A 113,097-nucleotide genomic window follows, 5' to 3' on the forward strand; every position below is an offset into this window, starting at 1 on the left:
GCGGTGTGCTGCCAGTGCGTGGTCGCCCGCTTGCCCTCCAGCAGCCCCGCGGCGCCCAGGACGAAGGCCCCGGTGCAGACCGACGCGACCCGCTCGGCCTTGTCCGCCAGGTCTTTGGCCGTGGCGCTCAGCACCGGGTCGACAGGAGAGGCCGGGAGCACATCCCCACCCACCACGAGCAGCGTGTCGAAGGGGTCCGCGACCGCTGCCTCCACATCGACGGGCACGCTCATGCCGATGGAGGACCGCACCGGCGTTCCGCCCACCGAGACGATGCTCAGCCGGTACCGGGCGCCGTACCGGTTGGCTTCGCTGAAGACCTCCGCCGGCCCGGACAGGTCCAGCATCTTCATGCCGTCGAACACAAGGACGCCCACGCTGTGTGCCCGTGATGCCATCGCTCCTCGTTCTCTTCGCTGAGCCGCTCCCCCGCCGTACTGGTCACGTCTACCAGGAAAGAGGCGTGAAGCATGCTTCCGAGCGCGCGCGTGTGACGGCCGGCGCATGCCGGGCCGGCGTGGCCAGACCTTAGGGCCCGGTTCTCCAGCGGCAGTTCGACGCAGGCCGTCGCGGCCTCCTTCCGCCAGTGGAACAATTCGTCCTCGGGGGTCCTCGCACCACAGCAGTCGAACCCACCGGCGTTCCCCTCCCCTTGGCGCCGGCGCCAACCGGAAGGAGACGTGACCCGTGATCGAGTGGGTGTCCCTCAGCAACGGCAGCCGACCCGTGCCCCGGCCCGCGTCCACGTCGCTGGTGTGGGCAACGGCCTTCGTCGGCGCGCTGGTTCTGGTGGCCGTGCTCAACACCACCGTGGGAACCGACCGGCCCGGCCTCGCCCTCACCGCGCTGTCCCTGCTCGCTGTCGTCCTCGGCTTCCCCGCCAGCTTCACCGCGGCCCCGGGAACAGCCCTACTGTGCTGGCTGTTCCTCAACGGCTTCGCCGTACCGCCCGCGGGCACCTTCAGCTGGATCGGGCACCGTGACACCTTCTGGCTCGCCTGCCTGCTGTCCGCCGCCCTCATCGGGACGACACTGGCCCGCCTCGCCCACGCCCGGGCCGCGTACAGCAGACTCCCCGCGGCCACCGCTCTCGTTGTGGAACTCAACGATGAGCCGCACGCCCCTTGACCATCTCCTCCGGCCGAGCCCCGTCGGTCGGTGCGTTCGTCCTCCGGGCACGCGGTCGCGGCACCAGGCCGGCTGGGCGCCGCGACCGCTCAGGTCAGGTCAGGTCAGGTCAGACGGATGGCGAATCTGCTCCGCCGAGGTGCCGGGCGAAGAAGCGGACCGCACTGTCGGCCTCGAACCGGGGCAACTCCTTGTGCCTGCCCGCGTTCACGTGCAGCGACTTCTCCTTCGAGGCGAAGGCGTCGAACAGCGCGAGGCCTTCCTCGCGCGAGATGTGTTCGTCGTCCCACTGCAGGTCGAACTCGATCGGGACGGTGATCCGCTTCGCCTTCTCGGCAAGGGCATCGGGCCAGTGCTGACCGAAGACGGCGGCCGTGATCCTGGGTTCGACCGCCACCAGCGGCACGCCGATCGCGGTGCCCATGTTGATGCCCCAGAACCCGACGAGGCCGTCGGCACCGATCTCCGGAAGTTCCTGGAGAGCGTCCAAGGTTGCCTGGTACTCGGGCACGGCGCGCTGCGTCAGGTGTTCGTTGTAGCGCACGACGATCGGGCCTTCCGGCTCGCCGGCCGCCCTCGCCCGGAACAGCTCGGCGATTTCCGCGTCGTCGTGTGCCGTCCGCGGCCGGTCGCCGTGACCGGGCGCGTCGATGACGGCGACGTGGAAGCCGCAACCGGTCACGAGGCGATGAGCGCGGCCGGACATCGCCGGGTGCTTCTTGTGGTTGCCGCCGCCGTGAGCCATGAGGATCAGGGGCGCGCGCTCGGCCGCATCGGCGGCGGGCGACCAGAGGACGCCGGGGACGTCACGCACGGTGAAGTCGCGCTCGAGCACGCCGTTGGATGAGGACTCGGCGGTGAACTGCGGAGAACGCATACGTGGTGCCTTTCGGGAGTGCCTTGTTGTCGAGGCGCTCCCGGCGACACCTGTGTCAATCGCCCGACCGTGACGAGAGAGGGAGCACCCACATGGATACAGCGTTCATGGGTCTCACCTCCTCGGGACGGTGCCGCGGTCGACGGAAAGTTAACAGCTCGACCGCGATCCCGCCCACTCCTTTTTCCCTACGTGATCACGGCTCCAGTGGGCCCCGACACCCCAGGACTTCCGTCGTCGAACCCGCTCCGGATCGCGATTCCGGCGGCCGGCACGCCGACCCGGAGGTAGGTCAACTCCCTCGGGACAGGCTCTCCCTCGTCCCCAGGGCGAGCCCCGCACGCCTCGCCGAGTGACCGCGGGCGCCGGGCGGTGCAGGAGGCCGCCATGCGCAGGTCACCTGCCATGCGCGCACTGGCGGCACATCCGCACGTTGATACCATGAGCATGGCATCTGACTATCCGCCCGACGTCCGGGCGGCCCGCATCAGGCACCGTCGGAGTATTCATGGCATCCCACCAGTCGCCGGCCCACCGCTCCCCCGTCAAGCGCCGTGTCCGGCTCGCGTCCTCGCTGGCCCTGGCGCTGGCGTTGGCAGGAGTGGCAGGCGTACAGATCTCGCAGGCCGCCATCATCGACCCGACCGGGAAGGCCCCGAAGTTCGCGGCGAACACGTGCGCCGACACGACCTTCAGGGCGATGACGGGTCCGCAGCGCGTCGGTCAGCTCTTCATGGGATCGGTCACGCCGTCCGCACCCGACGGCAAGCGGATCGCCCTCATGCAGCAGTACCACGTCGGCTCGGTGTTCCTGGCCGGCCGGAGCACGGCCGGGACGAAGGCGACCAAGGCCGTAGTCGACCCTCTGCAGGCGAAGGCGGACACCGCGGCGGGCCATCGTGTGGGCCTGCTGGTCTCGACCGACCAGGAGGGTGGACACGTACAGGTGCTGTCCGGCCCCGGGTTCTCGACCATCCCGACCGCGCTGACGCAGGGGACCTGGACCACGGCGAAGCTGCGCAGCGAAGCCGCGGTCTGGGCCAAGGAGCTCAAGGCGGCCGGCGTGAACCTGAACCTCGCCCCCGTCGCGGACGTGGTGCCGGAGAGCCTGGGCAGGGACAACGCCCCGATCGGTCACTACGACCGCGAGTTCGGCCACACCGCTGCGACGGTCGCCCCGCACAGTGACGCGTTCCTCGAGGGCTCCGCCCAGTCCGGGGTGTTGCCCACGCTCAAGCACTTCCCGGGACTCGGCTACGTACGAGGCAACACCGACACCACGGCCGGCGTGGTGGACAGCGTGACGACGAGCAACAGCGCGAGCATCTCGGCGTTCGACTCCGGTATCAAGGCCGGGGCGCCGTTCGTCATGATCTCCTCCGCCACCTACAGCAAGATCGACTCGAAGAACCGGGCCGCGTTCTCCTCCACGGTGATCCAGGGACTGCTCCGCAAGGACCTGGGCTTCAAGGGCGTGGTCATCTCGGACGACCTCGGGAACGCGGTGGCGGTGAAGTCCGTGTCCCCGGGCGACCGCGCGGTCAAGTTCCTGTCGGCCGGCGGCGACGTGGTCCTCACGGTCGAACCGAACCTGATCCCTGCCATGACCAAGGCCGTACAGAGTCGCATGACACAGAGCTCGACCTTCCGCGACCAGGTGGACCTGAGCGTGCACCGCGTCCTGAACGCCAAGCAGAAGGCGGGCTTGCTGTCCTGCGACTGACCCGCGCGCTCCTGAGACTGCGAGTCATGTGAGCACGGCGACGGCCGCCGGGCAGCGGGGAACCGCGTGGACGGCGGGTGGCCTGCGGGCCTGACGTGCCGTGAGCCGAAGGCAGGCGGGCATGTTCCGGCCCGCGAAGCCGTGGGTCATGAGATGGGGAGGGGGCGGCATGACGTCGTTGCGGTTCCGTGTGGGGGGTGCCGACGATGCCGCGAAGGTGGCATCGCTGCATGCCGACAGTTGGCGCAGGCACTACCGCGGTGCCTACGCCGACTCGTTCCTGGACGGGGATGTCGTCGCCGACCGCCGGTCCGTGTGGTCGTCGCGGCTCGCCGCACCGGGCGACAGCCTGACGGTTGTCGCCGAGTACGACACCGAACTGGCGGGATTCGTGCACGTCGTCTTCGACGCCGATGAGCGCTGGGGCAGCCTCGTCGACAATCTGCACGTCGTCCACGGCCGTCAGCGCACCGGCATGGGTGCCGCGCTCCTCGCCCGGGCCGCCGAGGCCGTCACCGAGAGGGCCGCGGGCCCGTCCATGTACCTGTGGGTGCTGGAGCAGAACACCGCGGCCCGGCAGTTCTACCGGGCCCTCGGCGGCACCTGCGTCGAGAAGGCGGTGGTGTCGGCTCCCGGCGGTGTCCCTGCTCGGCTCAACGGGTCACCCCACATGCTCCGCATCACCTGGTCCGACACCTCGTCGCCGGTGCCGCTCGCTGACCGCTGACCGCGACGGCAGGATCACCTCATGACGTCCACGGACGGTCCTGTGCCAGGTTCCCGCCCCCCGCCGTCCGCGATGTGCTCAGTCCGCGCGGTGTGTGATGTGACCGCCGACGGCCGTGAGGCGGACCGGCGCCTCGGCGGTCTCGTCCGCGGGAGCGCAGGCGGGATCCACACCGAGGGCCGTGAGGTCCGCCCTCAGCCCAGGTGCGATCCGTCCGGCGTCCTCACCGGCGGCGCGTGCCGCGTGCGAGGTGCAGCCCTCCAGGGCCATCAGCCCGGTGAGCCCCTGCCGGGAACCTGCGGCGCCCTCGGGCGCCTGCGCCATGGCCAGGACCCGGCGTACGTCGTAGTGCGCGATCGGCCAGTCCGAACCGAGCGCGAGCACCGCGCCCGCGTCCCGCAGGTCCCGGATGCGCCACGCGCGGGACGCCCGGTCGGAGCCGAGACGCCTGGACCACTCGTCCGCATGGTCACCTCGGGTGTAGGCGGTGTGGGGCGGCTGCATCGACGCCGCGACGCCGAGGGCCGCGAAGCGCGGGATCGTGTCGTCGGGCACCGTCTCGATGTGCTCGATCCGGTGCCTGCCCGCACCGCTCGCGCCGAGGGACTCGACCGTGTCCAGGACGTGCCGTACGGCCGCGTCGCCGATGGCATGGGTGGCGGTTCCGACGCCGGCGGTGTGCAGATGGCGCACGGCGTCGGAGTAGGCCTGGGGGTCGGGCCAGAAGGCGTCCGTGCCCTGCCCGTGGCAGTCGGCGTGCTCCAGCCACGCGGTGCCGCCCTCGACGGTGCCGTCCATGAAGAACTTGACCCCTCCGACCCGCCAGTGCCGGCCGGCCTCGCTCTGGAGGGCGATCAGCTCGTCAAGACCGTCCTTGTCCGTACCCGGCATGCACCAGGGCGCGAGGCGCAGTCGCAGGGGCAGCACCGCCTCGTCCTCCACCGATGCGAGCAGTCGCGGTACGTCGCCGTGCCCCAGGTCCATGACGTGCGCGCCGGTCAGTCCTGTGGCCGCCATCTGTGACAGCAGCGCGAGCAGTCCGGTGCGGCGCTCGTCGAAGGAGGGCCTGGGGACGGCCTCGAGCATCAGATCCATGGCGGCGTGCTCGACCAGGTGACCTGTGGGACGGCCGTCCGCGTCGCAGACGATCTCCGCGCGCTGTGCGAAGGTGCGCGGCCCCGTGATCCCCGCGGCCTTCAGGGCGGTCGTGCTGGCCAGAGCGGAGTGCCCGTCGTAGAAGCGGACGAAGGCGGGGGCGCCGCCCAGTTCGTCCTCGATGAGGACGCGGTCGATCCTCCGGCCTGCGAACACGTTGTGGTCGAGCCCCCAGGCGACGACCCAGCCGTCGACCCGTGGGGAGTCGCGCAGGGCCGCCCGGAGTTCGTCGAGCGTGCGCACGCCCGACAGGTCGGTACCGGTCGCCATCTCGAGTCCCCACACCGGGTGGCTGTGCGCGTCGACCAGGCCGGGGACGAGGGTGGCGCCGGTGAGGTCGACGCGCTCCGTCGCCGGACCGCTCCACTCGCGGACGATGTCCTCGGTGTCGCCGACGGCCGCGATCAGACCGTCCCGGACGGCCACGGCCGTAGCCTCCGGCAGGGCGGGGTCGAGGGTGCGGACGTGGGCGCCGGTGAGCAGCAGGTCGGCTTCGGACACGAGTGAGCTCCGTTCGGGTGTGTCTGAGGTGGGGGCAGGCGAAGCGTCGGGTCAGGCCCGTACGGCTCCGGAGTGGTCGGCGTCCGTTTCGGCCGGCTCCGCCGCGAAGCGATAGAAGACGTCGGGCTTGCTGCGCCGCAGTCGCCGGCTGAGCGCCAGGCCGAGGACGAAGACCACGGGGGCGACGGACGCAAGGATCGTGTTGACCAGCGAGGACGCTCCGGTGAACAGGTCGAGGTGGGTGCAGACGAGCACGATCGCCACTCCGAGGAGCACGGTGGCCACGACCGGCGCGACGACCGTGCGCAGCACACCCTCCTGGTGGGTGATGCGGCGGAAGTAGAAGGGAACGGCGATCGCGGCAAGGAGCTGGAGCAGCATGAGGCCGACCATTCCGGGGGTGTTGACCCAGAGCAGAAGCTGGGCGTACGGGTCGGCACCCGCGGCCCAGAAGGCGAGGACGACGACCGCGCCCAGCACCGTCTGCGCGATGCCTGCGACGTACGGCGACCGGTGCCGGGCGTGGACGCGGCCGAAGGCCTTCGGCACCACGCCTTCCTCCGCGAGTGCGAGACCGTAGCGGTTGATCGCGTTGTGGAAGGCCAGCAGCGAGGCGAGGACGCTCGTCACGATCAGGATGTGCATCAGGTCGGCCGCCCAGCCCCCGACGAAGGTGCTGATGGCCGAGAAGAACAGTCCGGCCGGGTCGCTGCCCGCCGCGGCGACGACTCCGGCGTCGCCGAACGCCTGGATCACGGTCCAGACGATGAACGCGTAGAACAGCCCGAGGAAGGCCACCGCGATGTACGTCGCGCGACGCACGGTGCGCCCGGGGTCGCGGGCCTCGCGGCGGTAGATGACGGTCGACTCGAACCCGGTGAAGGCGGCGAACGCGAAGGCGAGTACGGCAGCGGTGCCGGGGACGAACACGTTGTGCGGGGCGAAGGATGCCGCGGACAGGCCGTGCGCGCCTCCCGTGAACAGGACGCCGCCCGCCAGCAGGACGAGGATGCCGGTCTCGGCGCAGAGCAGGACGCCGAGGAGTTTGGCCCCGAAGTCGATGGACCGGAAGCCGCCGTACCAGATGAGCACGAGCCCGGCCAGGGAGACCGGCAGCCAGGGGATGTCGACGCCGAACAGGGCGTGGAGGGTGTCCTGCGTGGACGTACCGAGGAGCCCGTAGACGCCGATCTCCATGCCGTTGTAGCCGACCATGGCGAGCAGAGCGGCGCCGATGCCCACGGAGCGACCGAGGCCTCGGGTGATGAACGCGTAGAAGGCTCCGGCGCTGCGTACATGGCGGCTCATGGTGGTGAAACCGACGGCGAACACGGCGAGCGTCACGCCTGCGACGAGATAGCCGACCGGCGCGCCGATGCCGCCCAGCGCGATGGCGAACGGCGCGACTCCCGCCATGACGGTGAGCGGGGCGGCCGCGGACACGACGAAGAAGGCGATGTCGGCGGTACCCAGGGTTCCGGTGCGCAGGGTGGGCGCGGCGCCGACGCTGCTGTCGGTGTGGGGCTGTGTCTGCGGTGGGGTTGCGGGCATGCGGAAGGAAGCCCTTCTGGCGGCGGGGAAACGGGGTCCCGAGGGCATCCGTCCCGGGACCGGAAGCTAAATCTAAAGGCTTTCGGTTTCGGCAATGTAGCCTCCCTCTGGGGATTCGGGAAGACCACATTTTCGGGAGAGCGCGATGGGCCGGCCGAGCAAGCCGCTGCTGGACAGAGAGCGGATCACCACGACCGCGCTCGAACTCGTGGACACGGAGGGCGATTTCAGCGTTCCGAAGATCGCCAGGCTGCTCGGCGTCCAGACGGGATCGGTGTATCACCACGTGGACGGCCGGGACGGCATCGTGGAACTGCTGCGCGAGCGGGTGGCCGTGGCGATCGACCCGGCTCCGCTGACGGCCGACGCGCTGCCGTGGGACCGGCGGATGGCGGACTGGGCGCGTTCCTACAGGGCGGCCTTCGCCGCACATCCGAAGGCGATTCCCCTGCTCACCACGTCTCCCGTACGAGCGCCGCGCGTTCTGGAGCAGTACGACCTGGCGGCCGCTCTCCTGCTGGACGCCGGCTTCCGCCTGCCGGACGTGATGCCCGTGATCATCGGCCTGGAGAACGTCGTGCTGGGGTCGGCCCTGGACATGGCCGCGCCGGAGATGATGTGGGAGCTGACCGACGAAACGGCGACGCCGCACCTGGCCGCGGCCCTGGCGGCGATGGGCAAGGGCCGCGCCGACGCGGCCTTCGAACTGGCTCTGACCGGCTTCCTGACCCACGCCCGTTCCCTGCTTCTGCCGTGAGGCCCGGGTGACGTCTCACCGGGACCCGATCCGAGGTCGTCCGGCACAGGTGTCGGCGCTGTTCGGCGGACTGCCGCGCCGGGTCCGTACCCTGGCACCATGCGCATGCGCCCCACACTGAGCTGGACCCCCACCGAGGACCTGCCGCCCGGCACCACGGACCTGGAGCCGGTGACCGACGCCCTGGGCACCGGTGGGGTGCTGGTGCTCAGCGGGGCGGGCATCTCCACGGAGTCCGGCATCCCGGACTACCGGGGCGAACACGGGAGCCTGAGCCGGCACACCCCGATGACCTACCAGGAATTCGCCGGGAGTGCCCAGGCCCGACGACGGTACTGGGCGCGCAGTCACCTCGGCTGGCGGACCTTCGGCCGGGCTCGTCCCAACGACGGACACCGCGCCGTCGCCGCGTTCGAGCGACATGGACTCCTCACAGGGCTGATCACCCAGAACGTCGACGGTCTGCACCAGGCCGCGGGCAGTGAGGGCGTCGTGGAACTTCACGGAGGCCTGGACAGAGTCGTGTGCCTGTCCTGCCACGACGTCAGCCCGCGCCGCGAACTCGCCCGGCGGCTGGAGGAGGCCAATCCGGGCTTCGAGCCGTTGGCCGCCGCGATCAACCCCGACGGTGACGCCGACCTCACGGACGAGCAGGTCGGCGACTTCCACGTCGTGCCCTGCACGGTCTGCGGCGGAATCCTCAAACCGGACGTCGTGTTCTTCGGCGAATCCGTCCCCACGCTCCGCGTCGAGGAGTGCCGCCGGCTGGTCCGCGAGGCGGCCTCGCTGCTGGTGCTTGGCTCGTCACTGACGGTGATGTCCGGTCTGCGGTTCGTGCGCCAGGCCGCCCAGGACGGGAAGCCTGTGCTGATCGTCAACCGGGACCCGACCCGAGGCGATCAGCACGCCCTCGCGCGGGTCGCGCTCCCCCTCGGAGCCGCCCTCACCACGGTGGCCGCCCGGCTGGAGATTCCGTTCGACGAAGCGGCGGCCTGAGTGAGGCGGGTTCCTTCGGGAACCCTCGCCCGTCCCCTGATGCGCTCGACCAGCGGGTCAGTTCGGCGAGATACAGGTCCAGCGTCTGGACCCGGCCCGGAAGAGGCTCGGTCCGATCCCACCAACGGATCGCCGAGATCTCCTCGTTGGCCCGGAAGTCACGGACTTCGGAACCGTGGCCTGCGAACAGGGCCAGATATTCGGTTCGCCGGTCGGGCGCCACGACGAACTTCGCGAAGCCGGCGAACCGCAACGCTCCGTCGGGTTCCTGTCCGCTCTCCTCCCGCAGCTCACGAACCGCCGCCTGCCGCACGGATTCACCCTCTTCGACGCCCCCGCCGGGAAGTTCCCAGGACTGGCGGTACCGGTCGAAGACCAACAGGATCCGGTCCTCGCGCCAGAGTGCCACCAACGAGGCTGCCACGGGTGCGTCGTTCGGCGGCGCCGTCTCCTCTCCTGGGGTGAAGGAGAGCAACGCGGTGCCGCGGTCGTCGACGGCGAGTGGTTGGTGCGCGGAGCCGGTCACGGTCCCATCCCTTCCCCGGTCGGCGCGGCGGAAAGCCCCCTGCCGTGCCCGGGCATGCCGCCTGCGGCGAAGTGCGGCAGTCCCGGGCCGGTGCCTTCAGCTCCGGATGTACGACATCCGCTCCGCCAGACCGTGGACACGTCTCCGACGGCGAGGCCGGCCGCGGAGCCGCACCCTTCGTCCGGGCCGGTCGGCGCTGAGCTGGTCGCCGCGATCTTGAGGCCGGCCGAACCTCCCCACACCTCGACGAGCGAGCCGACGCCCCCATGGTGCCCACGGCCTCGTCGGGGGTGCCGACCAGCTGGTCGGCGTAGTCGTCGCTGTCCAGGTCCGCGGAGGCGACGGCCGTGCCGAAGCCCGTCCCCTAGGGTGCGGCCGCCATGGCCGCGCCGGGGAGCACGACGACGGCCGGTGTCACGGCGGTGGTGAAGGAGATGGCCGAGACCAGGATTCGTCAGGTGAAGGTTCTGAACCGCACATGGTGCGCGGGCATCGGACCCTGCGGAGCCGACGGATACGTCGGCTCTTCCGTCACCCGTCCGGGTCGGTGCGGGATGACGCGCGCGCGGAAGGCCGAACGGTCGGTGGGCGGACGTGTAGAGAGGACCCCGTACGGGCCCTTCCGCCGTCGGTGCGGAGGCGGCGAGGCTTCGACAGGGGCCGGTCATCGCGTCGGCTGCCCGGGTTCCCGAACGTCCGCCCGAGGTGATGGAGGCCGAGCGCGCCTATGACCACTGTCCACTGGCTCTTCGGCGACCAGTTGGGGCCCCACTTCCTCGCTCCCGGCGAGGGCGGGCCCGACCGCGACGCGCCGGTGCTGATCATCGAGGCGCGTTCGGTTCTCCGCCGTCGACGCTTCCATCGCGCGAAGGCACACCTGGTCCTGTCGGCGATGCGGCACCGGGCCGCCGAACTGGGCGACAGGGCCCGCTACATCCGCGCCGACACCTACCGGGAGGGACTCCGCGAGGCGCTCCGCGACGTCGGCGACAACGGCGCGACGGTGCACCACCCGACCTCGCACGCGGCCCTTCGACTGGTGCGGTCGCTCGACGCCGTCACCGTCCTGCCGGCCCGCGGATTCCTGGTGCCCCAGACGGACTTCGGCGCCTGGGCGGACGGCCTCGGTGGCCGGCGACTGCGGCAGGAGGACTTCTATCGGTGGGTGCGACGCGGACACGACCTGCTCATGGACGGCGACGCCCCGGCCGGCGGGCGCTGGAACCACGACCACGACAACCGCGAACCTCCTCCGAAAAACGCCCGGACCCTCGACGTGCCGGCGCCCTACCGTCCCCGGGAGGACGCGATCGACGAAGAGGTCCGGCGCGACCTGGACCGGTGGGAGCGCAAGGGGGAGGTGAGCTTCGTCGGACGGGACGGCCCCCGGCGGTTCCCCGCCTCGCGACGTGAGGCGCTGGCGGCGCTACGGCGGTTCGTGGAGCACCGCCTCCCCGGCTTCGGCGCGTACGAGGACGCGATGCTGGCGGCGGATCCGGTGATGAGCCACAGCCTCCTGTCGTCGTCGCTGAACCTCGGCCTGCTGCATCCCGCCGAGTGCGTCGAGGCGGCGGAGGACGCCTGGCGGTCCGGACTGGCGCCGATCAACAGCGTGGAGGGATTCGTCCGGCAGATCGCCGGCTGGCGCGAGTACGTCTGGCAGCTCTACTGGCACTTCGGTGACGACTACCGGGACAGCAACGCACTGCGGCACCACACGCCGCTCCCCGACTGGTTCCTCGATCTCGACGCCGACGCCGTGACCGCCCGTTGCCTGGCCACGACCCTGGCCCAGGTCCGCGACACCGGGTGGACCCACCACATCCCGCGGCTGATGCTGCTCGGCAGTCACGCCCTGCAGCGCGGCTGGGATCCGCGGGCGGTCACGGACTGGTTCCACCGCTGCTTCGTCGACGGCTACGACTGGGTCATGCTGCCCAACGTCGTCGGGATGTCGCAGTACGCCGACGGCGGGCGGATGACCACCAAGCCCTACACCTCGGGCGGCGCGTACGTGCACCGCATGAGCGACCTGTGCGCGGGCTGCGCCTACCGTCCGACGGAACGCGTGGGGGAACGGGCCTGTCCTTTCACCACGGGGTACTGGGCCTTTCTGCACCGGCATCGGCAACGGCTGTCCGGCAACAACCGGATGAGCCAGGCGGTCCGCGGGCTCGACCGGCTCGGCGACCTGGACCAACTGCTGCGGCAGGCAAGGGACAGTGGCGATACCCCGCCCTGACCGGCGCGTGTGGCGGCGTGATCCACGTAGGCTCGCGGTATGGCCGACGAACAGGTGCAGGGCACGAGGAGAGGGCCGGGTCGACCTCGCCAGGAGCACGTCACCCGGGCCGCCCTCGACGCTGTGGTCGAGCTGGTGGCGGCTGAGGGCATGGGCGCCCTCACGATGGATGCCGTGGCGACGCGTGCCGGGGTGAGCAAGCCCGCCATGTACCGGCGCTGGCCCACGAAGCAGGCCCTTGTCATCGCGGCGACGGAGTCGCGCATCGGATCGCTGATCGTGCCCGACATGGGGGATTTCCGCGCCGAGTTGCGTGCCGTGCTGACGGCACGGATGGAGGCCTACCGGCAGCCGGGGATCGCCCGTCTGGTGGCCGGGGTGATCGGGTCGGCCGCGGAGGAGGGCGCCGAGCCCAGCGCCTATCGCGCGTACACGGCCCGCGTGACCAGCGAGACGCGTCACCTGCTGGAGCGCGGGGTCGCTCGCGGTGACGTGCGGGCCGATGTGGATGTGGCGGCCGCCACGACGTTGGTGGCGTCGTCGCTGCTCTTCCGGATGATCGGCGAAATGCGGCTGCCGGACGGGGCGTTCGTCGAGTCGGTGGTGGAGCTGATCGGCCGGGCGGTCTGCGTCCAGGCTTGAGGTACGTCCTCACACCTGCCTGAAGAGACCTGGGCCCGGGCCGGCAGGCCGTGTGCGCCCGAGCCGTGAGTCCACCTCTCCGCGTGCGACCGGTGTCGGCCCACGCGCCCTTGACGGTCCGCCTCTCCGCACCCTCCCCCTCGCGGGCACGACATCCGCGCTCCGGGACCCATGCACGAATCCACACGTCCAGCCCCCTTGTCCTGCCGCACCCCAATAACGATACTGCCGGTTACGTAATAACGATCGCTGCGAGGAGGACTCCCATGCAGGACGTCGCCACGGCCCTGGTGGCCCAGCCCAAGCCGGTCCTGGACAAGCCCCTGATGCACTACGGACGCCGGACCCTGGAGCGGCTCGCCCCCGGTGCCGAACCGACCGCGTACGAGCTGCTCCGCGTCGAGCCGCTCACCCCGCACTTCGGCGCCGTCCTCGGCGGGGTCGACCTGACGCGGCCGATCACGGACCGACTCGCCGCGGAACTGCGTCAGGCGCTGCTCGAATGGAAGGTGGTCTTCTTCCGCGACCAGCTCGGCTTCACCCCCGAGCACCAGCTCGCGCTCTCCGCCGTCTGGGGCCGGCCCGAGATCAACCCCTTCTTCGCCAGGACCGGGACCGCGGGCATCTCACGCCTCGCCAAGGACGCGAAGGCCGCCGGGAACAAGAACATCTGGCACAGCGATCACTCGTTCATGGCCAACCCGTCACTGGGTGCCGTCCTGCGCGCCGTGGAGGTGCCCGCCGCGGGCGGCGACACCATGTGGGCCGACATGGCAGCCGCGTACGACAACCTCCCCGTCGGCCTGAAGGCGCGGATCGAGGACCTCACCGCCGTCCACGACTGGGAGGCGAGCTGGGGTGCCCTCATGAACGACGAGCAGAAGGCCGCGTTCCGGGCCACCTGGCCGCAGGTCGAGCACCCGGTCGTGGCGCGGCACCCGCGCAGCGGCCGCAGGACCCTCTACGTCAACGAGCCGTTCACGCGCCACATCAAGGGCCTGTCCGAGGCGGAGAACCGCGAACTGCTCGACATCCTCGTCCTCCAGGCACGCATCCCCGAGTTCCAGGTCCGCTTCCACTGGGAACCCGACTCCATCGCGGTCTGGGACAACATCGCCACCCAGCACTACGCGGTCAACGACTACTTCCCGCAGCGCCGGGTGATGGAGCGCATCGCCATCGCCGGTGTCCCGCTGTCCTGAGGCCTCCGGGCCGATCATCACCTCACGGAGTCGCCATGACCGCGGTACCGACCCTGCCCCAACTCCCCACGGAAGTCGGCCAGTCCACCGGCGACGGCAGCCGGCGCGCCTGGACGGTGACCGCGCTGCTCGTGGTCTTCATGATGGTCAACTTCGCGGACAAGTCCGTCCTCGGCCTGGCCGCCGACGAGATCCGCGCCGATCTCCACCTGAGTGCCACTCAGTTCGGGCTGGCCAACGGCACGTTCTTCCTGCTGTTCTCCGTGGCGGCGATCGCTGTCGGGCTCGCCGCCGACCGGGTGTCGCCGAAGCTGCTGCTCCTGGTGATGGCCCTGCTGTGGTCCGTGGCCCAGGTGCCGGCGGCGCTCGGCGGCGGCCTCGGCGTCCTGGTGGCCTCCCGTGTCCTCCTCGGCGCGGCGGAGGGCCCCGCCTTCCCCGTCGCCCAACAGGCCACCCTGGCCTGGTTCCCGGACCACCGGCGCAATCTGCCGGGCGCGCTGATCACCCTCGGCGTGACGCTCGGTGTGATCGCCTCGGCGCCCGGACTGTCCTGGATGATCCAACATCACGGGTGGCGGGCCGCGTTGTGGGTGCTCGCCGGCGCCGGCCTCGTCTGGGCCGCCGCGTGGAAGGCACTCGGAGCGGATGGCGGCAACCGTGGTGACACGGCGTCCGCGCAGCCCGCGACAGACGCCCGAGCTGCGGTTCCGTACCGGCGGATCTTCGCCAGCCGTACCTGGATCGGCGTCACGAGTGCCTATTTCAGCAGCTATTGGACCGTGGCACTGATGCTGGTCTGGTTGCCGTCATACCTGCGCAACGCCCTCGGCTACTCGGCCGGTGAGGCCGGCACCCTCGTCGTCGCCCCGTGGACGATCGGAGCCGTGGCCCTGCTCGCGCAGGCCGGCATCACCGGGCGCCTGATGCGTCGCGGTGTTCCAAGTCGACGCGCCCGGGGCTGGGTCGGCGGAACCCTGCTCGGACTCGGTGCGCTCTGCTGCCTGGCGCTCCCCCTGGTCGACGGGGCGGGCGCCAAGACCGCACTGGTCGCTCTCGGCTTCGGTCTCGGCGGCTCGTACGCCACCGTCGCCGCGACCACCGTCGCCGAACTCGCCCCGCCGTCCCGCGCCGGCGGCGCCCTGGGCGGCATGAACGCCGTGGTGACGACGGCGGGTCTCGCCGCACCCGCCGTCGTCGGTGCCCTCGTCGACGCCCGGGGAACCGGCGGCTACCAGACCGCCATGGTCCTGTCCGGACTGCTCCTCGCACTCGGCGCAGCGGCGTCCTTCCTGCTCGTCGACCCCGTGCGGGACACTGCCCGTATGAACGACTGAGCGGGCCCGGCCGATCTCATCGCACCTGTTCCCGCACCCCCCACCGAAGGAGTTGCCCCCTTGAGCACCGCACCCACCCTCGACAGCGCCCACCTCGACCTCGCGGTCGGCGAACTGCGCGCGCACGCCGACTCCTGGACAGCCACCTCCCTTGCGGAACGGATCGGCCTGCTGGAGCGGATGTTGCCGCGCATCGGTGACGAGGCCTCGGGGATGGTCGCCGCCGCGGCCCGTGCCAAGGGCTACGACGACCGGTCGGAATGGGCCACCGAGGACTGGGCCTCGGCCCCCTGGGCGCTCGCTCAGACCGTGAGCGCTTACCTGCACGTGCTGCGGCGCCTGGACGCAGGAAAGGCCCCGGTCACCGCCGGACAGGCACGCACGCGCGAGGGCCGCGTGGTGGTACGTGTCTTCCCGGCCACCGCCGGCGACCGCCTTCTGCTCAACGGGTTCACCGCCGACGTGTGGACGCTGCCGGGCACCTCCCGTGAAAAGGTCCTGGAGCGGGCCGCGGGCGAATACCGCGGACGTCCCGGTCGCCCCGCCGTCGCTCTCGTGCTCGGCGCAGGCAACATCGCGGCCATCACTCCGCTCGACATCCTGCACAAGCTCTACGCGGAGGGGCAGGTCGTCATCGCCAAGATGAACCCGGTCAACGCCTATCTTCGTCCCCACTTCGAGGCGGTGTTCGGCGAGTTCGTGGAGCGAGGCCTGGTCCGCTTCGTCGACGGAGGCCAGGCGGAGGGCGCCTACCTGACCCGGCACGACGGCATCGACGCCATCCACGTCACCGGCAGCGAACACACTCACGACGCCATCGTGTGGGGCACCGACGAGCAGGCAGCGGAACGGCGGCGTGCGAACACGCCGCTCAACACCAAGCCGTTCACCAGTGAGTTGGGCGGTATCAGCCCCTGCATCGTGACGCCGGGACCTTGGAGCGCAGCCGACTTCCGCTTCCAGGCCGAACACATCGTCACCAGCAAGCTCAACAACTCCGGTCACAACTGCGTCGCCAGCCAGATCCTGCTCGTCCCCCGCGACTGGGACGGCACCGATCGCCTGCTGGCCGAGATCCGTCGGGTCCTGCGCCGGCTCCCGCCGCGCGGGGACTACTACCCGGGCGCCGAGACCCGCCTCGACACGGTCATGCAGGCTCACCCCGAGGCCGAGACGTACGGCGACGGCGCCTGCCGCGTGCTGGTCCCGGACGTCACCGACCCCGACGACCCGATGCTCACGGACGAGGTGTTCGCCAGCGCCCTGGGCGTCGTACGTCTTCCCGGCGCCGACGCTCCCCAATTCCTGACGGCGGCAACGGAGTTCGCCAACGAGAAGCTGCCGGGCACCCTGGGCGCCACCCTCCTCGTCCACCCCAGGACCGAGCGCGCGCACCGCGCCGCGGTGGACGACGCCGTCACCGCACTGCGGTACGGCACCCTCGGCATCAACTGCTGGTCGGCCTTCGGATTCCTCCTCGGCCACACGCCCTGGGGTGCCCACCCCGGCCACACTCCCCAGGACATCGGCAGCGGCATCGGCTTCGTGCACAACACGTTCATGCTCGAAGACATCGAGAAGACCGTGCTGCGCGCCCCCTTCGCCCCCGCGCCCCGCGGCCTGTTCACCGGCTCCCCTTCCCTCTCCCCTCGACCGCCGTACTACGTCACCAACCGCACCGGACGCACCACCATGCAGCGCCTCACCGCCTACACGACGGACCCCGGATGGAGCCGCCTGCCGTCGATCTTCGCGTCGGCACTGCGCGGCTGAGCGAGAGGTTCAGGGCGGGGCCGGCTGTTCGCGGTCCCGCCTGTACGCCATTTCGCTTCCGTGACCCGGGTGCGGTACGAAGACGGAGTGAAGGATCAGACCCAGCCCTCGACCGTCCGTGTGTTCATCGCGCTCGCCCCGCCCGACCAGGCGAAAGAGGAGCTGGCCGCAGCGCTCGGCCCCGCCTACGCGTCGCACCCGGAGATGCGGTGGAACCGCATCGAGGACTGGCACATCACCCTGGCGTTCCTGGGAGAGCTGCCCGCCGGCACGGTCCCCCTTCTGCGGCCACCCCTCGCCGCCCTGGCGGCGAAGCGCCCATCACCCTCTGTGGCCCTGCACGGCAGCGGAACGTTCGACGACCGCGTGCTGTGGAGCGGAATCGACGGTGACCTCTCCGAGCTGCACGAACTCGCCGCCGACGTCCGTACCGCCGTACGGAACTGCGGGATCTCCTTCGAGGAGCGTCCGCTCCGCCCTCACCTGACGCTGGCCCGTGCCCGCAGGGGAGACCATGCCTCGGCGGCTGAGATCGCCCGCGGAATCTCCGGCTTCACCGGCCGCCGATGGTCCGCCGAGCGGCTCCACCTGGTCGGCAGCAACGCGGGCCGCAGCCGCGGGGCGATCCACTATCGCGACATCGAGGCATGGCCTCTCGTCGGCGCGGGTGGGTAGCCCCCGCCCGTTCTCCGACGGCTCGCGCGAGCACGGCCTCCCCGCCCCGCGCCGAGCGTGACGATCACCCGGGTGCGGGCTGCCGGCCCGTCCTGACAAACTTCCGCCATGCCGATCATCGACGTCTCACCAGCGGTGTCCATCGCCTACGAGACGTTCGGTGATCCCACCGATCCGGCCGTCCTGCTCGTGATGGGTTTCAGCGCCCAGATGATCGCCTGGGACGAGAACTTCTGCCGTGCCCTCGCCGAGCGTGGACGGTAGGTGATCCGTTACGACAACCGTGACTGCGGGCTGTCCACGAAGTTCGACGATCACCCCGTCGACAGGGGCCGGTTCATCGGTGCCGTGAGCTCCGGTGACATCGCGGCCGCCCTCGCGATGGTGCCGTACACGCTGCAGGACATGGCCGACGACGGTCTCGGCCTGCTCACCGCGCTCGGCATCGAACGAGCGCACGTCGTCGGGTCGCCGATGGGCGGCATGATCGCCCAGACCATGGCCATCGGCCGACCGGCGCGCGTGCTGAGCCTGACGTCGATGATGTCCTCGACGGGTGAGTCGGAGTACGGCCGGCCGAGTGCCGAAGCCCAGGCCGTGCTCTTCAGCCCGAAGCCGTCGGACCGCGAGGGATACATCGCGGCGGCGGAGCGGGAACTGGTCTGGGCCTCCAAGCGGTACGGCGACGCGGCCTCGCTGCGTGAGCCGGCCGCCCGGAGCTTCGACCGCTCCTACTATCCGGCCGGCGTCGGGCGACAACTCGGGGCGATGATCCTGGGCGGCTCCCGCGCCGACGGCCTCCGCGTCCTCGATCTGCCGACTTTGGTGATGCACGGCCTGGACGACACCCTGATCGACCCCAGCGGCGGAAAGCGCACCGCCGACCTCGTCCCCGGAGCGAAACTCCTGCTGATCCCGGACATGGGCCACGACCGCCCCCACGAACTGTGGCCCGACCTCCTCGACGCCTTGGACGCACACACCGGCTGAACAGCGCTGTTCCCAGGACGAGTCGGGGCGGTCTCGGGCAGTGCGCCGATGGCGTGCGCGAAAGGTCGTCGCGGTGGAGTCCTGCCCGCTGACACCGCCACGGCTGTCACCTCCCTCCACCGAGCCGCGCGAGCCGAACCCGCAGTCACGTCACGACGTGTCGTTCACTCGATGCAGTGAGTTAGTTTTCCGCCTCCACGGGGCAAGATCGATCAGGCCGTGTGCAAGGCACGGCCGTCTGCACGTAGTCAAAGAGGATGCACAGATGGCAACAGGTGTCGTGAAGTGGTTCAACTCGGAGAAGGGCTTCGGCTTCATCCAGCAGGATGACGGCGGTCCCGACGTGTTCGTGCACTTCTCCGCGATCCAGGCGACCGGCTTCAAGGAGCTGGCCGAGGGCGCCAAGGTCAAGTACGACGTCAATCAGGGCCCCAAGGGGCCGCAGGCCGAGCAAGTGGTGCCCGCCTGACACCGCCGTACGGGCACACCGGGCCCGCACACACGAGGACCACTTGCCGCCGGTCGGAGGCGAGTGGCCCTCGGGCGGTCACGAGGTCGAGGTGTGTCCCGGTCGCGGTGATTTCCGAAGCACCGGCCGCTCGTGGGCCGGAACGCTTCAGCTGGGCAGAGCGCTGATCTCGCCGCCGTCGGCGAAGAGGGTGGCGCCATTGATGTAGCCGCTGGCGGGGCTCACCGGGAACCTCACGATCTCGGCGATCTCACGCGGCTCACCGGCCCGGCCTCGCGCGTCGACCCGATCCAGCACTCCCATCTGGTCGCCGAGCATGGCCTCGGTGCCCTCCGTCCGGACGGGTCCCGGCGAGACGGCGTTGACGCGCACGCCGTGTGGGCCGAATTCGGTCGCTCAGTAGCGGGTGAGGATCTCGACGCCCGCCTTGGACGCCGCGTAGGCGCCTCCGACAGGCGCCGGCATAGGTGCCGCGCTGGAGCTGACCGTCACGACCGACCCGTGTCCCCGCTGGGCCATCCGCATGGTCTCGTCGGCCTTTCGCCGAGTGGCCACCGAGTCGGTGGCCACCCTCCCGGGAGGGCCGCTCGGGTACTTGGTCCTCGTCGCCCTGGCCGCGGGGGAGCCCCCTACGGAGCTGGCCCCGGCCCAGCAGGTCAGCCTGGACCGCACCGTGATGACGTATCTCCTGGACGATCTGGAAGCCCAGGAACTCATCGAGCGCCGGCCCGATCCGCGCGACCGACGAGCACGCCAGGTCGTGATCACCGACAAGGGGCGCGACGAGCTGGCCCTCGCCCGGCGTGGCCTGGCAACGGCCGAGGGACGCCTGCCGGCAGACCTCGACGAGTCGGACGCCGCCTCCCTGCGCGCCCTGCTCATGCGGGTCGCCCGCACCGCGCAGAGCGCTTCTCTCGGCCCCGACGAACGCTGCTAGCGCTGAGACGGCGTAGGCGCGGTGCCGCTGGCGCTGCGGCCGAGTGCCGCCCGAATCCCGCACGTGAGCTGCCCTGCGGCCACTGTGGAAAGAAAGCACGGGGCCCGTGTCGATCGGAGCATGTTCCGTTCGACGTCCTGATGTGGGGCAACACCGCCCCTGAGGATGCGTCCGGACCTGACGAGGAGAGCACGTGGATCAGCTGCTGAAAGTCATGAACTTCAACGTCTCGAGTGACGGAATCGGTGCCGGTGAGCACCAGACTCTGGAGAGCCCGTTCGGCCTCCCCCATCCCGAGAGGCTGTTCGCCTGGGCCGGCGCCACGGCGAGCTGGCCCATGCGCTCCGACCCCGGCGGCAGCCGCGGCCTCGACGACTACTTCACACGGGATTTCGCGCACAACATCGGTGCCGAGATCATGGGCCGCAACAAGTTCGGCCCCCAGCGCGGGCCCTGGCAGGACCACGACTGGCAAGGCTGGTGGGGTGACGAACCCCCGTTCCACACACCGGTGTTCGTCATGACCCACCACGAGCGTCCTTCGATCACGCTCTCCGACACGACATTCCACTTTGTCGACGGCGACCCGGTCACCGTTCTCGAACGGGCACGGGAAGCGGCCCAGGGCAGGGACGTCCGGCTCGGCGGCGGGGTCACCACAGTCCGGCAGTTCCTCGACGCCGGCCTCGTCGACACCCTGCACGTGGCGGTCTCGCCGGTGAAGCTCGGATCCGGGCTTCGCCTCTGGGATTCGCCCGACGACCTTCTCGACCGGTTCCACCTCGACGTCGTGCCCAGTCCGAGCGGGGTTGTGCACCACCTGTTCTGGCGGCGCTGACACGGGACGGACCCCGCGGCCCTTCCGCTGCTTCCGCTCGTCCCGCTCCTCCCGTCCTCGCGTGCACGTGTGCCACCGAAGGTCCGAGCACGGTGCGGTCAGGACGGCGGACGGCGGCTCGGGCCGTGCGGGCAACCGTAAATCGCTGGCGCGGCATCCCGCCGCGGTGGAGGATCCCGAGGGTCCGGGGCGGCTGCGAGCCCTCACCCTTGCTTGACAGGTGGTCGTGATGACCGTTGCCGAACCGGAGGCGTCCGGGTCCCGGCCCGAGGTCCGCGCCGTGGCGGGAAGGCTGCGTGGCGTCTGGGAATCCGGTGCGGCGGTCTTTCGTGGCCTCCCGTTCGCCGAGCCTCCCGTCGGCAGCCTGCGCTTCGCCGCCCCACGACCCGTACGGGACTGGAGCGGCGTGCGCGAGGCACTGGCGTACGGTCCGCCGCCCCCGCAGGGCGGGCACTTCGGCATGGACGCGTCCTCGCGGGACGCGCCGGGTGACGACTGGCTGACGGTCAACGTCTGGTCGCCCCATCCCGCGCCGGGCGTGGGACTCCCGGTGATGGTGTGGATCCACGGCGGCGGCTATGTGATCGGCACGTCCGGCCTCCCCGAGTACGACGGTGGCCGGCTCGCGGGCGACGGTGTCGTCGTGGTGACGTTCAACTACCGGGTGGGGGTCGAGGGTTTCGCGCAGATCGAGGGGGCTCCTCCCAACCGGGGACTGCTCGACCAGGTCGCCGCTCTCGCATGGGTACGCGACAACATCCGGGCCTTCGGCGGCGACCCGGACCAGGTCACGGTGTTCGGTCAGTCCGCGGGCGCGGGATCCGTCGCCGCGCTGCTGGCGATGGACCGCGCGGCCGGGCTCTTCCGCCGGGCGGTCGTGCAGAGCGCGACGGGCACCCTCTTCACGCCGGAACTCGCGGCCGACATCAGCGCCGCCTGCGCGGCGGAGCTGGGACTGCGGCCCACGACCGCCGACCTGTCCGCCGTCGACCCACGCCGACTGTCCGTCGCCGCCGACACGGTCGGCGCCACGATGGACAGGTGGGCCCGGCGCTGGGGCCGGGCGGCGTACCGGTCGATCACGTTCTCACCCGTCATCGACGGCGAGGTCCTGACCGCCACACCGTGGCAGGCACTCGCCGACGGTGCCGGACGCGACATCGAACTCCTCGTCGGCCACACCCGTGACGAGCAGCGCCTGTTCACCGCCATCAGCGGTCTCCTCGGCGAGGTGGGCGAGGAACAGGCGGCGACCGCCCTCGACATCCTCGCCCCCGGAGCCGACGGCGCGCACCGCTATCGCGAGGCCTTCCCGACGGCCCGCCCCGACGAACTCTACGAACTGGTCCATTCCGACTGGCTGTTCCGCATGCCGTCGCTCCACCTCGCCGAGGCGAGGACGACCGCCGACGGGCAGGCGCACGTCTACGAGTTGACCTGGCCCGCTCCTGGCATGGGAGGCGCCCTCGGTGCCTGCCACGGCCTGGACGTGCCCCTCGTCTTCGGCAACCTGGACCGGGGACGGACCGCCTTGCTGATGGGCGAAGCGCCCTCCCCCGAGGCCGAGGCCCTGTCCGCACTCATGCGCACCGCGTGGACCTCGTTCGCCACCCACGGCGATCCCGGCTGGCCGGCGTACGACGCGGATCAGCGCCTCGTCCAATGCTTCGACACGGAGTCGACCGTCAGCGCCTACCCGGAGGAGCCCTCCCGCCGGATCTGGCAGGACCACACGTTCTCGCCGCTGCCACTCGTGGGCGACTAGGGCTTGTCGGGAGACCGGACCTGCTTGCCTCGGCCGGTCGGGTCACCGGTGGGGCGAAGGAGCCACAGGCATCGAGCGCCGCCGACCTCGACCGGAAACGGAGTCGACCGACACTCAAGGACGGCGCGCCGCTCGCAGTCCGTCGGCGACGAGGTCGAGGTGGCGTGCGGTCTGTTCGGGCTGGATGCCCGAGACGGCGGCCAGCGAGACGCCGAGCAGCAGCGTGGTGAGGTCGTCGGGCGTGACGTCGGCGCGGAGTGAGCCGTCCCGCACGCCGGCCAGCAGCAGCGTCTCCACCGCCTCGACGATGCGTTCGCGAGTGGGGATCACCGGCATCCTCCCCGCGGTGGGACCGGTGCGCGGGTCCCGGTACATGGCGTGCTTGGTCGCGGCGAAGGCGATGTAGCGGTCCATCCATGCCCGCAGCGCGGCCGGCGGGGGCAGCTCCTCCAGAAGCTGGGCCGCACGGGCGGCGACCTGGTCGAGTTCGTTGGCGTAGACGGCCTCCACCAGCGCGTCGCGGGTGGGGAAGTTGCGGTAGAGCGTGGCGATGCCCACACCCGCCTGCTTGGCGACGGTCTCCAGGGCCACCGGTTCCGTCGCAGAGGTGAACGCGGCGCGGGCGGCCTCGATGATCTTGTCGCGGTTGCGGCGCGCGTCGGCACGGGGTGCACGCGGCGCCCTCGGTTCCGGCGTGCCGGGATTTCCGTCGGCGGGAGAAGCATGCGCAGACAAAGTGGAGGATCCCTCCGTATGTGTTACGGTCGACATGGCGGAGGATTCCTCCACTTAGACCATGCTCTCACGCCTCTCCGAGGACGGACATCCCATGACCTCTCCCGCCCCGATCCCCTCGTCCCTCACCACGGCCACCGGCGCTCCGCGGGCCGGCGGCCCGGGCCGGCTCGGCGACCGCGTCGTCTCCCGCGTCGGCTTCGGAGCGATGCAGCTCCCGCGGCTGCGCGACGACCGCGCGGGCGCTCTCGCGATCCTGCGCCGCGTGGTCGAGCTCGGCGTCGACCACATCGACACCGCGCAGTTCTACGGCGACGGCTACGCCAACGACCTGATCCGCGAGGCGATCCGCCCCGAGGACGGCGTCACCGTGGTCAGCAAGGTGGGAGCCACGCCCCACTCGGACGGCCCGATCCCCCTGCGGTACGCCCAGCACCCCGACGAGCTGCGCGCCGACGTCGAGGCCAACCTCAAGAGCCTCGGCCTCGACACGATCCCCCTCGTCAACCTGCGCCGCCCGACCACCAGCGGCTTCGGCCTCACGGTCACACCCGACCAGGTCGTCGACCTCGACGACCAGCTCGCCGTGATGACCGAACTGCGGGACGAGGGCAAGATCGGCGCCATCGGTCTGAGCACCGTCGGCCTCGACGATCTGAACCGGGCCCTGCCGGCTCGGATCGCCTGCGTGCAGAACGCGTACAGCCTGCTGGCCCGCGAGGACGAGGAGCTGCTGCGGACCTGCGCCGCCCAGGACATCGCCTGGGTTCCCTACTTCCCTCTCGGCAGCGCGTTCCCCGACCTCCCCAAGGTGTCCGAGCACCCCGTGGTCAAGGACATCGCCGCGTCTCTCGACGCCACCCCCGCCCAGGTCGGGCTGGCCTGGCTCCTCCACCACACCCCCAACACCCTCCTCATCGCCGGCACGGCCGACGCCTCCCACCTCGAAGCCAACGTCGCCGCGGGCGCCGTCGAGCTCGACGCCTCGGCCCTCGCCGAGCTCGACGCCGTCACCGCGGGCTGACCCGGATCCCGGCTGCCGCACGACCGAGCCGGCCCCGGGCGGGCAACCGCTCGTGGCCGGTTCGCGTGCGGTACGGGCCCCGCGGCGCTCGTCGGCCGCGCACCGGACGCCCACGGCACCCGACGGCGTTGCCCGGCGCGCCAGTTGCAGATCCCGCCATCCAACGCCCCCCGTTCACCACCCTGTTGAGTCCCGGGACCGGACACGGCAGCGAGAAGGAATGCGTCAGGTCTACGCGTTCTCGTCGTCCACGGCGAGGATGGTGCGGCTCGCCGCGAAGAGCCGAGCGCAGCGTCGCGTCATCGCTTCGGGCGACTGCTCCGGATGGTTGGCCCACCAGCGGACCAACGCCGTACACAGGCCGCGCCAGGCGTACTTGAGCGCGTCGGCGTCGAGCGGGTCGCCGGCCCCGGCCTCCTGGAGGAGCCCGGCCGTGCCGACCGCGGCGAGGTCGTCGATGGCTCCTCGGTAGTACGCCGCGCGCCGGGCGGCGGCACTGCCGGGCGGCAGCGTGCCGTCGTACAGCACGAACCACGCCTCGCGCCGCCCGTCGAGAGCGGCGAACAGAGCGCCCATGACGCGCAAGGGAGTGGGCGCCGCATCTGTGGCGTGATCGGCCATCGCATCGCGGATGGCGTCCAGCAGACCGTCGCCGACCGGGTTCAGGCACGCGAGATAGAGGTCCTCCTTGCTCCCGAAGTAGTGGTGCAGCAGCGGCTTGGTTACCCCCACGCGGGCGGCGACCGCCGCCACGGTGGTGGCCTCGTACCCACGGAGGCCGAACTCCTCGGTGGCCACGGCCAGGACCTGGCGTTCACGCGTGGCCCTCGGCACGCCCTTGGTGCCGGCCCTAGAAGGGAGCGTTGTCATGGTCTCGATATTACCCTAGGGTAATTTTCCGTTGGGTCAATTCTCTGGACCTCGCTGGGAGCACACGTATGTCTGCCACTCCGTCCGACCCCGGTCCGTCCCGCTCGCGCTCCTGGTGGGGCTGGGGCTACGCCGACGCCCACCCCGGCGACGCCGAATGCGTGGCCATGGGCGCCTTGCTCCCCGGCACCCGGCCCCATCCCCTCCCGATACCGCAAGTCGCCGACCTGGCCATCGGGCGCCCCGCCGTGACGCCGCCGGCCTCGCTCGCACACCTGGTCGGCGCCGATCCGGACGTACGCGCCGCGCACGCGATGGGCAAGGCCTACCGCGACGTGATCCGGGCCCTTCGCGGCCGTCCCGGGAGGATCCCCGACCTGGTCGCCCGGCCGACCGACGACCAGGAGGTCGCCGACCTGCTGGACTGGGCCGGCGAGCAGGGCGTGGCCGTCGTCCCCTTCGGCGGCGGCTCCTCGGTGGTCGGCGGCGTGGAGTACCGCGGCGACACGCATCGCGCCGTGCTCTCGCTCGACCTGACCTCGATGGACCGGGTCCTGGAGATCGACACCGCCGGCCGCTCGGCGCGGATCCAGGCCGGCGCGCTCGGGCCCGTACTGGAAGGCCAGTTGCGACCGCACGGGCTCACTCTGCGGCACTTCCCGCAGAGCTTCGAGTTCTCCACACTCGGCGGCTGGCTCGCCACCAGGGCGGGCGGCCACTACGCCACCGGCCGCACCCACATCGACGACTTCGTACAGTCGATGAACGTCGTCACGCCCGCGGGCGTCAGCACCTCGTGGCGGCTGCCCGCGTCCGGCGCAGGACCGTCGCCCGACCGCCTGTTCCTCGGCTCGGAGGGTGCGCTCGGTGTCATCACCGAGGCATGGATGAGGCTGCAGGAGCGCCCGCGGCACAAGGCCTCCACCTCTGTGGCCTTCGCCGAGTTCCACGAGGCCCTGGACGCGGTACGCGCCATCGCCCAGTCCGACCTCGCCCCGGCCAACTGCCGTCTGCTCGACTCCGGTGAGGCGCTTCTGTCCGGCGCCTCACACGACGGCTCGGCCGTCCTCGTCCTCGGTTTCGAGTCCGCGACCGCCCCCGTCGACGACCGCCTCGGCGCCGCTCTCGCCATGGCCCACGCCCACGGAGGCCGGGGCGGCACAGCGACCACGGACCGCGCCACGACGGCCGATTCGGCCGTGGGCCACTGGCGGTCGGCGTTCCTGCGCATGCCCTACCTCCGCGACGGACTGGCCCGGATGGGCGCCGTCGTCGAGACCTTCGAGACCGCAGCCACCTGGGACAGGATTCCCGGGCTGATCGACGCCGTCCGCACCGAGGTCGGCGCCGCCGCCGTCAAGGCGACCGGACATCCCGCCACCATCAACTGCCGTCTGACCCACGTCTATCCGGATGGTGCGGCCCCCTACTTCTCCGTGGCCGTGGCCGGTCGGCCCGGCGAGGAGATCGAGGTCTGGGACGACATCAAGGCGGTCGCCGGCGATGTACTGCACCGCCACCGCGCGACCATCACCCACCATCACGCCGTCGGCCGCGACCACCGCGCTTCCTACGACCTCCAGCGCCCGGAACCCTTCGCGAAGGTGCTCCGCGCCGCCAAAGAGGCGTTGGACCCGCACCACATCCTCAATCCGGGCGTTCTGGTCGACTGAGCGTGCGGCGCCGGACGGGCGGGACCGGGAGGACGGGGAGACCGGGCAGCTGAACTCCCGCTGTTCACGGGGCGCCTTCGGTGAGGGGAACCTCGTGAGCTGGTGAAACATCTCGCGCACTCACCGTGCCCCTGCGAAGATCTGCGGGTGTTGTATCGCATACGTCGCCGCGGCGCGGCTCTGATCGTTCTCCTGCTCGCGGCACTTCTCCTGCCGACGGTGGGGGCTCAAGCCGCCACCTCCGCCGTCGAGTTGAGGGCGCCCGACACCGCGTACCTGTCCAAACGAGGTGTCAGTCCCAGCGGAGGCATCCGCCTCTGGCTCTCCCCGCAGCCGGGGGCGGGCCGGGCGGCACAGGCCGACGTGACCTTGACAGTCGACGCGTCGGACTTGGAGGGCATCGCCCGTCTTCGTACCCGCCGTGACTGCGGAGACCACGCCTTCGGTACGAGCATGGTCGTCCGGTGCACTCTCGGCACCCTCACCCGCGGCAAGGAGAACTACCCGGACGGGATCTACATCGAAGCCGTCGCGGGTGTCAGCCGCGGCAGGCACGGCACGATCCGCTACACCTTCAGTGCCCCCGGCACCGACGACGCCGTCTTCGAGACGGACGTGCGAATCGAGGGCCCCGATCTTCGCGCGCGCGTGGAGAAACCTCGCACGGGCGACACGGCGGGCGAGAGCTTCGGCTTCACGCCACGGATCCGCAACGCGGGCAGGTTCCCGGCGCGGGGATTCGGCGTGAAGTTCGCCGCCCCGCACGTCACCTTCCCGGCGCAGTACAGCAATTGCCGGTACGCGACCGAAGGGCCCGGGCTCTTCGCGGACTGCTGGTTCGACGAACAGCTCGCACCCGGGCAGGCGTACGAGTTCACCGAGCCCATCACCGTCGACGTACCGGACTCGATGGTGAACGGCAGCTTCAGCTACGTCCCGTACCTCCAGGGCATGACGGGAAACGCGGAGGAGGATCCCGGCGCCACCGGTACGGACCCCGCTCTACGGCAGGGCCCGGGACCCGAGTTGAAGGTGCGCCCCATCGACGCCGAGGTCGGCACGTTCGTCGACAAGTACACCCTCGGCGAGGTCCGGCTCCACACCTCACAGACCGCCGACCTGCGGGTGACCGCCGACGCCGTGGTCGGTACGACGGGAAGCACCTCCAAGGCCACGTTCCGTCTCGACAACGCCGGACCGGGCCGAATCTCGGGCACGGTGCTGCGCATCACTGTCCCGGAAGGCCTGAGCGCGGTCGAGCCCACGCCGCCGCCGGACCCCGACAACGAGTCGGAGTGGCAGTGGGAATGCGCCTCTTCCGACAAGCGCGTCTACACATGCACCCCTCCGAACCCCTTGGAGCCCGGCGACACCTGGCAGACGACGCTCGAGTTCCGCATCGACCGGCGCGTACGCGGGGCCGAGGGGCTCCTCGAAGCGGTGCAGGACACGGAGCGTCCCGCGAACGACCCCAGGAAGGCGGACAACACGGCACCCATCGCCGTGCGTTCCACGGGGGGCCCGCTGGTCGAGCCGTCCGAACCGAACCCGCAACCGCTCGCGGCCGCCGCCGAGCGGGATGGCGACGACGGCTCCCACCTCATGGTGGCCCTGGGGCTCGGCGCGTTTCTCGTTGCTGCCGCGCTGGTCCTCGGGCTCCGGGCGCGGACAATCCGCCGTAGGGCGGACACCGACGGCCGGGGCGAGGACAGCCGCTGATGGACGGGCGCGGTCTGCCGGTGACGATCGTGAGCGCCTGTCTGCGCGACGGCCGAGGCGGAAGCCCCACCGCGGTGCTGACCGAGGCGCCGCTGAGTGACGACGAGCGGCGCCGAGTGCCGGCCCTGGCGGGAACGTCGCACGCCGTCTTCGTCTCGGTGCACGACAGCCGGCCCCGTGGTTCCGTGGTGTCCCTTCGCTTCTTCACCGCCGAGGGCGAGCTGCCCGCGTGCGGACACGGGACGGTTGCCGCTCTTGCCTTCCTGACCGGGCGCGCCGACGACGGGGAGTGCCGGGCAACCGTCCACGCGGGAGGGCGTGTCTTCTCCGGCTGGTCCGTACGCGGGACGACGCAGGTCGAGGCCACCTTCGACCCCGGTGCCGTCGACCTGCGCGAGCCCACGGCGATCGAGTGCGACCTTGTCCTGCCCGCACTCGGTGTCACCTCGGGCACTCTGGCTCCCGGCACGTGCGTCGCCTCGGTGGGGCGGTCGCGCCTGCTGGTTCCCGTTGCCACGCGGTCCGCTCTCGCCGCCCTCAGCCCGGACTTCGATCGGCTGCGCACCGCCTGCGACCGGCTCGGCCTTCTCGGCTGCTACGCCTATACGGTGCCTACCCCCACCGGCCGCGTCGCGGCACGCATGTTCGCCCCGTCGATCGGTGTCGCGGAAGACATCGCCAACGCCAACAGCACCGCCTGCCTCGCCGCTCATCTGGCCCGTCGGGGCGACACCGACATCGCCGTCGACATGGGCGACGCCCTGGGCAGCCCCTCCACCATCACCGCCACCGCGCGGCACGACGAATCCGGCCTGCTCCTTCGCCTGGGCGGCGCCGCGACGATCGCGCGCATCATTCGCCTGCCCCTGCCCGGCCCGTAGCCCGTCGGCCCGGAGCGAGGACCGCGTCCGGTCCGAGGGTGCGCCCTCGCCCCGACGGCGGCCTCGGGCGTCCGGCCGTTCACGGAGACATGGTCAGAGCCCCGCCTTACAGTCGAATGCATGGCACTCTCACGTGAAGAACGCGAAGCCTTCCTGGCCCAGCCGCACGTCGCCACGCTCGGCGTCGCCGCCGGGGAGGACCGTGGACCGTTGCTGGTACCGATCTGGTACGACTACGAGCCCGGCGGCATGCCCTGGATCCTCACCGGCGCGGACTCCCGCAAGATGAAGCTGATCAAGGCGGCCGGCTCCTTCAGTCTGCTCGTGCAGCGTGTCGAACCCACGCCGCGGTACGTCTCCGTCGAGGGGCCCCTCGCGGAGGTCACCGAACCCGCCGCGGGCGTGCACCGTGAACTCGCCGCGCGCTACCTCTCCGGTGAGGCACTGGACCGGTACACGGCATGGGCCGAGTCACAACTCGACGACCACGTGGTGGTCCGTATGCGTCCGACGCACTGGACGGGCGCCGACCTCGGCTCGGTCGGCTGACCACCCCGGGCCGCAGCAAGAGCCGCTACGGCTGCACCACATCCGCCGGAGACATGTGCCGGGCCCGTGGCATCGGGCCCGGCACGCGTCCCGGAGCGGTGTCTTATCTTCCTGGGCAGGGCGTGAGACCCCGTGCCTCAGTCGCTGGTCAGCGTTCCGCCGTACTTCAGCGCGCTCGACGGGGAGGGCAGGCCGAGCCTGCCGGGGGTGAACACGTACGAGCCGTCGGCAGACGCCGCCGGTAGCACCCAGACTCCGCCCGATCCGGTGTTCTCGCCGGGTGAGCCGACCGCGACGTCCGTCGTGCCGTCGTGGTCGTAGTCGCCCGTCGCGACCGCGGCGCCGAACGCGTCGCCTGCTTCCGCCGCGCCGGGAACGCCCGGGGTGTCCTGCTGGTCGGCCACCGAGCGGGCCTCGCCGTGCGCGTCGACGAGGCCGGTCGGGCCGCCCAGGAGCAGTGTCGCGGCGCCCGCCCGCGCGCGGCTGCCGATGGCCTCGCCGGGGGCACCCGCGATCAGGTCGTCGCGGCCGTCGCCGTTGACGTCGCCCGCGGCGAGGGCCGCGCCGAAGTGGTCGTCGGCCTCCGCGACGCCCCTCACGCCGACGGTGTCCTGGTTGAGGGTCTGCTGGCGGTAGCCGAAGTTCCAGGGGATGCCGGCGCCGTAGTGGATGTGGATGCCGCCGCCCTTGGCGAGTTCTTCGGGGCCGCAGGGGTCGTCGATGTTCTCGTCGGCGATCTCCCGGCACTCGCCGAGGGCGAGGTCGTCGTGGCCGTCCCCGTCGAAGTCGCCCGCGGCCAGCGCCGAGACGCCGGCGTTGTCGGTGTTCCAGAAGTTCGCGAGCGACTTCTCCTCGGGGGACCAGCTCCACAGGCGTACGTGGGACTGGGTGAAGGGGGCCGTGGACCAGTAGCCGACGGCCAGGTCGGCCGTTCCGTCGTCGCTGCCGTCCAGGTCGCCGGTCGCCAGGACGGGCGCGCGTCCACCCATCGCGCCGGTGAACACGGTGGTCGCGGGACCGCCGCCCTGCTTCAGCACGACCGTGTCCGTCGCGCCGATGGCGACATCCGTGCTGCCGTCGCCGGTGAAGTCGGCCGCCACCAGGGACTTTCCGTACGCAGCGGAGGACGCCGGGCCGTTCAGGATGGTGGCGCCGGTGCCCAGGCCGCCTCGGACGCCGTACAGGACGGCGACAGTGCCCGCGTCGGCGCCGGCTCCGTTGACGTCCTCGCCGGGAACGCCGATGACCACGTCCGCCCTGCCGTCACCGTTCACGTCGGCCGCGGAGACCGCCGCACCGAACCGGTCACCCTTCTCGGGTGTGCCGGGGATACCGGGTCTCGCCTGGGTGACCCGGGTGTTGCCGCTCGACCCGAGCCCCTTCGGTCCGCCCCAGACGACGTCGACGTATCCGGCCTTGGCCTCTCCGTCGACGGCACCGTCCGGTACTCCTACGACGAGGTCCGCGAAACCGTCGCCGTCGAAGTCACTGACGAACACCTTCGGGACAGCCGCGGTCGCGGGCGGGGCAAGGGCCAGACCAGCGGTGGCCGCAGCAGCGACCGACACTGCGACGGCGTACGTCCGTATGCGCACGGGGGCTCCAACTCGGTTCGCAGACAAGGGGGCACTCGTGTGACAGCCGAGAGGGGGCTGGGGTTGTGCTGGGCTTCACCCGGAGTTCATAGGGCGTGCTGAAGCAGCGCGGTCACGGCGAAGCCACGCCTTACGCGGCGTTGGACCGGACGGATCGGGGCGCCTGCCACCTTCGGAGAGCGTCCCTCGCCTTCCGCCGCGCCGGGGATGTACCGAGGGAAACGATCACTCCGCCGATCCGGGCTTTCTGCGCTGATTGGCGTTGAAGCGCGCCTTCTTCTGACGATTTCCGCACGTGTTCATGTCGCACCATTTACGGGTGCGACTTTGGCTGGTGTCGAAGAAGGCGGCTTGGCAGGTCGGTGATGCGCACAAGGCCAATCTTCCGTCTCGTTCGCCCGCGATGATGCTGATCGCGTCGGCGGCGATCACGCTGAGGGCATCTTCCACGCAGGAACCCGAGCTGAGCCGCCATTGCCGCTTGCCCTCGGGTGTCAGAATCGCTGCGGCCCGCCCCTGAGCACTGCGGTCATTGATGACCTGGACAGCGGACGCGGGGAGAGCGTCCTGGATCGCGGCCGCTGTCGCGGCGGCATGAATCGACTCCCTCAGCTCCCGAGCGAGGTCGAGCTGGGCAGTGGTGCAGGAGTCCACGGCGAGGCCGCTCACCGCCAGCCAGTCGACGAGTCGGTGCGGCGCGGGAATGCGCTCCACAGCGTCGCCGTGACGCTCCGACAGAGTCCCCGTGAAGCTGGTCGCCAGCACACTACCGAGGCGGAATTCAGGGAACGCAACACGCATGGAACCACCTTAGCGGGTTGCGGCGCGGCTCGGAGAACTGTTAGAACCGTCTTAGACGGTTCACACCAGCTCGCGCCCGGTCCACGATGGCCAGGAGGTCTCATGCCCCGTCCAACCAGCGACGTGCAAGCATGTGAAGTGCACGCAACCGACGCCGACCTCGACGATCTGCGCGCGCGACTGGCCGCCGCGCGACTGCCGGAAGCCGAGACGGTCCATCACGCGGCGCCCGACCCTCGCCGATGGGAGCAGGGCGTTCCTCTCGCCGACCTCGTCGATGTCGTGAACTACTGGCGCACCGGGTACGACTGGCGGTCGTTCGAAGCGCGCCTCGACCGGATCGGCCAGTTCCGCACAACCATCGACGGTCTGGGAATCCACTTTCTGCACCGCCGATCCGCGCGCGCAGACGCCACTCCGCTGGTCTTGACGCACGGCTGGCCAGGCAGCATCGCCGAGTTCATCGATGTGGTGGACGAGCTGGCAGATCCGAAGGACGCGGACGCGCCGGCCTTCCACGTCGTGGTCCCGTCACTGCCGGGCTTTGGTCACAGCGACAAGCCGGCCACCACCGGGTGGGGAATCGAAAAGATCGCGGCCGCTTGGGTGGAGCTGATGGGACGGCTCGGCTACACCAAGTTCGTGGCCCACGGCGGTGACTGGGGAGGTGTGATCACCACGGTCCTCGGCGGCCGGTTCCCGGAACACGTCCTCGGCATCCACACGACGTTCGCGGAGGCACCACCCGGGTGGACCACGGACGGGCTGACGGCGGTCGAGCGCGAGTGGACCGAGAATACCCGCGAATTCTGGGGCCACCACGCGGCGTACGCGAAGCAGCAGGCGACCCGACCGCAGACCATCGGCTACTCGCTCGTCGACTCACCGGTCGGGCTTCTTGCCTGGATCCTCGACAAGTTCGCCGAGTGGTCAGACACCGAAGACAGCCCGTTCGAGACGATTTCCATAGACAGCGTTCTTGATGACGTCACCCTGTACTGGCTGACCCGGACCGGCGCGTCGGCGGCCCGCATCTACTACGAAAGTCACAAGTCTCTCGATCCCGACCTTCGGGTCGACGTCCCGTCGGCAATCACCATGTATCCCCGCGACATCGAGAAGTGTCCGCGCACCTGGGCACAGCAGCGGTACCGACAGATCGTCCGATGGAGGGAGCCCGAGATCGGGGGCCACTTCCCGTCGTTGGAGGTTCCCGAGTATTTCGTCGAAGACCTGCAAGAGGGCCTCGCAGCCGTGCTGGCCGCTCATCGGTGAACGCGGGCGGGTGCCGGCACAGTTTCGGACCGGCCCTGGATCTCACACGCCGTCCGCCTCCCGCGCCGCCTGCTCCAGTCGGTCCCGGTACCGCTCCCACTCCGCTCGGTCGCCTTCCGGAATGTTGCCGCCGCCCTTCTTGTCACCGACGGCCCCGTCCACGAGTTCGCGCACGATGTCGGCGTGCCCTGCGTGCCGTTGGGTCTCGGCCAGGACCCGCACGATGACGTGATGCAACGTCACCTCGCGCCGTTCCTCGGGCCACCAGGGGATCCGGCCGACCGCGTCGAGCGTCAGCGAGTCGATCGTGGCGTTCGCGTGCTCCCACGCTTTCCGGTACAGGTCGACGATCTGCTCGCGCGACTCCTGCGGGGTGGCCCACATGTCGGCGTTGAGCTCGGCGTCCTCCGTGTACCACCAGGCCGGCGGCTCCTTGCCGAAGAACGGCCGCCCGAAGGTGTCCCCGAAGTACCCCAACTCCACGCCGCTGAGGTGTTTGACCAGCCCCAGCAGGTTCGTCCCCGTCGGTGTGAGGGGACGCCGGATGTCGTACTCCCCCAGCCCGCCCACCTTCCACACCAGGGAGTCCCGGGCCTCCTGCAAGTAGCGGAGCAGATCGGCTTTGGCGTCGTGATCCATCATGGCGGCCAGTCTCGCACCCGCCTCTGACATCGGCTTCCGCCGTCCCCCGCGCCTTCCCCGCATCCGGGAGATCGGGGGCTCGGGGAACTCACGCCTCTCGGGACTTGCGCCGAGCCGAGTGGTTGCTGACCAACAGCCAGACCCACAGCAGCACCTGGAACGAGCCCCACACGATGCTCGCGCCGCCGGCACCGTCGGCGATCCGCCACACCAGGAGTCCGACACTGACGCAGAGCAGCGGCCAGTACACCCACGGCCCCCACCGGGCACCAGGCCGCGCCCACGCGGGCGCGGTTCGGCTATGTGAACGCTCCGGCATGCGCGCCTCCCGTCGACGAACTACCCCCCTCAAGTGCCCCCGAGGCCGCCTCGTAGACACGCGGCCCCTCGCCACGACGCCGCCCGCTGTGCCGACGGTTGAGATCTCGTGACGTCATGCCAGGGCTTGTTCGCCGCCCAGCGTCCGAGCCGGCCCGCGAAGCCGGGTCGCGCGCTCGTGAAGCCGAACGGCGTGCCGGAGGGCGTGGCGCCGACGTCGCCGATCTGCCACATGCGCCCGCGATGCGGTCCGGTGACGACAAGATGCCAGTTCAGCGCCCACCCGTCGGTTCCGAGCACGAGCGAACCGTGGTCGCAGACCCGGCCAAGCAAATCGTCGTCGTCCTCGGGTGGGTTCTCGTCGTTCCCCCGCAGCCGTGGCTCGGTCAGTGGAAAGGGCCGGTTCAGGTCGCGTCACGCAGCAGGCGGTGGAGCGCCCCGAGGTCATTGCCGACCCCGGACCACTCCACCGCCCGTCACGTACTGCGTGCCATGTCCCCGCCGACCGCGGCCGTGGGGATTCCACGGCCTCCGGCGACGGATCAGATCCGGTTAGCGGCGCGACTGGTGGTGGTGGCGCCCCCACGAGGCGTCGTCGACGAAGCGGCGGTGGTCGTTGCGCAGGGTTGCGGTGTCGGCGTAGTTGTCCCACACGTAGTTCCGCCGGTCCTGGAACACGTCGCGGCGGGAGTCCTGGCCGACTCCGGTGTGGACGCGGACCGTTGAGCGGCCGTCGAGGCGGTAGTGGTGGAAGGTGTAGGTGCGGCCGTCCCTGGCGGAGAGGGTCCAGTCATCCAGGTTGACGGCGTGTCGGGTGTTGTTGGTGATCTCCACCCACTCCTGGTTCAGGGAGCGGTTGGAGCGGTCCTCACGACCCGGGGAGTCGTACTGCACACTGCTGATCTCGACACTCTGCCGGTGCGGGCGGTGGTCGGCGGCGGACGCCGGCACCGCGATCGCCGCGGTCATGGCCGCGGTGGTCAGCGCGGCAGCGGTCAGACGGCGGGCAGTCACGGATACGGTCACAGGTTCCCCCTGCATCGTGCGTGCACAGCCGGCAGGAATACTGGCCGGTTGTGCGGCGTGCGGGTGGCGGCCGGTCGGCCGCACATTCACACCTTGCCCACCACATCGCCGCGATGTGAACGAGACGTGGATCGCGTTTCCGTTCAACTACATTTCAGTGACGCTTGATTGCAGCGTCCATCTAGGTCGTGTAGGCACGATGTTGACGCCCGCGCGTCCGACAATCCGTTGCCAACGCTGGTCACGGGCCCTCATTCGCCACGGGCCGCCACCCCAGCAGGTATCTCGCCGTCACCCGAAAGTGGGTAACAGCCACCGTAACGAGGCGGCCCGGATCACCGCGGACAGCAAAAGACCCTGCCCCCACAATCCGGGGGGCAGGGTCTTCACGGAGCGCCGGGCAGGCCTTGCACCTGCATCTCCCCACAGGAAGTGGGGCGTCTTTCCTTGGACCACCGACGCGTTGAGCCTGCGGGCTTCCGCCGTTCAGCTCAAGATCAACGGTATCAGCCGCCCCGCGCGGAGCCAACTACGGGTACGCCGACCCCAGGAATGCTGGAGAGGCACGCAGCCCGGCATTGTTCCGCCTCAAGGGCGGCCCGCCCCTCCGTACACCTCGCACAGGAAGTCAACGAGAACCTCGGCGAACTGTTCCGGCCTCTCGAGCGACGCGTGATGCCCGGCTCCCTCGATGTCGACGGTCCGCCCGCGCGGGACGGTTTCCATCAGGGCGGTGACGGTGTCCAGGCAGGCGGGCGCGTCCAGGGTGCCGTTGACAGCGAGGACAGGTACGGAGATGCCCTTGGCGCGCGAGGGTACGTCGGTCACCGCGATGGTGCGGTCCGGCTCGTCGGGGGTGTGCTTGACCAGCGTGCGCGTCGCCATCTCCCGCAGATGTCGCACCAGTTCGGGGTCGAGATCCTCAAGGGTGCGGGAGGGACCCGCCACCCAACGGGTCAGCCCGTCCAGCCAGCCGGAAACGTCGCCGTCGGCCAGTGCTTTCGCCTGGGCTTCCTGCCGGGCCGCCGACCAGGGGTCACTGACGTCGGGCTCACCCAGACCTCGGCCGCTCACCACCAACGCCCCCACGAGAGCGGGGTGTTCGAGAGCGGTGTCGATGGCGATGAGCGCACCCATCGAGACACCGATGAGCACGGCCGGAGCCGCCAGGTCGAGATGACCCAGCAGGGCGGCGAGGTCGTCGGTCTGACGGAACGGCCGGCTCGCGTTCGCGGACCAGCCGTGGCCACGCGCGTCGGGGGCGACGACCCGGTGACCGTGCTCGACGAGACGGGGAACCAGGTTGTCGAACTCGGTGTGGTCCGCGAACCCCGCGTGCAGCAGGACCAGCGGCCGCCCGGAACGGGGCCCTTCGTCGCGGTAGGCGAGCAGACCGTCCTCGGACGCGAAGGTGTCGAACTCGGGCGTGGGCGGTGTCGCCCGGGAGGGGTTCGCCATGGCATTCATGACAACCAAGGTGTCATATCGACGGCATCATGACAACCTGAGTGTCATGATGGGAGCGTGACCGACGCTTCCCGCCCCCTCGCCCCCGATGAACTCCCCGAACGGCTCATGGAGGTCTTCGCCCTGGTCGGGCCGCTCTACCGGCGCGTCCAGCGCAAGATCGAGCAGGACGCCGCGCCGGATCTGTCCGCCGGTATCCGCGCCGTGCTGGATCTCCTCCGTGAGCACGGGCCCATGACCGTCCCCCAGATGGGCCGGGCCCAGTCGCTCAGCCGCCAGTTCGTCCAGCGGATGGTCAACGAAGCCACCGCACGTCACCTCGTCGAGACCATCCCGAATCCCGCGCACCAACGCTCCTCGCTGATCCGGCTGACCGAGGGCGGCCACACCGCGATCACCGAAGTGACCGCCCGCGAGCACGCGCTGCTGCGCGAGACCGGAGGCGACCTCACCGGCGCCGATGTGGACGCGTGCCTCCATGTACTGGGCCGGATGCTGGAGCTCTTCGGCGACGTCGACCTCGCTCAGGCGGACCCGCCGCGGTGACCTGAGCCGGCGCCACTCGGGCGGTTCTGAACTTTTCTCGCTCTCCCGCGAACTTTTCCGTTCAGTCGCTCATCGGACCTCGTGTACGGCACCAAACGACGGCGCGGGTGCGGGGCACGGCCCGCGTCGATGAACACGAGTGGAGAGCATTGTCATGAGCGATCGCCACAGCACCGCCGACCAGACCGCCGTCTCCGGTTCCACGGGTGACAGCCGCCCGGACCGCCGGCTGCGCCGTACCGCTCTCGCGGTGGCCGCGGCCGCCGCCCTCGGGCTCACCGGAGCGGGAGTCGCGCAGGCGGCCGGCGCCGACGGCGCCCGTTCGGCGAAGTCCACGCCGACCTGCGCCGCCTCCGCGCTCAAGGCGACCTTCGGCGAGAAGCTGGCCGGTGGCATGAACCACCAGGGCGTCGTCGTGAAGCTTCGCAACCTCAGTGGCACCACATGTGCGCTGCGCGGGTTCCCGGGGCTGGGACTGGAGAACTCGGCGCACAAGTCGCTCTCGTCCCACACCCACTGGGGCGACACCTGGTACGCCGGCAACCCGGGAACCAAGACCCTCACGCTGAAGGACGGCGAGAGTGCCGAGGCCGTCGTCTCCTGGACGCACGCCAACACCGGCACGTCCCAGGCGGTCCACGCGGCCTACCTCGAGATCACGCCGCCCGCCGCCACCCGGCACAAGACCCTCGCCTTCCCCGAATGGGTCGACAACGGCAACCTGAGCGTCACCGCGCTCGCCAAGCACATCGACGTCAGCGGCTGACCTCTCCCGGCAGGCGCCCCGCCGACGTACGCGGCATCCGAGGCGAGGCCCGGTCGGGAACACGGCAGCACGGGGCCGCCCCCTCTAAGGGCGAACCCCGTGCTGTCCGGTGCCGTGCGGATCTACTCGACGTTGACCTTGAACGTGCTCGTGGTGTTGCGGATGTCCTGAGCGTTACCGCTCATCCGCAGATTGCGGAAGGTGGCTTCGCCCACTGCGGGGCCCTGGCCGGGCTCGGGAAGCTCGTTGGCCCAGATACCGAAGCCGGACTTGGCGTCGAACGCGTCTCCGCTCTTCTTGGAGTTGGTGATGGAGATGTCGGTGAAGATGGTGTCCTTGACCGGGAACTGCGGCTGGCCGCCGACGTAGTTGGTCTGGAACATGACGCCTCCGTAGGTGGAGTCGTCGATGTCGACGTCGTTGACCCGGATGCCCTGGAACACCTTCGAGGCGGAGAACGCCCAGATGGCGGGGAAGACCTGCGAGCCCCAGAAGTGGCCGCCCGTTCTCTCCAGGGAGACGTTCTCGATCGTCGTGGGATCGGTCCCGAAGCCGTTCATCGGGTAGCCGAAGTCCAGCGAGGAGATCGTGATGCCGGAGTACACCAGGGTGTCCGCCACACGGATGTTGCGGAAGGTGTTGTTGTATCCGCCGTAGACGGCGATGCCGGCCGCTCGCCAGGTGAGGGTCGAGGTGAGGTTCTCGTAGAGGTTGTTCTTCTCGTCCGCGCCACCGGAGTCGATCGCCGAGAAGAGCGCGAAGCTGTCGTCGCCCGTGGCCCGGGCGTCGTTGTTGACGACGTGGTTGTCCGTGGAGCCGTTCGTCATGTTGATGCCGTCGGCGAACGTGTCACGGATGCGGGAGTTCTTGATGGTCATGTTGTCGGTGTTGGCGCCCCAGTAGAGGCACACCATGTGTTCGACCCAGACGTTGTCGATGGTGATGTCGGAGACGTTGGAGAAGTCGAACACCTTGCCCGGGCCGTCGATCCGGGACGTGTAGTTGCCGAAATAGGTGAAGCCGGCGAACGTCGATCCCTTGGCGGTCGCCTCGGCCCGGAAGCCGATGTCGGTGTTCTCCTGGGAGGAGGGGGCGTGGAAGCGGGTGAACCACGGCCCCGCTCCGACGACCTTGACCGCCTTGCCGTAGACCTGGAACTTGCTGGCGGTCTCGTAGTCACCGGCGGGCAGGTAGACACCGACGAGCTTGCCGGTGGTGTCCATACGCACCTTGTCGAGCGCGTTCTGCACGTCCTGGTGCGTGAAGCCGGCCGGGACGGCGTAGGCGGCCGGGTCCGGGTTCGCGGCGGCGGTCGCCTGCTCGGTGTTGACGAAGTCGATGGCGTAGGTGGAGGTGTTGGCCGCGTCCTTCTGCAGCCGGATCGTGGAACCGGCCGGCACGGTCTTGCCGAGCAGCAGGTTCGCCTCGTCGTAGATGTGGCGCGGGGCGCCGGAGCCGGGCGAGTTGCCGGGCGCGGTCTCACTGCCGTACAGCCAGGCGTACTGCGAGGTGAGGTCGACGGCCTTCAGGAACTGGCCGTCCACGTAGACGTTGAGCGTGGTGTTGGTGCCGTCCGGGACCGAGAAGCGCGTCACCAGGGTGTTGGTGGCCGCGCGGGTGGTCCACTCGACGTACTGGCCGGTCCCGCTGAGGGTCACCGCCTTGCGGCCGCTCGCCTCACCGGCGATGTCACCGACGGTCCGGTTCGGGCCGACGACCTTGGCGCCGCCTCCGACCGTGCCGTCCTCCGCCTCGTACATGTCGTACGGCATGTCGGCCCCGCGGCCGACGAACAGGGCTTGGTTGGTGGTGTTGTTGGTCCGCTTGACGGGCAGTTCGTTGGCGTCGTCGGCGATGACGGTCTTCACGGTGTACTTGCCGTTGACGGCCGTCCACGAGCCGAGGCTGACCGGTGCGGTCGTCTGGCCCGCGGCGATGGCACCGCCGTAGGAGCCGGTGAGCGTCTTGACGGTGGCGCCCTTGGAGTCCTGGACCGTCAGGGTGACGCCGTGGGCGCCCGACGCGGAGGCGATGCTCCCCTGGTTCTTGATCGCGACGGTGAACTTGACGTCGTCACCGGCCGAGGCGCTGGACGGGCTCCAGGCGACGGGGGCGGCGACCAGGTCGGAGCTGGAGACGGGCTTGACGACGAGCGCGTCGGAGCGGGTGAAGACGTTGTTCGCGTCGTTCTGCTCGATGACCTTGTTCGACGGGTCCACCTCGGCGCCGACGGAGTAACTGCCCGCGTCCCGGGCGCCGATGCTCGCGGTGACCGTCTTCGTCTCGCCCGCCGCGAGGGCGGGGACGTCCACCGTGGCGACCTTCGTTCCCCCGAGGGTGAAGTTCAGGTCGGTTGCCTTGGATGCCTTGGTTCCGCTGTTGGTGACGGTCGCGGTGAGGCTGATCGCGTCCGACTCGACCGGAGCCGCCGGCGTGTTCGTGATGCCGGTGACCTTGAGGTCCGGGTTGGCGGCGGGGGTGCCGATGACCTGGAACTCGGCGACCTGCGCGCCCGGAGCGCCGCTGTTGGAGGTGACCTTGAGCTGGATGTCGGCGGCGGAGCCGGAGACCGGGATGGTCACGGTGTTGCCGCTCGCGGGCGAGAAGGTGTAGTCCTTCGCCGCGGCGAGGCTGGTGAAGGCCGTCGCGTCCTGGTCGCGGCCGAGGACCTGGATGTTCTGCGTCCGCGTCGCCCACGCGGCGTCCGGGCTGAGCTTGACGACGACCTGGCTCAGGTCGGCGTTGGCACCCAGCTTGGTGGTGAGGGTGGCCGGGTAGGCGCCGCCGCCGCTCTCCCAGTAGGTGCTCGTCGAGCCGTCGTTGGCGTTGGCCGCGACGAAGGTGAAGGTGGACGAGGAGGCGTCGATGGGCTTGCCCTGGGCGAGGTTGGACCCGCCGCCGGTCGAGCCGGTCCGAGTGACGCTGTTGCTCGCCGTGGACGTGTTCCCGGCGGCGTCCTTCGCCTTCACGTAGTAGGTGACGGTGGCCGCAGCGGACGGGGTGTCGGTGTACGTCAGGACGTCACCCGCCACGGACTTGACGACCTGGTCGTTGGCGTAGACGTCGTAACCGGTGACCTTGACGTTGTCGCTCGAGGCCTGCCAGGTGAGCTTCACGTCGCTGCCGGACTGCGTGTAGGCGAGGTTGCCCGGCGCGGTGGGCGCCTGGGTGTCGCCGCCCGATCCCTTGCGGGTGACGCTGTTGCTGTTGGCGGAGACGTTGCCCGCGGCGTCCTTGGCCCGCACGAAGTAGGTGATGTCGGTGCCGGCCGGCTGTGTGTCCGTGTACGTCAGGACGTTCCCGGCGACGCTCGCGCGGAGCTGGCCGTTGGCGTAGACGTCGTACCCGGTGACGGCCGTGTCGTCTGTCGCCGCGCTCCAGTTGAGCTTGATCTGGCCGGTGGCCGGCTCGGTGTAGGCCAGGTTCGACGGCGCGGTGGGGGCCTGGGTGTCGCCGGTCGCGGGTCCGTAGACCTCTAGCTCGGACAACTGCCCGGCGGGCCACGCGGTGTTGGCGGTGAGCAGCACGCGTACGTACCGCGTCGTGGTGGTGTCGAGGCTGATGGTCGCCGACTGGTCGGTGCTGCTGTCGAAGGTGTAGGCCTTCGAGGCCGTCAGGTCGGTGAAGTTCTGGTTGTCGGTGGAGCCCTGGATCTTGAGCGTCTGGCTGCGGCTCGGCCATCCGCTGGGCAGCCGCAGGGCCACCTGGTTCACCTTGACCGAGGAGCCGAGGTCGACCTGGATCCACTGCGGGAAGGCGTTGTTCTTGCTCTCCCAGTAGGTGGCCCGGTTGCCGTCACCCGCGTTGGCCGCGCCGTAGACGTCGGCGTGCCCACTCTCGGTGAAGGGCTTGCCCTGGGCGAGGTTGGGGGTCGACGCGGCGGCGGTGAGGACCTGCATCTCGGCGAGCTGGGCGGTGGAGGCGACCGAGTTGTCGCTGAAGTCCGCGCGTACGTAGCGGGCGAGGGTCGCGGGGAAGGAGACCTTCACGGTGTTGTCGTTGCCGGGGCTGAAGACGTACCGCGCCGACGACTTGAGGGTGGCGAAGCTCTTCCCGTCGGCGCTGCCCTGCAGCGCCAGCGTCTGCTTGCGGGTCTGCCAGTGCTCGGGCAGCCGCAGCACGACCTGGCGGACGCGCCGGGTGCGCCCGAGGTCTGTCTGCACCCACTGGGCGGACTTCTTTCCGGCCTGCCAGTAGGTGTCGAGGTCGCCGTCGGTGACGTTGACGGCCGCGTGCGCGTCACGGGCACTGCCCGCCTTGGTCGCGGCGTCCGCGGCGGTGTTGGGACCGCCGGCCGCGGTGGCGCCGACGGCGGGCAGGCCTAGAACCATGACCGTCGAGGCGAGCACAGCGGTCGCTGCGCGTCGTCTCCACGATCTCGGCTTGTATCGAGTCATGCGGGGTCACTCCCTGCGGAGGTTCGCGCGCCGGAGGGGCGGCGAGGTCGGCTCGTTCCTGGGCAGAGCGATGGCGCGGTACGACAGGCAGGACGGCTGAAGCTGTCGTCCCTGGAGCGGTGCACGACCCCGAAAGAGGACGTGCACGCAGGTTCTTGCAATGTTTCATCGCAATATTGCAGAGCAATGCGAGTCCGTCTACGGTCCGTACGGCACAAGTTTCACCGGACACACCGGCACCTCAGCGATGAAGGCGGGAGGTGTGGAGCTGTGACCGGCCCTAAAGGCGAGTGCACGACAGTCGACCGACCGGGAGAAGCCGAGGGTGGAGCGGAGCGGTAACCCCAACTCGCCCACGGGGTGGCCTACATGACCTGTCGCCAGCAATTCGGACAGGCATGGGGGCGGGCATTCCCCGAACTCCCCTCCCCGGGCGCCCACCCGTGTACGAGCCGCCGCAGGACGCCTGGACGGTCCTGCAAGCGAGCGCAAGTAGCGCAATTTCTTGCGTAACCGTACGGCGTCCGAGGGGTCGATTTCCGCGTCGACCACACGCAAACGGTTGCGCACCTTCAACACCGGGTGAGGTGTTCGGCGGAATGCGGCGTTCACACGAGCGGGGCGAGAGCGAGCGGAGGCCGCACGCGAAGGCGGCACGCGAAGGCCGCCTCACCGGAGCGAGGCGGCCTTCGCATCCCGGTGGCCCGTCGGAGCATCGGCCGCGCGAACAGCCGGACCGACCAGGACCACACCCGGGCGGCCGAAGGGCTCCGGAGTGTCTCCGGTCCGGTCGGTCTCGTACCTGCGTGCCCGTACGCCACACCAACGCACCTCCGCGGTTGACGGGCGCGGGGCCCCCGGCGACGGTAGGGAGGTGGAGCCCCGCGGGGCGGCGAGCGGAGCACCGCGTGAGTGGCGGGGGTGGCCGTGGTGGCGTCGTGGGTGTGTGGGAGTCCCGCGTCCTGAGGCTCGGTGCTCCCGTTGTCGCAGGACATGACCTTCCGCCCGAGCGCAAGGGACCACAGCCCATGACCGAGGCCCGACCCGACCGACCCGGAGCAGACCGGCAGGACCGGCGGTCCGCCGCCTCCCCCGGGGCGTTCCCGCCGCATCGTGTGGACGGCCGTCTCGGAGGCCTTCCGGGGCCGGTGCCGGACCTGCGGCGGATCGGGATCGCGCCGGACCACTGGTATCCCGTGGCGACCTCGCGGAGCGTGCGGCGCAACCGCACGTTCGCGACGGCGTTCGCCGGTCAGCGGATCGCGTTGTACCGCGGGCGCAGCGGTGCCGTCCACGCGCTGGAGGACCGTTGCGCGCACCGTCAGGTTCCGCTGAGCATGGGCGTGGTCGAGGGCGACATCCTGCGGTGCTGCTATCACGCCTGGGCCTACCGGGGCGACGGCCGCATCTCCCAGATTCCCTACCTGCCGAAGGGCAGTGAACGCCCGCCGCGCGGTGTGCGGTCCTATCCCGTGCGCGAGGCGTACGGCCTGGTGTTCGTGTTCCCGGGAGACCCTGCCCTGGCCGAGGCGGCGGCGTTCCCGCGGCTGCCGGAATACCACTCGCCCGCTCACCGGACGATGACGTTCTCGCGCACGGTGCGCTGCCACTACTCGTTCATGCACGAGAACCTGCTCGACATGAACCACCAGTTCCTGCACCGGAGCGTCCTCGGCAGGATCCGCCCCGAACTGCTCGGCTACGAGACGGGACCCCGCCACGTCGAGGCCCGGTACCTCTTCGTTCCCGCCGGGGGCCGCAAGGACCGGGGCGCGGGTCTGCTGTCGGCCGAGGGGGTCGGCGGGCGGGACACGCCCGACGTGATCACCATCCGCACCGAGTACCCGTACCAGACGCTGCGGGGCGTGCCCGAGGGCACCGATCTCCCGGCGTTCTCGCTGTGGGCGGCCTACGTTCCCGAGGACGCCGAGCAGCGCCGCAATCACGCCTACGGGCTGCTGACGATCGCGAAGCCGTCGGTCCCGGGGGCGATGCACCTCGCCTGGCCGCTCATCCGGCGTTTCACCGAGCGGGTGTTCGCCCAGGACCGGACGGCGGTCGAGGCGGAACAGCGCGCCTGGGACGAGCAGGGCGAGGACCGCAACCACGAGGTGTTCCCGCTCATCCTCGATCTCCGCGACGTGCTGCGCAGCAACGGTGTGCCGCTGCGTTCGGACGAGGCGTCCGGCTGCACACCGTGCGGGCTCGCGACCCCCGCGCACCGAGCCGGTGTCACGAGCGGTGCCGAGGCGACGCGGCCGGCCGCTCCGGCGGCTGAGGATGCGGCCGGGGCCGAGTAGTCCCGCGGCTCACGCGTTGTGGACGGGGGTCTCCTGTCCGGCCACGGGCGTACCTTCCGTGATGATCTCGGAGCGTCGCTGCCCGCGGTCCATGAGGCCGCCCGCGAAGGCGAGGCCGAGACCGGCCAGTGCGAGGGCCGCGCCGACCAGGTTGGGGGACGCCCAGCCCCAGCCCGCGGAGATGACCAGGCCGCCGAGCCAGGCACCGCCGGCGTTGGCCAGGTTGAAGGCGGAGTGGTTGGAGGCCGCCGCCATGGTGGGGGCGTTCTTCGCCTTGGCCATGAGGAGCATCTGGACGGGCGTGGTGATGAGGGATCCCATCGCGCCGATGAACGTGATCGTCAGCAGCGCGGGAACGGTGCTGTGGACCGTGAAGTAGAACGTCACCAGCCCCGCGGTGAGCAGGATGAGCCCGGCGTAGAGCGTCGGGCGCAGGGCGCGGTCGGTGAGCGGTCCGGCGATGAGGGTGCCGAGTGTCATGCCGACGCCGTAGAGCGCGAGGACCCAGGTGATCGACGTGCCGGAGATGCCGGTCAGGTGCGTGAGCATGGGCACGAGGTAGCTGTAGACGGCGAAGAACCCGCCGAAGCCGACGACCGCGGTGATCAGGCCCATCGCGACCTGCCGGTTGCCCATGGCCCGTAGTTCGTGGCGGATTCCGGACTGCCCGCTGCGGGGCTGGTGCGGGACGAAGGCGGCAAGGGCCGCCAGGGCTATGAGACCGATGACCGCGACCGCTCCGTAGGCGGCCCGCCAGCCCAGGTGCTGGCCGAGCGCCGTACAGACGGGCACGCCGACGATGTTGGCGACGGTGAGGCCGAGGAACATCTTCGAGACCGCTCGTGCCGCTCGTTCGGGGGCGACCAGACGTGAGGCGACGACGGCGCCGACGCCGAAGAGCGCTCCGTGCGGCAGGCCCGCCAGGAAGCGGGCGGCGAAGAGCGTGCCGAAGGTGGGAGCGAGCGCGGAGGCGACGTTGCCGACCACGAACAGGCCGGTCAGGAGCAGCAGCAGCCGCTTGTGCGGGATGCGCGCGCCGATGCCCGTCAGCACCGGAGCGCCGACGACGACACCGAGCGCGTACGCCGACACGACGTTGCCGGCCTGGGGCACGGACACGTCGATCCCGTCGGCGATCTGGGGCAGCAGCCCCATCGTGGCGAACTCGGTCGTGCCGATGCCGAATGCGACGACGGCCAGGGCCAGCAGAGCCAAGGGCATGGTGCGGGAAAACCTTTCGAGGACAGCGGGCAGGGGACCTGGGAGCGGTCAGGACGGAGATCGCCGACGGTTCCCGGGTCCGGTCGTGCCGAGCACCATTGCCCGGAGCACCTCTGACAACAGTGTGAGGCCCCCGGACGTGCGGCAATGCCAAACCGCGGCACATTCCAAGATCGACCTGTGGATCGCGGGCATCCCGTCATCGCGCGCCGACCCCTGCCCTGGGCGCGGGGCGCCCTGCATGCCATGATCCCTACTCGGCAGTAGTTTCGTGTCCGGTCGGTCGGGAGGCGTGCAGTGACCCGTGTGTTCACCGTGAGCAGCAGCATCATCGTCGACGACGTGTCGCCCGAGGCCGCTTTCCGGGCGGTGAGCTGTCCGGCGGACATGGGCCGCTGGAGCCCGGAGAACCGGGGCACGACTGCCGGGTCCCCGGCCGGTCCGGCCGATCTGGGCACCACCTTCGTGGGACGCAACAAGCGCGGGATGTTCCGGTGGGTCACCCGGTGCGAGGTGACGGCCGCCGATCCGGGGAGCCGCTTCGCGTTCCGCGTCTGCGCGATCGGTGTCGGCCGCCCCCGTCTGCGGGCTCCGATCGCGACGTGGGAGTACCGCTTCGAGGCGGTCGACGGCGGCACCCGGGTGACGGAGACGTGGACCGACGACCGCCGGAAGTGGCCGACGTTCGCGGCCCGTGCCTTCGACTGGGTCGCCACGTCGGGGAAGACGTTCGCCGCCTTCCAGGCGCGCAACATCGAGATCACGCTGCGCAACCTGAAGCGCGAGCTGGAGCACGACCGCGCCGTCTGATCGACCACGGGCCCCGCGGCCGTCGGGACTCCCCCGCCGGCCCGGGCCCCCGAGGCGCGGCGGCGGGGGCCGTGCCTACTGTCCCCCCAGCCCCGTGGTGGCGACGGACTTGACGATCTGCCGCTGGAAGAAGAGGAAGACCAGCACCAGAGGCAGCGCCGCGACGACGGCCGACGCCATGGTCTGGGCGTACTGGAGGCCGTAGGCGTTCTTCACCGAGGTGATGCCGACCGGGAGCGTCATCAGGGACGGGTCGGAGGTGGAGATGAACGGCCACAGGAAGTTGTTCCAGGCGCCGATGAACACGAAGATCGAGACCGCCGCGAGCATGGGCCGCGACAGCGGCAGCAGCACGGACCAGAAGATGCGCCAGGGGCTCGCCCCGTCGATACGCGCCGCTTCCTCCAGTTCCTTCGGGAGGGAGTCGAAGTGCTTCTTCAGGATGAAGACCATGATCGGCGCCACGGTCTGGGGCAGGATCACCGCGGCGTAGGTGTCGGTCAGGTTCAGCGTGAGCATCTGCTGGAACCAGGGGACGATCAGCAGCTGCGGCGGCACCAGCATCGAGGCGACGGTCACGGCGAAGAGGACGCGGCGCCCCTTGAACAGCGTCCGTGAGAAGGCGTACCCGGCCATCGCGGACACGGCGACGGTGATGACGGTGACGGCCGCCGAGATGAAGAGGCTGTTGAACATCCACAGCGGCAGGTCGCCCCGGGTGATCACGTCGGTGAAGCGGCCCAGGGTGAATCCGGAGCTGGGCCAGAACCAGTGGGCCGGGTCGCTGGCGTCCTGTTCCGACTTGAAGGCCGTCAGAAGCGCCCAGGTCATGGGCAGGAGCCATACGAGGGCCAGCACTCCGAGGACGCCGAGGGCGAGGACACGGGCCGTGCGGCTCTCGCCGAGCGTGAGGGGCTGGCCCTCGCGGGGTGCCGCCCGACGCTTGGCCGGCCGCTTGCGGAGGGCGGTGGGACGGGCGGTGTCCGTAGTCGTCCTCGGTGGCCGTGCGGGCAGTTCGGTGGTGGCCATGATCACTTCTCCCGGCGGCGGAGGGCAGCGAACTGCGCTGCGGAGGCGAGCAGGACGAGGGCGAAGAAGATGTAGCTGATCGCCGAGGCGTAGCCGAGCCGGTAGCCGGTGAACCCGACGTCGTACATGTACTCGATGACCGGTCGGGTGGAGTTGTTCGGGCCGCCCTTGGTCAGCAGGTAGATCTGGTCGAAGACCTTCAGCGAGGCCAGGATCTGGAGGACGGTGATCACTCCGGTGATACGGCCGAGCTGGGGCAGCGTGATCGACCACAGGCGCCGCCAGGCACCGGCGCCGTCGATGGCGGCGGCCTCGTAGAGATGGTCCGGAATGGACTGCAGGGCGGCGAGGTAGAGCAGGAAGTTGAAGCCGACCGTCCACCAGAGCGTGGTGAGGACGATCGCCCACAGAGCCACGGACTCGTCGCTGAGCCAGGCGTAGCCGTCGAGTCCAAGGACGCCGAGGAGATGGTTGTAGAGCCCGAGGTCGGGCTGGTAGAGCCACATCCACAGCAGGCTCACCACGCCGACCGGCAGGAGGTAGGGGGCGAAGAACGCCAGCCGCCACACCCACTGGCCCGGCAGGCCGGTGTGCACGAGCAGCGCCATGCCGAGTGCCACGGCGACGAGCGGGACGGTCGAGACCAGCGTGAACAGCAGGGTGTGGCCGAGCGAGCGCCACATCTCGGCGTCCTGGAGCGCCTCGCTGAAGTTGTCCAGGCCGGTGAAGGAGGGGCTGTGCGCCGACAGGGACGCGTCGGTCAGGCTCATCCACAGCCCTTGCACCAGCGGCCAGACCATGAAGAGGCCGAACAGCACGAGGAACGGGAGCGCGAAGAGCAGGCCCGGCGGAACGGAACGCCGTGCGGGGCGGGCCGCGGTGCGGGGTGGAGCGGTGGGAGAGGACATCGTTGTGCCTCCTGCGCGGGCGGATCGGCCGGTGTCAGGCCGGGCTGGGCTTCGAGAGGAAGGTGTTGAGACGGCGCACCATCGCGCGGGCCGCGCGGTCGGGCGCGAGGCCGTCGAGCATGGCCTGCTGGAGGACCTGCGACATCGCGTTCTGGAAGTCGGATCCGGCGCCGGCGAACCAGACGGGCGGGTCGAGGACTACGTGGTTCTGGGCGGCGACGTAGTGGGACTGCGGCCGCAGGCGGCCGTAGTCCGCGGTGCGGGTGACGGGGCTGTACGCGGGGATGTGGCCGGCGGTGGCCCAGACCCGGGAGGCCTTGAGGAGCGCGGCCACGGCGCGCTGGGTGCGCCTGCGGTGGGCGGCGTCGGCGTGCGGGCGGCGGGGCAGGACGAAGGAGTGCGAGTCGGCGTAGACCGCGGGGGTGCCGAACACGGTGGGGAAGGGGGCTGCGTCGACGTTCTTGTCGGCCGCGCGGAAGGTGCCCAGTTCCCATTCGCCGGACAGGATCATCGCGGTCTGCCGGTTGGCGAAGGCCGCGATGGCCGAGGGGTAGTCGAGCCGGTGCGGATTGGTCGTGCCGTCGACGAGCTTGGCCATGAAGGCGATGACTTCGGCCATACGGTCCTCGTCGACCTCGGCGGGGCCGCCCTCGGGCAGCTCGAAGCGGCCGCCGGTCTGCTTGTAGAGGCCGTAGAACAGCCGCCACCCCTGTGAGGCGTCGGTGACGTAGCCGAAGGCGATGCCCTGTTTGCCGGAGGCCTTGGCGAGTTCGCGCCCGGCGGCCAGGAAGCGGTCGGGTGAGGAGAAGGCGTCCATGTCCAGGGTGCCGGCGGCGGTGAGGAGGCCGGCTTTCCTGGCCGGTTCCGGGTGGTAGAAGACGATGAAGGGGTGGGTGTCGAGCGGGATCGCGTAGGTGCGGTTCCGGTACTGGGTGCGGGCCCACACCGCCTCGGCGAAGTCGTCCTCGCCCACGCCGAACTCGGCGAGGGTGTCCAGGTCCCACGGGTCGAGGAGGCCGGTGGGCGCGTATCCGGAAAGCCGGGACATGTGCGCGATGGCGACGTCGGGGCCTCGGCCGCCGGCCGAGGCCATGGCCAGTTTGGTGTAGTAGGGCGATCCCCACTCGAGGACGGTCCGGTCGATGCGAGTGCCGGGCATGTCGGGCTTCCCGGCGTCCACCATGGTGTTGAACAGGCCGCCGTCGGCGCCGCTGAACAGGTCCCAGAGGCGGACGGTCGTGTCGTCGGCGGCCAGCGCCGTGCCGCAGCCGCTCAGCCCGCCGCCGGCGAGCAGCGCTCCCGCGGAGGCGAGAGACGCGGTGAGGACACGGCGCCGGGAGAGGCGGGTGCCGTTTCCGGGGTTCGGGGGGAGATCGCTCATGAGCCCTCCTTACATCGTTGTAAAAGCAGGGAGTGGTCAGGGCCGGTGCCTGACCGGAAACAGGGTGTTCAGCGGCGTTCGAAGGCCGCGGCACGCCGCTGGGCGTCACGCAGAAGTGTGGTGTCGACCTTCTCGGAGCGGTCGAAGGCGTATACGCCGTTGCGCTCCTGGAAGACGTCCGTGAGCTGGGTGTAGCAGTAACCGAACATGTCCGGGTCGTCGAGCAGCACGCCCACGAGTCCGGTGAAGCGGGTGGTGAACTCCGCTGCGGTACGCGGTCGTTCGCCGTATCCCCAGGAGTCGCCGATCTCGTTGCCGGCCGCGGTCGCGGCCGCCTGCGGGTCCCACCAGATGCCGCCGAACTCGCTGCAGAAGTAGGGCTGTCCGCGGTACGGCACGGACCATGTGGCCTGGTCGGGACCCGTGTTGAGGTAGGGCTTGTCCTCGGCGAGGCCACCCATGATCTTGGCGAAGGACTCCGGGTCCTGCTCGTAGCAGTGGGAGTCGTAGACGTCCGTCTCCGCGACGCGGTGGGCGTAGCCGGAGGCGTCGACGACGGGGCGGGTGGTGTCCATCGCCTTGGTGGCGAGGAACATCGCCTGGGTCACGTCGTCGAGTTGGGTGATGCGGTCGTGCAGGTGCTGGTAGGTCTCGTTGAGGGGGCACCAGCCGATGATCGAGGGGTGCGAGTAGTCGCGTTCGAGCGCTTCCAGCCACTGGGCGGTGTACGAGGCGGTGGGCTGCTGGTTGTCGTCGCGTACGCCCGCCTCGCAGCCCCAGTCGCCGAACTCGCCCCAGACCAGGTAGCCGAGGCGGTCGGCGTGGTGGAGGAAGCGCTCCTCGAAGACCTTCTGGTGCAGGCGGGCCCCGTTGAATCCGGCGGCCAGGCCGAGTTCGATGTCGCGGACCAGAGCCGCGTCGGAGGGTGCGGTCATCAGGCCGTCGGGGTAGTAGCCCTGGTCCAGGACGAGCCGCTGGAACACGGGCTCCCCGTTGATCAGCACCTGCTTGCCCCGCAGCGCGACGGAGCGCAGCCCGGCGTAGGAGTCGGCGGCGTCCACCACGGCACCCTCGGCGTCGACCAGTTCGAGGCTCAGGTCGTACAGATGCGGGTCCGACGGCGACCACGGGCGGACGGCGTCGGCCGGCACGACGAGCGTGAGGCGCGGGCACAGGTCCAGGTCGGCGCGCGCCTCGGCCCGTACGACCTCGTCCCCGGCGCTCGTGAGCACGGCCCGCACGCGGTGGCCCGGGAGGTTGGCGGTCACGGGGAGTTCCAGGTGGAAGGAGCCCGAGCCGAGGTCGGGGGTGATGCGCGGCCGCTTGAGGCGGGCGGCACGCGGCACCGGCTCCATCCACACGGTCTGCCAGATGCCGGTGGTGCGGGTGTAGTGGCAGTGCGTGTTGGCGTACCAGGTCGCCTGCTTGCCGCGGGCCTGCGGGCCGTGCCGGGTGTCGCGGGCCCGGACCACGACCGTGGCCTCGGTTCCCGGCTCGGCGACTCCGTCGAGGTCGGCGGTGAACGGGGTGAAGCCGCCGCGGTGGCGGGCCACTTCGATGCCGTTGACCCAGACCGTGGTGTCGTGGTCGACGGCCTGGAAGTGCAGCAGCACGCGGGCGTCGCCCCACCGTTCGGGTATCCGGACGGTGCGGCGGTACCAGACGGCTTCCATGAAGTCCGTGTCGCCGATACCGGACAGCTCCGACTCGGGGCAGAACGGCACGGTGATCGCGTCCGTCAGGTCCCGCTCGCGCAGGCCGCGTTCGAGGCCCGAGTCCGACCGGTCGATCTCGAACTGCCACCTGCCGTTGAGGTTCAGCCAGTCCGTGCGGGCGAACTGGGGCCGGGGGTACTCGGGACGCGGAACGTCCTGGGGCTGGGGAGAACTCATGTGCGTCTCGCTTCGTGCTGGCGACCGTTGCGGCGCCTATGCCACCATGCGATTACATCGATGTAAATACCCTGGGCGGAGAGAGCCCCCGATACGAGACCCCGTTCGTGATGCCGGATACGATCGCCGGGGCTGAGGAGGACACAGGTGGCGGCAAGGGTCAGGATCAAGGACGTCGCGGCACACGCGGGGGTCTCACCCAAGACCGTGTCCAACGTGATCAACGACTTCGAACACGTCTCCCCCGAGACCCGGGCCGCCGTACGCGAGTCGATCGAGGCCCTCGGATACCGCGTCAACATCGCGGGCCGCCAACTGCGGCGCGGCCGTACGGGCATGATCACTCTGGCCGTGCCGGAACTGGACGTCGCCTACTTCTCCGAACTGGCCAAACACGTGATGGCCGCGGCCGACCGCAGGGGCTGCACGGTCCTCATCCACGCGACCGGCAGCCGCAGGGACCGCGAGCTGTCGGCCCTCAACGGCTTCGACGCCCAGTTCACCGACGGCGTCATCCTCAGCGCCCTGACCCTGCGCCAGCGTGACCTGGACACCCACGAGAAGCACCTGCCCGTCGTCCTGCTCGGCGAGCGGCACACACCCGGCAGCCTGGACCACGTGGGCATCGACAACATCGCCGCCGCCCGTGAGGCCACCGCCCACCTGCTGGCCCGAGGGCGTCGGCGGATCGCCGTCGTCGGCGGATCACTGCGCGGCAGGCAGGGCACCGACAGACTGCGCACCATCGGTTACACCGAGGCCCTGGAAGCCGCCGGCCTGCCCTTCGACGATGATCTCGTCGCACCGGTGGACGCCTTCCACTGGCTCGACGGAGCGCGCGCCGCGGCACACCTGGTCGAGCGCCCCGAGCGGCCGGACGCCCTCCTGTGTCTCAACGACCACCTGGCCCTCGGTGCGGTGCGCGCACTGCACGATCGCGGGCTGCGGGTGCCGGACGACATCGACGTGGTCGGTTTCGACGACATCGAGGCCTCGCGGTACAGCATCCCGACGATCACGACAGTGGCCCCCGACAAGGAGGGCATCGCCCGGGCGGCGGTCGACCTGCTGCTCGACCGCATCGAGCGGCCCGACATGGGGTCGGGCTCGGCGGAACACGTCGCCGGGCATCAGCTGATCGTGCGGGAGAGTTCGGGCGGCTGAGGGTGTCCGCGCGGGGCGCGCGCCACCTCCGGACGTGACCGTTTACATCGATTACATCGATATCCGCGATTCGGCCGCCGCTCCCCCGTGACGGCCGAACGTGTCGCGTGTCCAGAGATCAAGGTCGGCGACGGCGACATGGTGTCCTGGGCCACTGGACGACACCGGCGGGGCCGGCGACGGGATTCGAACCCGCGTTTCTCTCTTGAGAGGAGAAGTAGCCGTTGCCTGCGCACCTGGACGACGTCACCGTAACGCGCGGCGAGCAGCAGGCGCGCGGCATTTGTCGTCTGCCGAGCCGGCCGCGTCCGGGAGATGGCGCGTACGCCTGCGCACCACAGAGTTTCCACAATCTCGGGTCCTACGGTCTGCCGGGTTCCGTTCCCGAAACGGGAGACCGGCGGGCCACCGACCGCCGGGCGACATCCAGTACTGGAGGATGAGGCCCCATGCAGCGTCATCGACATCGGCGCCCGCTGCGCGCCGCGCTGGGACTGGCAGTTGCGGCTCTCACGCTCGGAGCCTGTACCAACTTGTCCGGCGCTCCGGCCCAGGATGGAGGGTCCGCGCGGGCGAGCAGCGCCGGCGGTGCGGCGGCCAAGCCCAATATCGTCTTCGTCCTCACCGACGATCTCTCCACGAATCTCCTCCCTCACATGCCGCAGGTCAAGGAGCTGCAGAAGGACGGAACCTCGTTCTCCCAGTACTTCGTGACCGACTCGCTGTGCTGCCCGTCGCGTTCGTCGATCCTGACCGGTGAATTCCCGCACAACACAGGCGTGTTCACCAACAACGGCAGCGACGGCGGATACGGCGCCTTCAACCGCAACGGCGACGAGGCCAGGTGCTACGCCCCCGCACTGCGGAAGGCCGGGTACCGCACCGGGTTCATGGGCAAGTATCTCAACGGCTATCTGCCCGCCGACGAGCACGGCACCGACTCGCCCTACGTGCCGCCCGGTTGGGACGAGTGGGACACCGCGGGAAACGGCTATCCCGAGTTCGGCTACAACCTGAACGAGAACGGCAAGGTCGTCCCGTACGGGCAGGGACCCGACGACTATCTGACCGACGTGGTGGCGCGCAAGGCGACGTCGTTCATCGACTCCGCGGCGGCGGACAAGAAGCCGTTCATGCTCGAACTGGCCACGTTCGCACCGCACTCCCCGTCCACACCGGCCCCCCGCGACGCCGACTCGTTCCCCGGCCTTGAGGCACCCCGCACGCCCGCGTTCGACAAGCCGTCGGCCCCGACCCCGGAATGGCAGAGCGGCCTCAAGCCCCTCTCCGCCGAGGAACAGCGGTCGATCGACGAGAAGTTCGCCGAGCGGGTGCGCTCGGTGCAGGCGGTCGACGACATGATCGGGCGCGTCCGGAGCGAGCTGAAGGAGAAGGGACTCGACGACGACACGTACATCGTGTTCAGCTCCGACAACGGGTTCCACATGGGTGAGCACCGGCTGCGTCCGGGCAAGCAGACGGCGTACGACACCGACATCCGGGTCCCCCTCGTCGTGGCGGGCCCGCACGTTCCGGCCGGAAAGGAGGTGGCGGAGCCCGCCGAGAACATCGACCTCAGCCCCACCTTTCAGGACCTCGCCGGAACGACGCCCGCCCCGACGGTCGACGGCCGCAGCCTCGTCCCTCTGCTCCACGGTGACTCCGTGCCGGACTGGCGTGACGCCGTCCTGGTGGAACACCACCGTCCCGCGTTCAAGAAGAACGACCCGGACGCCGCCCCCGACACCAGCGGCAACCCGCCCTCGTACGAGGCGATCCGTACGCGCGAAGCGTTGTGGGTCGAGTACGCGGACGGTGAGCGCGAGTACTACGACATAAAGAACGACCCCGACCAGTTGCACAACCGGGCACCCGCCCTCACCGAGTCCGAACGCGACCGGCTGCACGCGACGCTGACAGCGCTGGAGAAGTGCGAGGGGACCGAGGCCTGCGGCAAGGCCGCGCGGATCGAGCGGTGAAGCGGCGCGTTCAGGGGAAGGAAGAACACATGACCCGCAGGAGACGTGACTGGCTGCTCTTCACCGGATGGGCGCTGACCGGGGCGGGCTACCTGCTGGCGCTGCTGAGCATCCTCTCGATCGGGATCTTCATCCTGCCGATTCCGCTGATCGGCACCGCCGTGCTGGCCACGCGCCACGACGCCCAGCGAGGCCTGCCGGGTCTGGTGTCGAGTGCGAGCCTGCCTCTGTTCCTCCTCACCTACCTCAACAGACACGGTCCCGGCACCTACTGCAGCACGTCCGCATACGGCGGCAGCTGCACCGAGGGCCTGCTCGACCCGCGGATACTGCTGGCCGTCGGCGCACTCGTCCTGGCCGGTGGAGTCACGCTGTTCCTCCGGATGCAGCGACGAACGGCGGTCAGCTCCGCCCCGCCCCGGTCCCGGTAGCCGCGGCCTACTGGCGGGACGGGCGTAGTTGTAACGTTGCCGGGTGGTGACGAGCGAGGCATACAAGCAGCTGGGCGAGGCGGCGTGGTCGTGGGTGCTGGACCAGGTGCGCGAGGACGAGGGCCCGTGGCTCCCGGAGACGGTGTCCGGCGACGGGCAGGACGTGACACCGGCGAAGGACCGCGACTCGCTGTACTCGGGGATCGCGGGCCTGGCGCCGGTACTGGCGGAGATCGCACAGCACCGTGAGCTGAGCGCGCGGGAACGGGCCCTGGCCGACGGGATCGTGACGAGGCTGTCGGCAGAGGCGAAGAGCCGCGTCGAGCCGTCCCTGTACGACGGGCTGGCCGGTGACGCCACGGCGCTGAAACTGCTCGCCCCCGGCGAGGAATCCGTCGCCCTCCGGCGGCTGGACGACCTGACGACGCCCGACGGATGGAAGACGACCGCCGATTTCGAACCGGGCTCCGACGCACCGCTGAACGACATCATCATGGGGACCGCTGGTGTCGTCATGACGGCGGTCTGGGCCAGGGGCGAGTTCGCCGACGCGATCGCGACGAGGGGCGGCGAGGCCCTGCTGCGCACGGCCGATCGTACGGAGGCGGGGCTGGACTGGGGCATCTCGCCGAGGTCAGCGTGGCGGGCGCCGAACTACTCCCACGGCACCGCCGGTGTGGCCGCCGCGCTGGCCGTTGCGGGTGCTTCGCTCGGCCGGGCGGACTTCGTCGAGGCCGCGGCCGAAGGCGCCCGGCACGTCCTGTCGGTGGGCCTGCTCGACAACGACGGCTTCGTCGTCCCGCACACGATCCCGCCGTCGAAGCGGGAGGTCGAGCCCCTCACCTACACCTGGTGCCACGGTCCGGCGGGCACCTCGCACCTGTTCTCGGCCCTCTCCTACGCGGGCGTCACGGAGGTGGCCGGCTTCCGGGTCGACGAGCTGCGCCGGCGTTGCCTGAACTCCCTTCTCACGTCGGGCGTGCCGGAACGGCTCCGCCCCGGGTTCTGGGACAACGACGGCCGCTGCTGCGGAACGGCGGGGGTCGGCGACGTACTCCTGGACGCCGCGCAGGACTGGGCGGGGACGGAGCTGTCGGAGACCCTTCTGCGGGGAGCCCGCACGATGGGCGACGCCCTCGTGGAGCGGGCGATCCGCGACGGGTCGGGTGCCCGCTGGCAGTTCCTGGAGCACCGCGACGACGAACCACTGCTGCCCCCCGGTACCGCGTGGATGCAGGGTGCGTCGGGCATCGCCGCCTACCTGCTGCGCCTCGCCCGGTTCATCGAGACCGGTCCGAACTCTCCTGTCGTGGACCGCCCGGACCAGTGGTGGGCCGTGCCGGCCCCCGTACGGGTGACGGGTTCGTGAGCCGCGGGACCGATCGGAGCAGCGTCCCGGACGGAATCGAGGAGGACCAGATGCAGCTGCGCAACGTCACGCCGGACGACGTCGAGGCCTATGTCCGGATGCGGTGCGACCCCGCGATGATGGCCGACCTCGGCGGGCCGCTCCCGTCGCACGGCATGGCCGACAAGGTCCGCCGGGATGCCGAACAGGCGGCGGGCGATCTGGAGTGGATCAGGATGATCGTTCCCGATGCGGGCGACCCCGGCGTCGTCGCGGGATCGGTGGCCCTGTGGTCCCACGACAGCGACGACGGCCCGATCTCCGAGATCGGCTGGATGGTCCTGCCCGAGTTCCAGGGACGGGGTCTGGGCAAGCGCGCCGTCCGCGTCCTCTTGGAACAGGCCCGGGACCAGGACCGCTGGGGCGTCGTGCATGCCTTTCCCGCGACGCGGAACGCGGCCTCGAACGGCATCTGCCGCTCCGTCGGCTTCCGCCTCCTCGCGCAGGTCGAGGTGGACTTCGCCGGGCGGGTCATCCATTCCAACCACTGGGCGATCGACCCCGCCAAGGACTTGGCGGCCTGAGGTCGGCGACGCGACTCCGGGACTCGCCGGCGACGTGGTGGTCCCGCACCGAACGGCGCGCGTTCATGCCGGCCTGAAGGCGGAGGCAACACCGAGCAGGGCGCCAACACCGCCGTCGCGGATGCGGAGTTGTCCCACCGCTGCTGCCGGCCGCCCTTCGCGGAGCCCGCGGGGGACGGCGTTGTCGTGTCAGCCGGTGAAGGTCAGGAGGGCCGGTCGCTCAGTCCCGCTGGGCGCGCAGCAACTGGGCCGCCAGCAGCACTCCTCCTGCCGCCGCCCCCACGGCCCCGGCGGCCAGGAAGCCGCGCGAGGAACGCCAGGACAGGACCGACCAGCGGGACTGCGCCGAGAGCACGGAACCCGTGCTCAGCCACGAACCCGCCGAGATCAGTGACAGGGACGACCCGATCGACCCGAAGGACAGGGCACTCCCGATCGACCCCACGGACAGGGCCGAGCCGACCGACCCCACGGACAGCACCGAACCCACCGAGCCGATCGACAGGACGGAGTCCTGCGACCACAACGACAGCACCGAACCGGAGGAGCCCCGGGCGACCGATCGTACGGGCAGCTTTGTCATGAGGTCATCCTGCCCGAAAGCCCTCGTCGACGGTCACTTGTCGACGGGCCGACCGCGAGGAGTCCGGCACACGTGTGCCTCAGCCGTGGGCCGCGAAAAGGTCCGCCTTCTCGTAGTTGGCCAGGGCCAGACCGAGGGCGAAGAAGGTCGGCGCCCACTCCCCCACGAAGATGCCCCACCGGTCGGCCCGTTCGATGTTCTCCTGCTTGTTGGACGCAAGCCAGGAGACGACTGACAGACCGATGGAGCCGAAGGCGGCCGCGTAGGCGTGCTCGCTCTGGACGCCCGCCTCGTGCAGCTTCTTGACGATCATGGCGTTTCCTCTCGTCACCGATCGACGCCACGCTTTGGCGCGATTTAACCCTTTTCGCGCAGCGGGGCGCCGATGGATGCGGAGGACGGGGACAGGCCTGTGGAACAGGTGCTTCCACGCTAGGAACGCGGTGCGGCCTCGCTGATGTCCTTGTGCATGTGGCCCATCAGCTCACCCATCTCGCGGACGTCCGAGTCGGGGTTCTCGGCGTCCTGTGCGGCGCGGCGCAGCCAGTCCGCGGTCGTCAGCGCCAGCGCGGTGGCGTCCTCCTGGCGGTTGTCGCCGAGAAGCTCCTCGATCCGGAACGCGAGACCGCCCAGGGTCTCGTCGTTGGTCTCCGGGGTCAGGTAGCCACGGAGTCCGGCGGGATAGGGATTCTGGGACCTGGCGTGCCGAACGGCGTCGAGTACGGCGTGGTCCTCGCTGTACTGGTCGAGGTGACCCAGCAGGACGTAGATCCGCGCCGTCAGCCGGGGCAGGCCGGGCTGACGGTCCAGCCAGGCCATCAGCTGCGGCTGGCCGCCTAGGTGGTCGACGAGCGGGGTCAGCGCCTCGACGGACTTGGTGGGGAGGTCCCAGTGGTGGGGGATCAACCGGGCCACTTCGTCGGCGAGTGCCGCCTCGTCCTCGGCGCTGATCGTGCCGGCCGTGAACGCGGCGACCTTCGTGTTGTCCAGGACGAACCCGTCCGGCGTGGCCCGGGCGGCGCGTGTCGAGACGCCGTGCCGCCGGTGCAGAAGATCACCGACACTCTTGAGGAGCGGCTTGTCGTGCACGAGACCTCCTGATGAACGCTCCCGAGAGCCGGTCGGCCGAGGTGCGCGGCGGACGGTACGGCGGCTCCACGACACCGCCGGCGGTGCTCCGCGTCGGCACCACCACCGTGCCGCCGGGCGGCGGCGCCCGCGCGCTCGGTGGGCCGAACGAGTGGGCCGAACGAGTGCGGGCGCCCCGTGTCGCACAACCGGATTCCTCGGCCCCCGCCCACGACCGCCACGGCGGTTGCCCAGGCCTGACGGGCTTCCTCAGCGCGCCGGTCGTCGACGACCGGCGCGCTGAGGAGGCGGCTCGCTCGGGCCCGACGGAGCATGGGGGGGACGGAAACCGCCGAGCAGTGACGGGAGTGTGCAGGTGGGTGGAGGGCGTGAGCGCCGCAGCTCCGAGGAGTCCGCGGAGGTGCGCCAGGTCGAGGCGCTCAACCGGATGGCGGGCCCCGTCGGTGACGGATCGGGCGATCCGTCGGACCGTCTGCGCGGCCGCGAGGCCGATCTCCTGGTGGGGCACGCGCTCGCACGGGCCGAGACGTTGCGCGAGGCGCTGGCGCTCGTCCCCCGGCTGGCCGACGCGTCGCTGCCGCTGCGCAGCCAGTTGGTACTGCGGTCGGACCGTGAGCGGCTGCACTGCGTGGCCCAGCTCGGATTCACCGACTGCGGGGCCGACGACTTCCGCGTCACCCTCGGCAGCGATCACCCGGGGGCCCAGGCCGTCCGTACCGGGCGGCCCGTACTCCTGTCCTCCGCGGACGAGTACCGGAACCGCTTCCCCGTCGCCGCTCAGTCCTGTGAGCTGAAGGGGCACGAGGCCTGGGCCTACCTGCCGCTGACCACATACGGACAGGTCACCGGCGTATGGGTGGCCGGCTTCAACGCCCCGATGGAGATGACCGACGGCGTCCGCACGCTCCTGGCCACCGTGGCCCGCCTGCTCGGCCAGAGCATCGAGCGCACGTACACCGACGAGGCCGATCTGGCCCTCTCCCAGAGCCTGCGCAGCAGCATGAGCCGTGTCGGCCCGGGCGTGGACGGCCTGACCGTCGCCGCACGGTACGTGCCCACCGGCGGCGGCCTGATGGTCGGAGGCGACTGGTTCGACAGCCTCAGCCTGCCCAACGGGCGCCTGGGCCTGGTGATCGGTGACGTTCAGGGGCACGACGTGCACGCGGCCGGGCTGATGTCCCAGCTACGCACGGCGATCCACGCCTACGCGGCCGAGGGGCACGGACCCGATGCCGTCCTGGTCAGGGCCTCCCAGTTCCTCGCGGCGCTGGACGAGGACCGCTTCGCCACCTGCATCTACATGGAGGCCGACCCGGCCACCGGCACCCTGCGCATCGCCCGCGCCGGGCATCCCCACCCCGTCCTGCGGCTCCCGGACGGAACCTGCCTGCTCAAGCACCTGGGCGGCGGGCTTCCCCTGGGGCTGAACCTCGGAGAGGACGACTATCCGGTCAATGTCCTCACCCTGAACGAGGGCGAGGTCCTGATGCTGTGCACCGACGGTCTGATCGAGACCGGCGGCCACGACATGTACTCCGGCTGGCTCCGCGTGCGCAACGCCCTCTCCCCCGGCTCCTCCGAGGACCTCGACGGAATGGCGGACCGCCTGCTGAACGCGGTGGTCGCCCCCCAGGAGCCGGGAGATCACCCGCAGCACACGCCGCTCACCGAGGACGACATCGCCCTGCTCCTGCTCCGCCGCGACGCCGGCGAGCCGCAGGCCGCCCCGACCGAGCGCCGGCTCTTCCTCACCCTCGAACAGGACCAGGCGCGCGGCCTGTCCGAAGCCCGGATGGAGCTCCAGGGCCTGCTCCACGACTGGGCGAGTCCCGACCAGGTCGACACGGCGGTCCTGCTCACGTCCGAGCTCCTCGGCAACGTGCTGGTCCACACCGAGCAGGCCGCCGTCCTGCGGGCCGAGATCAGCGGTCCGCAGGACCACCGCCGGCTGCGCGTGGAGGTCACCGACCGCAGCGACGAGGTCCCTCACCGGCGCGCACCCGGCGAGCTCTCCTCCTCGGGCCGCGGCCTGGTCCTCCTCGACCTGCTGGCCCACCAGTGGAGCGTCCGCCCCGAGCCGGAGGGCAAGACGGTGTGGTTCGAACTCGACGAGGACCGACCGGACGTCCCTGCCTGACCGGCAACCCCCGACAGGGCGGCGGCGGGAGCCGTGTGCGGCAGGAGCCGGGGCCGTCGGCTGGGGAAGCCCGCTCGCACCGCGGTCTACGCCTGCTGGAGTGCGGGCTCCGGCTCCAGCTGCCGCGGGAGGACCGGCTTCGGACCCGGTGTCGCGTCCCAGAGGCTGGTGGTCCGGACGTAGAGGTGGATCACGGAGCCTGTCGCCAGGAGGAGAAGGGGACCGAACACGAAGGGGTGCCGGGCCATGTCCAGCGGCAGGAAGCGGTACGACACCAGGAGCGCGGTGAACACGATCGCCCCGTAGGTGACGAGGTGGACTCCGGCGCGTTCCCAGCCTCGGTCGAACGAGCGCATCGCCGCCTCGATCGTGAGCGCGAACACCGCACCTGCCAGGAGATCCGCGCCGTAGTGATAGCCGAACCCCAGCGTCGCGGTGAGCGTGGCGACCAGCCAGAAGGCGCCCACCCAGCGCAGGACACGCGGTGCTCTGCGCGAGTGGATGAAGAGCGTGGTGGCCCACGCCGTGTGCAGGCTGGGCATGCAGTTGCGAGGGGTGATCTCGTCGAACGGGACCGCGTGCAGCGATCCGAGCGGCGGCGCCGTGTTGGGCCACAGGTCGGCCACCGCCCATCGTCCGCCCTCGGCGCTGTAGGCGAAGACCGGCCCGACCACCGGGAAGATCATGTAGATGGCCGGTCCGAGCAGGCCGATGACCAGGAACGTGCGCACCAGGTGATGGCCCGGGAAGCCGCGTTCGGCGGCGACGTTGCGCAGTTGGTACAGCCCGAAGAGGGCGGCGGCCAGCGGGAGCTGACCGTAGACCGCGTTCAGGACGTGGGTGCCGACCGGATCGGTGGCCATGACCGCGCGGCCCACCAGCCATGAGGGGTTGCCCAGCGCGTGATCGGCGGTCGCCACGTACGGGTCGAGCACCGCAGGGCGCGTCTTCGACGTGATGAGCAGCCAGGTGTCACCCGTCTTGTGACCGCCCACGAGGAGCAGGCCCAGCCCGACGCCCTTCAGCAGCAGGGCACGTTCCCGGCCGGTACGCCGTAGGACGGCGACGCCCGCGCAGCCCAGCATCACCCACAGCGCGCCGCTGCCGAAGTTCAGGTCGGTGCCGGCCGCCCAGCGCACCAGCGTGAGGACGACGTCGATGCCGATCGCCGTCCCGGCCGCGACGAACCGTTCCCGCCAGGTGAGCACCACCATCATCAGCGCCAGCCCGGCGTACAGCAGCGGTCCCGAACGCGGGGCCGACACGAACTCCCGCCCCAGGTTGGTGATCGGCCCGGGCTCGCCGTACCTCCGCGCGACGATCTCCAGCGCGATGAGGAATCCCAGGATCGCCACCCCCGCCGCTGCCCACAGAACGACCTGGGGCCGACGCCGTACGGCGGACGCGATGCTGCTGCCTGTTCGCGAGGGCTTTCGCGATGTTCCAGATATCAACTGTTTGGCCGATGTGTTAGGTGTTGGTCATCCCGGCTCACCCTTCTGGCTAGACGGCATGGTGTTCTAGTGAAGGTCGGGCGATCAGGGCGATCACCGTGAGTCCGACGATGTTATCGGAGCGGTGCAAGTGAGTTTCGGCGCTCACACGCGACGCGGGGGCGGGGCGTTCCGGGCACTCGACGGCCTGCGACGCGAACGGAATGCTGCCACCCTGGGACACGGCCGGTCTTCACCGCTCAGGGAGTTCTCATGGCACGGACAGGCAGGGCAGCCACGGGAGGTCGGCGACGGGAGTTCCGGTCGTGAGCGGCACCCCGATCTCCGAGGGTGACTACGGCAAGGACCTGTTCGAGCCCGAGCACCCCGAGGAAGCGGAACGGATCGACGCGGCCGCGCTCGTGTACGACCCGGTCACCATTCGTCGGCTGCGCGCCCTGGGCGCGGCGCAAGGAGGCCGCTGCCTGGAAGTGGGAGCCGGAACCGGCACCATCCTGCGCTGGCTGCTGGACGAGGCGGGCGCCATCGAGGTGGTCGCCCTGGACCGGGACACCAGCGGCCTCGGCTCCCTCGACGACTCGCGCGCGCGGGTGCTCACCGCGGACCTCAGGGACGAGGGCCTCGATCTGGGCGGCTTCGACCTCATTCACGCCCGGTTCGTGCTCATGCACCTGCCCGAACGCCGCCGGCTCATCGCACGGCTCGCGCGATGGCTGAACCCGGGCGGCTGGCTCGTACTCGGCGACGCCGTCGAGGTGCCGAACGCCCTGGACACGGATTCGGCCTACCGCCGCACCATGGACGCCATGTGGCAGGCGCTCAGGACGACCATCGGCACCGACACGTCCACCGTCCCCGCGTATCCGCAGTTCCTGCGCGACGAGGGTCTCCGGCACGTCGCCGGAGAACTCGTCTGCCCGCCGTTGGTCTCGGACCGTCCGCTGGCCCGCTTCTGGTCCGAGACGTGGAACCGGATGCGGCCCGCCCTGGAGGAGACCGGGCTCGTCGACTCCGCCGTCATCGACGAAGCCCTCGCCTACCTGGCCTCCCCCGGCCTCGCCGAGTTCGGACCGGGAATGGCGATGGCCTGGGGACAGCGGCCCTGAGGCCTGAGGGCGCGGCTTTCCGAAGACACCCCACCCAGAGTGAGAAGAGACCGTCCCATGACCATCACACGCGTTCTCGCGGTGGCCCCGGTGAGTGACATCGAGCGGGCGGTGGCCTGGTACGAACGGCTGCTGGGCAGGGCCGCCGATCTGAGGCCGATGCCCGGGCTCGCGGACTGGCACCTGACGCCCACCGGCTGGATACAGGTGTTCCAGGACCCCGAACACGCCGGTTCGACACTGCTCAACCTGAACGTGGACGACCTCGACCGGGCGCTCGCCGACCTCGCGGCCCGCGGTCTCACGGCCGGGGCGGTCCAGCCCGGAGCGCAGACCGTGCGGTTCGCCGCGCTCCACGACCCCGACGGCAACCGGATCACGCTGATCGAGAATCCGGTGGAGTGACGCCCACCGCCGTCACCCGGTGCCCGGGCTCGTACGGGGACCGAGCGGTCAGACCGGCCGGAACTGCGGGCCGTACGTCTCCTGGGTGCCGGGGATCTGCATTTCCATGAGTTCCACGGCGGGCGACTCCAGCCTGCCCATGCCCCGCACCGCCGCGGTCAGGCTGCTCACGCCACCGTCGGCCCACGCGGCGTCGAGCGACTCCAGCACACCGGCGTACGCGCTGTCGAAGGCGCTGATGAGTCGCTGGGCTTCGTCGGGCGGGCTGTCCCAGCCGCCTGCCGGCACCCTGGCCATGGGCCGGGAGTCGGGGAAGGGCACCGCGGGTCCGGTGTACTGCCAGCCGTCCTCCTCCTCGCGCAGCTGCCGGCCGTGGTAGATCTCGGCGAACGCGTAGTAGTGGGCCACGTGGTCGTCGCCGGGCGCGTCCGCGGGTGAGCCGGAGGTGCCTTCGCCCTGTTCGCGGATGATGTCGATGGCATGTTCCACGTCATCGAGCGTCTTGACGGGGTTGAGATCGTCCACGCCGATACGCTGCTGCAACTGCCGGGCGGTGGACAGTTCGGGGGTGGCCGACCGGAACGTCTTCAGCAGTTCCTCGTAGAAGACGCCGATGCTGAGCGAGTCGTCACCGCCCTCCGTGAGGGGCGACGCGGGAGCCTCGATGGCCATCATGACGTCGTGCACGAACGGCTTGTTCAGGCCCGACAGGTACACGGTGAGCCCGGGGTGCACCCCGCCCGGCAGCGGGCCCGGATAGACCGGCGCCGCCGCCTTGATGTCGGGCCGGCCGCCCACCGCCACGAGCAGGTTGCAGACGACTCCGAGGTGGTACATCTCGTCGAGCACGACGCGCCGGATCAGCTGGGCGGCCTCGCTCTTTCGGTCCTCGATGGACCACCAGCCGCACAGATACGGCGGGATGGTCGAGAACTCGACCGCCACGGCGACCTGAAGGGCCTCCTGGAGCCAGTCGTCGCGGCGGTGCTTCAGCGGTACGGCGAGCAGCCGTTCCGCGGTCCCTCGTTCGGGGGTGGGAAGCCGTCCTGGTGCCGACCGCTCGGACGCGTGGGCGACCGCGGAAGCCGCCACCGGCGCGGTGGCCGCCAGAGCGGCGGATGCCAGGAAGCTGCGACGCCCGAGCGCGGTGGCCGCCGTCTCCTCGGGGGATCTTCTCGTCTCCGTCACCGCAGCCTCCACGTTCACCCCGACACGGGCCTCACCCGTGGGCCGGGAGGCCACTGACGATCAGGAAGTTAACAGCCGGGGCCCAGCTTCCCCGGGCGCACGGACCGCGTGGCGCGTACGACCCCACTGACAGCCCAGCAGCGGACGGATGAGGGTGTTCGGCGCGCCCGCGCGCACGGCGGAAGGGACGACCCGGTCGTCCTGCGGTTCGCACGGACCTCGGCCGCGCCTCAGGATGGAGTGGGAGCCGGGGCTCGCGGTCCCGGTCCCGGACAGGGTGGAGGCCGTATGGTTCCCCGAACAGGTAGTTTCCTCATGACAACTGATGGGAGCCGGGGCGGGTTCAGGCTCGCCCACACGCGGCTCGGAGGAAGAAGCGGGGGCCATGCCTGAAGAACCCGAGCACGCGGAGCACGGCATAACTGAGGCGGCGGACTCCCCGGAGGTCGACGGCTGGCCCAGGGAACTGCACAGCCTCTGGCTGGCGGCGAACGGCGTCCAGGACGTCACCGATCTCGCCCACCTGGTGTACCGGGCCCTCCTGACGCAGCCCGGCGCCGTCGTCGCGGCCGGTGCGCGGTGGGACGCCCAGGAGTTGATCTACACCCGGACGCTCACGACGGCCATGGCCGAGCCCGACACACGTCGGCCGCCGGCCGGTGAGCGTTGGGCCGTCTCCGAGACGTTCCACGAGCGCGGTGCCGGCGTCGAGGGCCCGGTGGTGATCGAGCAAGGCGCTCTGACGCCGGACGCCGCCCACTGGCCCGGTGACGCGCTGCGTGCGTTCGGCGAGGCCGTCACGGTGTTGGAGTGCGTCTTCCCGCTGGGTACCGACCGGGCCGCTCTGTGGGTGGGCCTGGGCGCGCCGCCGGAGAACCTCCAGGTTCTGCGGGCACGGCTGGAGCAGGTCGCGGAGATCCTCATGGTGAGCAACCAGCGCCTGCTGGTCCACCGGGGTCATGAGCGCCGCCAGGTCGAGGACGCGTTCCTCGCCGAGGCGTCCCTCCAGATGGACTCCAGTCTGGACGTCGAGGAGACGCTGCGCCGGGTCGCGCGGCTCGCCGTCCCGGCGATGGCGGAGGGCTGCGTCGTCCAACTCTTCGGAGCGGACGGCCGGCTCGCGCCCGTGGCGTGGGCCCACGTGGCGGCACCCGCCCAGGCCTGGCTGGCGGAGGTGTCGCTGAACGACGCGTGGCTCGGCAAGGCGCTGCGCGGCGCTTCGGAGCAGGCCGAGGGCGCGCTGCTGCGCGGCCCGGACCTGTCCGGCGGTCCGTTCGGCCCCGGCTCCGAGGGGTACGGCGCCGCTGTCCGCGTCCTGAGCATCAGTCCGCTGCGTGCAAGGGGGCGCACCCTGGGCACCCTGACGTTCCTGCACCACAGCTCCGACGGCGTCGAGGACCTGCGCATGCTCGGCGACCTCGCCGGGCGGGCGGCTCTGGCCATCGACACGAGCACCCTGTACGAGCAGCGGCGACGCCATGTGGAGATCCTGCAGCGGCACCTGCTCCCCCGGGCCCTGCCCGACGTGCCGGGGCTGATCCTGAGCAGTGCGTACGAGGTGGCCGACGAGTCGCTGGAGGTCGGCGGCGACTTCTACGACGCGGTCGTCACCGGTGACGGCCGGCTCGCCCTGATCATCGGGGACGTGTGCGGTCGTGGCGCCGAGGCCGCGGCGCTGACCGGTCTGGCGCGGCACACCCTGCGTACGCTGCTGGAGGACGGGACTCCGCCCGGGCAGGCCCTGACCCGGTTGAACCGCGCGCTCATCGCGGAGCGCAGCTCCCGGTTCGTCACCGCGCTCGCGGCCGTGCTGACCCCCGTGTCGGACGGCTGGGAGATCGAGCTGGCCAACGCCGGACACCCGAGACCACTGGTGCGCGGCGCCGACGGCGAGGTGGTGGAGGAGCTCAAGGCGGGGGGCGTACTGCTCGGTGTGCTCGACCGGTCCGAGTACGAACCCCTGCGTCTGCGGCTGGGCCGGGGCGAGTCGCTGGTGCTGTTCACCGACGGGCTCCTCGAAGCGCGCGGTGCGGACGGCACCTTCTTCGAAGAGCACCTCGCGGCCGCGGTCCGCCGCAGCGGCGGGGGACCATCCGCGTCGGACCGGTTGATCTCCCTGGCCTCGGAGTTCCGCGCGGCAGGCGACGACGACACGGCCGTACTGATCGCCGAGGTGAGGGCATGACCATGGGGCACGCGGACGAAGGCAGGCGGCGGGTCGACAACCAGTGGATCCTCGTGGTGGAGGACTCCGCCGAAGACGCCGAGGCCATCGTGCGGGCGCTGAACCGCACGCACCCGGAGCTGCGGCTGGAGTTCACCGACCATGGCGAGGGAATCGCCGAACGGCTCCTGGAAGCGGCCGAGTTGCCGGGTCTCGTCCTGCTGGACCTCAACATGCCCGGTCTGAGCGGGCATGCCGTGCTCAGTGCGATCCGCGCTCATCCGCAGCTCGCGGAGGTCACACTGATCGTGTTCACGTCGTCGACGGCGCCCGCCGAGGTCGACGCCTGTTACGCGGCGGGCGCCGACAGTTACATCTACAAGCCGGTGAACTTCGCGCTCTTCCGTACGGTCCTCAAGGGGGCGATCGACTACTGGCAGCAGACGAAGGGTCAGTCGCGGCCGGACACCTCCGTTCCCGGGTCGCCGAGCGTGAAGTAGAACGCCGTCCCCTGCCCCGGTTCGCTCTCCAACCAGATGCGTCCGCCGTGGCGTTCGACGATCCGTTTCACGACCGCGAGACCCACGCCGGTTCCGCCGCCGTACTCGGCCGGTCCGTGCAGCCGCCGGAACAGGTCGAAGACCTCGCTCTGCCGGCCGGGCGGGATGCCGATCCCGTTGTCCCGTACCAGGACGGCCTGTTCGCTTCCCGCGCCGTCGTGCGTGGGTACGGTCGCCACGGCGATCTCGACCGTACGGTCGGGGCGGTCGGCGGCGTACTTGGCCGCGTTCACCAGCAGGTTGACGAGGATCTCGTAGAGCCGGTCGGCATCGGCACGGACCAGGCCGAGGGGGTCGTGGCGTACGACCGTGACGTTTTCGTCCGCGAGGCGCGGGCCGGCGACCTCGAGGGCGCCGTCGACCACGTCGTCCAGCGCCACCTCGTCGCGTTGCAGGCCGCCCCGGCCCAACCGGGCGTAATGCAGGAGGGAGTTGAGGAGTTCGTCCATGCGGCCGGCCAGTCGCTGCATGGTCTCCAACCGCCGGACGCTGGTCGCGTCCAGATCGTCCGCCGCGTCCTCCAGGGTGAAGGTGGCGGCGTTCGAGATGCCGCGCAGCGGTTCCTTGAGGTCGTGGGCCGCGGCGTGGGCGAAGGAGTCCAGGTCCACGTTGATCATGCGGAGTTCGTCGTTGAGGCGGCCCAGCTCGTTCGCGTGGCGCAGGACGAGGCCGGTGAGCATGCGCCACATCTCCAGTGCCGCCGACCGGTCCTGGGCGGTCCACGGCAGGCTGCGGCCGCGCATGACGGACCGGAACACCGCGCCCGAGCCACGGGGCGTGAGTCGTTCCCCGCGGGGGCCGACGCGGACGGGCACCGCGGGGTCGGCGGCCCACTCGCGGGGCATCGGCCGCTCCGCGCGGGTCCATGCGAGGAACTCGCCCGACCTGCCGAGCGAGACCATCAGCAGGCCCGCGAGCCCGTCCGGTTCGGCGACCGGCCCGTTCTCTGCGTGTGCGTCCGCGTCCGCGTCTGCGTCTGCGTCTGCGGCCAGGAGTTCCGGCAGCCGGTCCGTGGCCCACACCGTGCCGGGCGTCATCAGGGCGGCACGGCGGCTCAGTTCGGATGCCAGCGGGTCGGGGAGCGGCAGTCCGGCGCTGACCACGCGGCCGGAGCGGGCGAGGGCCACCCCGTCGGCGTTCGTCAGCCCGCGGAAGGCCTCCTCGTGGCGCAGCAGCGACGCTTCGACATCGGAGTCGAGGAGTTCGGCGACGGCACCCGCGCGGGCGCCGGTGCGGGCGAACCCGTCGGCCCGCTCGCGCTCCTCGATCGCGGCCAGTTGCAGGGAGAACGCGGCGCCGAACAGTTCACAGGCGGAGCGGACCTCCGGTGCCAGGACCTTGGGGGCGGCTCCGTGGCAGGCGATGAGTCCCCACAGTCGTCCTTCGCGCATGACCGAGACGGACATGGACGAGCGGACGTCGATGTTGCGCAGGTACTCCAGATGGAATGCGGACACCGTGCGCAGCGCGGCGCCCGACAGGTCCAGCGGCTGTCCTGTGCTCTGCCTGACCTGGGGGTGGAGGCGGACGGTCGGGTCGTCCACGTCGGTGATGACCCGGATCCAGTTGTCCTGGTAGAGCCGGCGTGCCTGCGGGGGGATGTCGGTGGCCGGGAACCAGAGTCCCAGCCAGGGCTCCCAGGCCTCCGTGACCTCCTCGGCCACCACCTCACCGGGCCCGTCCGGGCCGTCGAAGCGGTAGGCGACCACACGGTCGAAGCCCGTCAGCGTCCGGATCTCCTTCACGGCGGTGCGGCAGCCGTCCGTGACCGTCGACGCCGACCTGAGCCGGGCCAACGCCCTGCGGACGCCTTGGTAGAAGCCGGAGAAGAGGAACGCCTGCCGCTCGTCGCGGGGCTCGAACTCCAGCACCAGCAGCTCGCCACTGCGGTGGACGGAGAGGTCGAAGGTGCCGCGGGCGGAGCCCTCGCCGGCCGTCACGGGCAGCGCGGCGGACGGCGCCTCGTCACCGCTCGTCGCCTCCAGTGCCTCGATCCAGTCGTCGGGTTCCACGACCCGGGTGACGGGGGCGCCGACGAGGTCCTCGGCCGCCACACCGAGCAGCAGCCCCGTGTTCGCCGCCGCCGTGTCGACCACACCGGTCGCCGTGTCGACGGCGACCAGGGTGCCGTACGACTGGACACCGCCCAGGAGATGGATCGGCTCGCGGACGCACTCCGACAGGTCGAATCCGCCCGGTACCGCCTGCTCCGCCGCCCGTGCCCGCTGCGACAGCCAGTCATCCCCCACGGGACCGCACCTCCACTTGAGCTGATCGTTCCTGCGCATCCTCCTCCACCGGCCGACGTTCGGCACGTGGGACACCGTCGCGGTGCGGACCCGTCGGGTCGTCCACAGGCACCACGCTCGGCACTGTGCGACTGATGACCCGCTCCGTGCGGGCGGAGCGGAGCTCCGGGAACCCGTTCGACATACCGCGACCGCCGGCCTCGTGACCGCACCCCATTCTCCAGCTAAACTGCGCAGGTAGCCTGGACAATCTGAACTGACGATCCTAGGCTGGGAACCATGAGTGATGATCATGTGCTGTCGCCTTCAGCCGTCCGCGCCTCGCAGTTGGTCAGAGGTGTCATCGGGCGTCTGCGGCGCCGCATCCGCGACGCCGGGAGCACCGAGGACCTCAGCCTGACCCAGGCGTCGGTGCTGGCCCGCCTGACGGACGACCAGGGGCTCACGACCAGTGACCTCGCGGTCTCCGAAGGGATGCGCCACCAGTCGATGGCGTCCACGGTCGGCGCCCTGGCGGGCCGGGGCCTGGTGGAACGCCGCCCCGACCCCGGAGACGGCCGCCGACAGCTGATCGCGCTCACCGCCGAGGGCCGCCGACGGGCCGAGGCGGGCAGACAGGCGCGCGGCGAATGGCTCGCCGCCGAGCTGCAGAAGAAGTGCACCGAGGAAGAACGCCGGACCGTGATAGCGGCCATGGCCGTGCTGGAGCGACTCGTCAGTGACTGAGCAGAGCACCGCCGTACCCGGCGGCACCAGGACGGCAGGCTTCGACCGCCGGCTCCTCCCCCCGATGATGCTGGGGTCGGTCCTGAACCCGATCAACTCCACCATCGTCGCCGTGGCGCTCGTCCCGATCGGCGTCGCGTTCGGTGCCCCGGCCTCACAGACCGCCTGGCTGGTCTCGGCCCTCTATCTGGCCACCGCCCTCGGTCAGCCGGTCGTCGGTCGCCTCATCGACATCTTCGGCCCCCGCCGCCTCTTCCTTCTCAGTACCAGCCTCGTCGGCGTCGCCGGCGTCGTCGGTACGCTCGCCCCGAACCTCGGCGTCCTCATCGCCGCACGCGTCCTGCTCGGCTTCGGCACGTGTGCCGGCTACCCGGCGGCCATGGCCCTGGTGCGCAGCGAGGCCGACCGGACCGGGCAGGACAGTCCCGCGGGGGTACTGACCACCCTGGCCGTCACCAACCAGACCATCGCCGTGGTCGGCCCGCTGCTGGGCGGTCTGCTGATCGGGCTGGGCGGTTGGCGCTCCACCTTCGCGCTCAACATCCCTCTCGCGGTGGTGGCCGTCGTACTCGGCCGGCTGCGGCTCCCCGAGCAGCCGCACAAACGGACGGCCGGCCGAGGTCGCCTGACCTCGCAGGTCGACCTGCCGGGCATGGGTCTGTTCGCGGCCATGCTCTTCTCGCTGCTGCTGTTCCTGATGAACCTGCACGCCGGCAACTGGTACCTGCCGGTGATCACCGTGGCCACCGCCGTCGGCTTCACCGTGCGGGAACTGCGCGCGAGGACACCGTTCATCGACCTCCGCGTCCTCGGCGGCAACGCCCCACTGCTGGCCACCTACGGGCGGGCCCTGGTCGCCTACATCGTGTCGTACGCCTTCCTCTACGGATTCACCCAGTGGACGGAGGAGAGTTACGGACTCTCGCCGTTCCACGCGGGACTGGTGCAGATCCCGATGTTCCTCGTGGGGATCGGTGTCTCCGTGACGGTCGGCCGGCGCGGCGGGGTCCTCGGCAAGCTCCTGCTCGGCGGCGTCGGCCAGATCGCCGCCTGCGCGCTGATGCTGACGCTCACCGCGGCGAGCCCGGTATGGGCGCTGGTCCTCCTCGCCGTCGTCTTCGGCGTGCCCCAGGGGTCCAACAGCCTGGCCCTGCAGAACTCCGTGTACTTCCAGGCCGATCCCGAGCGCACCGGCTCCTCCGCCGGCCTGCTGCGCACCTTCGCGTACGTCGGGTCGATGATCGCCTCCTCGGCAACCGCCGCGTCCTTCGGAGAGCGCGCCAGTACCGAGGGAATGCACCACCTCGCCTGGATCATGCTCGGTGCGGGTGTGCTCTATCTGCTGATCACCGTCCTCGACCGGAGCCTGCGCCGACTCTCGGCCGGCCCGGGCAACTCCTCGCCCTCCCCCGCGTCCTCGTAGCGGCGCACGGCCGTCCGCGCGGAAGAGCCTGAAGGCCTCCCTCGGAGATCACCCAAGTGCCGTGTCCACGTGCCCGCGTCCCCGAACCACGCACCCGTCGTGAAAGGCAGAAACCGTGTCCCGCAGCGCCCTTCTCTCCATGGACCTCCAGCTCAACCACATCGCGCACGTCCCCGACGGGTATCTGCCGGCCGCGGTCCGGGCGCTGGAGACGGCCCGCGCCGCCGAGATCCCCGTCGTTCACGTCGCCCAGCGGCTCCGCCCGGGACACGTCGACGTCCACCCCGACAACAAGATCTTCGGTGCGCTGCCGTTCCACCTGTTCACCGCCGACGACCCGGGTACCGCCATCCACCCGGACGCCGCGCCGCGCGGCGACGAGATCGTGGTGCACAAGAACCGCGTCAGCGCCTTCGCTGACAACGACCTCCGCCAGATCCTCGCGGCGCAGGGCATCGACCACCTCGTCCTGGCCGGTATCGCCACCAGCGGCATCGTCCTGTCCACCGCCCTGGAGGCGGCCGACCTCGACTACCGCGTCACGGTCCTGTCCGACGCCTGCGCCGACCGCGACCCCGACCTGCACACGACCCTGCTCGCCCAGGTCCTCGACCGCCGCTGCGAGGTCATGACGACGAGCGCATGGGCGGACACGCTCAAGACCTCGGCCTGACGGACGGCCGCCGCGCCGGGCGGCCGTCGTACGCGCCGGTGCCCACCTCCGTTCGAAGAGGCGGGCACAGAGCGTGCGTTGAGCCCGTCGCGGCGGGCCGCGGTCCGCGGTCCGCGGTCCGCGAAATCAGACCTCGGTCGAGTCCTTCGCGTACGGCGGCGTGAGCGGCCGCACCGATGCGCCCACCTGCTCGGGGCCTCCCTCGCTGAGGCCGTAGCGTCCGTGCAGTGTGCGCAGGAAGGGCGGCGCGTACCAGGCCGAGCGGCCCAGCAGGCGCATCGCGGCAGGTACGAGGATGCCGCGCACGGCGACGGCGTCGATGAGGATGGCCAGTCCGCTGCCCAGGCCGAACATCTGCATGAAGCTGAGCTGGGCCGTACCGAAGGCGAAGAAACTCACCGCGAGGAGACAGGCCGCCGCGCTCACGATCCGTCCGGTGTGGCCGAGTCCGTCGGCGACCGCGGACTCGTTGTCGTGGCCCGCCTCGTGGAGTTCCTTGATCCGGCTGGTGACGAACACCTCGTAGTCCATCGAGAGACCGAAGGCGATGCAGAACATCAGCACCGTCATCGACACCTCCATCGGCTGCGCCGTGAAGCCGAGCACGGACGACAGGTGGCCGTCCTGGAAGATCCAGGTCATCACCCCGAGGGTCGCTCCCAGGCTGATCATGTTGAGGACCAGCGCCCGCAGCGGCTGCACGACGCTGCCGGTGAACAGGAAGAGCAGTACGAAGGTGGTGAGGGCGACCAGGGCCACCGCGAGCGGGAGCCTGTCGGCGATGGACGCCTTGGAGTCGACCAGCACGGCGTCGGTCCCGCCCACGAGAGGGTGCGCCCCCTCGGGCGGCGCGACCGCCCGCACCTCACCGACCAGACGCTGTGCCTCCGCCGACTTGGGCGGCAGCGCGGTCACCACGTCGATCCGCTGCGCGTCCGGGCGGCCGAGCGCGGGGTTGCCGGGGCCGGTCGCCGTCGAGCGTCCGGCGCTGTAGGTACCCGTGCCCGCTTCGACGCGGGCGACGCCTTCGAGGCCGGACAGCGCGACCGCGTAGGCCTCCAACGGGCCCTTGCCCAGAGGCTCGTCGATGACCACGTGGAGGGCCGCGTCGTCGTTGCCGCCGAACTTCTCCGTCAGCACCGACGCGACCCGGCGGCTCTCGGCGCTCTCGGGCAGCACGCGCTCGTCCGGTGTGCCGAAGGAGATTCCGAGCAGCGGGCTCGCGGCCAGCAGCAGGACGGCGAGCACGGGCAGGGCGGTCAGCGCCGGCCGCCGCATGACGGTGCGGGCGAGCCGGCCCCACAGCGGCGGCCTGCCGTCGGTGGGCCGGGTCCTCGCCCAGGGCAGCCGCCCGCTGTTGACGCGGTGCCCCAGCACGACGAGGAGCGCGGGCATGACGAACAGGGTGCTCACCGCCGCGATGGCGACGACGCCGACCCCGGCGTAGCCGAAGGAGCGGAGGAAGTACTGCGGGAACACCAGGAGGGCGCCGAGGGCGGCGGCCACGGTCGCGGCGGAGAACGTGATCGTCCGGCCGGCGGTGCTCACCGTCCGCCGGACGGCGTCGTCCACGCCGGCGCCTGCGGCGAGTTGTTCGCGGAAGCGGCTGACCATGAGCAGCGCGTAGTCGATGCCGAGGCCGAGCCCGAGGGCGGTGGTGAGGTTGATCGCGAAGACGGAGACATCGGTGACGCTGCCGAGGACGAACAGCCAGGCGAACGTTCCCACGATCGCGATGATGCCGATCACCAGCGGCAGCAGGGCCGCGACCACGCTGCCGAACACGACGACGAGCAGGAGGAGGGTGAGGGGTACGGCGATGCTCTCGGCCAGGACGAGGTCCTCACCCGACTGTGTGCCCATCTCACTGGTCACGGCAGCGCCACCGCCGGCCCTGACCGTCAGAGCACCCTTGTACGGTCCGGCGTAGGTGTCGATGACGCGCTTGGCGTTCTCGTCCCGCTCGGTGCCGTCTCCGGTCACATGGGCGAGGACCATCGCCTCGCGGCCGTCCTCGGAGCGGAGGCCGGGACTGTCCGTGTCCCAGTACGAGACCACGTTCCCCAGATCGCGTTCCTTCTTGAGGTCGGCCACCAGGGCCCGGCCGGTTCGCAGCGCGGCCGGGGCGTCGACACCTCCCACGGACGCCCGGACCAGCAGGACCAGGTTGGTCTCCCCGCCGAACTTCTCGTCGATGATCTGTCCGGCGCGGCTGGACGAGGAGGCCGGGTCGTCGTATCCGCCGCCCAGCAGCTTCCCGAACGCGCCGGCGCCCGCGACCCCCATGAGGACCACCGCCACGACGGCGACGACAAGGACGAGCCGGGAGCGGCGGATCACCAGTTCGGCTATGCGTTCGAACACGGACGGTCTCCTTCGTGTCCTGACGCCAAAAGGACGTCAGGCAGGCGGCATTGAGGCGGGAGGGATCGACTCACTGCCCCGCGGCAGCACGTCACACCGACAGGGCGGATGCGACGACGCGGATGTCGTCGCCCTGACGACGTTAGGGAGACGGCGGAGATTTTGGCAGTGTCAGATTTTTCTGGCGGCTTGCAACTTGACTCCGCGGACGCCCAGTTGGTGTCGTACGGTTCGTGACATGACCGTCGGCGAACTCGCAGCAGCCCTGCCCTCCCTCCGCGAGCGGCGCCGGGCGGCGGCCACCCGGGAGATCCTGGAGGCGGCCGAGCGCCAGATCGCCGAACACGGCCCCGCAGCCCTGTCCCTGCGCGCGGTGGCCCGGAGTCTGGGCATGACCGTGCAGGCGCTCTACCACTACTTTCCGAGCCGGGACGACCTCGTCACCGACCTCATCGTCAGGGCGTACGACGCCCTGGCCGAGGCCGTGCAGAGCGCGGTCGACGCCACCACGGGCGGCACGGCCCGGGAGGGCGTGGTCATCGCTGCCGAGGGCTACCGCCGTTGGGCCATCGACCACCCCGAGCGGTTCCAGCTCCTGTACGGGACACCGCTGCGGTACTACGCGGCGCCCGCCGAGGGAACGACCACGCGGGCGGCACGCCGGATGAGCGCCATCTTCGAGCGGGAACTGTTCGCCGGCTTCACCGCGGCGCAGCTCGCCGCCGCCGACACCGGCGGCCTCTCACCCTCGGCGCTGGCCTACCTCGACCGGTTGCCGCCGACCGGCCGGGACGAACTGCCGCCTCCCGCGACCGCCCTCGTCCTGAGCGCGTGGGGCCACATGCACGGCCAGGTCGTCCTGGAGGTCTTCGGCCACACGGCCTTCCTCGGTGACCACCAGGCCGAGATCTTCCGGATGGCCATGCGGAACCTGATCGAGGACATCCACAGCCGGATTCCCGCCGCCGCGCCGACGAACGGTGACGGCACCGGGGAAGCCGTCCGCGAGGGTTAGGAGCCCAGCCCTTCGGGCGGGAGCCCCCAGGGCTGTTCGAGGGTCGCCCTCAGCGCGGTGACGGCGTCCTCGCCGATGCGGGCCGCGAGCGTGCGCTCCAGCTGTCCGACCATGGCTTCCGCCCGCTCGTGCGCGGTCCGGCCCTTGGCCGTCCGGCGGATCAGCCGCCGGCGCGCGGAGCCGGGGTCCGGGGTCTGGTCCAGCAGGCCGACGGCGATCAGGCTGTGCACCGCCTGGTGAGCCGTCTGCCGGGTGACACCCATGCGCCGGGCCAGTTCGGCCACCGTCGTGCCCTGCTCGTCGAGAACGGTGAAGACGTGCAGCTGCGTCGCGGTGACGGGGTCCACGTCCTCGGCCTCCAGCGCCGCGAGCAGTCCCTCGTCGAACCACCGACGCGCGGCGCCCAGCAACTGCGGCAGGTTGCGGCCTCCGCCACCCATACGTTCCTCGTCTCCCCGCGGGCCCCGGCACGGGTCTTGCGCCTCCCGAACCGACATGTCAGGGTACCTTACATTCATGTCAGGCAACCTGACATTCACCGTCGGCTCCGAGGAGATCGCATGACCTTCGAGTACGCCACCCGATACCGCCCGGCCTCGCACATCCCGCCGGAGCCCGGAAAGCCCTACTTCATCGAGAAGGGCATGGGCGACAGGGCCCACCTCTTCACCGACCTGTTCACCGTGTACGCGGGCGGCGAGCAGACCGAGAACACCTTCAACTTCTTCACGTGCGAGGGCCCCAAGGGCGACACCATCCCCGCCCACATGCACGCCGACACCTACGAGGTGTTCTTCGTGACGGACGGGGCGGTCCGGCTCTACGTCGAGGAGCCGGACGGCACGCAGCACACGAAGCTGCTGACCAGCGGGGACTTCGGCTTCGTCCCCAAGAACTGCCCCCACGCCTATCGCATCGAGCGCAACGGCAGCCGCATCGTCGGTGTCGCCTCCGGACCCTCGGGCACCTTCGAGCGCTTCTTCGAGAACCTGGGCACGCCCACGGAGTCGCTCGGACTCCCCCAGCAGCCCCACGTCCCCGAGCCGCGGAAGTTCGGCACCGTGCCCCAGCAGTACGACGTCCGGTTCCTGCCCCAGCACCAGTGGCAGGTCTGATGCCCGCCCCGGACCTCCGCCCGGTGATCGCGGCACCGCACCCCGACGTCGCGCCGCTCCCGCCCGCGGCACCGGTCGGCGACGGGGTGCGGCTGTACCGCGGCGTCCCGTACGCGGAGGCTCCCGGAGCACGTCCTCTCGAACTCGACCTGTGGCTCCCGGCGGGTACGGGGCCGCATCCCCTGGTCCTCCTCGTGCACGGCGGCGCCTGGCGCAGGGGGCACCGCGGGGACATGGGGCTCCGTATGCGCTCGTGGGAGCCGAGCCCGTTCGCCCGCATCGCCGCTTCGGGATTCGCGGTCGCCTCGGCCGACTACCGGCTCAGCGGCGAGGCCGTGTTCCCGGCCCAACTCGACGACCTGCGCGGCGCTTGCGACTGGCTGTCGGCGCGTTCCGACGAACTCACCCTCGACACGGAACGGACGGTGGTGTGGGGCGAGTCGGCCGGCGGACACCTCGCGGCGCTGCTCGCCCTGGCGGACGACGTACGGGGAATCGTCGGTGCCGTCGTCTGGTACGCGCCGACGGACCTCACCCTGGACGCGGACAACCCGCACAGCCCGGAGGCGCTGCTGCTCGGTGCCGCCCCCTCCGAGGTTCCGGACCGCGCGGTCCTGGCCGGTCCCCTCCAGCAGGTGCGTCCGGGGGCGCCACCCTTCTTCCTCGCGCACGGAGAGAACGACTCCATGGTCGGCCCCGAGCACGCGACGCGGCTGGCCGCGCGACTCTCGGAGGTGGGGACGCCGGTCGACCTGCGGCTGGTGCCGGGTGCCGACCACGTCTGGTACGGCCTGCCCGAGGACCAGGTCGAGGAGGTGTTCGCCGCCTCGCTCCGCTGGGCCCACGAACGGGCCGGCGGCTGAACGGCGATACCGCCGGGGGGAGCCGGAGGTCCGGCGTGCCGGCTGCGACGGGCGTGAGCCTCGCCGTCCGCGACGGGCGTGAGCCTCCTCAACAGGCGCATGGCCGACGCCCGTCGGCCCGCTGCCTCATCCTCGAAGAGTGCCGAACCGGCACGGTACGAGTGTCGATCCATTGTGTCCCTCGCGCCCGTCACGAGCCACGGCGGGTGGAGGTTCCGCGCTGCGCGTGCGGAGATCCGCGCATGATCCGGCGGCCTGCGGCAAGGTGAACCGGAACCGGCCGCAGCGGTGGCTGAAGAAGTATCAACAAGCCTACCCAGCAGCCGCGTTGGCGTCGAATTCGGTCAAAGGGGTCGCGATCCGGAGGCCATCTCGCAGTGATAGCATTCCCGCGTCTTCGACCTTGATCAACTCGGCTCGCGTGGTGGTCCGAGGTCGGCCTGCTCTTCGTGTAACAGCGGTCATGCAGTTAGCGGATGTGTCGCGGGTCCTTTCGGGGTGTATCTGGTGATGCCTGCATGCCACGCACCAGGAAAGGTTTCCATGAATCAAGACACGCTCATATGGTGTCTGGCTGCGGCAGCGGTGGTCGCCGTAGGCGCAGCCGTGGTCCTCGTCATCCGCAACAAGGCCCTCGGGGCCAGGAGGAAGCAGGTCGAGGCGGCGCTCACGGCGCAGTTGAGCGAGTCCGAGGGCAAACTCGGGCACTCGCGCGCGGAGTTGCAGAAGTTCAGCGACGAACAGGCCGCCGTCATCCAGGAGGCCGAGCGATCGGCGGAGGAGAGCACCAAGGCCGTCCTCAAGGGCGCGGCCCGCTTCCTGCAGAGCCTCGCCGCCGAGCAGACGACCCTCCTGGACAGTATCCAGCGCAAGTACGGCGGACACGCGGTCCTCTCCGACCTCTTGGACGTCAACCACGCCAACGCGCAGATGGCCCGTAAGGCCCAGGGCATCGCGGTCATGTGCGGTGCGCCGCTCGGCCGACGCAACCAGCCCGCCAGCGTGTACGACGTCGTGCGCAGCGCGCAGGGGCAGATCCGGAACTTCCACCGCGTCCAGATCATGCAGCAGAGCGGCATCGCGCTGAAGGCGTCCGCCGTGGCGCCCGTCGCGCTCGCCGTGGCCGAGCTGCTTGACAACGCTGCCAGCTTCTCGCAGCACGACGCACCGATCGAGGTGACGTTCCAGCGGGTCCAGAGCAACCTGTGCATCGTCATCGACGACGCCGGCGTCAGCATGAGCGACGAGGACCGGCAGAAGGCGACCACGCTGCTGTCCGGCGAGTCCGTCCCGCGCCTTTCGGAGCTGGGCACCCAGCCGAAGTTCGGCTTCCCGGTGGTCGGCCTGATCGCCCGTCAGTACGGCTTCAAGGTGGACGTCACCGGGGTCTCCCGGTACGGCGGCGTCCGGGCCGTCGTCCTGCTGCCCGAGGAGTTGTGGACCGTGGAGGAGACCCCGCCGACCCCGAAGGAGGCCCCCGTCACGAGGATCCGCCGGGTCGAGAGCCGGGAGGAGCAGCCCGCGACGCGTACGTTGCACGGTCTGCCGAAGCGGGCCGACCGTCAGGAGCCCGTCGCGAGCCTCACCGACGACGAGGACACCCCGCCGGCCCGGACGCCCCGGAGGACCGCCCGCGGCTCCGGCGGTCTCGGTGCCCTCCAGCGTGGCACGCTCTCCGGCCGCGACCTCGCAGTTCCCTCGCCCGAAGGGTCCGAAGACGCATGACCACAGACATGTCGTGGATGGTCCGGGACATCGTGGACAACGTCCCCCGGGCACGGCACGCCGTGGTGCTGTCCGCGGACGGCATTCCCCGCGGGTCCACGGACGGCCTGACCCCGAAGGACGTCCGGACCATCTCCGCCGCCATGGCCGGCATGCAGTCGCTGAGCCGGGCCACCGCACACTTCGCCGGTCCGGCCGAGGAGCGTCGGTGGAACCAGACGGTCATCGAGTTCTCCCACGGATGGATCTTCCTCATCGGCGCGGGGCAGGGTGCCTACCTGGCCGCCGCCGCGGAACCCGACGTCGACCTGCAGCAGATCTCGTTCCGTATGCACCGCCTCGTCGCCCGGCTGGGCGACAACCTCACCTCACCACCGCGGGTGAGCGCCGGTGACCCCCGCAGCGACGACGCGGCGGCCGTGCGCGAGGGGACGGGCTCCTCGGGGTTCGTGCTCGCCGCGCTGGACCAGGCCATCGCCGACGTGCCGGGCGCGCGGCACGCCGTACTCCTCGGGTCGGACGGGCTCCCGCGGGGCGCGACATCCGGGATGAGCAAGGACCTCGCGGACACGATCTCCGCGGCCATGACGGGCATTCACGCCTACAGCCGTGTCACCTCGCAGTTCGCGGGTGGCCTGAAGGACGCCGAGTGGCGTCAGACGGTCATCGAGTTCCAGCACGGCTGGATCTTCCTGATTGCGGCCGGTGACGGCGCGTTCCTCGCCGCGTCCGCCGATCACGACTGCGACATCGAAGAGTTCACCGCACGTCTCGAGGACGCCGTTCCCACACTGCTCGCGAAGCGGGCACCCCAGGGAGAGAGGGCCGACGATGCATGACGGACCGGACGACGAACTGGAACTGACGGCGCCCTTAGTCCCCCTGTTCGTGATCACGGGCGGACGTGAGCTTCCCGCGGACCACGAGTACGAGCACACCACCCTGGTCACCGCCCACGAGGACGCGCCCGGCGCGGCACCCGTGCTGTCCCCCGAGGCACGCAGGGTGCTGGACCTCGTCGCGGACGGGTTCCTGTCCGTGGCCGAGGTGTCGGGCCACACGCACCTGCCGATCGGCATCGTGCGCATCCTGCTGGCGCAGTTGGAGGAGAACGGCCTCATCCTCGTGAGGAAGCCCGTGCCCCGCGCCGAGCGTGTCGACCGCGAACTGCTCAGCGCCGTGCTCGACGGCCTGCGAACCCGATTCGGAGCGTGACTCGTGTATCTGGATCCAGCCGTCTCCAACTCCGTGAAGATACTCATCGTCGGGCACTTCGGGGTGGGCAAGACCACCTGCATCGGCAGCATCTCCGAGATCGAGCCGCTGCAGACCGAGGAGGAGATCACCGAGGCGAGCGAGGGCTTCGACGACCTGTCGGGGACCCCGGACAAGACGACCACCACGGTCGCCATGGACTTCGGCCGGCTCACCCTCAGCGAGGAGCTCGTCCTCTACCTCTTCGGGACCCCCGGGCAGGAACGCTTCAAGGAGATGTGGGAGGAACTGTCCCGGGGCGCGCTGGGCGCCCTGGTGCTGGTCGACCCCACACGGCTCCACGAGAGCTTCGCCATCCTGGACCTGGTCGAGCGGTTCGGCCTGACGTACGCCGTCGGCGTCAACCGCTTCGACAACACACCGGACTACCCGCTCGACGAAGTACGCGAGGCACTCAACCTCTCCGAGGAAACACCCATCGTGCACTGCGACGTCCGCGACGAGCACTCCTCCGCGCAGGCGCTCATCGCCCTCGTCACCCACCTCATGACAGTCCTCGGCTAGGAGACACACCATGCAGCAGCCCTTCAACGCGCCCGGCATACCGCCCGGTTGCCCCGCGCACGGGAACGTCCAGCTGTTCGGCCCGGAGTTCGGCTCCAACCCCGAGGCCCACTACGCCGAGCTGCGCGCGGCCGGCCCCAGCGCGCCCGTCGACATCGCGCCGGGTGTCGAGGTCGAGCTGGTCACCAGTTACGACGCGAGCCTGTACATCCTGCAGAACCCGGCCTGGTTCGTCCGCGACTCGCGTCGCTGGAACGCGCTGAACGAGGGCCGGGTACCGGCGGACAGCCCGGCGCTGCCGATGATGGGCCACCGGCCCAACGCCCTGTTCAGCGACGGCGCGGCGCACGCCCGTCTCCGGCAGGCCGTCACCGACAGTCTGGCCACCGTCAACGAACTCCAGCTCATCCGGCAGGTGCAGCAGTCCGCCGACTACCTCATCAGCCGGTTCAGCACCGAACTCCGCGGCCAGGCCGAGCTGATGGCGGACTACGCCCAGCCGCTCCCGCTGCTGGTCTTCAGCGACCTGTTCGGCTGTCCGCCCGAGATCGGTGACCGTGTCATCGTCGGGATCAGCGGCATCTTCGAGGGCACTCCCGGCGCGGACGAGGTGCTGGGAGGCGCGCTCGCCGAGCTGATCGCCCTCAAGCACCGGCAGCCCGGCGAGGACCTGACCACCCGTCTGATGAAGCACCCCGCGGGTCTGACCGACGAGGAGGTGCTCCACCAGCTCGTCACCCTGCTCTCCGGCGGCACCGCACCCCTGGCGGCCGCCATCGGGACCAGCAGCGCGCTGTACCTCGGCGAGGAGTGGCAGGCCGGTCTGCCCATCGAGGACGCCGTCGTCCAGACCCTGTGGAACTACGCGCCGATCGCCAACTACGCGGCCCACTACCCGACGCAGGACGTCGAACTGGGCGGCAGGACGCTCCGCGCCAACGACCCGGTCCTCATCTCCTTCGCGGCCGCCAACACCGACCCGAAGCTGACCGAGCACCGCGAGCAGCTCAGCGGCAAGGCGCACCTCGCCTTCGGCGCGGGACCCCACGCCTGTCCCGCCAAGGACCCGGCGTTCATGATCGCGGTCACCGCCGTGGAGTCCCTGCTCAACCGCCTCCCCGACGTCGAGCTGCGCGTCCCCTTCAAGGATCTCGCCTGGGTTCCCGCGCCCTGGAGCCGCTCCCTGGTGACCGTCCCCATCCGCTTCACCCCGCGCCAGGTCCCCTCGGCCGCGGCCCAGCAGACGCACTCGCTGCCCGCTCAGGCGGCGCAGAGGTCCGCGTCGGCCCAGCAGACCTCCGGGGCCCCCGGAGCCCGTCCTGCGGCGCACGCCGCGCCGCAGCACAAGGGCGGACTCTTCACCCGCTTCCTCGCATGGACGCGAGGCGAGTGACGTAGGTAACCCTAAGAGACCAGAGTGTTATTGGATGCTTCAAGCACCCCGCGGGTATGCATGGCGGCGTTTGCTCAGAAAGGAGCCGCCACCGTGGGGATTGCCACGACACCGTCCACCGACCGTCGGACAGCCGTCGCTCTCTTCTCCCGCCTGCGCAAAGCAGAGGGCCAAGCCGATCCCTTTCCGATCTACACGGAACTCCGGTCGAGAGGCGGAGTCAGCCCCGCACCCTGGGGAGGCTTCCTCGTCACCTCCTTCGCCACCTGCGACCAGATCCTCCGCAGCTCCAACTGGCTGGAGCCGGACAGGAACTGGCGCGAGAGCCAGGGACCGCGCACCCGCTGGAGCGCCTCCTCCTCACGCGAGATAGGCCGCACCCTGCCGGCGCTCAATCCGCCGGAGCACACCAGGGTGCGGCGCGCGGCAGGCAGCTTCGACCGCGGAACCATCGAGCAGATCGGTCGCACGGTGAGCCGGGTGACCGACACGCTCATCGACACCCTCGAGGAGCAACTGCGGCACGGTGAGGCGGACTTCGCCGCCCTGGTCAGCGAGGAACTGCCGATCGCCGCCATCGGCGACTGGCTGGGGCTGCCGCCCGCGGACTGGCCGCGCCTGCGCGAACTGACCCACGACCAGGTCTTCACCCAGGAACTGCTGCCCTCGGCGAGCCAGTTGGCACAGTCCGACGCGGCCATGGCCGAACTGCGCTCCTACCTCACCGCGGTGGTGCGCCACCGGCGCCGCCATCCGGGCGAGGACCCGGTGTCCCGGTGGATCACCACATGGGACGGCATGGAGCCGGACCAGGAGAAGGCGGACGAAGCCGTCTACCTGCTGGTCCTGTTCATCCTGCTGGCCGCGCTGGAGACGACCTCCACCCTGTTGTCCACCATGACGCTCCTGCTCCTCGAACATCCCGAGCGGTGGGACATGGTCGCCGCGGACCCGGACATCGTGCCCGCGTTCGTGGAGGAGGCCCTGCGCTACGACTCACCCACCCACGTGATCAGCAGGGTCGCGGCGCAGGACTGCGTCCTGGACGGTGTCGAGATCCGCGCGAACGACATGGTCCACCTGATGGTGGGAGCGGCCCACCGGGATCCGGCCAAGCACCCCGATCCCGACCGCTTCGACCCTCGACGCAAACCGGCCCACCTCGCCTTCAGCGGAGGCATCCACTACTGCCTCGGCGCCCCGCTGGCTCGCCTCGAGGCCCAGATCCTTCTCCGTCAACTCGTCAGACGCCTGCCGCGCCTCACCCTCGTGCGACGACCGCAGAGGGCACCCCGTGTCGCCTTCCGGCGTCTCCTCAACCTGGACGTCGCCCTCGCATGAACGACATACTTCCCGCCCTCCCGGAGCACTCCCCCGGCTCCATCGGCACCGAGCAGGACGGACCCGTCCTCCACGTGCGCCTCAACCCCTCGCACCTGGACGACACGCTGGGCGTCGGCGTCCTCGACGACCTGACCGCCCTGCTCGACGGGCTGCACGAACGGCCCGACGTCCGCGTGGTGGTCCTCTCCTCCCTGGGCGAGGACTTCTGCCTCGGAGCCGACCGGGCGGAATACCTGGCCGCGCTCGACGCGGACCCGACCGGCGCCACCATGCGCCGGATCGCCGACAAGGCCCAACGCCTCTGCCAGGCACTGGAGAACACCCACGCCATCACCGTCGCCCGGCTGCACGGCAAGGTCGTCGGGGCCGGTCTCGCCCTCGCCGCGTACTGTGATCTGCGCGTCGGCGCCGACACCTGCCGGTTCCGCATGCCGGAGGTCGGCCTGGGCCTGCCCCCGGCCTGGGGAGGGGCCATGGGGCGACTCGTCTCCGAGGCCGGTGTCGCGAGGATCCGCGAACTCATGCTCACCTGCGAGGTGTTCGACGCGTCCACCGCCCATCGGCTCGGCCTCCTCCACAAAGTCGCCCCGGCCGACCAGCTCGACCGGACCGTCGCCGCTTGGACCAGGCCGCTCGTCCGACGCGCTCCCGAGAGTCTCGTCCTGACGAAGCGCATGCTCACCGGCTTCTCGCAGGCGTCCCGCACCGCCGACGTCTCCCTGCTCGACGCCCACCTCCTGACCGCCCACCTCACCCGCCCGCAGAGCCGGGACCTGACGGCCCTGTAGGAGGCGCGCCGCCGCCCTGTGCGGAACCGGACTGCCGCACAGGGGCCTTGGGCCCCACAGAACCTCCATCGGGGCCCTGACAAGGGTGTTGAGACGGATCATGGGGGGCCGCCTGCCCCGCGAGGCCGAGGTCGCAAACATCCCCGAGTCGACTGATCCAACACGGCCCATGCCCGCCGGGCGCGTCCGTCACCCCCGGAAACAGGCGGCGGAGCCGTCTCGGCATGCGTGATCCCGCGGGAGCTGGTTCGCTGGAGAGCGGGGCGTTTCACGCATGCACGAGGGAGATGCCATGAGCACCTATCGAGTCGCGGAGGTCCAGGTCGCGAACGGTCCGTTCGAGATCGCCGAGCGCGAGGTGCCCAAACCGGGCCCCGGACACGTGCGCGTGCGGGTGGAGGCCTGCGGGGTCTGCCACAGCGACGCCTTCTTCGTCAGTGCCGGGCTGCCCGGCGTGACCTTCCCGCTGGTCGTCGGCCACGAGATCGCCGGGCGCATCGAGGAGATCGGCGAGGGCGTCCACGAGGGCTGGACGGCGGGCGAACGCGTCGGCGTGGGCTGGTTCGGCGGAAGCTGCCACCACTGCAGGCCGTGCCGTCAGGGCGACTTCATCGTCTGCGAGAACCTCATGGTGCCCGGCTGGAGTTACGACGGCGGGTTCGCCGAGTCCGTGATCGTGCCGCAGGACGCGCTGGCGCGGATCCCGGACAGCCTGTCCTTCACGGAGGCGGCGCCTCTCGGGTGCGCGGGTGTGACCGTCTACAACAGTCTGCGGCGCAGCTCGGCCCGCCCCGGTGACCTGGTCGCCGTGCTCGGACTCGGCGGTCTCGGCCATCTGGGCGTCCAGTACGCGGTCGCCATGGGCTTCGAGACCGTGGTCGTCGCGCGCGGCGGCGCCAAGGCCGAGCTGGCCGAACAGCTGGGGGCGCACCACTACATCGACAGCACCGCCGGCTCGCCCTCCGAGGCGTTGCAGGCTCTCGGCGGCGCCAAGGCCGTGCTGGCCACCGCCGCGAGTTCCCAGGCGACCTCGGCCGTCATCGACGGACTGCTGCCCCGCGGCGAACTCATCGTGGTGGGCGCGGACATGTCGTCCCTGGACGTCACTCCCACCCAACTCCTCATCCCGGGCAGAGTCGTTCGCGGCCATCCGTCCGGCACGTCGCAGGACGTCGAGGACGCGATGGGCTTCAGCGCGCTCTACGGGATCCGGCCGATGATCGAGACCGTACCGCTGGAAGGAGCGGGCGACGCCTATCAGCGGATGCTGTCCGGTGACGCCCGCTTCCGCATGGTGCTGACCATGTCCTGAAGGACGGGGCGGCGGTTCCGCCGGTCGACTCCCGTGCCGGCGGGGCGACGCAGCGGTAGCCTGCGTCATCATGATGCGCGCCTGGATCCTGCCTCTGCTGTTGACGCTCTGCGGCTCGCTCGTGGCCACCGGGCTGGCCCTGCGCGGTGGTCCCGGCCCCGCAGCCGTCCTGCTGCTGGTGTTCGTGCTGCTCGCGGGGGTGCATTCACCGCTGGTCTTCCCACGATCGGTCGATGCGGCCGAGGCGCAGCGCCGGAGCGCGGTCGACGGTCGGCCGGTCGTCTTCTGGCGGGCGGGATGCTCGTACTGCCTGCGGCTGCGCATGCGGCTGGGCCGTAGTTCCCGTCAGCTCCACTGGGTGGACATCTGGCGCGACCCCGCGGGTGCGGAGGTGGTGCGGGCGGCCAACGACGGCAACGAGACCGTTCCGACAGTCATCGTCGCGGGCCGCCCGCACGTCAACCCTGACCCGGAGTGGGTCCGCGCGCAGATCACGTCCGCACCGCGATAGGCGACGCGAGGACCGCCTGCCGCGGTGAACTGCCCACCTCGGCAGGGTCCGTGTCGATACCTCACTCCTCCCGCAGGTTGAGGACCAGCTCCCGTGGCAGGCCGTGGGTGTCGTGCAGGTAGTGGAAGTCCTCGTCCCCCAAGGGGCCTTGGAACCGGGGTCGGGCCAGGAGGTGCCGGCCCCGCTCCATGAGACGGCCGAACCGGCCCTCCTCATCCAGCAGCACCCGGCGGACCTCGCCGGGGCCGACGTCCTGCCGGAAGTGATCGAGGGTGTGACGCACCAGCTCGTCCGGCAGGTCGCCGAGAGTGCGGGACGGTTCGTCCCGCCAGAGCACGGTGAGCACGCGTCGCACGAGGCGGCGCAGTACGTAGCCCTGTCCCGTGTTGGACGGGCGCACGCCGTCGCCGACGACCACGACGGAGGAGCGCAGATGGTCGAGGACGAGACGGAGGGAGGGTTCGTCCAGTGGCCACAGGGGCGGCACGAGGCGACGCCAGGGTTCGAAGACGTCGCAGTCGAAGACGGACGACTTGCCCTGGAGCAGGCAGGCGAGCCGTTCCAGGCCGAGTCCGGTGTCGACGGCGCGCTGGGGAAGCGGCACGAGGGATCCGTCATCTAGCCGGCGGTGGCGCATCATCACGTGGTTCCACACCTCGACCCAGCGGTCGTCGCGGGTGGGTGTCGACCGCGGAGGGGTGTCACCGCTCCACAGGAAGATCTCCGAGTCGGGGCCGCACGGCCCGACCGGTCCGTTTGACCACCAGTTGTCCTCGACGGTGAGTTCCACGGGGACCCCGCGTTCCTGCCACAGCCTCAGGGACTCCGTGTCCGGCCCGGTCTGCTCGTCACCGGCGAAGACAGTGACGTACAGCAGGCCCGGATCGACGCCCAGTCCCTCGGTGAGCAGTCTGTAGCCCCAGTCGAGGCTCTGCGGGCCCTCGTAGTCGCCGAGTGACCAGGAGCCGAGCATCTCGAAGACCGTGAGGTGGGTGTCGTCGCCGACCTCCTCCAGGTCCGTGGTCCGCAGACAGCGCTGCACGTTGACCAGGCGTCTGCCGAGCGGATGAGGCCGGCCCAGCAGGTACGGCGTGAGCGGATGCATGCCCGAGGTGGTGAACAGCACCGGGTCGCCGCTCGGCGGCAACAGTGTCGAGCCGGTGATACGGCGATGACCGCGCTCCTCGAAGTACTCGACGAACGTGCGGACGATCTGCTCCGTCTTCATGACGGGTCTCCTTCGCGTCAACGCGGGGAGGCACCGGACAACGGGTCCGCCGGGTCGACACCGGGGCGGGAGAGTCTGAACGCCACGGAACCACCGACGAGCCGTTTCCGGTCGCCGGTGGAAGGGGGAAGGTCAGACGGCGGCAACCGGTGAGCTGGTCGCTCGCGCGGTTGCGGTGATGCTTCGGCCGGTGACGTTCATGAGGTGACGGTAACGGACACGCCAGCGCTTCGGCACGCGAGTTTCCCGCCGCGCCCGGCTCGCCCCGCCCGGTCGCCCTCTCCCCGGCGAGCGGTCTGTTCAAGACCGCGGGGCCGCGCCCGCACGGGGCTGCCGGCATGCCCCAACGAGCCTTCACCTCCGCTGCGGGCCTCTTCGCCCCATGCGGTCTACGATCCGGTGGCCTCCCTCCTGCGCGAACGCCTGTGGCCCGGCCTGCCGTCCATGCACATCGCTCCCCGGCCCGAGGACGAGATCGTCGACGCGGGCTGCGGCCACCGGTTCGCCGGCACCGCTGCTGCACCGCATCGAGCCCCGGGCGCGCGTCGACGCACCAGGCACAACTGGTATTCCGTCGGCGCCGGTTGACGACTTCTCGGCGAGAGGGTGGCCTCAGAAGCCGAGCCGATCCCTCGCCCTGTACGGGGGTGAGGACGCCGCTCCCGGGTTCACCGGACCCGCGCCAGACGGATCTTCGCCGCGGTGAGGCAGACGCCGGCGGCGACGATGCAGGCCGCGGCCGGTCCCGCCGGCGGGCCGCCCGGTGTCCGCGGCCAGAATGCCCCAGGCCAGGCCAGGGCAGGCCACCCCCGGGGCCGGAGCGCCCGCCGGTGTTGCCTTCCCTACTTTTCCTATCGATTTACTAGGAATATATTGACGGCCCGCCCGCCGACTGCGCAGGATGATGTACATGCCCCCTACGCAGCTACGACTCGTTCGTCGTCGGCATATCGACTTTGGCCGCGTCGCCGGCGCCGCCTGCTGTCGCGCCTAGGGAACCGCACCCGGAAGACGCGCGTCACCGCGACCCCGGTCCGAACGGACCCCGCCTCACCGCTTCGACTCGCGCGCGGCACCCCTGAGACGCAGCGCCTCCGCCCGGCACACCCTCAGCCGGTCTCCGAGGGGGACGCATGCGAACTCGGCCTCCCCTCGGAAGGAGGGGCGGGCATGCTCGCCCTCCCCGTTCGAGGTCCCCACCGGGGCCGCCCCGGCGGCCGGGCGATGGATCGCCGCTCACGGTCCAGCCCGGGCCTCGCGCACGCATCACCCGACCCGCACGTGCCCCAACACCACATCGTGACGCCGAACTTGAGGAGACCATCGCCATGGGCCCCGCCACCGCGCCGTCCGGACCCGAGCCGGAATCCGACGGGACCGGGCCCGATCGCGCCCACTGGCTGCAGGTCGCTCGCGAGACGGCCGACGACCTGGCCACGGACGCGGTGACCAGGGAGCAGGCCGGGAAGATCCCGTTCGACGAGGTGTCCCGCCTGCGTGAGTCGGGACTGCTGTCGCTGCTCGTGCCGGCGGAGTCCGGGGGCGGAGGCGGGGACTGGTCGACGGCCTACGCCGTGGTCCGGGAGATCGCCGCCGCCGACGGCGCGATCGGTCAACTGCTCGGCTGTCACTACTTCCTGTCCTGGAGCGCCCGGCACTTCTCCCCGTCGGCCGCCACCACGCAGGACCAGCCGCACCGCAGGACCCCGGCACGGCGCAGGTCGGCCGTCGAGCAGGGGTGTTGGGGCGGCGGCCTCGCCCGGCAGGAACCGCCACTGACCCTGGTCAGGAAGGGCGGCCACTACGTGCTCAACGGGCGGCAGACGTACGCCACCGGCGTCCTCGTCGCCGACCGGCTGGCGGTGCGGGCGGAGCGGTCGGACACCGGCGAACCACTCGCCGTCGCCGTCGACCCCGCCCATCACGGCGTTCGGATCGACGCCGACACCGACACCTTCGGCCAGCGGCTCGCGGCCGGTGGCAGCGTGGAGTTCGACGGCGTTCCGGTCGCCACCCGCGACGTGCTCGGCTCGCTGTCCGCGGAGGAGGACGTCCTGTCACCCCTGACAGCCCTCTCCGCTCCGGTCGGGCGCCTCCTCTCCGTCCAGCTGCTGCTCGGCATGGCCGAGGGCGTGCTCGGCGAGGCCCGCGAGTACAGCAGAGCGGGCTGCTCCGTCCGGCACCCCGCCTGGCCGGTCGGCTCGCCGCAGGACCCGCACGTGCTGACGGTCTTCGGGGAGCTCACCATCCTCGTCCGCTCCGCGTCCGCACTGGCCGCCCAGGCGTCGGACGCCGTGCACGCCGGCCTGGCACACGGAGAGAACCTCACCTACGACGAGTGCGCCGAGGTCTCCGTCCTGGTGGCCATGGCCGAGGCCGCCGCCTCCAGAGCGGCGCAGGAGTCCACCGCCCGCGCCCTCGACATCATCGGACCCCGCGCGGCCTCCTCACGGCTCGGCTTCGACCGCTTCTGGCGCAACGCGCGGACCCACACGCTGTACGAGCCGGTCGCCCACCGGGTCCGCGACGTCGGGGACTACTTCCTCAACGGCGCGCACCCTCCGTTCGCCCTGCCCTTCTGACCGAGAGACCCTGTGGCGCCGCCCGACCGGCGGAACGCGCACGGCCGACGACTGAGGCCCCGGGGACAGACCCCGAGGCCGTACGGGATAATGCACCCATGCGGATTTCAGCCAGGGCGGACTACGCGATCCGTGCCGCGCTCCAGCTCGCCGCGTCACCGGACGGCGGGCCGCTCAAGGCCGAGGCCATCGCGGACGCCCAGGACATCCCGCACAAGTTCCTCGAAGGCATCCTGAACGACATGCGCCGGGGCGGTCTCGTACTGAGCCAGCGCGGCGGCAACGGCGGCTACCGGCTGGCCGAGGCGGCGGAGTCCATCAGCATCGCCGACGTCATACGTACGGTGGACGGGCCCCTGGTCTCCGTACGCGGGGTCCGCCCGCCGGAGCTGTCCTACACCGGCCCCGCCGAGTCACTGCTGCCCCTGTGGATCGCGCTGCGGTCCAACGTGCGCGAGATCCTGGAGGGCGTGTCCCTCGCCGATGTCGCGTCGGCCCAACTGCCCGCCAGGGTGTCGGCGTTGACCACCACCCCGGACGCCTGGGTCAATCCCTGACCGGGCAGTCGTCCACTGCTGAACGGGTCCGCCGCGGCGGGGCGCGAGCGGCGGCCGGCCGACGGGTGATCGTTCGCGCAGATGTGCTCGTGGAGACGCGGCCGACCCGCGGCCTATCGTGGGGACACGTCTGAGGCGCCGTCAGACAGGTGGCGGGTGTCGGCACCGGTGAGGCGGTCGCGGCGGGCGGTTCGTGGTTCGGTTCGGCGTCGAAGGAGGCCGCTCATGGCCAGTGCGTTTCAGGAGCGAAAGCTCAGGGGGATGTTCGCCGCGTTCGACGCGGACGGCGACGGATACCTGCGCGAGGACGACTTCGCCGCGCTCGTCGGCCGCTGGAGCCGGCTGCCGGGAGTGGAGCCCGGGACCCAGTTGCGTACGCGGGTGGAGACACTCCTGATGGGCTGGTGGGCGGCCTTGCTGCAAGCCGGTGACGCCAATGGCGACGGCACGGTCGACATGAGCGAACTGCTCTCCCTCGTCGACCAGTTGCCCGCGATGACCGACGCCGTCACCGCGACCGCCGACACGGTCTTCGACGCCGTCGACGCCAATGGGGACGGCCGGATCTCGCCGGAGGAGCACCGTCGCCTCGTCGAGACCTGGAACGGGCTGCCCGTCGACATGACGGGCGTCTTCGAACTCCTCGACCTGAACGGCGACGGGCACCTCAGCCGCGAGGAGTTCGCGGCGCTCTGGCGCCAGTTCTGGATCAGCGACGACCCGAAGGAACCGGGCAACTGGCTCTGCGGCCGCATCCCGGCCTGACGAGCACCCCCGGCGGACCCGCCCATCCCGGAGCCCCGCGGCCGGACGGCCACGGGGCTCCGGATGTCACGGTGTCGTTCAGCGGCGCGTCAGGGACTGGCGCAGCACGTCGTACACGTGGGTGTTGGGGTGCTTGCCGGTGAAGCGGTCCGACAGGGGACCGACCGCGGTCACCGGTACGTCGACCCCGGTGTGACCGGACGTGGTCCAGTCGATGTAGAAGTTCTTCTCGCTGCCGCGGATGCTGAACGGGCCGTCCTCGGCGGAGACGCCGGTGCCGGACTCGTCTGCGGCGTCCGACTCCTCGACGGCCAGACCGCCGGTCTCGTGGTCACCGGTGATGACCAGCAGGGTGTCGGAGTGCGTGGCGACGTAGGCGCGGGCCACGGCGACGGCCTTCTCGAGCTCCTGCATGGACTGCAGGACGCGGGCGCCGTTGTTGGCGTGGGCGAACTCGTCCACACCCTCCTCCTCGACCATGAGGAAGAAGCCCTTCTTGTTCTTGTCCAGCGTGCCCAGGGCCTTGCTCGTCATGGTCGAGAGACCGACCACCGGGCTGTACACGTCGCCCTGGCCCTCGGAGCGCTGCTGGAACATCTCCTCGTTGGCGAAGAGGCCCAGGAGCTTGCCGTTCTTGGCCCGGCTGAGCTGGTCCGCGCTGTTGACGTACGAGTAGCCGGCCTTCTTGGCCTTCTTGATGAGGTCGCCCTTGGTTCCCTTGCTGGCCTCGGACGGGTCCTCGGCGGGCTGGTCCTTGAAGGCGCCCGCGCTGCCGGCGGGCAGCCACCAGTCCTCGCCACCGCCGAGGATGACGTCGGGCTTGGACACCTCGATGTACTGACGGGCGATCTCGTCCTGTGCCGAACGGTTGGCCGTGTTCGAGAAGAACGCCGCCGGCGACGCGTCGGTGACCTGCGCGGTGGTGACCAGGCCGGTGGCCTTGCCGGCCGCCTTCGCCTGCTGGCCGAGCGTGGCCAGCGGGTTGCCGTCCACGTCGACGCTGATCGCGCCGTTGTAGGTCTTCTCGCCCGTGGCCCACGCGGTCGCCGCCGCGGCCGAGTCGGTGACGACCGCCTTCGGGTCGTCCGGCTCGGTGGTCAGCTGGCCCGAGACGGGCAGCTTGTCCATCGCGAGCTGACCCCCCAGACCGGTGAGGTGCAGCCGGGCGGCCTGGCGAGCGGCGGCACCCATGCCGTCACCGTTGATGAAGATGACGTTCTTCGCGGTCGGGGTCTTGGCCTTGGCCTGCGGAGCCGAAGCCGACGCGCCCAGCGTCGGGTTGACCACCATCGTCACCACAGCGGCCGCGACTGCGGCGGCCGAGGGAGCGGCGAACCGACGAGCCCTACGAGCGTCCAGGGACACAACGTCCTCCGTTACTGTTCTTGCCCATTGCTTGACCGCGAACATAAGGTTCCATGGGGGTTGGTTGACCAAGAACAGATGACCAGTACACGTCGATATCTCCAGCGGGAGGTAAAGGCGTGAGCCCCCACTTGTCCGGACAGGTCGCCGGGCGACGGAACACACCTTCCCCACGCCACCCACCCTCGGCGACGCGGGCCATCAACCGCGACGGACACGCCACCCCGCGACAGGCGGCCGCGACACCGAACCCGGCCAAAGCGCTTTATGACTGTTTGTGCCTTATATCTTTACTCGGTGCCAAATGTACCGAGATGGGTTCTTCTCTCGTCAGGGTGTGCCCCCCTTCTGTTCACTGCGGGCTGGGTCCTCGCGGCCCATCTGGTGGGGCCCGCCTACAACCCGGTCACGCAGACGATCAGCGTCCTCGCGGCCTACGGCGAGTCGGGCTTCTGGGTGATGACCGGCGCGCTGCTCGCGCTGGGCATCTGCCACCTCCTCACCGCCTGGGGTCTGCGGTCGGTGGCCACCCCCGGACGTCTGGCGTTGGCCGGCGGCGGAGTGGCGGCGCTGGTGCTGGCCGTGCTCCCCGCCCCGATCAGCGGAGGCTCGCTGCGCCACGGGACGGCGGCCGCCATCGGGTTCGCACTCCTGGCGCTGTGGCCCGTCCTGTCCGCGGACGGCAGCGAGACCGCACCCTGGGCCCTCAGACGCGTCCCGTCGGTCACGGCGACGGCGGTCATGGTCGCTGGAGCGGCATGGTTCCTCATCGAGACCCAGCGCCACGGGGACCTCGGCGTCGCCGAGCGCTTCGTGACGGGCGTTCAGTCCCTCTGGCCGTTCGTGGTCGTGGCCTCCTGCCTTCGCCACAGGAGGGTCCGCGAGGAGACACGGGTCTGACGCGTACGACCGTCCGTTCGCGTCCGCCACGGCAGAAGACCCCGCCCCGCACAAGCGGGACGGGGTCTTCACAGAGCGCCGGGCAGGCCTTGCACCTGCATCTCCCCGCAGGAAGCGGGACGCCTTTCCTTGGACCACCAACGCATCGTGAGCGGAGGCGATTTCCGCCGACCAGCTCAAGATCAATCACACTGTAAGCCAGGCACGCGCCCCGCGCCACCCGAGCCCGTCCGCCCGCTCCCTCGCGCCTCAGGGGCCGGCCGGCCCCTGATCCACGAGCCGCCCTGCACCGCGCGAAGCTGCGGCACAATGACCGCGTGCTCATGGCTCGGCGGGCGACCGCCGCGGCACAACCCGTGACACGAGGGGGCGGCGGCATGGTGCTGTGGCAGGGGAACAACTTCACCGTGGACGGGCGTGAGCCGACCACCGCGGAGGAGTACTACCGGATCGGCCTCAACTGCTGGAACGGCGAGCAGTACCGCGGTGCCGCCGCCTACTTCCTGGGGGCGGCGGCCGACGTCGGACACGAGGCCGCGGTCGAACTTCTGGGGCACATCGACTACGTGCAGGGCCGGTACGCGAGCGCCGTGCCGCGGCTTCGGCGAAGCAGCGGCTCGCCGCGCGCCGCCTACTACCTCGCCGCGCTCCACCAGCGGGGTTGCCCCGAGGCGGGCGTCGGGCAGTCCTACGACGAGGCGGCCCGTTGGTATCGCGCCGCCTCGGAGCTGGGTGAGCCCGAGGCCATGCTGGCCCTCGGCGACCTCTATCTCGAACGGCTGCTGCCGGTGACCCGGACCCCGGCCGAACACGCCCTGGAGCAGTTCCTCGCAGCCGCCGCACGCGACCACCCCTACGGCCAGTACCGTGCCGCCGAGATCTACCGCACGCTGTACCAGGACACCGAAAGCGCCGCCGCGCTGTACCGGGCCTGCGTGGCCAATCCGCTGACCGGACGGCACGCGCTGGGGTCGATGATGATGCTGCAGAGTCAGGCACATCTGCGGGAGATGTCGGCGACCGCGGCTGCCCGCCTCCAGCAGCAGCGGCGCGACGCCGTCAATCCCACCGAACGACGCGGTGACTTCTACTGACACCCCACGCATCGGCGGGGACCGTGAGCACGAGCCCCGCTCCGCCCCGGCGCGGACCGCCTCTTCAGGTCAACTGCACGCCAGCATCCACAGGAAGGTCTCGGCCGCCCGTACGAGGTGTTCCGTCTCCTCGATCTGGGTCCGCAGCGCCTCCGGTACGTGAGAGAGCTCCCAGTCGGCCGGATCCGCGGGCACCCGCGGCTCAGCCGCCCACAGGTGCTCGATCTCCTCGATGCTGGTCCGCAGCAGGGCGCACGCGTCGGCCGTGGCGGAAAGCGCCCTCGCCGGCGGGCTCGGGTCGGATCCGTCCTCGCTCGGCAGCGCGTCGGCGGCGGTGGACAGGACGACGGCGAGGCGGAGCAGGCGACGTGCCCGCGCCGGCCAGGGGGGAGCCGGGTGTCTCAACCGCGTTGCTTCGAGAGCCGGTTCACGATCCAGGCGGGTCCGAGCGGCGACCGTCCGCTCCCGCGCGGTGGGCCGCCACGTTCCCTGTCCCCGCTGATCGTCCGCCTGCCGCATGGCCCTACGTGCCAGGGTCAGGGCCGCCGGCCAGTCGCCGCCGTCCCAGTCCGGCGTCGCCCGCAGTTCACGGACGCGCCGACCGACCGTCGCCTGCGCAGCCGTGCCACGGGGGGATTGCGCCGACCCGTCCGCGACATGGGCCTGCAGTACCCGGCCCACCCCTGCCACCGACTCGGCGCCGGCGACGCCGATCCCGCCGGCCCATGCCTCGTCGGGCAGTGGACCCGCGGGCAGGGACGTGGCCCCCGGTTCACAGAACCGCACGGCATCGGTCAGCAGGACCTGGTCGACCAGCACCCCGGTCTCCAGGGCGAGCCGCCACAGCACGAGGCCCATCGCGCTCTCGCTGCTGCCGCTCCCCCAGGGCCATTTCACACGCGGCGCCCGTCGCACCGGCTCCCCGAAACCGGCGCTGCGCTCCGTGTGCCAGGCGACCAACACGTCCGCCTGATGCCGGGCCCGTTCCCAGGCCCCGCATCCGTACGCGGCCCGATGCGCCGACTCCCACCGCACCTCGTCCACGTTCGCGTCGTCACTCACGGGCGAACCGTATCCGGCCGCGGCAGCGAAGATCCCGGCAGCCCATGAGGATGCGGCTGCCGGGATCTTCGCTGCCGGTACTGCTCCGGTCGGCCCTACTTGGACTTGGGCTTGATGGCGTCCTTGGCCTTCTCCTTGGCCGACCGCAGGTCGCCCTTGGACTCCTCGGCGCGCCCCTCGGCCTTCAGGGACTCGTTGCCCACCGCACCGCCGACGACCTTCTTGGTCTTGCCCTTGGCCTGCTCGCCCTTGGCCTGAGCCTTCTCGTCCGCAGCCACAACCACTCACACCCTGTCCTTCTCGCGAATTGATTCATGCTCTGGGTCACCCGGCATCAGATCCTCAAACACGGAACCGTCGAAGATGATGAATGAAATCTTCGTCACATCGAGTTTCGTAGGGGTTGAATAAGAAGATCGGTGAGCGGGGATCGATCCGTTACATGACCTGACCTGCCGGAACAGGCGGCGGGTGTCGCCCTCGGCCAAGGCTCAGGAGCAGATGTCGAAATTCTCGGAGCGGGTGTGTGGAGTCGGGGACCCTGGGCACTCGACGCTTCGAGGAAACGTCATCGAATTTGTATGACGCTTTGTACGACTCCGTAGTTCTTCTGCGGAGTGTCGAGGAATTCTGATGAGGGAGCCGTTTCATGAGTGACAACATCTGGGGCTATCAGCCGACCACCGGTTACACCGCGGGTGCCGACCTGATCGGATTCAAGGTCGAGGCCACCGACGGCAGCATCGGCAAGGTCGACAAGCACTCGGACGACGTCAACTCTTCGTACCTCGTCGTCGACACCGGCGTGTGGATCTTCGGCAAGCACGTGCTGCTTCCGGCCGGCACCGTCCAGACGGTCGACCAGGCCGAGCGGAAGATCTTCGTCGCGCTCACCAAGGACCAGATCAAGGACTCTCCGGAGTTCGACAAGGACAAGCACGTCGGCGACGCCGGCTATCACGAGCAGGTCGGCGAGTACTACCAGAGCCACCGCTCCTGACCGCACAGCGCCATCCCGGAAGGGGGCCGACCGGATGCAGTCCGGTCGGCCCCCTTCCTCGCGTGCGGGCCCAGTTCCGTGTGCGGGAGCGTGGGCCCGCGCCGGCGTTCCCGCGGATGCTCAGCCCTGCGCCAGGTCCGCGACGGGCTGCCACTTCTCCCACGTCGCGAGGCGCTGCTCGTAGTCGGCCTTGGCGATGCCCAGCGGCGCCGAACCGAAGAAGCAGCGCAACGGCGGCTCGTCGGCGTCCACGATCTCCAGGACGGCAGCGGCGGACGCGGCCGGATCGCCCGGCGTGCCGACACGCTTGCGGCGCTGCTCCTGCACCTCCTTGTGGAAGTCGGCGTACGCGGGAAGCGGCTCGGACGTGCTCGACGAGGAGCCCGCCCAGTCGGTGGCGAACCCGCCGGGCTCGATCAGCGTGACCTTGATCCCGAACTGTGCGACTTCCTGGGCGAGCGCCTGGCTCATGCCTTCGAGCGCCCACTTCGAAGCGTGGTAGATCCCGACCAGCGGGAAGGCGCTGATGCCTCCGATGGAGGAGACCTGGAGGATGTGGCCATTGCCCTGCTCGCGCAGGAACGGCAGCGCCGCCTGGGTGACCCACAGGGCGCCGAACAGGTTGGTCTCCAGCTGCGCGCGGGCCTCCGCCTCGGTGAGTTCCTCGACCAGCCCGAAGTGGCCGTAACCGGCGTTGTTGACGACGACGTCGAGGCGCCCGAACCGCTCGTGCGCCTGGTGCACCGCGGCGAAGTCGGCGTCACGGTCCGTGACGTCGAGGCGCAGGGGCAGCAGCCGCTCCCCGTACTTCTCGCGAAGATCACCCAGAGTGGAGAGGTCGCGCGCTGTCGCGGCCACCGAGTCGCCGCGTTCCAGGGCGGCGATGGCCCACTCCCTGCCGAAGCCGCGTGAGGCACCGGTAATGAACCAGATCTTCTGCGTCATGGTGTGCTCCTCGAGGAAAGTCGTCACCCGTACGGTCATCGCGTCGCGGTGTTTCTCCCACCAGCCAACACCTTCGAGTGGGCTCGAAGGCAACTTGGGCCGCGCCGGACGCGACCTCGGGCAGCACCGGGAATGGGCCCTTCGGAGGGCAGCGGAAATCCACTCGACGGACCGATCCCGAGGGACCATGATCGTCGCTCGTGACGACGTCCGAGCAGTTCCTGGTCCGGGCCGCTGCCCGCAACAACGCCGAGTGGTGTGCGGCCATGAGCCGGTCCCACGGCCTGACGAGCACGTTCGGGCCGGGCGCCTGGACGGCTCCCGGACGCACCCCGCTCTTCTATCCCGACGCGGTGACGCTGGAGCCCGGCACCGACCCCGCGGAGGTGGCGGCGCGGATCGACACCCGTACGCCAGGTGCGTCCGTCAAGGACAGCTTCGCCGACCTCGAGCTCGGCCGGGCCGGGTTCCGGGTCCTGTTCGAGGCTCAGTGGATCCGTCGTCCGGCAAGTGCGCCCGCCGTCGCATCGGGTCTCACCGCGCATGTGGTGGCCGGCCCCGACGCACTGCGGGCCTGGGCGCTGGCCTGGGACGACGGGGACGGCAACCCGGACGTCTTCCGGCCTGAACTGCTCGACGATCCCGCCACCACCGTCCTCGTCGGACGCTCCGCCGAGGGCCGGGTGGTGGCCGGCGCGGTGGCGAGCCGCAGTGCCGACGTGGTCGGCCTCTCCAACGTCTTCGCCCGCGAGGGCGGCCCGGACGCGGCCTGGTCCTTCGCTCTCACCGCGACCCACCGTCTGTTCCCCGGCCTTCCCGTGGTCGGCTACGAGCACGGTGAGGACCTCACGGCCGCCGCTCGCCACGGCTTCGCGCCGATCGGCTCGCTACGGGTCTGGCTGCACCAGGCCTGAGGGAGGCGTCCGGGGGCCCGCGCCTCGGACGCCCCGCGGCCGTGTCACCCGCCGCAGACCACATGATTGACCTTCACCTTGGGTGAAGCCACAGCATCGGTGGGGCCGGGCGAGGTGCCCGGTCCGAGGAGGGAACGGACATGGGGTTGCTGACCATCGGGACGTTTGCGAAGGCGTCCCGGCTCTCGCCGAAGGCACTGCGGCTCTACGACGAACTCGCTCTGCTCTCGCCGGCGCGCGTCGACCCGGTGACCGGCTACCGGCTCTACGCGCCGGAGCAACTGGACCAGGCACGGCTGGTCGCGTGGCTCCGGCGCCTGGGAATGCCCCTGGCCCGCATCCAGCACGTCTGCGCGCTGGAGCCGTCCGAGGCGGTGCCGGAGATCCGGCGGTACTGGGCCGAAGTCGAGGCCGACACCGCGGCCCGGCGCGATCTCGCTTCCTTCCTCGTCGACCACCTGTCACGGAAGGACCCTGCCATGTCCGCCAACACCCAGTCCTTGGGCATCCGTTACGCCGCTCTGTCCGACACCGGCCTCGTCCGCGAGAGCAACCAGGACACCGCGTACGCCGGTTCCCGTCTGCTCGCGGTCGCCGACGGCTTCGGCCGTGCCGGCGCCACGGCCGGCGCGGTCGCCGTCGAGGCGCTCAAGCCGCTCGAAACCGCGGGGTTGGCCGCGGGTGATCTGCTCAACGTCCTCGAAGAGGCGGTCGAGCAGGCCAAGTCGGCCGTCAACGGGGTCGCCGGTACCGGTTCGTCGCCCGCGGAGTCGGGCACCACGCTCACCGCGATGCTCTGGACGGGCTCGCAGCTGGCCCTCGTCCATATCGGCGACTCCCGCGTCCATCTCCTGCGCGAGGGCGAGCTGTTCCAGATCACCCACGACCACACGATGGTCCAGTCGATGGTGGACGACGGGCGCCTCACCCCCGAGGAGGCCGTCTCGCACCCGCAGCGGGCGCTGTTGCTCCGGGCCCTCGGTCACGGGGCCGACGGCACGCCCGACCTGCGCCTGCACGACGCCCGGCTGGGTGACCGCTATCTGCTCTGCTCCGACGGGCTGTCCGCCGTCGTGGACATCGGCGAAGTGCGCAGGGTGCTCACCGAGGTCGCCGATCCCGACCAAGCGGTCCGCGAACTCGTCGGCCTCGCCAACGGGTTCGGCGGACCCGACAACGTCAGTTGCGTGGTCGCCGACGTGGTGGAGGCCCAGTCGTAGGGGCGAAGTGCGGGAAGTACGGCCGGTCGGTCTCACGAGATCGACCGGCCACGCTTCTTCGAGGGGCCGTAGGGGACCAGGACCAGTGCCGTCAGCCGACAGCCCGCGGATTTCCCTCATGTGCGAGGCCAGGGCAACACACAGGTGGCGGATGCGACGCAGGTCCCGACGGGCCCCGCCGAAGCGGTTAGCTTGAGGGTGCGGCGCCGGAACAAAGTCCTGCAAAGCACCCGTTCCTCCTCCCCCGTCCCCAACCGTGAGGCGTTCCGTCATGAGCCTGAGCATCCGCAACCAGATTCCCGGCACCGTCACCGCTGTCACCACCGGCGAGGTGATGGCGACCGTGAAGGTGCGCCTGGACGGGGGTCAGGACCTCACGGCGGCGATCACGCTGGAGGCCGTCAAGGACCTGGGACTCGCCGAGGGGTCGCCGGTGCGCGCCATGATGAAGTCCACGGAGGTGGCGCTCGCCACCGGCCCGGTCGAGGGCCTGTCCATCCGTAACCAGCTGCCCGGCACGGTCAGCGACGTCGCCACGGGCGGGGCGATGGCCACCGTCAAGGTCACGGTCGACGGGGGCGAACTGACGGCGGCGATCACCAAGGACGCGGTCACGGACCTGGCGCTCGCGCCCGGGTCGTCGGTGGTCGCTCTGATCAAGTCGACCGAGGTGTCCCTCGCGACCGCCTGACACGAGCCGGGGCGGCGCGGTGTCGGTCAGGGCGCGCGCCTCACAGCAGGTGAACATCCGGGCCACACGGGGAAGGCGGTCGTCACCGAGCACCGGCGACGAAAGGACACCCCCGCGTGGCCAGAGACCGACACAGCGCCGTCGAGGCCGCCGCCGACCGGACCCGGCGTATCCCTCCCGGCCGGCACCATGTGAACGGCTGGCCGGTCTCCCACTACGGCCCGGTCCCCCGCCTCCGCCCCGCGCGCTGGAACCTCCGGGTCTTCGGCGCCACCGCGGGCCGCGTCGAACGCAGTTGGACCTTCGAGGAACTGACGACCCTGCCGCACACGACGGTGGTCGCCGATCTGCACTGCGCCTCCGGGCCGACCTCCACCGACCACGAGTGGTACGGCATCCCCGCCGCGGCCCTGCTGGAGCTGGTGCCGCCCGCAGCAGGGGTCACGCACGTCATGACGTGGGCCGAGTACGGCTATACCTCCAACGTCCGGCCGGCCGACTTCACGGCACCGCAGACCCTGCTGGCCACGCACCACGACGACGAGCCCCTCACCGCCGAGCACGGGTTCCCGCTGCGCCTGGTCGTGCCCCATGTGTACGGCTACAAGAGCACCAAGTGGCTGCGTGCCGTCGAGTACCTGACCGAGGACCGCCGGGGTTTCCGGGAGGACCGCGGTTACCACACCGTCGGTGATCCCTGGCAGGAGCAGCGCTACACCCATCAGGAAGCGGACGGCGGCGGGGCGGGGCCGAACGCCTGAGGAACCACACCCCGGGCGGCCGACGCGCGGAAGCGGGCGAGGAGTTCGGGGCTCATGTCGGCGCGGTTCCGTACCGAAAGCCCGTCGGAGGGAGGATGGTGCCCGTGTCGAACAAGCCGAACGCCCCGGAGACCATCGAACTGACCGAGGACGAACTCCGTGCGGTCGCGGGATACGCGGCCGACTGCGCGCGCCCGGTGCTGCCGCTCTTCGAACGGGACCTTCCCTCCGACACACGCCCTCGTGACGCCGTCGACGCGGCCCGCGCCTTCGCCGAGGGCGGACGGCGCACCGGCGCTCTGCGTCAGAGCGCCTGGGCGGCGTTCAAGGCGGCGCGCGAGGTGGCCCTTTCACCCGCGGCGGCCGACGCGGCACGTGCGGCGAGCCATGCTGCCGCCGCCGCGTATCTGCATCCCAAGGCGAGTGCTCATCAGGTGAAGCACGTCCTGGGCGCCGCGGCTCACGCGGCCCGGGCGGAGGAACTGGCGTCGGCCGCGGGCACGGTCGTCGGCGCGGGGACCCTCGAATGGGCTCGCGTTCACGCCCCGGGTCCGGTCAGGGCCGTGCTGGGCCGCCTGCCGGTCGCGCCTCCCGGAGGCGGGCCGGTCGGTGAGCTCGTCCGGACGCTCGACGCGGCTCTCCGCACCTGAGCGTGGCCGGACCGGCACCCGCCAGGGAGAACCTACGCGGAAGCGGGCTTCCCGAACGCTCGCCTGCCGTGCACGAGGAACTCCCGTACCGACGCGTTGTCCGAGCCCCTCCAGACCAGGGCGAGCAGGGCGGGCGCCGCGACGTCGTCGATGGTCCGGGCGGTGAGCCGGTCGCGGTGGTCCGCCGCCATCGATTCACTGAGGACGGCGACGCCGAGCCCGCGGGCGGCGAGGTCGACGATGGCGTCCGCTGCGCTGGCCTGGAGCGCGATCGCCGGCTGGAGGCCCTGCGCCGCGCAGGCGCGGTCGAAGACCGTACGCAGGCCTGTGCCGACCGGCATGCACACGATGGGGTGGGCGGCCAGGTCGCGCAGCCTCACCCGTCGCCGATCCGCGAGCGGATGTCCGTGCGGGACGGCCGCGACGAGCCGCTCGCTGATGATGGTCAACGTGTCCAGGCCTTCGGAGGCGGCGCTCGCGGTGCCGACCAGGGCGAGATCGACGGCTCCGGCACGTACCCGTTCCACCAGCAGGTCGGAGGTGTCCTCCAAAAGGGAGATGTCGACGCCGGGATGAGCCTGGTGGAAGGCGGCGAGGGCGTCGAAGAGCGGGGCGATCGTGCAGCCGGTGACCATGCCGACCGTGAGCCGGCCCCGGATGAGCCCGGTCACCTGCCCCACGGCCTGGCCGACGGACTCGGCCGCCGCGAGTGCGGCGCGGGCAGGTCCGAGTGCGGCCTTTCCCGCGACGGTGAGGGTGGCGGTGCGTCCCGAGCGGTCGAGGAGGTCGGCGCCGAGTTCACGCTCGAGGCGGCGGACCTGGGCGCTGACTCCGGACTGGCTGATGTGGACGCGCTCGGCCGCCCGCGTGAAGTTCTGCTCCTCGGCGACCGCGACGAAGTACTCCAGCTGCCTCAGCTCCATGACTGATAATTGTAGCTCCGATCACATCCATCTGTTGGACTTCTGATCACCGGGGGACGACGCTGGGGAGACAGCGGACGCCACGAGAAGCGGAGAATCCCATGTCGGAGCATGCGAAGGCCCTGCGGCCAGAGGACCTCACCCGGCTGTTCGTCGAACGGTCCAACGCCGGTGACGCGGACGGAGTCGCGGCCCTGTACGAGGAGGACGCGGTGATGGCCCACCCGCCCGGCCAGTTCACGGTGGGGCGCGAGGCGATCCGCGCCCTGTGGGCAAAGGTCCTCGCCGGTGGCCCGCGCTTCGAGCCGGAACCGCCGCTGCCGACGCTGGTCAGCGGAGACATCGCGCTGACCTCCACGCCGCCGAGGGACGGGGCCGGTGCGCGGGCACAGGTCGTCCGCCGTCAGCCGGACGGGAGCTGGCTGCGGCTGCTGGACCAGCCCGAGTTCGCCCCGCCGGCCCGATAGGACAGGGCGCCCGCACGCTGCCGGGGCAGCCCGTGGGCGTCGGGCCCGGCCGTTTGCCGGGTCAGCCGTCAGTCGCGGCGCCGGCGGGCGACGTACACGGTGTTGGCCGCGGTCCCGCCCTGGAGCGGGTTGTCGAAGTCGACCACGTGGGCGGCGGTGTCCGTGAAGACCTGGGCGAGGACGGCGCCGAACTCCTCGTCCGGCGGGTCGTTCGACCACAGCGCGAACACGCCGCCGGGATGCAACAGGTCGGCCAGGGCCGTCAGACCGGGCACGCCATAGAGCGCCGCGTGGCTGGGGTGCAGCACATGGCGCGGCGAGTGGTCGACGTCGAGCAGGATCGCGTGGAACCGGCGGCCCGGTTGATCCGGGTCCAGCCCGCGAGGAGCGGCACCGGCCCCGGCGACCGTGTCCTCCGTGGAACCCGCGTCTCCCGGCGAAGCGGGACCGTCGGTCGCCGTACCGCCGGTGACCATGGCGAAGAAGTCCCCGCGCACCAGGCGGCAGCGCGGGTCCGTCGCCAGTCCCGTGCCGAGGGGTACGAGCCCGCGCCGGTGCCAGTCGATCACTTCGGGCAGGGCGTCGACGACGACCAGGGAACGCACCCGGGGGTCGTCCAGCGCCGTCCGGGCGGTGTAACCGAGGCCGAGGCCTCCCACGACGACGTCGAGCGGGCCCTCGGCCAGTTCCGCCAGGCCGAGCCGGGTCAGTTCGACCTCGCCGTCGGTGAAGAGGCTGGACATCAGGTACTCGTCGCCGAGCTTCACCTCGTAGACGTCCTCCCCCGACGAGGGATCGCGTCGGCGGCGGAGGCTGATCTCGCCCATCGGGGTGGGCTGCCAGTCGAGTTCCTGGAAACGTGCGCTCATCCGGTGTCCTGCTCCCCGTCGAATGTCCACTGCCGCGAGCGGGTTGAGGTACGCCGCAGGTAGGCACCGTACCGGCAGGTCAGGGCCTGATGCTCGCGGGGACCCCCGAGCGGCGCTCTTCGGGTGGATCGGTCGCACGGCCGTACGCACCGCGTCGGCGCGCGGAACCAACAGGCCCGGACAGGTGGGACGGTTTGTTTGGGTTGGTGCGTGGCCGAGTTATTCATGTCGTATGAGCACTCTCGACTATGCCGACAGGTCCGACTTCGACGACTCCGAGCGGGGTTTCGTCGCCGCTCTGGAACCGGCGGTCATCCGTGCCGAGGACGGCCGGGTGGTCTGGGACGGCGACGCGTACGCGTTCCTTGACGCGGAGTGTCCGGCCACCGCGCACCCGAGCCTGTGGCGGCAGAGCCAGTTGTGCAACAAGCAGGGGCTCTTCGAGGTGACCGAAGGCATCTACCAGGTCCGGAACCTGGACCTGTCGAACATGACGCTGGTCGAGGGCGACACGGGTGTCATCGTCGTCGATCCGCTCATCTCGGCCGAGACCGCGGCCGCCGCGCTGGCGCTGTACCGCGAGCACCGGGGCGAGCGCCCGGTCACGGGGCTGATCTACACGCACTCGCACGGCGACCACTTCGGCGGCTCGCGCGGGGTCCTGCCGCACGGCCACGCACCGGTGCCGGTGATCGCCCCGGCCGGGTTCCTGGAGCACGCCGTCGCGGAGAACGTGTACGCGGGAGGCGCGATGACCCGCCGGGCCGTCTACATGTACGGCGCCGAACTGGCCAAGGGCCCCGCGGGGCAGATCAGCGCCGGGCTGGGCATGACGACATCCAAGGGCACCGTCACCCTCGTACCGCCGACTCTCGACATCACGCACACCGGTCAGGAGGAGACCGTCGACGGTGTGCGGATCGTCTTCCAGATGACGCCGGACACCGAGGCACCGTCCGAGATGAACTTCTTCTTCCCTGACCGGCGGGCCCTGTGCATGGCGGAGAACGCCACGCACAACATGCACAACATCCTGACCCTGCGCGGCGCGGTCGTCCGGGACACCCGGATCTGGGCGCACTACCTGAACGAGGCGATCGCCCTCTTCGCCGACCGGGCCGACGTCGCGTTCGCCTCCCACCACTGGCCGACCTGGGGCCGTGAGCGGATCGTCGAACACCTCGCCGGGCAGCGCGACATGTGGGCCTATCTGCACGACCAGACCCTGCGCATGACCAACCAGGGGCTGACCGGGACCGAGATCGCCGAGCGGATCGAGCTGCCCCCGGCCGTCGCGAACCGGTGGGCCAACCGCGGCTACTACGGTTCCGTCAGCCACAACGCCAAGGCCGTCTACCAGCGCTACATGGGCTGGTTCGACGGGAACCCCGCGCACCTGTGGGAGCACCCGCCGACGGAGCTGGCGCAGCGCTTCGCCGCCGACTACGGCGGTGTCCCCGCGCTCGTCGCCAAGGGCCGGGAGTACGCCGCCGCGGGCGACCTGCGCTTCGCCGCGACGCTCCTCGGACACGCGGTCTTCGCCGCACCGGAGGGCCCGGACGCCAGACAGGCGCTCGCGGACGTGTACGAGCGGCTCGGTCACGGCTGCGAGAACGGTCCGTGGCGGAACTTCTACCTGATGGGCGCGCAGGAACTGCGGGGCAGCGTCGCGCACACCGCGCTGGAGATGACGAACCCCGAGATGGCCATGGCGCTGACCGTCGACATGCTCATCGACTCCCTCGCCATCCGCGTCGACGGTCCGCGCGCCTGGGACGAGAGGCTCACCATGACGTGGCACCTCACCGACGAGGGGCGCACCTGGCAGATCCAGCTGTCCAACGGGGCGCTGACGTACCGCGGTGCCGAGACCGCGACCGGCCAGGGGGGCGCGGCGCCGTCGGCCGATCTCACCCTGACCATGACGAAGCCGCAGCTGCTCGCCCTCCTCGCCGGCCAGGGGATGGACGGCGTACAGGTCCAGGGCGATCCCCAGGTCTTCGCCACTCTCGTGGGGCTGCTCGACAGTCCGGACCCCGAATTCCCCATCGTCACCCCCTGACGCGCCCGCCCGCGTGTCACCCGGCCTCGGTGCCGAGCGCCCGAGAACCGGCGGGGACGCGTCGGGGTCAGGCCGTCGTCTCTGCCTGTGGGGCGCCGCGATCCGCGAGGACCGTCGCGCGGAACTCCGCCACGACGGGCCGCAGATCGACGCGATGCCAGGCGGCCCACAGCTGGATGGACCCTTCGTACCAGGGCAGTTCACGGACGGCGACAGCGTCGGAGGTGGCGCGGACCATGCTCCGCTGGATGAGTGCGAGGCCGAGGCCGGAGGCGACCAGGCCGAGCGCGGTGAGGGGGTCGGCCGCGTCGAGTCTGATGTCCGGGGTGAAGCCGGAGGCGACGCAGGACGCGACGAAGGTGTCGCGCCAAGCCGGGTCCTGGGCGTCACCGACCGCGATCCACGGACGGCCGTCGAGCGCCTCGGGAGTCAGGTCCTCCTGCCGCGCGAGCGGGTGCTCCGCGGGCAGGACGAGGAGCAGCGGGTCCCGGAGCAGGGGAGCCGCGTCCAGGTCCGGGTCGTCGTCGCCGGGCGGGGTGCGGACGAGCGCGATGTCCAGGCTGCGCTGGCGAAGGCCCTCGAACTGCGCGGCCGACTCCTGGTCGTAGAGCGCGACATGGATGCCGGGGCGGTGTTCGCGCAGGGTTCGCAGCGCGGAGGGCAGGACGCCGGTGTGCATGGCGTCGGCGACGTAGCCGATGCACAGGCCGCCCTCCTCTCCCCGGCCGAGACGCCGGCCGAGGTTCTCCAGACGGTCCGCGTGCCGCAGCAGGGCGCGCGCCTCGGTCAGGAAGACCCGCCCGTCGGAGGTGAGCCGGATGCGCTGCTGACTGCGTTCGAACAGGGTGAGTCCCAGGTTCTTCTCCAGCTGGGCGATCTGCCGGCTGAGCGGGGACTGGGAGATGTGCAGCCGCTCGGCGGCGCGGCCGACGTGTTCGGCCTCGGCGACGGCGACGAAGTAGCGAAGTTGTCGCAGGTCAAGCATGTGGGACCTCGGAGGACTCAAGTATGTCCGAGTAAGTCTTGGACAGTCTCATGTAGGGATCCTAACCTCGAACACGCAAGGCCGACGGATCGACCATCCGGCCTCTTGTCCGTCCGAACCACCATCGCGAGGATTCCTTCATGAGCATCACGTCCCTTCTGCCCGGAGCGCTCGGTTTCGGCACCGCGCCGCTCGGCAACATGTTCCGTGCCATCCCCGACGAGGAGGCGGCGGCCACCGTCGAGGCGGCCTGGGACCAGGGCATCCGCTATTTCGACACGGCCCCCTTCTACGGGGCGGGCCTTTCCGAGATCCGGCTCGGCGAGGTGCTGGCGCGGCACCCGCGCGAGGACTACGTCCTCAGCACGAAGGTCGGCCGCGTGATCCTCGACGAGACCGAGGACCCGGCCGCGCGTGACCTCGGCGAGAAGGGCGGCCTCTTCGAACACGGCCGGCCCAACAAGATGGTCAACGACTACTCCGCCGACGCCACCCTGCGGTCCATCGAGGACAGCCTGAAGCGACTGCGGACCGACCGCCTCGACATCGTGTGGGTGCACGACGTGGCCCAGGACTTCTACGGGGACGAGTGGCTCGCGGCATACGAGAGTGCCCGCACGGGCGCCTTCCGGGTCCTGCAGAAGCTGCGCGAGGAGGGGGTCATCAAGGCCTGGGGCCTGGGCGTGAACCGGGTGGAGCCGCTTGAGCTCACCCTGGACCTGGACGAGCCGAAGCCCGACGCGTTCCTGCTGGCCGGCCGGTACACGCTGCTCGACCACGACCGCGCCCTCCAGCGTCTGCTGCCCTCCGCCGCGGCGCAGGGCGTCGACATCGTGGTCGGCGGCCCGTACAGCTCGGGCGTCCTCGCCGGCGGCGCGCACTTCGAGTACCAGCAGGCGCCCGCGCACATCGTCGACACGGTGGAGCGGATCAAGGCGGTGGCCCAGCGGCACGGCGTCGGCATCAAGGCCGCCGCGCTGCAGTTCTCCCTGGCCCACCCGGCGACGGTCGCCGCGATCCCGGGGGCGACCAGGCCGAGCCGCATCGCCGAGGACGTGGCGGCGCTCGGCGAGAGCATTCCGGCCGGGTTCTGGGCCGAGCTGCGCGAGGAGCGGCTGATAGCCGAGGACGCCCCCGTGCCCACCGCCGCCTGACCCACGTCACCCCCCCCACACTTCGAAGGAGACCCCCGTGGCCACGACCATCGCGTCCATCGACATCGACGCCTCGCCCGAGCACGTCTGGCAGCTCGTCGGCGGTTTCGGCTCCCTGCCCGACTGGCTTCCCTACATCCCCGTCAGCGAGCTGAGCGAGGGCGGACGGGTGCGCCGCCTGGAGAACGAGGACGGCGAGGTGATCGTCGAACGCCTCCAGGCCTTCGACGACGAGCACCGCACCTACAGCTACTCCATCCTGCGGGCCCCCTTCCCTGTCACCGGCTACCGCTCGACACTCACGGTCCACGAGACGGCCGAGCCGGGCACGGCCCGCGTGGAGTGGTCCGGCTCCTTCACGCCCGACGGCATCAGCGACGCCGACGCGGTGACCCTGTTCCACGGCATCTACACGCAGGGCCTGGCCGCGCTCGTCCAGACCCTCGCCACTGTTCCGGCGGCCCGATAGGGAGTCCGCGGCGGAGGCGAGCGGACACCCCGGAGCAGCGAGAAGCCCCCGTACCGGCATGCGCGCCGGTACGGGGGCTTCGGTCCGACTCAGGCCTGCGCGCGCTTCGGCAGCCGCCAGTCGGGGCGGACGAAGTGGCAGGTGTATCCGTCGGGGTAGCGCTGGAGGTAGTCCTGGTGCTCCGGCTCCGCCTCCCAGAACGGGCCGGCCGGCACGACCTCGGTCACGACCTTCCCCGGCCACAGACCGGAGGCGTCGACGTCGGCGATGGTGTCCTCGGCGACACGCTTCTGCTCGTCGTCGAAGTAGTAGATCGCGGACCGGTAGCTGAGACCGATGTCGTTGCCCTGCCGGTTCTTCGTCGACGGGTCGTGGATCTGGAAGAAGTACTCCAGGATCGTCCGGTAGTCGGTCTTCGTGGGATCGAAGGTGATCTCGATCGCCTCGGCGTGCGTGCCGTGGTTACGGTACGTCGCGTTCGGGACATCGCCTCCGCTGTATCCCACGCGGGTGCCCAGGACACCCGGGAACGTCCTGATCAGCTCCTGCACGCCCCAGAAGCAGCCGCCCGCCAGCAGGGCCTTCTCCTCGTTCCGGCTCATCGCACACACCCTTCTTCCGTCTTTTCGTCAGGCTCGCACAGCTGCCGTCGCACACACCCCCGGCGGTCACTCTCCCCCACCGCCGCGACGACACGGCCACCGCTCTGCACAAGGCCGCGGAGCCGCGCGAAATTCCCGGTCCGGGCCCGGGAGCAGCCTCTCCGGACCCCTCCGGCGTTCCCAGGGGACCGCGACTCCGACGCCGAGCCGATAACGATCGTGCAGGTTTCAATAACTACCGCCGGTAAGGCCTTGCTGACAGTGACGGAAAAAGGGCTCAATGTCCTTCCTCATAGGCACAAAGGATCAGGGAGCGGATGAACGGCACTATCGACGGCTTCAGCTACGGACTCGTGACACCGGTTGCGGCCTACGTCATGGCCTGCGTGGGATCGGCACTCGGACTGCGCTGCGTGGTCCGCACGATCCACCACGCGCCCGGCTGGCGGACGGGCTGGCTCGCACTCGGAGCCGCCTCGCTCGGCTGCGGGATCTGGACCATGCACTTCATCGCCATGACCGGCTTCTCCGTACAGCAGACATCCATCACCTATGACGTACCGCTGACCATCCTCAGCCTGATCGTGGCGATCGTCGTGGTCTCGGCGGGCGTCTTCATCGTCGGCAGTCGCGGGGCCACGCCGGCCTCCCTGACCGTGGGCGGCGGCATCACCGGCGTCGGCGTCGCGACCATGCACTACCTCGGCATGTTCGCCATGCAGCTCAACGGCGACCTCGGCTACGACACATTCACCGTGGCGCTGTCCCTGGTCATCGCCCTGGTGGCGGCGACCGCGGCACTGTGGGCCGCCGTCTCCGTACGGGGCTTCCTGCGCTCCCTCGGAGCCAGCCTCGTCATGGGACTGGCGGTCACCGGCATGCACTACACCGGCATGGCCGCGGTGACCGTCCACCTGCACAACACGTCCACGCAGGTCGCGAACGGCCAGTCGGGCGCCTCGCTCCTGCTCCCCATGCTGATCGGCCCGGTCATCTTCCTCATCCTCGCCGGGGCGATCGTCATGTTCGATCCGGTCCTGATCCTCGGCGAGGGCGAGTGGGACAAGTCCGACCGGCGCCGCTCCCGGAGCACCGGTCACACCGGGCAGGACTCGCCTGCCGCCCCCGAGCGCCCCGACCTCTTCGCCTCGCACGACGCCTCCTGGCCGGGCAACCGGTAGCGAGCGGCTCCACAGCCGGTCACCCCAGCCCCCGGTGCACCGGCCTCGCTCCGTCCCGTCCGCCCGACATTGCGCCCGCCGGTGGCCTCGGGATCACGGGACGATCTTGGGGCGGGACGATCTTGAGACTAGGGTTGCGCGCCATGACCTCACTGGCGCTGCGCGGCACGACGATCCACTACGACGACTCCGGTCCCGCCACCGGACTCCCCGTGCTGCTGATCCACGGGCACCCCTTCAACCGGACCCTGTGGGCACCCCAGGTGGCCGCCCTCGTCGCGGCCGGACACCGTGTCGTCGCACCGGACCTGCGCGGCTACGGCGACAGCGGGGTCGAAGAGGGGGCCGTGCGCCTCGACGCCTTCGCCGACGACCTCGTCGGGCTGCTCGACCACCTGGACATCGACAGCGCCGTGGTCGGCGGGGTGTCGATGGGCGGCCAGATCGCCATGGAGATGCAGCGGAGTCATGCCGGGCGGGTGCGCGCCCTCGTGCTGTCCGACACCTCGGCGCCGGCCGAGACGGACGAGGGAAAGGCCGTCCGCA

The 113,097-nt window shown here is 70.7% G+C and carries 105 protein-coding genes and 1 pseudogene (2 of these 106 only partly in view); 68 read left to right on the forward strand and 38 right to left on the reverse strand.

The genetic code is table 11. The features are described 5' to 3' along the window. Positions 1-398 carry the beginning of a GlxA family transcriptional regulator gene (locus ACIRQH_RS01685; protein ID WP_404223621.1) on the reverse strand. 589 nt of this gene lie to the left of the window's left edge, so 398 of the gene's 987 nt are visible here — the first part of the coding sequence; its start codon is at positions 396-398; the stop codon falls past the left edge of the window. A gap of 289 nt (positions 399-687) precedes the next feature. Between ACIRQH_RS01685 and ACIRQH_RS01690 the strand changes: the two genes are divergently transcribed. Further along, positions 688-1,128 (forward strand): hypothetical protein, encoded by a 441-nt coding sequence (locus ACIRQH_RS01690; protein ID WP_404223624.1) that lies wholly within the window; start codon positions 688-690, stop codon positions 1,126-1,128. Positions 1,129-1,237: 109 nt separating this feature from the next. Here the strand turns inward: ACIRQH_RS01690 and ACIRQH_RS01695 are convergent, their stop codons facing one another. Next, entirely contained in the window at positions 1,238-2,005 is a 768-nt protein-coding gene (locus tag ACIRQH_RS01695; RefSeq protein WP_404223626.1) for an alpha/beta hydrolase, read from the reverse strand. Between the two features lie 508 nt (positions 2,006-2,513). Between ACIRQH_RS01695 and ACIRQH_RS01700 the strand changes: the two genes are divergently transcribed. After that, positions 2,514-3,728, forward strand: a complete 1,215-nt coding sequence (locus ACIRQH_RS01700) for a glycoside hydrolase family 3 N-terminal domain-containing protein (RefSeq protein WP_404223628.1) — start codon at positions 2,514-2,516, stop codon at positions 3,726-3,728. 169 nt (positions 3,729-3,897) lie between these two features. Then, positions 3,898-4,455, forward strand: a complete 558-nt coding sequence (locus tag ACIRQH_RS01705) for a GNAT family N-acetyltransferase (RefSeq protein ID WP_388865661.1) — start codon at positions 3,898-3,900, stop codon at positions 4,453-4,455. 78 nt (positions 4,456-4,533) lie between these two features. Here the strand turns inward: ACIRQH_RS01705 and ACIRQH_RS01710 are convergent, their stop codons facing one another. Together ACIRQH_RS01710 and ACIRQH_RS01715 are read right to left on the reverse strand one after the other, a co-directional pair. Further along, positions 4,534-6,111: an amidohydrolase gene (locus tag ACIRQH_RS01710; RefSeq protein ID WP_404223630.1), complete on the reverse strand. Its 1,578-nt coding sequence runs from the start codon at positions 6,109-6,111 to the stop codon at positions 4,534-4,536. A gap of 51 nt (positions 6,112-6,162) precedes the next feature. Beyond that, positions 6,163-7,662 carry an APC family permease gene (locus tag ACIRQH_RS01715; protein WP_404223632.1) on the reverse strand — a complete coding sequence of 500 codons (1,500 nt, stop codon included), beginning with the start codon at positions 7,660-7,662 and terminating at the stop codon, positions 6,163-6,165. Positions 7,663-7,807: 145 nt separating this feature from the next. Between ACIRQH_RS01715 and ACIRQH_RS01720 the strand changes: the two genes are divergently transcribed. Then, complete coding sequence (locus tag ACIRQH_RS01720; protein WP_358819647.1) at positions 7,808-8,419, forward strand: TetR/AcrR family transcriptional regulator C-terminal domain-containing protein; 612 nt, start codon at positions 7,808-7,810, stop codon at positions 8,417-8,419. Between the two features lie 99 nt (positions 8,420-8,518). Further along, positions 8,519-9,415: an NAD-dependent protein deacetylase gene (locus ACIRQH_RS01725; protein ID WP_388865652.1), complete on the forward strand. Its 897-nt coding sequence runs from the start codon at positions 8,519-8,521 to the stop codon at positions 9,413-9,415. Here ACIRQH_RS01725 and ACIRQH_RS01730 read toward each other — a convergent pair. Next, a complete protein-coding gene (locus ACIRQH_RS01730) occupies positions 9,363-9,941 on the reverse strand; it encodes an NUDIX hydrolase (RefSeq protein ID WP_358819645.1) in 579 nt (192 codons plus the stop codon). The two genes, ACIRQH_RS01725 and ACIRQH_RS01730, sit on opposite strands and share 53 nt — an antisense overlap. 727 nt (positions 9,942-10,668) lie before the next feature. Here ACIRQH_RS01730 and ACIRQH_RS01735 point away from each other — a divergent pair. The 8 genes and pseudogenes from ACIRQH_RS01735 (at position 10,669) to ACIRQH_RS01770 (ending at position 19,268) form a co-directional block, all read left to right on the forward strand. Further along, positions 10,669-12,183 carry a cryptochrome/photolyase family protein gene (locus tag ACIRQH_RS01735; RefSeq protein WP_388865646.1) on the forward strand — a complete coding sequence of 505 codons (1,515 nt, stop codon included), beginning with the start codon at positions 10,669-10,671 and terminating at the stop codon, positions 12,181-12,183. A 39-nt stretch (positions 12,184-12,222) separates the two neighbouring features. Next, entirely contained in the window at positions 12,223-12,825 is a 603-nt protein-coding gene (locus tag ACIRQH_RS01740) for a TetR/AcrR family transcriptional regulator (RefSeq protein WP_358819642.1), read from the forward strand. A gap of 266 nt (positions 12,826-13,091) precedes the next feature. Then, the gene (locus tag ACIRQH_RS01745) at positions 13,092-14,027 is read left to right on the forward strand and encodes a TauD/TfdA dioxygenase family protein (RefSeq protein ID WP_388865643.1); all 936 of its coding nucleotides are present in this window, start codon (positions 13,092-13,094) and stop codon (positions 14,025-14,027) included. A gap of 35 nt (positions 14,028-14,062) precedes the next feature. Beyond that, positions 14,063-15,361, forward strand: a complete 1,299-nt coding sequence (locus tag ACIRQH_RS01750; RefSeq protein ID WP_358819640.1) for an MFS transporter — start codon at positions 14,063-14,065, stop codon at positions 15,359-15,361. Positions 15,362-15,421: 60 nt separating this feature from the next. After that, a complete protein-coding gene (locus ACIRQH_RS01755) occupies positions 15,422-17,134 on the forward strand; it encodes an aldehyde dehydrogenase family protein (protein ID WP_404223638.1) in 1,713 nt (570 codons plus the stop codon). An 87-nt stretch (positions 17,135-17,221) separates the two neighbouring features. After that, entirely contained in the window at positions 17,222-17,809 is a 588-nt protein-coding gene (gene thpR / locus ACIRQH_RS01760) for an RNA 2',3'-cyclic phosphodiesterase (protein WP_404223640.1), read from the forward strand. Positions 17,810-17,917: 108 nt separating this feature from the next. After that, a pseudogene (locus tag ACIRQH_RS01765) lies at positions 17,918-18,799 on the forward strand (alpha/beta fold hydrolase). Between the two features lie 265 nt (positions 18,800-19,064). Then, positions 19,065-19,268: a cold-shock protein gene (locus ACIRQH_RS01770; RefSeq protein WP_358819637.1), complete on the forward strand. Its 204-nt coding sequence runs from the start codon at positions 19,065-19,067 to the stop codon at positions 19,266-19,268. Positions 19,269-19,415: 147 nt separating this feature from the next. Here ACIRQH_RS01770 and ACIRQH_RS01775 read toward each other — a convergent pair whose 3' ends face one another. Then, complete coding sequence (locus tag ACIRQH_RS01775) at positions 19,416-19,640, reverse strand: SDR family oxidoreductase (RefSeq protein WP_388865633.1); 225 nt, start codon at positions 19,638-19,640, stop codon at positions 19,416-19,418. A 24-nt stretch (positions 19,641-19,664) separates the two neighbouring features. Then, positions 19,665-19,823, reverse strand: a complete 159-nt coding sequence (locus ACIRQH_RS01780) for an SDR family NAD(P)-dependent oxidoreductase (protein ID WP_388865631.1) — start codon at positions 19,821-19,823, stop codon at positions 19,665-19,667. Between ACIRQH_RS01780 and ACIRQH_RS01785 the strand changes: the two genes are divergently transcribed. The 3 genes from ACIRQH_RS01785 (at position 19,816) to ACIRQH_RS01795 (ending at position 22,808) form a co-directional block, all read left to right on the forward strand. Next, positions 19,816-20,205: a MarR family transcriptional regulator gene (locus ACIRQH_RS01785; protein WP_388865629.1), complete on the forward strand. Its 390-nt coding sequence runs from the start codon at positions 19,816-19,818 to the stop codon at positions 20,203-20,205. The two genes, ACIRQH_RS01780 and ACIRQH_RS01785, sit on opposite strands and share 8 nt — an antisense overlap. Before the next feature lie 193 nt (positions 20,206-20,398). After that, positions 20,399-21,043 (forward strand): dihydrofolate reductase family protein, encoded by a 645-nt coding sequence (locus ACIRQH_RS01790; RefSeq protein WP_388865627.1) that lies wholly within the window; start codon positions 20,399-20,401, stop codon positions 21,041-21,043. Positions 21,044-21,272: 229 nt separating this feature from the next. Beyond that, positions 21,273-22,808 (forward strand): carboxylesterase/lipase family protein, encoded by a 1,536-nt coding sequence (locus tag ACIRQH_RS01795; RefSeq protein ID WP_404223645.1) that lies wholly within the window; start codon positions 21,273-21,275, stop codon positions 22,806-22,808. A 114-nt stretch (positions 22,809-22,922) separates the two neighbouring features. Here the strand turns inward: ACIRQH_RS01795 and ACIRQH_RS01800 are convergent, their stop codons facing one another. Then, positions 22,923-23,543, reverse strand: coding sequence for a TetR/AcrR family transcriptional regulator (locus ACIRQH_RS01800; protein ID WP_358819632.1), 621 nt, complete (start codon positions 23,541-23,543; stop codon positions 22,923-22,925). 94 nt (positions 23,544-23,637) lie between these two features. On the opposite strand from ACIRQH_RS01800, the gene ACIRQH_RS01805 reads away from it, so the two are divergent. Next, positions 23,638-24,567: an aldo/keto reductase gene (locus ACIRQH_RS01805; protein ID WP_388865623.1), complete on the forward strand. Its 930-nt coding sequence runs from the start codon at positions 23,638-23,640 to the stop codon at positions 24,565-24,567. A gap of 231 nt (positions 24,568-24,798) precedes the next feature. On the opposite strand, the gene ACIRQH_RS01810 is transcribed toward ACIRQH_RS01805, so the two are convergent. Continuing rightward, complete coding sequence (locus tag ACIRQH_RS01810; protein ID WP_358819630.1) at positions 24,799-25,437, reverse strand: TetR/AcrR family transcriptional regulator; 639 nt, start codon at positions 25,435-25,437, stop codon at positions 24,799-24,801. A gap of 68 nt (positions 25,438-25,505) precedes the next feature. On the opposite strand from ACIRQH_RS01810, the gene ACIRQH_RS01815 reads away from it, so the two are divergent. From ACIRQH_RS01815 to ACIRQH_RS01830, 4 genes are all read left to right on the forward strand, one after another. Next, positions 25,506-27,110, forward strand: a complete 1,605-nt coding sequence (locus ACIRQH_RS01815; RefSeq protein ID WP_404223648.1) for an FAD-binding oxidoreductase — start codon at positions 25,506-25,508, stop codon at positions 27,108-27,110. A gap of 147 nt (positions 27,111-27,257) precedes the next feature. Beyond that, complete coding sequence (locus ACIRQH_RS01820; RefSeq protein ID WP_388931965.1) at positions 27,258-28,829, forward strand: hypothetical protein; 1,572 nt, start codon at positions 27,258-27,260, stop codon at positions 28,827-28,829. Then, positions 28,829-29,710, forward strand: a complete 882-nt coding sequence (locus ACIRQH_RS01825; RefSeq protein WP_404223650.1) for a PhzF family phenazine biosynthesis protein — start codon at positions 28,829-28,831, stop codon at positions 29,708-29,710. Before ACIRQH_RS01820 ends, ACIRQH_RS01825 begins: the two co-directional genes overlap by 1 nt. A gap of 120 nt (positions 29,711-29,830) precedes the next feature. Next, positions 29,831-30,259, forward strand: coding sequence for a pyridoxamine 5'-phosphate oxidase family protein (locus ACIRQH_RS01830; protein WP_358819626.1), 429 nt, complete (start codon positions 29,831-29,833; stop codon positions 30,257-30,259). 137 nt (positions 30,260-30,396) lie between these two features. On the opposite strand, the gene ACIRQH_RS01835 is transcribed toward ACIRQH_RS01830, so the two are convergent. After that, on the reverse strand, positions 30,397-31,854 hold the full coding sequence (locus ACIRQH_RS01835) for an FG-GAP repeat protein (protein ID WP_404223652.1): 1,458 nt from the start codon (positions 31,852-31,854) through the stop codon (positions 30,397-30,399). 225 nt (positions 31,855-32,079) lie between these two features. After that, positions 32,080-32,655: a CGNR zinc finger domain-containing protein gene (locus tag ACIRQH_RS01840; protein ID WP_388865611.1), complete on the reverse strand. Its 576-nt coding sequence runs from the start codon at positions 32,653-32,655 to the stop codon at positions 32,080-32,082. Between the two features lie 102 nt (positions 32,656-32,757). On the opposite strand from ACIRQH_RS01840, the gene ACIRQH_RS01845 reads away from it, so the two are divergent. Continuing rightward, positions 32,758-33,930, forward strand: coding sequence for an epoxide hydrolase family protein (locus ACIRQH_RS01845; RefSeq protein WP_404223655.1), 1,173 nt, complete (start codon positions 32,758-32,760; stop codon positions 33,928-33,930). A 42-nt stretch (positions 33,931-33,972) separates the two neighbouring features. On the opposite strand, the gene ACIRQH_RS01850 is transcribed toward ACIRQH_RS01845, so the two are convergent. The 4 genes from ACIRQH_RS01850 to ACIRQH_RS01865 form a co-directional block, all read right to left on the reverse strand. Then, on the reverse strand, positions 33,973-34,572 hold the full coding sequence (locus ACIRQH_RS01850; RefSeq protein WP_358819622.1) for a DinB family protein: 600 nt from the start codon (positions 34,570-34,572) through the stop codon (positions 33,973-33,975). Positions 34,573-34,660: 88 nt separating this feature from the next. Beyond that, the gene (locus tag ACIRQH_RS01855; RefSeq protein WP_388931977.1) at positions 34,661-34,822 is read right to left on the reverse strand and encodes a hypothetical protein; all 162 of its coding nucleotides are present in this window, start codon (positions 34,820-34,822) and stop codon (positions 34,661-34,663) included. Positions 34,823-35,442: 620 nt separating this feature from the next. Beyond that, complete coding sequence (locus ACIRQH_RS01860; RefSeq protein ID WP_358819685.1) at positions 35,443-35,859, reverse strand: lamin tail domain-containing protein; 417 nt, start codon at positions 35,857-35,859, stop codon at positions 35,443-35,445. A 645-nt stretch (positions 35,860-36,504) separates the two neighbouring features. Further along, positions 36,505-37,374 carry an alpha/beta fold hydrolase gene (locus tag ACIRQH_RS01865; protein ID WP_404223658.1) on the reverse strand — a complete coding sequence of 290 codons (870 nt, stop codon included), beginning with the start codon at positions 37,372-37,374 and terminating at the stop codon, positions 36,505-36,507. Positions 37,375-37,491: 117 nt separating this feature from the next. Here ACIRQH_RS01865 and ACIRQH_RS01870 point away from each other — a divergent pair, with 117 nt between their 5' ends. Then, entirely contained in the window at positions 37,492-37,929 is a 438-nt protein-coding gene (locus ACIRQH_RS01870; RefSeq protein ID WP_388865811.1) for a MarR family winged helix-turn-helix transcriptional regulator, read from the forward strand. 154 nt (positions 37,930-38,083) lie between these two features. After that, complete coding sequence (locus ACIRQH_RS01875; protein ID WP_404223661.1) at positions 38,084-38,695, forward strand: DUF4232 domain-containing protein; 612 nt, start codon at positions 38,084-38,086, stop codon at positions 38,693-38,695. A 122-nt stretch (positions 38,696-38,817) separates the two neighbouring features. Here the strand turns inward: ACIRQH_RS01875 and ACIRQH_RS01880 are convergent, their stop codons facing one another. Next, positions 38,818-43,092, reverse strand: coding sequence for a discoidin domain-containing protein (locus tag ACIRQH_RS01880; protein ID WP_404223663.1), 4,275 nt, complete (start codon positions 43,090-43,092; stop codon positions 38,818-38,820). Positions 43,093-44,120: 1,028 nt separating this feature from the next. Here ACIRQH_RS01880 and ACIRQH_RS01885 point away from each other — a divergent pair. Next, on the forward strand, positions 44,121-45,392 hold the full coding sequence (locus tag ACIRQH_RS01885; protein WP_358819617.1) for an aromatic ring-hydroxylating dioxygenase subunit alpha: 1,272 nt from the start codon (positions 44,121-44,123) through the stop codon (positions 45,390-45,392). Between the two features lie 9 nt (positions 45,393-45,401). Here the strand turns inward: ACIRQH_RS01885 and ACIRQH_RS01890 are convergent, their stop codons facing one another. Then, the gene (locus tag ACIRQH_RS01890) at positions 45,402-46,613 is read right to left on the reverse strand and encodes an MFS transporter (RefSeq protein ID WP_358819616.1); all 1,212 of its coding nucleotides are present in this window, start codon (positions 46,611-46,613) and stop codon (positions 45,402-45,404) included. Positions 46,614-46,910: 297 nt separating this feature from the next. Here ACIRQH_RS01890 and ACIRQH_RS01895 point away from each other — a divergent pair, with 297 nt between their 5' ends. Next, a complete protein-coding gene (locus ACIRQH_RS01895; protein ID WP_358819615.1) occupies positions 46,911-47,423 on the forward strand; it encodes an SRPBCC family protein in 513 nt (170 codons plus the stop codon). Positions 47,424-47,498: 75 nt separating this feature from the next. On the opposite strand, the gene ACIRQH_RS01900 is transcribed toward ACIRQH_RS01895, so the two are convergent. The 4 genes from ACIRQH_RS01900 to ACIRQH_RS01915 form a co-directional block, all read right to left on the reverse strand. After that, positions 47,499-48,452 carry a carbohydrate ABC transporter permease gene (locus tag ACIRQH_RS01900; protein WP_388865593.1) on the reverse strand — a complete coding sequence of 318 codons (954 nt, stop codon included), beginning with the start codon at positions 48,450-48,452 and terminating at the stop codon, positions 47,499-47,501. Positions 48,453-48,454: 2 nt separating this feature from the next. Next, positions 48,455-49,360 carry a carbohydrate ABC transporter permease gene (locus ACIRQH_RS01905; RefSeq protein ID WP_388865591.1) on the reverse strand — a complete coding sequence of 302 codons (906 nt, stop codon included), beginning with the start codon at positions 49,358-49,360 and terminating at the stop codon, positions 48,455-48,457. Between the two features lie 34 nt (positions 49,361-49,394). Next, on the reverse strand, positions 49,395-50,741 hold the full coding sequence (locus ACIRQH_RS01910; protein WP_388865589.1) for an extracellular solute-binding protein: 1,347 nt from the start codon (positions 50,739-50,741) through the stop codon (positions 49,395-49,397). A 68-nt stretch (positions 50,742-50,809) separates the two neighbouring features. Further along, positions 50,810-52,633, reverse strand: a complete 1,824-nt coding sequence (locus ACIRQH_RS01915; RefSeq protein WP_358819611.1) for a sugar-binding domain-containing protein — start codon at positions 52,631-52,633, stop codon at positions 50,810-50,812. 147 nt (positions 52,634-52,780) lie between these two features. Between ACIRQH_RS01915 and ACIRQH_RS01920 the strand changes: the two genes are divergently transcribed. From ACIRQH_RS01920 to ACIRQH_RS01940, 5 genes are all read left to right on the forward strand, one after another. Continuing rightward, positions 52,781-53,797 carry a LacI family DNA-binding transcriptional regulator gene (locus ACIRQH_RS01920; RefSeq protein ID WP_358819610.1) on the forward strand — a complete coding sequence of 339 codons (1,017 nt, stop codon included), beginning with the start codon at positions 52,781-52,783 and terminating at the stop codon, positions 53,795-53,797. A gap of 449 nt (positions 53,798-54,246) precedes the next feature. Continuing rightward, positions 54,247-55,776: a sulfatase gene (locus ACIRQH_RS01925; protein WP_404223668.1), complete on the forward strand. Its 1,530-nt coding sequence runs from the start codon at positions 54,247-54,249 to the stop codon at positions 55,774-55,776. Between the two features lie 29 nt (positions 55,777-55,805). Further along, a complete protein-coding gene (locus tag ACIRQH_RS01930; protein ID WP_358819608.1) occupies positions 55,806-56,207 on the forward strand; it encodes a hypothetical protein in 402 nt (133 codons plus the stop codon). A gap of 46 nt (positions 56,208-56,253) precedes the next feature. Then, on the forward strand, positions 56,254-57,576 hold the full coding sequence (locus ACIRQH_RS01935; protein ID WP_388865583.1) for a lanthionine synthetase LanC family protein: 1,323 nt from the start codon (positions 56,254-56,256) through the stop codon (positions 57,574-57,576). 50 nt (positions 57,577-57,626) lie between these two features. Beyond that, positions 57,627-58,139, forward strand: a complete 513-nt coding sequence (locus tag ACIRQH_RS01940) for a GNAT family N-acetyltransferase (protein ID WP_388865581.1) — start codon at positions 57,627-57,629, stop codon at positions 58,137-58,139. Between the two features lie 220 nt (positions 58,140-58,359). Here ACIRQH_RS01940 and ACIRQH_RS01945 read toward each other — a convergent pair whose 3' ends face one another. The 3 genes from ACIRQH_RS01945 to ACIRQH_RS01955 form a co-directional block, all read right to left on the reverse strand. Continuing rightward, on the reverse strand, positions 58,360-58,722 hold the full coding sequence (locus tag ACIRQH_RS01945) for a hypothetical protein (protein WP_358819605.1): 363 nt from the start codon (positions 58,720-58,722) through the stop codon (positions 58,360-58,362). 79 nt (positions 58,723-58,801) lie between these two features. Beyond that, positions 58,802-59,035, reverse strand: a complete 234-nt coding sequence (locus tag ACIRQH_RS01950; RefSeq protein ID WP_358819604.1) for a hypothetical protein — start codon at positions 59,033-59,035, stop codon at positions 58,802-58,804. 119 nt (positions 59,036-59,154) lie between these two features. Further along, a complete protein-coding gene (locus ACIRQH_RS01955; RefSeq protein ID WP_388865577.1) occupies positions 59,155-59,811 on the reverse strand; it encodes a hypothetical protein in 657 nt (218 codons plus the stop codon). Positions 59,812-60,166: 355 nt separating this feature from the next. Between ACIRQH_RS01955 and ACIRQH_RS01960 the strand changes: the two genes are divergently transcribed. After that, positions 60,167-61,948, forward strand: coding sequence for a SpoIIE family protein phosphatase (locus ACIRQH_RS01960; protein WP_388932000.1), 1,782 nt, complete (start codon positions 60,167-60,169; stop codon positions 61,946-61,948). A gap of 86 nt (positions 61,949-62,034) precedes the next feature. On the opposite strand, the gene ACIRQH_RS01965 is transcribed toward ACIRQH_RS01960, so the two are convergent. Continuing rightward, positions 62,035-63,357, reverse strand: coding sequence for a phosphatase PAP2 family protein (locus tag ACIRQH_RS01965; RefSeq protein ID WP_404223982.1), 1,323 nt, complete (start codon positions 63,355-63,357; stop codon positions 62,035-62,037). A 350-nt stretch (positions 63,358-63,707) separates the two neighbouring features. Here ACIRQH_RS01965 and ACIRQH_RS01970 point away from each other — a divergent pair, with 350 nt between their 5' ends. Both ACIRQH_RS01970 and ACIRQH_RS01975 read left to right on the forward strand, forming a co-directional pair. Then, positions 63,708-64,508 carry a methyltransferase gene (locus ACIRQH_RS01970; RefSeq protein WP_404223672.1) on the forward strand — a complete coding sequence of 267 codons (801 nt, stop codon included), beginning with the start codon at positions 63,708-63,710 and terminating at the stop codon, positions 64,506-64,508. Positions 64,509-64,565: 57 nt separating this feature from the next. Next, positions 64,566-64,913, forward strand: coding sequence for a VOC family protein (locus ACIRQH_RS01975; RefSeq protein ID WP_358817377.1), 348 nt, complete (start codon positions 64,566-64,568; stop codon positions 64,911-64,913). A gap of 48 nt (positions 64,914-64,961) precedes the next feature. On the opposite strand, the gene ACIRQH_RS01980 is transcribed toward ACIRQH_RS01975, so the two are convergent. Beyond that, positions 64,962-66,101, reverse strand: a complete 1,140-nt coding sequence (locus ACIRQH_RS01980; RefSeq protein WP_404223674.1) for a ferritin-like protein — start codon at positions 66,099-66,101, stop codon at positions 64,962-64,964. 385 nt (positions 66,102-66,486) lie between these two features. Here ACIRQH_RS01980 and ACIRQH_RS01985 point away from each other — a divergent pair, with 385 nt between their 5' ends. Continuing rightward, positions 66,487-68,286: a PP2C family protein-serine/threonine phosphatase gene (locus tag ACIRQH_RS01985; RefSeq protein ID WP_404223676.1), complete on the forward strand. Its 1,800-nt coding sequence runs from the start codon at positions 66,487-66,489 to the stop codon at positions 68,284-68,286. A gap of 2 nt (positions 68,287-68,288) precedes the next feature. Then, positions 68,289-68,765, forward strand: a complete 477-nt coding sequence (locus ACIRQH_RS01990; protein ID WP_404223984.1) for a response regulator — start codon at positions 68,289-68,291, stop codon at positions 68,763-68,765. On the opposite strand, the gene ACIRQH_RS01995 is transcribed toward ACIRQH_RS01990, so the two are convergent. After that, a complete protein-coding gene (locus ACIRQH_RS01995) occupies positions 68,717-71,113 on the reverse strand; it encodes an ATP-binding protein (protein WP_404223678.1) in 2,397 nt (798 codons plus the stop codon). The genes ACIRQH_RS01990 and ACIRQH_RS01995 overlap by 49 nt on opposite strands. Positions 71,114-71,353: 240 nt before the next feature. On the opposite strand from ACIRQH_RS01995, the gene ACIRQH_RS02000 reads away from it, so the two are divergent. The 3 genes from ACIRQH_RS02000 (at position 71,354) to ACIRQH_RS02010 (ending at position 73,896) form a co-directional block, all read left to right on the forward strand. Then, positions 71,354-71,800: a MarR family transcriptional regulator gene (locus tag ACIRQH_RS02000; RefSeq protein ID WP_358817381.1), complete on the forward strand. Its 447-nt coding sequence runs from the start codon at positions 71,354-71,356 to the stop codon at positions 71,798-71,800. A 64-nt stretch (positions 71,801-71,864) separates the two neighbouring features. Then, entirely contained in the window at positions 71,865-73,223 is a 1,359-nt protein-coding gene (locus ACIRQH_RS02005; protein ID WP_388865804.1) for an MFS transporter, read from the forward strand. A gap of 115 nt (positions 73,224-73,338) precedes the next feature. Beyond that, the gene (locus tag ACIRQH_RS02010) at positions 73,339-73,896 is read left to right on the forward strand and encodes a cysteine hydrolase family protein (RefSeq protein ID WP_404223681.1); all 558 of its coding nucleotides are present in this window, start codon (positions 73,339-73,341) and stop codon (positions 73,894-73,896) included. Between the two features lie 126 nt (positions 73,897-74,022). Here the strand turns inward: ACIRQH_RS02010 and ACIRQH_RS02015 are convergent, their stop codons facing one another. Further along, positions 74,023-76,260, reverse strand: coding sequence for an MMPL family transporter (locus tag ACIRQH_RS02015; RefSeq protein WP_404223683.1), 2,238 nt, complete (start codon positions 76,258-76,260; stop codon positions 74,023-74,025). 238 nt (positions 76,261-76,498) lie between these two features. On the opposite strand from ACIRQH_RS02015, the gene ACIRQH_RS02020 reads away from it, so the two are divergent. After that, the gene (locus tag ACIRQH_RS02020; protein ID WP_404223685.1) at positions 76,499-77,275 is read left to right on the forward strand and encodes a TetR/AcrR family transcriptional regulator; all 777 of its coding nucleotides are present in this window, start codon (positions 76,499-76,501) and stop codon (positions 77,273-77,275) included. Here the strand turns inward: ACIRQH_RS02020 and ACIRQH_RS02025 are convergent. Further along, positions 77,272-77,715, reverse strand: a complete 444-nt coding sequence (locus ACIRQH_RS02025; protein WP_358817384.1) for a MarR family winged helix-turn-helix transcriptional regulator — start codon at positions 77,713-77,715, stop codon at positions 77,272-77,274. The genes ACIRQH_RS02020 and ACIRQH_RS02025 overlap by 4 nt on opposite strands. Before the next feature lie 120 nt (positions 77,716-77,835). Between ACIRQH_RS02025 and ACIRQH_RS02030 the strand changes: the two genes are divergently transcribed. The 11 genes from ACIRQH_RS02030 to ACIRQH_RS02080 all read left to right on the forward strand — a co-directional run bounded on the left by ACIRQH_RS02030 (position 77,836) and on the right by ACIRQH_RS02080 (position 88,105). Further along, a complete protein-coding gene (locus ACIRQH_RS02030) occupies positions 77,836-78,390 on the forward strand; it encodes a quercetin 2,3-dioxygenase (protein WP_404223687.1) in 555 nt (184 codons plus the stop codon). Further along, positions 78,390-79,253 carry an alpha/beta hydrolase fold domain-containing protein gene (locus ACIRQH_RS02035; RefSeq protein WP_404223689.1) on the forward strand — a complete coding sequence of 288 codons (864 nt, stop codon included), beginning with the start codon at positions 78,390-78,392 and terminating at the stop codon, positions 79,251-79,253. The genes ACIRQH_RS02030 and ACIRQH_RS02035 overlap by 1 nt, the downstream gene beginning before the upstream one ends. Before the next feature lie 543 nt (positions 79,254-79,796). After that, positions 79,797-80,978, forward strand: a complete 1,182-nt coding sequence (locus tag ACIRQH_RS02040) for an ATP-binding protein (RefSeq protein WP_358817387.1) — start codon at positions 79,797-79,799, stop codon at positions 80,976-80,978. Further along, entirely contained in the window at positions 80,975-81,817 is an 843-nt protein-coding gene (locus ACIRQH_RS02045) for a roadblock/LC7 domain-containing protein (RefSeq protein ID WP_358817388.1), read from the forward strand. The genes ACIRQH_RS02040 and ACIRQH_RS02045 overlap by 4 nt, the downstream gene beginning before the upstream one ends. After that, positions 81,810-82,193, forward strand: coding sequence for a DUF742 domain-containing protein (locus tag ACIRQH_RS02050; RefSeq protein WP_351429120.1), 384 nt, complete (start codon positions 81,810-81,812; stop codon positions 82,191-82,193). The genes ACIRQH_RS02045 and ACIRQH_RS02050 overlap by 8 nt, the downstream gene beginning before the upstream one ends. 3 nt (positions 82,194-82,196) lie before the next feature. Continuing rightward, positions 82,197-82,757 carry an ATP/GTP-binding protein gene (locus tag ACIRQH_RS02055; protein WP_358817389.1) on the forward strand — a complete coding sequence of 187 codons (561 nt, stop codon included), beginning with the start codon at positions 82,197-82,199 and terminating at the stop codon, positions 82,755-82,757. A gap of 10 nt (positions 82,758-82,767) precedes the next feature. Continuing rightward, entirely contained in the window at positions 82,768-84,150 is a 1,383-nt protein-coding gene (locus tag ACIRQH_RS02060; RefSeq protein WP_358817390.1) for a cytochrome P450, read from the forward strand. A gap of 93 nt (positions 84,151-84,243) precedes the next feature. Continuing rightward, positions 84,244-85,491: a cytochrome P450 gene (locus ACIRQH_RS02065; RefSeq protein ID WP_388865549.1), complete on the forward strand. Its 1,248-nt coding sequence runs from the start codon at positions 84,244-84,246 to the stop codon at positions 85,489-85,491. Continuing rightward, positions 85,488-86,282, forward strand: coding sequence for an enoyl-CoA hydratase/isomerase family protein (locus ACIRQH_RS02070; RefSeq protein WP_358817392.1), 795 nt, complete (start codon positions 85,488-85,490; stop codon positions 86,280-86,282). Before ACIRQH_RS02065 ends, ACIRQH_RS02070 begins: the two co-directional genes overlap by 4 nt. 292 nt (positions 86,283-86,574) lie before the next feature. After that, on the forward strand, positions 86,575-87,594 hold the full coding sequence (locus ACIRQH_RS02075) for an alcohol dehydrogenase catalytic domain-containing protein (RefSeq protein ID WP_388865547.1): 1,020 nt from the start codon (positions 86,575-86,577) through the stop codon (positions 87,592-87,594). Positions 87,595-87,664: 70 nt separating this feature from the next. After that, complete coding sequence (locus ACIRQH_RS02080; protein WP_358817394.1) at positions 87,665-88,105, forward strand: glutaredoxin domain-containing protein; 441 nt, start codon at positions 87,665-87,667, stop codon at positions 88,103-88,105. Positions 88,106-88,166: 61 nt separating this feature from the next. Here ACIRQH_RS02080 and ACIRQH_RS02085 read toward each other — a convergent pair whose 3' ends face one another. Next, positions 88,167-89,333, reverse strand: coding sequence for an alanine--tRNA ligase-related protein (locus tag ACIRQH_RS02085; RefSeq protein ID WP_388932022.1), 1,167 nt, complete (start codon positions 89,331-89,333; stop codon positions 88,167-88,169). A 1,328-nt stretch (positions 89,334-90,661) separates the two neighbouring features. Between ACIRQH_RS02085 and ACIRQH_RS02090 the strand changes: the two genes are divergently transcribed. The 3 genes from ACIRQH_RS02090 (at position 90,662) to ACIRQH_RS02100 (ending at position 93,237) form a co-directional block, all read left to right on the forward strand. After that, positions 90,662-91,915, forward strand: a complete 1,254-nt coding sequence (locus ACIRQH_RS02090) for an acyl-CoA dehydrogenase family protein (protein WP_404223694.1) — start codon at positions 90,662-90,664, stop codon at positions 91,913-91,915. Between the two features lie 98 nt (positions 91,916-92,013). Further along, positions 92,014-92,472 carry an Rrf2 family transcriptional regulator gene (locus ACIRQH_RS02095; RefSeq protein ID WP_358817397.1) on the forward strand — a complete coding sequence of 153 codons (459 nt, stop codon included), beginning with the start codon at positions 92,014-92,016 and terminating at the stop codon, positions 92,470-92,472. A 225-nt stretch (positions 92,473-92,697) separates the two neighbouring features. Next, positions 92,698-93,237 (forward strand): EF-hand domain-containing protein, encoded by a 540-nt coding sequence (locus ACIRQH_RS02100; RefSeq protein WP_358817398.1) that lies wholly within the window; start codon positions 92,698-92,700, stop codon positions 93,235-93,237. A 78-nt stretch (positions 93,238-93,315) separates the two neighbouring features. Here the strand turns inward: ACIRQH_RS02100 and ACIRQH_RS02105 are convergent, their stop codons facing one another. After that, positions 93,316-94,527 (reverse strand): alkaline phosphatase, encoded by a 1,212-nt coding sequence (locus ACIRQH_RS02105; protein ID WP_388865801.1) that lies wholly within the window; start codon positions 94,525-94,527, stop codon positions 93,316-93,318. 372 nt (positions 94,528-94,899) lie between these two features. Between ACIRQH_RS02105 and ACIRQH_RS02110 the strand changes: the two genes are divergently transcribed. Beyond that, positions 94,900-95,502, forward strand: a complete 603-nt coding sequence (locus ACIRQH_RS02110) for a DUF998 domain-containing protein (protein WP_388865537.1) — start codon at positions 94,900-94,902, stop codon at positions 95,500-95,502. 377 nt (positions 95,503-95,879) lie between these two features. After that, positions 95,880-96,596 carry a tetratricopeptide repeat protein gene (locus tag ACIRQH_RS02115; RefSeq protein ID WP_388932028.1) on the forward strand — a complete coding sequence of 239 codons (717 nt, stop codon included), beginning with the start codon at positions 95,880-95,882 and terminating at the stop codon, positions 96,594-96,596. Positions 96,597-96,665: 69 nt separating this feature from the next. Here ACIRQH_RS02115 and ACIRQH_RS02120 read toward each other — a convergent pair whose 3' ends face one another. Together ACIRQH_RS02120 and ACIRQH_RS02125 are read right to left on the reverse strand one after the other, a co-directional pair. Continuing rightward, positions 96,666-97,658 carry a hypothetical protein gene (locus tag ACIRQH_RS02120; RefSeq protein ID WP_404223698.1) on the reverse strand — a complete coding sequence of 331 codons (993 nt, stop codon included), beginning with the start codon at positions 97,656-97,658 and terminating at the stop codon, positions 96,666-96,668. 95 nt (positions 97,659-97,753) lie between these two features. After that, positions 97,754-97,936: a CsbD family protein gene (locus ACIRQH_RS02125; protein WP_358817403.1), complete on the reverse strand. Its 183-nt coding sequence runs from the start codon at positions 97,934-97,936 to the stop codon at positions 97,754-97,756. Positions 97,937-98,307: 371 nt separating this feature from the next. On the opposite strand from ACIRQH_RS02125, the gene ACIRQH_RS02130 reads away from it, so the two are divergent. Further along, on the forward strand, positions 98,308-98,658 hold the full coding sequence (locus tag ACIRQH_RS02130; protein ID WP_355876086.1) for a PRC-barrel domain-containing protein: 351 nt from the start codon (positions 98,308-98,310) through the stop codon (positions 98,656-98,658). Positions 98,659-98,778: 120 nt separating this feature from the next. On the opposite strand, the gene ACIRQH_RS02135 is transcribed toward ACIRQH_RS02130, so the two are convergent. Then, positions 98,779-99,603, reverse strand: a complete 825-nt coding sequence (locus tag ACIRQH_RS02135) for an SDR family oxidoreductase (protein WP_358817405.1) — start codon at positions 99,601-99,603, stop codon at positions 98,779-98,781. Positions 99,604-99,803: 200 nt separating this feature from the next. On the opposite strand from ACIRQH_RS02135, the gene ACIRQH_RS02140 reads away from it, so the two are divergent. The 5 genes from ACIRQH_RS02140 to ACIRQH_RS02160 all read left to right on the forward strand — a co-directional run bounded on the left by ACIRQH_RS02140 (position 99,804) and on the right by ACIRQH_RS02160 (position 103,839). Then, positions 99,804-100,517 carry a hypothetical protein gene (locus tag ACIRQH_RS02140; protein WP_404223701.1) on the forward strand — a complete coding sequence of 238 codons (714 nt, stop codon included), beginning with the start codon at positions 99,804-99,806 and terminating at the stop codon, positions 100,515-100,517. A gap of 140 nt (positions 100,518-100,657) precedes the next feature. Beyond that, on the forward strand, positions 100,658-101,737 hold the full coding sequence (locus ACIRQH_RS02145; protein WP_388865528.1) for a MerR family transcriptional regulator: 1,080 nt from the start codon (positions 100,658-100,660) through the stop codon (positions 101,735-101,737). A 271-nt stretch (positions 101,738-102,008) separates the two neighbouring features. Continuing rightward, a complete protein-coding gene (locus tag ACIRQH_RS02150; RefSeq protein ID WP_388865526.1) occupies positions 102,009-102,428 on the forward strand; it encodes a molybdopterin-binding protein in 420 nt (139 codons plus the stop codon). 116 nt (positions 102,429-102,544) lie between these two features. Next, positions 102,545-103,189 (forward strand): molybdopterin-dependent oxidoreductase, encoded by a 645-nt coding sequence (locus ACIRQH_RS02155; RefSeq protein WP_404223704.1) that lies wholly within the window; start codon positions 102,545-102,547, stop codon positions 103,187-103,189. A gap of 104 nt (positions 103,190-103,293) precedes the next feature. After that, on the forward strand, positions 103,294-103,839 hold the full coding sequence (locus ACIRQH_RS02160; protein WP_404223706.1) for a putative immunity protein: 546 nt from the start codon (positions 103,294-103,296) through the stop codon (positions 103,837-103,839). 32 nt (positions 103,840-103,871) lie between these two features. Here the strand turns inward: ACIRQH_RS02160 and ACIRQH_RS02165 are convergent, their stop codons facing one another. Continuing rightward, positions 103,872-104,762, reverse strand: a complete 891-nt coding sequence (locus ACIRQH_RS02165) for a LysR family transcriptional regulator (protein ID WP_404223708.1) — start codon at positions 104,760-104,762, stop codon at positions 103,872-103,874. A 101-nt stretch (positions 104,763-104,863) separates the two neighbouring features. Here ACIRQH_RS02165 and ACIRQH_RS02170 point away from each other — a divergent pair, with 101 nt between their 5' ends. Then, positions 104,864-105,229, forward strand: coding sequence for an SgcJ/EcaC family oxidoreductase (locus tag ACIRQH_RS02170; protein ID WP_358817412.1), 366 nt, complete (start codon positions 104,864-104,866; stop codon positions 105,227-105,229). Positions 105,230-105,297: 68 nt separating this feature from the next. Here ACIRQH_RS02170 and ACIRQH_RS02175 read toward each other — a convergent pair whose 3' ends face one another. Beyond that, positions 105,298-106,098, reverse strand: a complete 801-nt coding sequence (locus ACIRQH_RS02175) for a spermidine synthase (RefSeq protein WP_388865516.1) — start codon at positions 106,096-106,098, stop codon at positions 105,298-105,300. Positions 106,099-106,330: 232 nt separating this feature from the next. Between ACIRQH_RS02175 and ACIRQH_RS02180 the strand changes: the two genes are divergently transcribed. Beyond that, a complete protein-coding gene (locus tag ACIRQH_RS02180) occupies positions 106,331-108,160 on the forward strand; it encodes an alkyl/aryl-sulfatase (protein ID WP_404223711.1) in 1,830 nt (609 codons plus the stop codon). Between the two features lie 67 nt (positions 108,161-108,227). Here the strand turns inward: ACIRQH_RS02180 and ACIRQH_RS02185 are convergent, their stop codons facing one another. Further along, the gene (locus ACIRQH_RS02185; protein WP_358817415.1) at positions 108,228-109,145 is read right to left on the reverse strand and encodes a LysR substrate-binding domain-containing protein; all 918 of its coding nucleotides are present in this window, start codon (positions 109,143-109,145) and stop codon (positions 108,228-108,230) included. A gap of 140 nt (positions 109,146-109,285) precedes the next feature. Between ACIRQH_RS02185 and ACIRQH_RS02190 the strand changes: the two genes are divergently transcribed. Next, on the forward strand, positions 109,286-110,299 hold the full coding sequence (locus tag ACIRQH_RS02190) for an aldo/keto reductase (protein ID WP_388865512.1): 1,014 nt from the start codon (positions 109,286-109,288) through the stop codon (positions 110,297-110,299). 37 nt (positions 110,300-110,336) lie between these two features. Next, positions 110,337-110,768, forward strand: a complete 432-nt coding sequence (locus ACIRQH_RS02195; RefSeq protein WP_388865511.1) for an SRPBCC family protein — start codon at positions 110,337-110,339, stop codon at positions 110,766-110,768. A gap of 89 nt (positions 110,769-110,857) precedes the next feature. On the opposite strand, the gene msrA is transcribed toward ACIRQH_RS02195, so the two are convergent. Further along, positions 110,858-111,370, reverse strand: a complete 513-nt coding sequence (gene msrA, locus ACIRQH_RS02200; RefSeq protein ID WP_388865509.1) for a peptide-methionine (S)-S-oxide reductase MsrA — start codon at positions 111,368-111,370, stop codon at positions 110,858-110,860. 317 nt (positions 111,371-111,687) lie between these two features. On the opposite strand from msrA, the gene ACIRQH_RS02205 reads away from it, so the two are divergent. Further along, a complete protein-coding gene (locus tag ACIRQH_RS02205) occupies positions 111,688-112,551 on the forward strand; it encodes an MHYT domain-containing protein (RefSeq protein WP_358817419.1) in 864 nt (287 codons plus the stop codon). A 143-nt stretch (positions 112,552-112,694) separates the two neighbouring features. Next, on the forward strand, positions 112,695-113,097 hold the start of the coding sequence (locus ACIRQH_RS02210; RefSeq protein ID WP_388865507.1) for an alpha/beta fold hydrolase. It continues 416 nt past the right edge of the window; 403 of the gene's 819 nt are visible here — the first part of the coding sequence; it begins with the start codon at positions 112,695-112,697; its stop codon lies off the right edge, out of view.

Source organism: Streptomyces sp. NPDC102279, from assembly GCF_044766365.1.
Taxonomy (GTDB): domain Bacteria; phylum Actinomycetota; class Actinomycetes; order Streptomycetales; family Streptomycetaceae; genus Streptomyces.

Excerpts from the sequence above, each read along its gene's own strand:
- ACIRQH_RS02145 (WP_388865528.1), top strand. The coding sequence starts at position 100,658 with ATGGGGTTGCTGACCATCGGGACGTTTGCGAAGGCGTCCCGGCTCTCG.
- ACIRQH_RS02020 (WP_404223685.1), top strand. The coding sequence starts at position 76,499 with ATGACCGTCGGCGAACTCGCAGCAGCCCTGCCCTCCCTCCGCGAGCGG.
- ACIRQH_RS01925 (WP_404223668.1), top strand. The coding sequence starts at position 54,247 with ATGCAGCGTCATCGACATCGGCGCCCGCTGCGCGCCGCGCTGGGACTG.
- ACIRQH_RS02100 (WP_358817398.1), top strand. The coding sequence starts at position 92,698 with ATGGCCAGTGCGTTTCAGGAGCGAAAGCTCAGGGGGATGTTCGCCGCG.
- ACIRQH_RS01915 (WP_358819611.1), bottom strand. The coding sequence starts at position 52,633 with ATGAGTTCTCCCCAGCCCCAGGACGTTCCGCGTCCCGAGTACCCCCGG.
- ACIRQH_RS02060 (WP_358817390.1), top strand. The coding sequence starts at position 82,768 with ATGCAGCAGCCCTTCAACGCGCCCGGCATACCGCCCGGTTGCCCCGCG.
- ACIRQH_RS02130 (WP_355876086.1), top strand. The coding sequence starts at position 98,308 with ATGAGTGACAACATCTGGGGCTATCAGCCGACCACCGGTTACACCGCG.
- ACIRQH_RS01985 (WP_404223676.1), top strand. The coding sequence starts at position 66,487 with ATGCCTGAAGAACCCGAGCACGCGGAGCACGGCATAACTGAGGCGGCG.
- ACIRQH_RS01995 (WP_404223678.1), bottom strand. The coding sequence starts at position 71,113 with ATGCGCAGGAACGATCAGCTCAAGTGGAGGTGCGGTCCCGTGGGGGAT.
- ACIRQH_RS01700 (WP_404223628.1), top strand. The coding sequence starts at position 2,514 with ATGGCATCCCACCAGTCGCCGGCCCACCGCTCCCCCGTCAAGCGCCGT.
- ACIRQH_RS01845 (WP_404223655.1), top strand. The coding sequence starts at position 32,758 with ATGCCCCGTCCAACCAGCGACGTGCAAGCATGTGAAGTGCACGCAACC.
- ACIRQH_RS01865 (WP_404223658.1), bottom strand. The coding sequence starts at position 37,374 with ATGGCGAACCCCTCCCGGGCGACACCGCCCACGCCCGAGTTCGACACC.
- ACIRQH_RS02135 (WP_358817405.1), bottom strand. The coding sequence starts at position 99,603 with ATGACGCAGAAGATCTGGTTCATTACCGGTGCCTCACGCGGCTTCGGC.
- ACIRQH_RS01880 (WP_404223663.1), bottom strand. The coding sequence starts at position 43,092 with ATGACTCGATACAAGCCGAGATCGTGGAGACGACGCGCAGCGACCGCT.
- ACIRQH_RS02090 (WP_404223694.1), top strand. The coding sequence starts at position 90,662 with ATGGGCCCCGCCACCGCGCCGTCCGGACCCGAGCCGGAATCCGACGGG.
- ACIRQH_RS02005 (WP_388865804.1), top strand. The coding sequence starts at position 71,865 with ATGATGCTGGGGTCGGTCCTGAACCCGATCAACTCCACCATCGTCGCC.
- ACIRQH_RS02085 (WP_388932022.1), bottom strand. The coding sequence starts at position 89,333 with ATGAAGACGGAGCAGATCGTCCGCACGTTCGTCGAGTACTTCGAGGAG.
- ACIRQH_RS01740 (WP_358819642.1), top strand. The coding sequence starts at position 12,223 with ATGGCCGACGAACAGGTGCAGGGCACGAGGAGAGGGCCGGGTCGACCT.
- ACIRQH_RS02185 (WP_358817415.1), bottom strand. The coding sequence starts at position 109,145 with ATGCTTGACCTGCGACAACTTCGCTACTTCGTCGCCGTCGCCGAGGCC.
- ACIRQH_RS02070 (WP_358817392.1), top strand. The coding sequence starts at position 85,488 with ATGAACGACATACTTCCCGCCCTCCCGGAGCACTCCCCCGGCTCCATC.
- ACIRQH_RS01830 (WP_358819626.1), top strand. The coding sequence starts at position 29,831 with ATGGCACTCTCACGTGAAGAACGCGAAGCCTTCCTGGCCCAGCCGCAC.
- ACIRQH_RS02025 (WP_358817384.1), bottom strand. The coding sequence starts at position 77,715 with ATGGGTGGCGGAGGCCGCAACCTGCCGCAGTTGCTGGGCGCCGCGCGT.
- ACIRQH_RS02045 (WP_358817388.1), top strand. The coding sequence starts at position 80,975 with ATGACCACAGACATGTCGTGGATGGTCCGGGACATCGTGGACAACGTC.
- ACIRQH_RS02030 (WP_404223687.1), top strand. The coding sequence starts at position 77,836 with ATGACCTTCGAGTACGCCACCCGATACCGCCCGGCCTCGCACATCCCG.
- ACIRQH_RS01930 (WP_358819608.1), top strand. The coding sequence starts at position 55,806 with ATGACCCGCAGGAGACGTGACTGGCTGCTCTTCACCGGATGGGCGCTG.
- ACIRQH_RS01810 (WP_358819630.1), bottom strand. The coding sequence starts at position 25,437 with ATGACAACGCTCCCTTCTAGGGCCGGCACCAAGGGCGTGCCGAGGGCC.
- ACIRQH_RS01975 (WP_358817377.1), top strand. The coding sequence starts at position 64,566 with ATGACCATCACACGCGTTCTCGCGGTGGCCCCGGTGAGTGACATCGAG.
- msrA (WP_388865509.1), bottom strand. The coding sequence starts at position 111,370 with ATGAGCCGGAACGAGGAGAAGGCCCTGCTGGCGGGCGGCTGCTTCTGG.
- ACIRQH_RS02190 (WP_388865512.1), top strand. The coding sequence starts at position 109,286 with ATGAGCATCACGTCCCTTCTGCCCGGAGCGCTCGGTTTCGGCACCGCG.
- ACIRQH_RS01885 (WP_358819617.1), top strand. The coding sequence starts at position 44,121 with ATGACCGAGGCCCGACCCGACCGACCCGGAGCAGACCGGCAGGACCGG.
- ACIRQH_RS01745 (WP_388865643.1), top strand. The coding sequence starts at position 13,092 with ATGCAGGACGTCGCCACGGCCCTGGTGGCCCAGCCCAAGCCGGTCCTG.
- ACIRQH_RS01815 (WP_404223648.1), top strand. The coding sequence starts at position 25,506 with ATGTCTGCCACTCCGTCCGACCCCGGTCCGTCCCGCTCGCGCTCCTGG.
- ACIRQH_RS01695 (WP_404223626.1), bottom strand. The coding sequence starts at position 2,005 with ATGCGTTCTCCGCAGTTCACCGCCGAGTCCTCATCCAACGGCGTGCTC.
- ACIRQH_RS02040 (WP_358817387.1), top strand. The coding sequence starts at position 79,797 with ATGAATCAAGACACGCTCATATGGTGTCTGGCTGCGGCAGCGGTGGTC.
- ACIRQH_RS02105 (WP_388865801.1), bottom strand. The coding sequence starts at position 94,527 with ATGGTGGTCAACCCGACGCTGGGCGCGTCGGCTTCGGCTCCGCAGGCC.
- ACIRQH_RS02050 (WP_351429120.1), top strand. The coding sequence starts at position 81,810 with ATGCATGACGGACCGGACGACGAACTGGAACTGACGGCGCCCTTAGTC.
- ACIRQH_RS02075 (WP_388865547.1), top strand. The coding sequence starts at position 86,575 with ATGAGCACCTATCGAGTCGCGGAGGTCCAGGTCGCGAACGGTCCGTTC.
- ACIRQH_RS01735 (WP_388865646.1), top strand. The coding sequence starts at position 10,669 with ATGACCACTGTCCACTGGCTCTTCGGCGACCAGTTGGGGCCCCACTTC.
- ACIRQH_RS01795 (WP_404223645.1), top strand. The coding sequence starts at position 21,273 with ATGACCGTTGCCGAACCGGAGGCGTCCGGGTCCCGGCCCGAGGTCCGC.
- ACIRQH_RS01945 (WP_358819605.1), bottom strand. The coding sequence starts at position 58,722 with ATGACAAAGCTGCCCGTACGATCGGTCGCCCGGGGCTCCTCCGGTTCG.
- ACIRQH_RS01900 (WP_388865593.1), bottom strand. The coding sequence starts at position 48,452 with ATGGCCACCACCGAACTGCCCGCACGGCCACCGAGGACGACTACGGAC.
- ACIRQH_RS01890 (WP_358819616.1), bottom strand. The coding sequence starts at position 46,613 with ATGCCCTTGGCTCTGCTGGCCCTGGCCGTCGTCGCATTCGGCATCGGC.
- ACIRQH_RS02175 (WP_388865516.1), bottom strand. The coding sequence starts at position 106,098 with ATGAGCGCACGTTTCCAGGAACTCGACTGGCAGCCCACCCCGATGGGC.
- ACIRQH_RS02000 (WP_358817381.1), top strand. The coding sequence starts at position 71,354 with ATGAGTGATGATCATGTGCTGTCGCCTTCAGCCGTCCGCGCCTCGCAG.
- ACIRQH_RS01840 (WP_388865611.1), bottom strand. The coding sequence starts at position 32,655 with ATGCGTGTTGCGTTCCCTGAATTCCGCCTCGGTAGTGTGCTGGCGACC.
- ACIRQH_RS01950 (WP_358819604.1), bottom strand. The coding sequence starts at position 59,035 with ATGATCGTCAAGAAGCTGCACGAGGCGGGCGTCCAGAGCGAGCACGCC.
- ACIRQH_RS01860 (WP_358819685.1), bottom strand. The coding sequence starts at position 35,859 with ATGACCGCGGCGATCGCGGTGCCGGCGTCCGCCGCCGACCACCGCCCG.
- ACIRQH_RS02180 (WP_404223711.1), top strand. The coding sequence starts at position 106,331 with ATGAGCACTCTCGACTATGCCGACAGGTCCGACTTCGACGACTCCGAG.
- ACIRQH_RS01990 (WP_404223984.1), top strand. The coding sequence starts at position 68,289 with ATGGGGCACGCGGACGAAGGCAGGCGGCGGGTCGACAACCAGTGGATC.
- ACIRQH_RS02165 (WP_404223708.1), bottom strand. The coding sequence starts at position 104,762 with ATGGAGCTGAGGCAGCTGGAGTACTTCGTCGCGGTCGCCGAGGAGCAG.
- ACIRQH_RS01715 (WP_404223632.1), bottom strand. The coding sequence starts at position 7,662 with ATGCCCGCAACCCCACCGCAGACACAGCCCCACACCGACAGCAGCGTC.
- ACIRQH_RS01750 (WP_358819640.1), top strand. The coding sequence starts at position 14,063 with ATGACCGCGGTACCGACCCTGCCCCAACTCCCCACGGAAGTCGGCCAG.
- ACIRQH_RS01870 (WP_388865811.1), top strand. The coding sequence starts at position 37,492 with ATGGAGGTCTTCGCCCTGGTCGGGCCGCTCTACCGGCGCGTCCAGCGC.
- ACIRQH_RS02170 (WP_358817412.1), top strand. The coding sequence starts at position 104,864 with ATGTCGGAGCATGCGAAGGCCCTGCGGCCAGAGGACCTCACCCGGCTG.
- ACIRQH_RS01940 (WP_388865581.1), top strand. The coding sequence starts at position 57,627 with ATGCAGCTGCGCAACGTCACGCCGGACGACGTCGAGGCCTATGTCCGG.
- ACIRQH_RS01850 (WP_358819622.1), bottom strand. The coding sequence starts at position 34,572 with ATGATGGATCACGACGCCAAAGCCGATCTGCTCCGCTACTTGCAGGAG.
- ACIRQH_RS01720 (WP_358819647.1), top strand. The coding sequence starts at position 7,808 with ATGGGCCGGCCGAGCAAGCCGCTGCTGGACAGAGAGCGGATCACCACG.
- ACIRQH_RS01910 (WP_388865589.1), bottom strand. The coding sequence starts at position 50,741 with ATGAGCGATCTCCCCCCGAACCCCGGAAACGGCACCCGCCTCTCCCGG.
- ACIRQH_RS01805 (WP_388865623.1), top strand. The coding sequence starts at position 23,638 with ATGACCTCTCCCGCCCCGATCCCCTCGTCCCTCACCACGGCCACCGGC.
- ACIRQH_RS01725 (WP_388865652.1), top strand. The coding sequence starts at position 8,519 with ATGCGCATGCGCCCCACACTGAGCTGGACCCCCACCGAGGACCTGCCG.
- ACIRQH_RS02080 (WP_358817394.1), top strand. The coding sequence starts at position 87,665 with ATGATGCGCGCCTGGATCCTGCCTCTGCTGTTGACGCTCTGCGGCTCG.
- ACIRQH_RS02095 (WP_358817397.1), top strand. The coding sequence starts at position 92,014 with ATGCGGATTTCAGCCAGGGCGGACTACGCGATCCGTGCCGCGCTCCAG.
- ACIRQH_RS02115 (WP_388932028.1), top strand. The coding sequence starts at position 95,880 with ATGGTGCTGTGGCAGGGGAACAACTTCACCGTGGACGGGCGTGAGCCG.
- ACIRQH_RS02150 (WP_388865526.1), top strand. The coding sequence starts at position 102,009 with ATGAGCCTGAGCATCCGCAACCAGATTCCCGGCACCGTCACCGCTGTC.
- ACIRQH_RS02205 (WP_358817419.1), top strand. The coding sequence starts at position 111,688 with ATGAACGGCACTATCGACGGCTTCAGCTACGGACTCGTGACACCGGTT.
- ACIRQH_RS01705 (WP_388865661.1), top strand. The coding sequence starts at position 3,898 with ATGACGTCGTTGCGGTTCCGTGTGGGGGGTGCCGACGATGCCGCGAAG.
- ACIRQH_RS02035 (WP_404223689.1), top strand. The coding sequence starts at position 78,390 with ATGCCCGCCCCGGACCTCCGCCCGGTGATCGCGGCACCGCACCCCGAC.
- ACIRQH_RS01825 (WP_404223650.1), top strand. The coding sequence starts at position 28,829 with ATGGACGGGCGCGGTCTGCCGGTGACGATCGTGAGCGCCTGTCTGCGC.
- ACIRQH_RS01905 (WP_388865591.1), bottom strand. The coding sequence starts at position 49,360 with ATGTCCTCTCCCACCGCTCCACCCCGCACCGCGGCCCGCCCCGCACGG.
- ACIRQH_RS01875 (WP_404223661.1), top strand. The coding sequence starts at position 38,084 with ATGAGCGATCGCCACAGCACCGCCGACCAGACCGCCGTCTCCGGTTCC.
- ACIRQH_RS01770 (WP_358819637.1), top strand. The coding sequence starts at position 19,065 with ATGGCAACAGGTGTCGTGAAGTGGTTCAACTCGGAGAAGGGCTTCGGC.